This window comes from Candidatus Caccoplasma merdavium (assembly GCA_018715595.1).
GTDB lineage: Bacteria > Bacteroidota > Bacteroidia > Bacteroidales > UBA11471 > Caccoplasma > Caccoplasma merdavium.
Genome location: DVLI01000019.1, coordinates 57672 through 154986 on the forward strand (window position 1 = coordinate 57672; position 97315 = coordinate 154986).

General features: G+C 52.6%; 88 protein-coding genes, 1 tRNA gene and 1 pseudogene (1 of these 90 running past the window's edge). 36 read left to right on the top strand and 54 right to left on the bottom strand.

Features of this window, described 5'->3' with window-relative positions; all coding sequences use genetic code 11:
• Positions 1-1014: the end of a 2-hydroxyacyl-CoA dehydratase gene (locus IAD09_06240; GenBank protein ID HIT81820.1), read on the top strand. 3198 nt of this gene lie to the left of the window's left edge; only the last 1014 of its 4212 coding nucleotides appear in the window; its start codon lies beyond the left edge, outside the window; it ends in the stop codon at positions 1012-1014.
• A gap of 10 nt (positions 1015-1024) precedes the next feature.
• On the top strand, positions 1025-1618 hold the full coding sequence (locus tag IAD09_06245; protein HIT81821.1) for a TetR/AcrR family transcriptional regulator: 594 nt from the start codon (positions 1025-1027) through the stop codon (positions 1616-1618).
• Between the two features lie 182 nt (positions 1619-1800).
• Here IAD09_06245 and IAD09_06250 read toward each other — a convergent pair whose 3' ends face one another.
• From IAD09_06250 to IAD09_06375, 26 genes are all read right to left on the bottom strand, one after another.
• Entirely contained in the window at positions 1801-2724 is a 924-nt protein-coding gene (locus IAD09_06250) for a hypothetical protein (GenBank protein HIT81822.1), read from the bottom strand.
• A 529-nt stretch (positions 2725-3253) separates the two neighbouring features.
• Positions 3254-4108, bottom strand: coding sequence for a DNA adenine methylase (locus IAD09_06255; protein ID HIT81823.1), 855 nt, complete (start codon positions 4106-4108; stop codon positions 3254-3256).
• Positions 4109-4111: 3 nt separating this feature from the next.
• Positions 4112-4750, bottom strand: coding sequence for a thymidylate synthase (locus IAD09_06260; GenBank protein ID HIT81824.1), 639 nt, complete (start codon positions 4748-4750; stop codon positions 4112-4114).
• A 204-nt stretch (positions 4751-4954) separates the two neighbouring features.
• A complete protein-coding gene (locus IAD09_06265) occupies positions 4955-5449 on the bottom strand; it encodes a hypothetical protein (protein HIT81825.1) in 495 nt (164 codons plus the stop codon).
• Entirely contained in the window at positions 5446-5856 is a 411-nt protein-coding gene (locus IAD09_06270) for a hypothetical protein (GenBank protein HIT81826.1), read from the bottom strand. Before IAD09_06270 ends, IAD09_06265 begins: the two co-directional genes overlap by 4 nt.
• On the bottom strand, positions 5853-6383 hold the full coding sequence (locus IAD09_06275; GenBank protein ID HIT81827.1) for a hypothetical protein: 531 nt from the start codon (positions 6381-6383) through the stop codon (positions 5853-5855). Before IAD09_06275 ends, IAD09_06270 begins: the two co-directional genes overlap by 4 nt.
• A gap of 9 nt (positions 6384-6392) precedes the next feature.
• The gene (locus IAD09_06280) at positions 6393-6938 is read right to left on the bottom strand and encodes a hypothetical protein (GenBank protein HIT81828.1); all 546 of its coding nucleotides are present in this window, start codon (positions 6936-6938) and stop codon (positions 6393-6395) included.
• 36 nt (positions 6939-6974) lie between these two features.
• A complete protein-coding gene (locus IAD09_06285) occupies positions 6975-7760 on the bottom strand; it encodes a hypothetical protein (protein HIT81829.1) in 786 nt (261 codons plus the stop codon).
• An 11-nt stretch (positions 7761-7771) separates the two neighbouring features.
• Entirely contained in the window at positions 7772-8887 is a 1116-nt protein-coding gene (locus tag IAD09_06290) for a hypothetical protein (protein HIT81830.1), read from the bottom strand.
• Positions 8888-8919: 32 nt separating this feature from the next.
• The gene (locus IAD09_06295; protein HIT81831.1) at positions 8920-9501 is read right to left on the bottom strand and encodes a hypothetical protein; all 582 of its coding nucleotides are present in this window, start codon (positions 9499-9501) and stop codon (positions 8920-8922) included.
• A gap of 1 nt (position 9502) precedes the next feature.
• Positions 9503-10459 carry a tail fiber protein gene (locus IAD09_06300; protein HIT81832.1) on the bottom strand — a complete coding sequence of 319 codons (957 nt, stop codon included), beginning with the start codon at positions 10457-10459 and terminating at the stop codon, positions 9503-9505.
• Positions 10460-10482: 23 nt separating this feature from the next.
• Positions 10483-10977, bottom strand: a complete 495-nt coding sequence (locus IAD09_06305) for a hypothetical protein (GenBank protein HIT81833.1) — start codon at positions 10975-10977, stop codon at positions 10483-10485.
• Positions 10970-11800, bottom strand: a complete 831-nt coding sequence (locus IAD09_06310; protein ID HIT81834.1) for a hypothetical protein — start codon at positions 11798-11800, stop codon at positions 10970-10972. Before IAD09_06310 ends, IAD09_06305 begins: the two co-directional genes overlap by 8 nt.
• A 20-nt stretch (positions 11801-11820) precedes the next feature.
• Positions 11821-12120: a hypothetical protein gene (locus IAD09_06315; protein ID HIT81835.1), complete on the bottom strand. Its 300-nt coding sequence runs from the start codon at positions 12118-12120 to the stop codon at positions 11821-11823.
• Positions 12098-12430, bottom strand: a complete 333-nt coding sequence (locus IAD09_06320) for a hypothetical protein (protein ID HIT81836.1) — start codon at positions 12428-12430, stop codon at positions 12098-12100. Before IAD09_06320 ends, IAD09_06315 begins: the two co-directional genes overlap by 23 nt.
• Complete coding sequence (locus IAD09_06325; GenBank protein HIT81837.1) at positions 12430-12993, bottom strand: hypothetical protein; 564 nt, start codon at positions 12991-12993, stop codon at positions 12430-12432. Before IAD09_06325 ends, IAD09_06320 begins: the two co-directional genes overlap by 1 nt.
• Positions 12993-13952: a hypothetical protein gene (locus tag IAD09_06330; GenBank protein HIT81838.1), complete on the bottom strand. Its 960-nt coding sequence runs from the start codon at positions 13950-13952 to the stop codon at positions 12993-12995. The genes IAD09_06325 and IAD09_06330 overlap by 1 nt, the downstream gene beginning before the upstream one ends.
• A 2-nt stretch (positions 13953-13954) precedes the next feature.
• Positions 13955-14587, bottom strand: coding sequence for a hypothetical protein (locus IAD09_06335; protein HIT81839.1), 633 nt, complete (start codon positions 14585-14587; stop codon positions 13955-13957).
• Entirely contained in the window at positions 14587-16560 is a 1974-nt protein-coding gene (locus tag IAD09_06340; protein HIT81840.1) for a tape measure protein, read from the bottom strand. The genes IAD09_06335 and IAD09_06340 overlap by 1 nt, the downstream gene beginning before the upstream one ends.
• A 175-nt stretch (positions 16561-16735) precedes the next feature.
• The gene (locus IAD09_06345) at positions 16736-17062 is read right to left on the bottom strand and encodes a hypothetical protein (GenBank protein HIT81841.1); all 327 of its coding nucleotides are present in this window, start codon (positions 17060-17062) and stop codon (positions 16736-16738) included.
• Between the two features lie 36 nt (positions 17063-17098).
• Positions 17099-17509, bottom strand: a complete 411-nt coding sequence (locus IAD09_06350; GenBank protein ID HIT81842.1) for a hypothetical protein — start codon at positions 17507-17509, stop codon at positions 17099-17101.
• A gap of 11 nt (positions 17510-17520) precedes the next feature.
• A complete protein-coding gene (locus IAD09_06355; protein ID HIT81843.1) occupies positions 17521-18720 on the bottom strand; it encodes a hypothetical protein in 1200 nt (399 codons plus the stop codon).
• 9 nt (positions 18721-18729) lie between these two features.
• The gene (locus IAD09_06360; GenBank protein HIT81844.1) at positions 18730-19044 is read right to left on the bottom strand and encodes a hypothetical protein; all 315 of its coding nucleotides are present in this window, start codon (positions 19042-19044) and stop codon (positions 18730-18732) included.
• Positions 19045-19244: 200 nt separating this feature from the next.
• Complete coding sequence (locus IAD09_06365; GenBank protein ID HIT81845.1) at positions 19245-20162, bottom strand: hypothetical protein; 918 nt, start codon at positions 20160-20162, stop codon at positions 19245-19247.
• Between the two features lies 1 nt (position 20163).
• Complete coding sequence (locus IAD09_06370) at positions 20164-21171, bottom strand: HK97 family phage prohead protease (GenBank protein HIT81846.1); 1008 nt, start codon at positions 21169-21171, stop codon at positions 20164-20166.
• 112 nt (positions 21172-21283) lie between these two features.
• Positions 21284-21355: transfer RNA gene (locus tag IAD09_06375), tRNA-Met, on the bottom strand.
• A 117-nt stretch (positions 21356-21472) separates the two neighbouring features.
• On the opposite strand from IAD09_06375, the gene IAD09_06380 reads away from it, so the two are divergent.
• From IAD09_06380 to IAD09_06405, 6 genes are all read left to right on the top strand, one after another.
• Positions 21473-21961 (top strand): terminase, encoded by a 489-nt coding sequence (locus tag IAD09_06380; protein HIT81847.1) that lies wholly within the window; start codon positions 21473-21475, stop codon positions 21959-21961.
• Positions 21961-23475, top strand: a complete 1515-nt coding sequence (locus tag IAD09_06385) for a hypothetical protein (GenBank protein ID HIT81848.1) — start codon at positions 21961-21963, stop codon at positions 23473-23475. The genes IAD09_06380 and IAD09_06385 overlap by 1 nt, the downstream gene beginning before the upstream one ends.
• A 5-nt stretch (positions 23476-23480) precedes the next feature.
• Positions 23481-23897, top strand: a complete 417-nt coding sequence (locus tag IAD09_06390; GenBank protein HIT81849.1) for a DUF1320 family protein — start codon at positions 23481-23483, stop codon at positions 23895-23897.
• Entirely contained in the window at positions 23897-25150 is a 1254-nt protein-coding gene (locus IAD09_06395; protein HIT81850.1) for a DUF935 family protein, read from the top strand. The genes IAD09_06390 and IAD09_06395 overlap by 1 nt, the downstream gene beginning before the upstream one ends.
• A gap of 17 nt (positions 25151-25167) precedes the next feature.
• Positions 25168-26466 (top strand): hypothetical protein, encoded by a 1299-nt coding sequence (locus IAD09_06400; GenBank protein ID HIT81851.1) that lies wholly within the window; start codon positions 25168-25170, stop codon positions 26464-26466.
• Between the two features lie 201 nt (positions 26467-26667).
• The gene (locus IAD09_06405; protein HIT81852.1) at positions 26668-27171 is read left to right on the top strand and encodes a phage virion morphogenesis protein; all 504 of its coding nucleotides are present in this window, start codon (positions 26668-26670) and stop codon (positions 27169-27171) included.
• A gap of 26 nt (positions 27172-27197) precedes the next feature.
• Here IAD09_06405 and IAD09_06410 read toward each other — a convergent pair whose 3' ends face one another.
• The 11 genes and pseudogenes from IAD09_06410 to IAD09_06460 form a co-directional block, all read right to left on the bottom strand.
• Positions 27198-27689, bottom strand: coding sequence for a hypothetical protein (locus tag IAD09_06410; GenBank protein HIT81853.1), 492 nt, complete (start codon positions 27687-27689; stop codon positions 27198-27200).
• Positions 27676-27930, bottom strand: a complete 255-nt coding sequence (locus IAD09_06415) for a hypothetical protein (protein ID HIT81854.1) — start codon at positions 27928-27930, stop codon at positions 27676-27678. The genes IAD09_06410 and IAD09_06415 overlap by 14 nt, the downstream gene beginning before the upstream one ends.
• A 105-nt stretch (positions 27931-28035) precedes the next feature.
• Positions 28036-28704: a DUF3164 family protein gene (locus IAD09_06420; GenBank protein HIT81855.1), complete on the bottom strand. Its 669-nt coding sequence runs from the start codon at positions 28702-28704 to the stop codon at positions 28036-28038.
• A 12-nt stretch (positions 28705-28716) separates the two neighbouring features.
• Positions 28717-28926: a hypothetical protein gene (locus IAD09_06425; GenBank protein ID HIT81856.1), complete on the bottom strand. Its 210-nt coding sequence runs from the start codon at positions 28924-28926 to the stop codon at positions 28717-28719.
• A gap of 11 nt (positions 28927-28937) precedes the next feature.
• On the bottom strand, positions 28938-29138 hold the full coding sequence (locus IAD09_06430; GenBank protein HIT81857.1) for a hypothetical protein: 201 nt from the start codon (positions 29136-29138) through the stop codon (positions 28938-28940).
• Between the two features lie 6 nt (positions 29139-29144).
• Positions 29145-29612 carry a hypothetical protein gene (locus IAD09_06435; protein HIT81858.1) on the bottom strand — a complete coding sequence of 156 codons (468 nt, stop codon included), beginning with the start codon at positions 29610-29612 and terminating at the stop codon, positions 29145-29147.
• A gap of 431 nt (positions 29613-30043) precedes the next feature.
• A complete protein-coding gene (locus IAD09_06440) occupies positions 30044-30667 on the bottom strand; it encodes an AAA family ATPase (protein HIT81859.1) in 624 nt (207 codons plus the stop codon).
• 2 nt (positions 30668-30669) lie between these two features.
• Positions 30670-31542: an ATP-binding protein gene (locus IAD09_06445; protein ID HIT81860.1), complete on the bottom strand. Its 873-nt coding sequence runs from the start codon at positions 31540-31542 to the stop codon at positions 30670-30672.
• Positions 31543-31700: 158 nt separating this feature from the next.
• A pseudogene (locus tag IAD09_06450) lies at positions 31701-33578 on the bottom strand (hypothetical protein).
• Between the two features lie 9 nt (positions 33579-33587).
• Positions 33588-33959, bottom strand: a complete 372-nt coding sequence (locus IAD09_06455; protein ID HIT81861.1) for a hypothetical protein — start codon at positions 33957-33959, stop codon at positions 33588-33590.
• A 7-nt stretch (positions 33960-33966) separates the two neighbouring features.
• Positions 33967-34179, bottom strand: a complete 213-nt coding sequence (locus IAD09_06460) for a hypothetical protein (protein HIT81862.1) — start codon at positions 34177-34179, stop codon at positions 33967-33969.
• Positions 34180-34312: 133 nt separating this feature from the next.
• On the opposite strand from IAD09_06460, the gene IAD09_06465 reads away from it, so the two are divergent.
• Positions 34313-35050, top strand: a complete 738-nt coding sequence (locus IAD09_06465) for a helix-turn-helix transcriptional regulator (GenBank protein ID HIT81863.1) — start codon at positions 34313-34315, stop codon at positions 35048-35050.
• 926 nt (positions 35051-35976) lie between these two features.
• Here the strand turns inward: IAD09_06465 and IAD09_06470 are convergent.
• Positions 35977-36801 (bottom strand): tetratricopeptide repeat protein, encoded by an 825-nt coding sequence (locus IAD09_06470; protein HIT81864.1) that lies wholly within the window; start codon positions 36799-36801, stop codon positions 35977-35979.
• 156 nt (positions 36802-36957) lie between these two features.
• Between IAD09_06470 and IAD09_06475 the strand changes: the two genes are divergently transcribed.
• From IAD09_06475 to recJ, 3 genes are all read left to right on the top strand, one after another.
• Entirely contained in the window at positions 36958-38178 is a 1221-nt protein-coding gene (locus tag IAD09_06475; protein ID HIT81865.1) for a hypothetical protein, read from the top strand.
• Positions 38179-38185: 7 nt separating this feature from the next.
• Positions 38186-39097, top strand: a complete 912-nt coding sequence (locus IAD09_06480) for a mechanosensitive ion channel (protein HIT81866.1) — start codon at positions 38186-38188, stop codon at positions 39095-39097.
• Positions 39098-39296: 199 nt separating this feature from the next.
• Positions 39297-41024, top strand: coding sequence for a single-stranded-DNA-specific exonuclease RecJ (gene recJ, locus IAD09_06485; GenBank protein ID HIT81867.1), 1728 nt, complete (start codon positions 39297-39299; stop codon positions 41022-41024).
• An 80-nt stretch (positions 41025-41104) separates the two neighbouring features.
• On the opposite strand, the gene IAD09_06490 is transcribed toward recJ, so the two are convergent.
• The 3 genes from IAD09_06490 to IAD09_06500 all read right to left on the bottom strand — a co-directional run bounded on the left by IAD09_06490 (position 41105) and on the right by IAD09_06500 (position 43117).
• A complete protein-coding gene (locus IAD09_06490) occupies positions 41105-41740 on the bottom strand; it encodes a porin family protein (GenBank protein ID HIT81868.1) in 636 nt (211 codons plus the stop codon).
• Positions 41741-41750: 10 nt separating this feature from the next.
• Complete coding sequence (locus tag IAD09_06495; protein HIT81869.1) at positions 41751-42380, bottom strand: DUF4136 domain-containing protein; 630 nt, start codon at positions 42378-42380, stop codon at positions 41751-41753.
• 83 nt (positions 42381-42463) lie between these two features.
• Positions 42464-43117 carry a LysE family transporter gene (locus IAD09_06500; GenBank protein HIT81870.1) on the bottom strand — a complete coding sequence of 218 codons (654 nt, stop codon included), beginning with the start codon at positions 43115-43117 and terminating at the stop codon, positions 42464-42466.
• A 342-nt stretch (positions 43118-43459) separates the two neighbouring features.
• Between IAD09_06500 and purL the strand changes: the two genes are divergently transcribed.
• The 5 genes from purL (at position 43460) to gdhA (ending at position 53083) form a co-directional block, all read left to right on the top strand.
• The gene (gene purL / locus IAD09_06505) at positions 43460-47149 is read left to right on the top strand and encodes a phosphoribosylformylglycinamidine synthase (protein HIT81871.1); all 3690 of its coding nucleotides are present in this window, start codon (positions 43460-43462) and stop codon (positions 47147-47149) included.
• A 24-nt stretch (positions 47150-47173) separates the two neighbouring features.
• Positions 47174-48577, top strand: coding sequence for an amidophosphoribosyltransferase (locus tag IAD09_06510; GenBank protein ID HIT81872.1), 1404 nt, complete (start codon positions 47174-47176; stop codon positions 48575-48577).
• A 114-nt stretch (positions 48578-48691) separates the two neighbouring features.
• Positions 48692-49297: a sel1 repeat family protein gene (locus tag IAD09_06515; GenBank protein ID HIT81873.1), complete on the top strand. Its 606-nt coding sequence runs from the start codon at positions 48692-48694 to the stop codon at positions 49295-49297.
• Positions 49298-49330: 33 nt separating this feature from the next.
• Entirely contained in the window at positions 49331-51445 is a 2115-nt protein-coding gene (locus tag IAD09_06520) for a sel1 repeat family protein (GenBank protein HIT81874.1), read from the top strand.
• Positions 51446-51748: 303 nt separating this feature from the next.
• Complete coding sequence (gene gdhA, locus IAD09_06525) at positions 51749-53083, top strand: NADP-specific glutamate dehydrogenase (protein HIT81875.1); 1335 nt, start codon at positions 51749-51751, stop codon at positions 53081-53083.
• Between the two features lie 111 nt (positions 53084-53194).
• Here gdhA and IAD09_06530 read toward each other — a convergent pair whose 3' ends face one another.
• Positions 53195-53536 (bottom strand): helix-turn-helix transcriptional regulator, encoded by a 342-nt coding sequence (locus IAD09_06530; GenBank protein HIT81876.1) that lies wholly within the window; start codon positions 53534-53536, stop codon positions 53195-53197.
• Between the two features lie 166 nt (positions 53537-53702).
• Here IAD09_06530 and IAD09_06535 point away from each other — a divergent pair, with 166 nt between their 5' ends.
• The 4 genes from IAD09_06535 (at position 53703) to IAD09_06550 (ending at position 58125) form a co-directional block, all read left to right on the top strand.
• On the top strand, positions 53703-54230 hold the full coding sequence (locus tag IAD09_06535) for a DJ-1/PfpI family protein (GenBank protein HIT81877.1): 528 nt from the start codon (positions 53703-53705) through the stop codon (positions 54228-54230).
• 223 nt (positions 54231-54453) lie between these two features.
• On the top strand, positions 54454-55329 hold the full coding sequence (locus tag IAD09_06540; GenBank protein ID HIT81878.1) for an electron transfer flavoprotein subunit beta/FixA family protein: 876 nt from the start codon (positions 54454-54456) through the stop codon (positions 55327-55329).
• A gap of 60 nt (positions 55330-55389) precedes the next feature.
• Positions 55390-56409: an electron transfer flavoprotein subunit alpha/FixB family protein gene (locus IAD09_06545; GenBank protein HIT81879.1), complete on the top strand. Its 1020-nt coding sequence runs from the start codon at positions 55390-55392 to the stop codon at positions 56407-56409.
• Positions 56410-56418: 9 nt separating this feature from the next.
• Positions 56419-58125, top strand: coding sequence for an acyl-CoA dehydrogenase family protein (locus tag IAD09_06550; GenBank protein HIT81880.1), 1707 nt, complete (start codon positions 56419-56421; stop codon positions 58123-58125).
• 75 nt (positions 58126-58200) lie between these two features.
• Here the strand turns inward: IAD09_06550 and IAD09_06555 are convergent, their stop codons facing one another.
• The 4 genes from IAD09_06555 to IAD09_06570 form a co-directional block, all read right to left on the bottom strand.
• Entirely contained in the window at positions 58201-58776 is a 576-nt protein-coding gene (locus IAD09_06555) for a hypothetical protein (protein HIT81881.1), read from the bottom strand.
• A 48-nt stretch (positions 58777-58824) separates the two neighbouring features.
• Positions 58825-60066, bottom strand: coding sequence for a CotH kinase family protein (locus IAD09_06560; GenBank protein ID HIT81882.1), 1242 nt, complete (start codon positions 60064-60066; stop codon positions 58825-58827).
• A gap of 367 nt (positions 60067-60433) precedes the next feature.
• Positions 60434-61471, bottom strand: a complete 1038-nt coding sequence (locus tag IAD09_06565; protein ID HIT81883.1) for an acyltransferase family protein — start codon at positions 61469-61471, stop codon at positions 60434-60436.
• 154 nt (positions 61472-61625) lie between these two features.
• Positions 61626-64250 carry a valine--tRNA ligase gene (locus IAD09_06570; GenBank protein ID HIT81884.1) on the bottom strand — a complete coding sequence of 875 codons (2625 nt, stop codon included), beginning with the start codon at positions 64248-64250 and terminating at the stop codon, positions 61626-61628.
• Positions 64251-64488: 238 nt separating this feature from the next.
• Here IAD09_06570 and IAD09_06575 point away from each other — a divergent pair, with 238 nt between their 5' ends.
• The 4 genes from IAD09_06575 (at position 64489) to IAD09_06590 (ending at position 71006) form a co-directional block, all read left to right on the top strand.
• Complete coding sequence (locus IAD09_06575; protein ID HIT81885.1) at positions 64489-65046, top strand: hypothetical protein; 558 nt, start codon at positions 64489-64491, stop codon at positions 65044-65046.
• 215 nt (positions 65047-65261) lie between these two features.
• A complete protein-coding gene (locus tag IAD09_06580; GenBank protein HIT81886.1) occupies positions 65262-67733 on the top strand; it encodes a glycoside hydrolase family 95 protein in 2472 nt (823 codons plus the stop codon).
• A gap of 158 nt (positions 67734-67891) precedes the next feature.
• On the top strand, positions 67892-69385 hold the full coding sequence (locus IAD09_06585) for a family 10 glycosylhydrolase (protein HIT81887.1): 1494 nt from the start codon (positions 67892-67894) through the stop codon (positions 69383-69385).
• 31 nt (positions 69386-69416) lie between these two features.
• On the top strand, positions 69417-71006 hold the full coding sequence (locus tag IAD09_06590) for a family 43 glycosylhydrolase (GenBank protein ID HIT81888.1): 1590 nt from the start codon (positions 69417-69419) through the stop codon (positions 71004-71006).
• Between the two features lie 79 nt (positions 71007-71085).
• Here the strand turns inward: IAD09_06590 and IAD09_06595 are convergent, their stop codons facing one another.
• Together IAD09_06595 and bamD are read right to left on the bottom strand one after the other, a co-directional pair.
• Complete coding sequence (locus IAD09_06595) at positions 71086-71421, bottom strand: DNA-directed RNA polymerase subunit omega (protein HIT81889.1); 336 nt, start codon at positions 71419-71421, stop codon at positions 71086-71088.
• Between the two features lie 19 nt (positions 71422-71440).
• Positions 71441-72250, bottom strand: a complete 810-nt coding sequence (bamD, locus tag IAD09_06600) for an outer membrane protein assembly factor BamD (protein HIT81890.1) — start codon at positions 72248-72250, stop codon at positions 71441-71443.
• Positions 72251-72442: 192 nt separating this feature from the next.
• Between bamD and uvrB the strand changes: the two genes are divergently transcribed.
• Positions 72443-74485 (top strand): excinuclease ABC subunit UvrB, encoded by a 2043-nt coding sequence (gene uvrB, locus IAD09_06605; protein ID HIT81891.1) that lies wholly within the window; start codon positions 72443-72445, stop codon positions 74483-74485.
• A gap of 2 nt (positions 74486-74487) precedes the next feature.
• A complete protein-coding gene (locus IAD09_06610) occupies positions 74488-76485 on the top strand; it encodes a YgiQ family radical SAM protein (GenBank protein ID HIT81892.1) in 1998 nt (665 codons plus the stop codon).
• 4 nt (positions 76486-76489) lie between these two features.
• Here IAD09_06610 and IAD09_06615 read toward each other — a convergent pair whose 3' ends face one another.
• Positions 76490-77842, bottom strand: coding sequence for an MATE family efflux transporter (locus tag IAD09_06615; GenBank protein HIT81893.1), 1353 nt, complete (start codon positions 77840-77842; stop codon positions 76490-76492).
• Positions 77843-78241: 399 nt separating this feature from the next.
• Here IAD09_06615 and IAD09_06620 point away from each other — a divergent pair, with 399 nt between their 5' ends.
• Both IAD09_06620 and IAD09_06625 read left to right on the top strand, forming a co-directional pair.
• Entirely contained in the window at positions 78242-79321 is a 1080-nt protein-coding gene (locus IAD09_06620) for a hypothetical protein (GenBank protein HIT81894.1), read from the top strand.
• Positions 79322-79446: 125 nt separating this feature from the next.
• Entirely contained in the window at positions 79447-81435 is a 1989-nt protein-coding gene (locus IAD09_06625) for a putative porin (protein HIT81895.1), read from the top strand.
• Here the strand turns inward: IAD09_06625 and IAD09_06630 are convergent, their stop codons facing one another.
• Complete coding sequence (locus tag IAD09_06630; GenBank protein HIT81896.1) at positions 81436-81939, bottom strand: RNA polymerase sigma factor; 504 nt, start codon at positions 81937-81939, stop codon at positions 81436-81438.
• A gap of 259 nt (positions 81940-82198) precedes the next feature.
• Here IAD09_06630 and IAD09_06635 point away from each other — a divergent pair, with 259 nt between their 5' ends.
• The 4 genes from IAD09_06635 to IAD09_06650 are packed head-to-tail and all read left to right on the top strand — an operon-like array spanning position 82199 to position 86165.
• A complete protein-coding gene (locus IAD09_06635; protein ID HIT81897.1) occupies positions 82199-83617 on the top strand; it encodes a nodulation protein NfeD in 1419 nt (472 codons plus the stop codon).
• Positions 83614-84372, top strand: a complete 759-nt coding sequence (kdsB, locus tag IAD09_06640; protein HIT81898.1) for a 3-deoxy-manno-octulosonate cytidylyltransferase — start codon at positions 83614-83616, stop codon at positions 84370-84372. Before IAD09_06635 ends, kdsB begins: the two co-directional genes overlap by 4 nt.
• An 8-nt stretch (positions 84373-84380) precedes the next feature.
• Entirely contained in the window at positions 84381-85661 is a 1281-nt protein-coding gene (locus IAD09_06645) for an insulinase family protein (GenBank protein ID HIT81899.1), read from the top strand.
• A gap of 24 nt (positions 85662-85685) precedes the next feature.
• Positions 85686-86165, top strand: a complete 480-nt coding sequence (locus IAD09_06650; protein ID HIT81900.1) for a methylglyoxal synthase — start codon at positions 85686-85688, stop codon at positions 86163-86165.
• Here IAD09_06650 and IAD09_06655 read toward each other — a convergent pair.
• Entirely contained in the window at positions 86162-87529 is a 1368-nt protein-coding gene (locus IAD09_06655; protein HIT81901.1) for an aldehyde dehydrogenase, read from the bottom strand. The two genes, IAD09_06650 and IAD09_06655, sit on opposite strands and share 4 nt — an antisense overlap.
• Before the next feature lie 205 nt (positions 87530-87734).
• On the opposite strand from IAD09_06655, the gene IAD09_06660 reads away from it, so the two are divergent.
• From IAD09_06660 to IAD09_06670, 3 genes are read left to right on the top strand one after another with little or no spacing between them, the layout of a single operon-like run.
• On the top strand, positions 87735-89162 hold the full coding sequence (locus IAD09_06660) for a TolC family protein (protein HIT81902.1): 1428 nt from the start codon (positions 87735-87737) through the stop codon (positions 89160-89162).
• 33 nt (positions 89163-89195) lie between these two features.
• Entirely contained in the window at positions 89196-90311 is a 1116-nt protein-coding gene (locus IAD09_06665; protein ID HIT81903.1) for an efflux RND transporter periplasmic adaptor subunit, read from the top strand.
• Positions 90312-90328: 17 nt separating this feature from the next.
• The gene (locus IAD09_06670) at positions 90329-93478 is read left to right on the top strand and encodes a multidrug efflux RND transporter permease subunit (GenBank protein HIT81904.1); all 3150 of its coding nucleotides are present in this window, start codon (positions 90329-90331) and stop codon (positions 93476-93478) included.
• 99 nt (positions 93479-93577) lie between these two features.
• Here the strand turns inward: IAD09_06670 and IAD09_06675 are convergent, their stop codons facing one another.
• From IAD09_06675 to IAD09_06685, 3 genes are all read right to left on the bottom strand, one after another.
• A complete protein-coding gene (locus tag IAD09_06675) occupies positions 93578-95623 on the bottom strand; it encodes a dihydrofolate reductase (protein ID HIT81905.1) in 2046 nt (681 codons plus the stop codon).
• A gap of 27 nt (positions 95624-95650) precedes the next feature.
• Positions 95651-96835, bottom strand: coding sequence for a class I SAM-dependent rRNA methyltransferase (locus tag IAD09_06680; GenBank protein ID HIT81906.1), 1185 nt, complete (start codon positions 96833-96835; stop codon positions 95651-95653).
• Between the two features lie 9 nt (positions 96836-96844).
• Positions 96845-97315, bottom strand: a 471-nt coding sequence (locus IAD09_06685) for a site-2 protease family protein (protein HIT81907.1), incomplete at its 5' end; no start/stop codon positions are given.

Genomic DNA, 97315 nt, shown 5'->3' on the forward strand with positions numbered 1-97315 from the left:
AAGGAAAAACGTTATAATCCGGCCGAGACGGCGGTGGCCATGACGCAAACCGGCGGGCAGTGCCGGGCAACGGGTTATTTGGCCCTGATAAAAAAAGCGCTTGTCGATGCCGGATTTGCCGAGGTGCCGGTGGTGTCGGTTTCCTGGGGTGATGCTTTTGACAATCCGCAACCCGGCTTTCGGGTCGACTGGCTTAAAATACTTCCGATGGCACTCGATGCGGTTCTCTTCTCCGACTGCATTGCCAAGTTTTATTATGCGGCGGTAGTCAGGGAGAAAGTCCCCGGGTCGGTGTCGAAGTTGCGCGATGGTTTCCTCGAAAGGGCCTGCCGCTCGATAGAACGTAACAAACCCGGCGAGCTGCTCGACCTTACGGCCGAAGCCGCGCGTTGTTTTGCAGAGGCGACCGATGTGTCGATACAACTCCCGAAGGTCGGGGTCGTAGGTGAGATTTTCCTGAAATTCCATGCTTTCGCACAGAAGAATCTTTCGGCCTGGCTGGTCGGGCGGCGTGTCGAGGTCGTACCGCCCACCCTCACCGAGTTTTTCTTGCAATCGTTTGTCAATCGGCCAGTCAACAGTGAAAACCATCTATCTCCCCATAAAATGTCCGATTCTCTCCTTCGCGGCTTTTATGCGCTTGTGCATCGTCGTATGGAGAAATACAACCGGGTCGCATCGGTATTTCCGCTGTTTGCCCCGTTCCCCGACATCTTCGAGTTGGCGCAAGCCGGCCGGGAGGTCATTCCCCTGTATGCCCAGTTTGGAGAGGGGTGGTTGTTGCCGGCCGAGGTGGTTTCGATGGCGCGTCGGGGCATAACCCACGTCGTCAGCCTGCAACCGTTCGGTTGTATTGCCAACCATATCGTGTCCAAAGGCGTTGAAAAGAAAATCAAAGAGTTGTATCCTCAGATGAATTTGTTATCTTTGGACTTTGATAGTGGTGTGAGCGATGTGAATGTTACCAATCGCATGCTTTTGTTTATCAACGGGATAGAAAATAAAAACGGATAGTTCGACACCTATGGAAGAAAAAATTATAGCGGTGGCCAAGCAGGTTTTCCTGGAAAAGGGGTATGAAATGACCAGCATGAGCGACATTGCGGCCCGGGTGGGCATCAACCGCCCGACGCTGCATTATTATTTCCGCACCAAAGAACGCATGTTTCAGGCTGTTGCCGCTCCCATTCTCGACGCTTTCGTGCCTAAAATCGAAGGTATAATCAAGGCCGATTGCCCCTTTATGGATAAGGTAGAGCGGTTGATTGATGCTTATATGCTCGTTTTTATCGAAAATCCGAATCTGCCCCGTTTTGTGGTGGGGGAGATGCATCGCGACATCGATAATTTTTTGAACCTGATAGGAAAGTTCCCTACTGAGCATGTCCTGAAATTGTTGTTGGAATTGTTGCTCGATGAGATGGAAAAGGGGAATATCCGACGGGTTTCTCTTCCGGTGGAGATGGGTACTTTTTACAGCCAGATGACGTTCCCGTTTTTGACGGAGAACATGTTGACCCATCTTTTCTTTGAGGAACCGGGCGCGTATCGGAAATTCTTGGAGGAGGAGTGGAAGCCGAACATGCTTTCGCTGATGCGCCACTTGCTTCAACCGTAGACCTGTTATTCTGCAAGGAGGGCCTTTCCCGTGTAGTGCAGGGGAGAGGCCCTTTCGTTTTATTCGGGTTTATCGGCATTGGAAATGTCCTGAATTTCATCTTCCGATTTTTGAAGGAGATGTTCCTTGTAATGGGCGCGTTGGAGGATTCCTGATGTCTTGTTATGGATCGTGGAAAACCACTATTTCACGACGGGGCTTGCCGTTGTGCTTTTGCCGGCTCGCATGACCCAGGCATCGGGGAATGGGGTCTCCCCGGCCAACTGTTTTTGCAGGTAGACGTATGCCTCTTTGCGTTGGGTGAAAGAGTGGGTGTAGAGGTAGGCACGGCGACCGTCTTCGAAAAGGTATATCGGTTCGGTGACACCGTTGTTGTGGAACTTTTGCAGTTGCAGGAGGGCGCTTTCCCGGTCGGTGAGGGTCGATACCACGATGAGATATTCGCCTTCGGCGACGCGGTTGTTGACTTCATCGGTGAGGGTGGTCGGGGTGAGGGAGGCTTGGTCGGCTTCGGGTGCTGTGGCAAAAGGTACTGAGGTTACCAGCAGGAGCAGCAGGAGGGCGGCGGCTGCCATGACACGGTTGAAGACGCGACGGCGAATGGTGAAATGAATGACCCGTTCTTCGGTCTCGATGCGGGTCTCCGCTTTTTCCGACGCCACATTGCGGCTGCTTGTCAGCTCTTTGACCGGCAGCAACGAGAGCGTGGGTAATCCGAAGTGGTTGAGGTTCAGAAGATAATCGGGCGATGGCTCGAATGTGAGGGTGTTGTCTCCGGTCAGGAGGAAACAACCCAGATTGCCAAAAGCGACGCGATTCCCCGCTTTTTGGAGCAAGGCATGCAGTGTCGCTATCTCTTGCTCGATGCATTGCGATGCTTGCTCGTAGCTGATGTGTTGCGCTCTCATGAAAGAGGCGGTCAGTAGGCCGTCGTTGTAGGTCAGGGTTGGGTTGAAGACGATGGAGCGTGTCGGTGGATAGAATATGTTCTCCTCTGTCGAGAAGCGTGCCGGCCGGTCTTGCAGGACAAATCCTCCCAAGCCGGGTATCAACACGCAGTCGTGCTCGGTCAGCAGATATTCGATGTGTTTTGTTATAGCAAGCATTGCGACAAAGATAGCGAAAAAAACATTTTAGTTTATGATTCCGCGAGGAAAAATGCGATGATTTTGTTGGGTGCCTTCACTTGCTTCTCGGTGTGTGGGGGGAATGATGCCGCTTGCAGATAGATTGATTTCTTTTGAATAGAACGATAAAAAAGGGACTTCTTGATATAAAAAGTGTTGATTTATAATGTGTTTGCTTTTTGTCGGCATAAAAAGGCCGCCGATGCTCGGAGCATGCTTTTTTTATTATAGCTTTGCCTCGCAGATTGTTATAGGTATAATCCGCAAAACGAAATGTTCCGGTGTTTCAAAACAAAATGTTCCAATCCACAAAACGAAACGTACCTCTGTCAATCCTTTTTCTCCCCTTCAAACTCAATAAAAAAGCACTGGAAAAATATACTTTTCCAGTGCTTTTTTATTGTCCCAACTTTTGGCTATCTCGCAAAAATCATTAACTTTACAACAAATAAAAGGAATGTTATGCCATGTTTCAACGCTGTTCTAATGCCATTGTTACGGCATTATATCACGCGGCAGAACTTGTGTGCGGCGTATCATGCCTCTTATACAGCATCATGTCCGTGTACTTGGAGTTATAATTCATGTGCGCATTAAACTCGGATTTCACGCAACCCTCAAAGGGGTCGCCCAACGTCCGGTTCTTATCCATCCATTCGCAAAGCTCCACAATAGAGGACTTGTTTGACGTGAAGTACACAAACGAGTGGCCATTCAGAACGGTCAGCACATCCAAGTAGTCGGACAGCCTCCAATACATCGAATAAGTGGTGACATCCGTACTCAAATAAGGAGGATCGACAAGGAACACGACACCCGGAACGTCTTTGTAACGAGCAAAGAGCTCTTTATAATCGCAATTTGTAATGGTAAGACCTTCGAGGTAGTCGGGGCAAATCGGATAGTCTGTCGTGCGTACATTATTATACAACGCCTCCTTGCGCATCTCTTCGAGGGACAACTTGTATTTCATGGAGAACATCAGCGATGACGACAGGGTGATGTAGTCGACATAGCCGCTGTTTTCGGCCGCGGCTATACATTCAAAGATACTCTCTCGAATGTCCCCGGTGATGCGTTGATGTCGTTTGACCCCGGAGGCCAGAGCCCTTATTTGGGCAAGGAGGGCGTTCGTTTGGGGAATTTCTTCGATGCGACGGCGGTAGTCGTCGAAATCGTTGTAAACGACGGTCGCGTCCGGACGGCAATGTTTGGTGATGTGAGACAACAGGCCGGAGCCTCCGAACAAGTCGACAAAGGTTGTGGCATCGTCGAAGTGTTTCAACGTCTCGATAAACGCTCTTGCAAAATTTCGTTTCTGTCCCACAAAGGGAAGGGGCGCGGATAGGTACAGTTTTTTCATAGCTTATACATTTAATTCAAACTTTACATTTTCATTTCCCGAGAGCAGTTCGCGGGTTTTTTCCCGGTTGGTTTCATAGATGTGGACATTCCCGAGATTCAGGGTGATTGACCCAAGGGGTAGGTCTATCTGCCGGGCCATGAGGTAGAGGTGGTAGATGTCTGCGGGCAGTCCGAGGTTTGCATCGGAACTGCGTTGGTAGGCCGACACGACCAGCCGGCCATCATCGATCTGGAACTGCACTAAGCTCAGGCAGGGGGCTTGGTTGCTTTCCGCACCGGTGGCGCCCAGAAAGAGGACGTAGTTCTTGCTGTTGCGTTTTTCCCGGTTTATCCGTTCGATAAGCGGTGGGAGCTTTTCCAAATAGGTGGGGTAACTGTTCACCAATACGGGGCCGCAATAATCCCACCAGTTGATACCGGCATCGCGGTATTTCTCCACGGTGCGCTCGCCTTGCATGAAGAGGTCGAGTTCGTTCCGCAGTTTTTTGCGGGCGATGTTGTGCCCCTCGAAAATGTCGAGTAGGTCGGCGGGTGTAAGGTGTAACCTCTCGTTGAGCAGGTAGATGATTTCGCCTTTTTTGTTCCTTTGCCGTTTTCCCGTTTCGATGATGCGGGTCAGCATTTGATAATATTTGTTCATTCGATCGTTTTTTTCGGTTTATTGTTTTACATTTGTGTTGCCAATCACATACGATGCGGAATTTCCGCACACACAAAAGCGCCACAGCGCGGTCAGAAGGCATAAGCCCCCGACTGTGCGTTGTGGCGCATCTTTGTGTTAGTATGTGATTGGCGTCCTACTAACAGGTCGGGGGCTTTTTTCATTTCCCCCGGATTTTCTTTATTATCTTTTCAAAAAGAGACGGGCGGCCGCCCAAGCGACCGCACCGGCTATGAGTGCGAGCATGAGGTTGCCCAACCATAATCTCATTTGCGTGAACCACCCCATCGGTTTTTCGATAGGCACAGGCTGCGGCACCACCTTCTCCCGGTATATAATCGAATCTTTCGCTTGGACGGACAGCTCTCGGGTAAGGGTGTCGGTGCGAGGCTTCGTTTCGAGCGTGTGGAAGAGCGAGCCGTCGGACAAGATGCGGGCATCGCTCATGGCGTAGTCGTTTTCGAGATGAGACGAGCTGTCGGCCGTCGTCCGCTCGGCCGATTGTGGCGGAACTTCCATAAAGAAGGTATCGACCACTTGCACATAGCGCAACCGCTCTTCTATTCTTATACTATCCTTTCCCTCGACTACAACGACCTGCCTACCGGTGCGGCACGATGAGAATAGTAGCAGAGTAACGGAAAAGGTTATCAATGAGGCTATCTTGCTTTTGTTCATACGACCTCTATTTCTATGGTTTCACCACCGGCAAGAGCCGCCTTGCACAGCGCCACCAGCTTCTCCTCGTAGGGCGTCGAGTTGATAACCTTACCCTTCACCTTGTTTTCCCCCACTAATATGCACCCGGCAGAGTCCTCCGCCGTGTTGCCCCGGTGGATAAGCACACCCTCAAACATCGGCACATCGAGCAGCCGGGGAAGGTCGCGGCCAAACTTTGGAGAACGGTTCACGATAACTTTGTAGCGGCCTTCTGGGATAGCCGTCTCACCGGGCACCTTGGCCTCACCTCCGGCAAGGTCGCGCACCCGGTCTTCGAGGGTATCGCAGAACTTTTCTCCGTTTACAGACAAAGAGCCTATTGTATAGGTGTCTCCTTTGAATCTTCTAACAAGTCGTAACTTCATTTCTTTTCCTCCTGGTTATTATTTGTAAATTCTTCATTCAACGTATCACCGTGCTCCCGCTCCACGCGCTCCACGATTTTCTGCACGTTCTCGGGCAGCGCCCGCTTGAACTCAAAGCGGATAACGTGGTAGATAATGCGCAGCGCCTTGTTCGCCGGGTAGGCGTGTATGAGGTTACGGAAAGCATTCTGCACATACACATACATAAACACATACGTCAGCGACTTCATTGCGATGAGCGCCGCCGTGTCGTCGCCACAGTTCAACATGATGGAATATATCGTCTCCGAGATAATCAGGTAGAGCAGCAGCTCGGCCAGCGCGTTTTTGAATTTCTTGAATGAGAAATTCCGACACCGCACCACCGACACCCCGTCGGCCCGCATACCCGCCCACACGTTGAAGGCAAACATGATAACCAGCGCATAGACAAACCCTCGTGTCGGCGTCAGGAAGGCCAGCACGGGACTCATGGCCGAGACGGCGATGATGCGCCACTGTTCCCAGTTGAATATCCGTTCCATCATCACCCTCTCCTATACAAAGTCATACCAGTACACCGTACCGGCGTCGCACTTCAAGTTCAACGAATGGCGATATCGGTCGCGGCGGTAGCGCCACAACCACAGGCGGGGAATCACACAGTCGGCACCGCCATGCAGGTTCTTCTCTTTCAATCGCTCCGGCCCATGCGGGTTGAAGGTGGTGTTCCAATCCCTCTTGTCGCTCACATAGATACAGTGCGGATGTTCGGGGGTGAGAAACATCGCTTTCAGACGGTCGAGGTCGTCGGCCTTCACACGGTGGCTGCCCAACCGGTTTTCAAGCACCACCCGGTAGTAGCAGCCGGAGGCTTCGAGGCGCGACACCACGGCCTGCACATCGGCCTTGAACTCTACCAGCCCGTGGCACGGCACCAGGTTCCCGACACGGTCGAAGCGCACACGCAGGTCAAACACCCGCGCCCCGTTCTCCATCTGCTGCCAGAGGGTCGCCCGTTGGCACCGGGCAAACGGCAGGAATATCCACCCCCACCATCGTTTCGGTTTATAGCCCGTAAAGCTGTTGTGTGAACCGTACATATTTCTGTGTTTTTATGATTTTACTTTCCGTAATAACTAACTCCAAGGTATGCCGTCGAACGGGGCGGCTTCGTCGTAGTCGATGGCTGTGCGGTGTTTTATGCCACCGCTCCCCACATAGAGTTGCGTAAGACAATCGACATAGGTACTCCCGCTCTCGCCAAGCTCCGAGCGGTATTTCGTCTGGTAGATCACCCCCTCCTGTCCGGGAGGCGCGCCGTCGGCCTCCGCCCGGTTATACCATATCACCACCGTGCCGTACTCTGCCTGCGGGTAGTTGTCGATGTTTATCGCGTCCGACGCGTTCGCAAAGGCCATGCCGGTGTAGGAACTTTCCCCGTAAACCGCAGGAATGGCCGAAACAACCGAAACAGCAAAGCCCGTAACGGCCTTGGTCGTTTTCGTGCCGCCCTCGCCGAGGAAAACAAACGACGGGTAGTCATTCCCCGTGTTGCTCTCGAAATAGACATCGAACGAGGCATTCCCCGTCCGCACCAGCTTCACCCTCTCGTGCATCTCCGCACCGGTCGCTGAAATACAGACCGCCTTGCACGACTTCACCGCCTCCGTCTCATAACGCCATTTCAGCATATAATCGGCAAACCCCATAAGAGGAGACGAGATCGAAAAACGGACGATACCTTTTTCTGCGTTCCGGGCGATGGACAGGAACTTGTAATACCGCCCGTACGCAGTCGCACGGACGTGCCGCAGCCCCGAAGAGCTCCATTTCTCACCCGTCTCCGGGTCCACCACCGCCTCCGAAATCGTCGCCGGGTAGATGGTGGAGCCGTTTTCTTTCAATTTCTTTATTCGTGCCATAATTTACGAGGTTAGAGGGTTATTTCTTTATAGTCGGTAACATCGGTAACGGCCGAGGCTTTCAGGTAGGTCGTGGATATATTATTCCCAGCCGAGTCGTTTGTAGCTTTTTGAGAGTTTGTTACTGTAACGGATCCATCACCACCCACTGTTATATGATTACCACTCTTTACCCCTCCCAGCTTCGAAGAAGTGGCAACGGGGAGGCTGTAATTATTTGCGTTTGTTTCGATACCGTTGAGTTTGTCCTTGTCGGAGGCCGACATTAAGCCGGATACAGACGTTGTTGCGGCAGAGGCAATGAAATTGCTTGTATATACCCACGAACCTGTATCATCATCGGCATATATATAATAAAGGCGGCGGTTTGAGGCCACAAATATACAGGCCACACTTCCCGTCGTCGGGTCTTCAACAACAGAAATAGGAGCGTACCCATATTCGTCTTTCGCTATGTGTAATAGCCCGTCGCCAACGCTGATGCCACTCATAAACCCGTTGAGATTCTGCAACGTATCTCCCGAAAGAGTGTATTCGTGAACACGTATTCCGGCAAGGCCTTTTGAGAGTAGTGTCTGCAAGGAGACATTCGACATATCCGTTTTGGCCAGAGAACTGAGGGTCACTCCCGAATCCTTAGCCGTTTTATTGCTTCCGGCCGAAGTCAGCACACGGTCCGCAGCCACGGCATTCGACGACATCGTTACGGCATTGGCCGTCCCCTGCTGTACCTTCCCGTCGGCATAACTCTTCGCCGCGGCAAGCGTGTCGGCCAGCAGCCCCGTGAGCGACTCCGTGTCGGTGATGCCCGCCAGGAACGACTCTATCTCCTTCCAGCTGTCGATGACACCCGCCGACGCCCCCGCATCATTCAGGAACGCGTTTACCTTGTCGACGAACCCGTTCAGCTCCGACAGGTACATGTCCAGCGACACGCCCTCGCCCAGCGATGACTGCAGGTCGCCCATCGCCAAGTCAAGATGCTCGCGGTCACCGTTCGACAGCACCCCGAGCAATTGGTCCATGAACGACGCCAGCGTGAAGCCGTTCACGTCCACCACCGCCTCCGGTATCGTCGCCGGATAGACGGTACTCCCGTTCTCTTTCAGTTTCTTGATTTTTGCCATGATTCATTCGTTTTTTTTGTGAGACATTCAGTTTATATCTCTTTATAATCCTTTCCGTCCGTGTAGTCCGCCGACATGATGAACTCCGAGAGCCGGTAAGCCCGCTGCCGTATGAGCTTGAATGCATCGGGCTGTGTTTCGAGGGTCATTTCATGGAAACGGCCGTCGGCCCCGGTAAAAGAGAGCACGAAGAGCAGACCGTTTTCATTTGATACCGAGGCGGTTGAGCACCCACCCGCACCGATGACGAAAAGACTCTTTCCCTGACCCGTAACCTTGCCCAATATCCTTTCTATCACGGACATGGGAGTCAGGAAAAATACCTCGCCATCATCACCGTAATGTTCCACTTCAATGATTTCCGGTTGCAGTTCTCCGGTTGCGATTTCGAGGTCGCCGATACGGCCGGCTTCTTGCTCCTGCTGTTTTTTTATCAATTCCACAGTCGCAGTATCGGCCTTTCTGTTGAGCGTATCCGTCAGCCCTTCGACCGAGGCCGCCGGTATCTTGTCGTCCTTGTGGAAAAACGAGTCGATCCACGCGGCGAACTGTCCGGCCGTAGGATAAGCCCCCCGGCTGAACCATTTTTTCAATGTCTCCCTTGTTGTTGCCATTCTATCGTGCTTTGATGATGTAGGTAAGCGTGTAGTAAGGCGGCCGGTTTTCGTGCGACTTCGAGGCGTTCCTACCGCCGGCGTTCTCCGTCTCTTTGGCGGCATCTTTTACCCCCGAGTGTCCCCGGCAGATGCGGGTAACATCACTGTCCGACGAGGAATTTCCGAAGCTCTGCCAGCGGAACGTGTGCGTATGCAAAGGCAGCCCCGACTCTTCGGCCGTGAGGGTTACGTTTTTCTTTCCGCCGGCAGCCCCCAAAGCGTCATAGTCATCATCGGAGTCGCTGCGACCCACGACGAACCGCCCGCGCAGGTCGGGCACCCGGAAATAGCCGGCAGTCGTGGTATAAGCCTCGTCATTTGCCGACATGGCCCGGTTGAAGGCCGCACCGATGGCCGCATAGAGTTCCGGATAATCCTTTTGGGCGTATTGCGCCCCGTTGCAGAGAAGCCAGCCGTCCGGGACGTTCTCCCCGGCAAAGAGCTGTACAGATCCCACCGGTTGGGGCTGTATCTTTTGGAAGGCTGTTTCCAGTTCCGACAGTTCCGCCCGCAACTCCGGCAGGGTATCTGCCTCGTGGAAATCTTCCCATTTGAAATTTTCCCCGCCGATGCCCGGCGAGAGGCAGCGCACGGTGTAGGCCCGGGGGAAGTCCACGCCTCCCGACGACACAGAGACCGCCGAAGCGTTGAGGTACATGCCCGATGCCACCGCACCGCCCTCAAAATAAAGGACCTCCCCGTCGGGGAACTCTTTCGTGCGAATAAACACATAACCCGGAGCTCGTCTCGTGCCCTCTTCTTGGAGTTCGCACCCCCGGAGCACGGCCTTGTCACCGGCGAGGTTGCCGATAATCTGCACGAGGCTGATGTTCTCCTCCATCGAGGCGAAAGTCTCCGCATCGACGGGGAAATACTGCTCGGCCTGTGTCGTAAAATTGCCAATCGTTCGTTTCATCATATATTGTTTTACAGATTCTTTCAATTCCCATATAGAACGGCATACCGCATCGAGGCCAGCCGGTAGGTGTCGACCACGCCCGAAAGGCGGCTTTCGTCGATGTTCCCGCGTAAGGCGGCGGGAATCCCCACGATGAAGTCTACCGCACCGGCTCCCGTGAATCCGCGGCGGTAGATTTTAACCCCCGCCGAATCCGCCCGCAGGGGCAGCTTCAACGGCCGCCGGGCCACACGCCGATAAACCACCGTCCCGAAGTCGGTCTTGTCGCTGTCGGAGATGGTGATGCGGCGCAGTTCCGGGTCGAACTCGTCGTTGAGCACCGCCCGCAGGTAACAGACCTGCCCGTTATGCCGCAGTCGGTAACCGGTGCGCTGCCTGTATTGCATGAAGCGCACATGCAGGTGGCTCACCGGCGTAACCAACGCAAAGGCAAACGCGCCGAACAACGGCCTCCGCCAGAAAGTCGGCAGCAACAGCAGTGCCAGCCGGCGGAAATTCACATCGTATTTACCCATTGTTGTAGACTTTCAGGTTCAACGTCAGCGTGTCCACCCGGAAATAGCCCGCATCGGGGACATACCGGGCATTGATGGCCGCCCCGTCCGTGGTGGAAGCGCCGACAAACTCGACCACCTTCACCCCCTCGACCCCTTGCAGGGCGTCGACAAGCGCCATGTTGGTATATTCGCCGTTGAAGGGCAGGTTCTCGATATACGACTTGATCGCCGCCTCGCAATCGGTTTTCACCGTCTCGGGGGCCAGCATAGCATCGTAATAGATGTCGACCTCACAGCTAAACGGGTCTCCCTCCTTGTTTACCACATTGATGCGCACGCCAGCATCTTTTATCTCGGCAAAGTAAGCTTCCAATTGCTGCACCGTCTCTTCATCGAGCGGAGCGCGACGGCCGTCCGATTCGCCGGCAACTTTGACTGTCAGTATCGAAGTCTCGCGGCTCTCCACCGCTACGGCATGCTTCACTACCCGGGTGGCGGCTATCTCTTCCTCACTCATCGTCGAGGTGTCGTATTCGTCGCTGTCGGGCAGGAGCACCTTGCCCTTCATAAACCGCAGCGCCTTGTCGCGGTACCACTTCGGGCGGTGCGGCAATATCTCGTCGATGCGGCTGTCCACATCGGCTGTGTGCGCGTCGAAAAGGCATTCCAATACCCATACGGCACATGCCACAACATAAAACAACACGTTCTCAACGCTTACCTTACTGAAACGTTCCGTAAAGTTGTCGCCCGGCGTGAACTCGTAAGCCGAAGCCGCCGCCTCGTTGCGCATGAAATCCGCGGCAAGGCTTTCTTTTATTTCTGTAACAGTTCGTGCCATGATTCCCTCCTGTTTTTCGTTCAACTCACTATAAAATCCACCTCGATACCCATGAAACCGATGCCCCCGTAAGGAACCGCCGCCATCTCTTCCGCCGTTACTTCCGTAGCCGGACGTACTTTCCCGGCAGCAAGCATGGCGACGACCTGTTTTTTTACGATATCCTCTTGTTCATACACCAACAGCCGGCCGGTGGAGAGGCTGTCGGTTACAGAAAGGCCGTTTCTTGCCGCCAGGGAAAAGACGGCTTCAAAAGTCCCGCATTCCTGCACGGCGATATCCGCCAATGATTGCCCGTTATATACCGTGATATTCCGCATCGATCGTAACTTTGTTTTTTACGGTGTCGATTTCCACCGTGTTGATTGTCATTCCGTCCGATTCCAGTTGTAGGGATATTTCCCGCTTCCAAGCCGTTATTTCGTCATCACCGAGAATATCGGAAATGCCCGCCCCGAGAAGCGGATATTCCTTGAATTCCCCCTTGTGTGCCTGTAATATGACGGCTTGGTTCTGATAGGTTGTACGTCCTATTTCCAGTCCCCCGGCGATAAGCCCTTGGGAGTCCCGGGCCGTATTTATTTTCAGGTCGGAGGTTTCCGGGTCGAGTAATATGCCAGTTCCTTTCATCAGTGTGTAACTTTCGTGTCTTCTATGTCGGCTTCCCGCGTCTCTGTCAAAGTGGAGGACCACGATACCTCGAGCGCCGTTTTCAGGGCACCGCCACCGTCCTGCAGTACAGGCGTCCAAGCTTTAAACACCGATTTAAGCGCGTTTATATCCCGTTCGATGAGATTCAGCCGTCCGGTCAGTTCCTTTACCTTGGCCAGCCCGTTGTTGCTGCCGCCGTTTATTTCGATGGCTTTTCCGGTGAAGCGTGCACTGCTTTCCCCGACATGCAGTTCGATGGCGGCAATTTCGGTAAAACCGATGACAGCCAGTTCGCGCATCGTTCCGGCCGAAAGGTCGGCCACCAAGACGGAGCTGCCCCCGGCCGGGGTGATGAGCAAACCTTTTTCCGCTCCTTTCTTGACCGTAGAAAGGCGGATACCGGGAATCACCAGATCGCCTATCCGGGCCGAGCAGGTGTCCCCATCCACCGAGACCACTTCCATCAGCCAAAAGGCGAAACAGGGTTTTCCTGTTCCCGTAATTTCCCGAAGCAACGCCGCTATCTGCGAGTATTTTTCCATCAGTCTATTTTTTTCCCAAGTGTAACTTTCCTTTTTCCACCGGCCGAAGAGAAAGAGGTCTCGACGGCGACGACATAGTACTTGCCGGTTTTGTATTCATAATCTGCATCCCTTATCTCCGCAGCCCATGCTGGCTCGACATAGGGAACGAGCCAACCCGTTATACTCCCTTCATAGCCGGTATATGAGCGTATTTTCAGTTCTTCGTCGGCACGGCGTTCGAGGGTGGCCCTATCCGAAACTCCCGGTATTTTCAAATTGAATTTGTCCCCGCCGGGAGTACCTTTGGTAACTTTCACCGTTTTACCGGCCGCATCGGTTCCCTCGATGGTGCAGATGAATTTTCGGTTCCGCGCTTCTCGGTATTTCAGCTCCGACCTTTCTATGTTCACGGCAAAATCATAGATGACGGTTCCCCCTATCTCCGCATATTGCGGGTGTATGTGCAGTGTCCTGCCTTTCAGGTATATGTTCGCCCGGGTCTCCTCCTGTATCTTTTTCAGCACGTCGAATCCCGTCGCGTTGTAGAGGGTGAACCTGTCGTATTTGAAATCGTAGTCGCAGGAGAGGTCAAAGCCGCCGAGTTCCCGGTTTACATACTCCATGATTTCTTTTACGGTGACGTCGGTAAAAACTTTATCGGGCAGGTCTTTGCGGTAATTGTACAACTCATCTTCACACTGTATTTTTATGCTGCCGTCATCGGTGGCGATACTTTCCACGTACCCCACGAACTCGACCGGAAGTTCCGTTAGGTCGGCGTCATAGCCGAACCGGACGGTAACGGGATCTCCTTCATTGATTTTCCCCTCGATTTCCAGTGCTTTGTTATATACGGTTGCCGGAAGGACGACCACGGCGGTATCCGCCAGGTTTTCCACTCCGGCTTTGACCGTTACGCTTTCGAGCAGGGTCAACCGGTAACCGCCTATGGTGATGTCGAAGTCGAGCGAATACATGGTCAGATGGAGATGAAAAGTTCCGTATTGTTGTCGCTGTACGCTTTGATGCTGAAATTTTGGTTGTTCAGCCCTTTGGTGTGCGGGAAAGAAACCGATTCCACCGCCAGGTATTTGATGCCAAGTATAAGGAGCACTTCTTGCGCCACCTCTATGCTCCGGCGTTCGTTGAAAAGCGCGGTTATCGTTCGGACCTGTTCCTCGGGATAAGCGTTCCCGTCGAGGGAAACGACACCTTGTATCTGTACGGTGTAATCATCTTGACACCACCGTTCCTTGACGCTTCCGCCTGCCGTCCCTTTGGCGACGGAACGCCGTATGATCGAGTTTTTTCCGCTGACCGAAACCAGCGGCTCGATGGGGAAGGTGAACCATTCCGTGTCGTCCGGACGTTTCACTTTAAAGGGCATTTGTGAATGAATGACACCTTGGCGGGTCATTGTCCCCTTGACGGCCTCTGCATCGGAAACGGAAGTAATCGGGTTCCCACCCGGCAGAATGATATACGGGGGCAAGGCGCCGAAACTTCCTAACGCTTTCGAGTAACGGACGGCCGCCGGGTCCAGTGGGTTGCCGCTGTATGAAACATCCACATTCGGAATCATTTTTTGCAGCTCGTATTCGATTTTAGCCATTATTGTGCCGTTTTTGCCATTTGTAAAACCCGGATAAATAGGCTCTCCATGTCCCGCTCCATGTTTTCCCGATTGTCGTCGTAGCCGCCTTCGTAAACGATACGTTCGACCATGTTCCCGATAGAGATGTTGATGGTCGTGTTCCGTGTCCCGCCCGTGGCGACGGCTTCGGTGGCGTTTTTGGCCACCTCCCCGCCCGTAGGGTTGATTCCGCTTTCCGTTTCCGACCCGCCGAGTCCGGGTATGGACGGGGAAGATATGCCCAGTTTGGCCCCGAATCCCGAAACGATGTCCGACAAAGACTTTTCCGAATTCCATGACATATCGATGCCGGCGAGCGACCGGCCGGCATTCTTCAAATGGTCGGCCACACGTTGCGCTCCTGCAGTAATGGCCTGTTGCCGGGCTTCCACGTCGGCACCGATGGCAGCTATGGCCGCCCGGTTTTCCGCGCTGTTTCCCAAGCCTACCGCCTCTTTGAATTCGTACCAGCCCAACTTTATTTTGTCGAGCCCGATCATGATGCCGTTCACAAGGGTGGAGAAATAGAGCTTTACCCCGTCGACGAATGCGTAGAAGGTGTATTTCATGAATCCGATGACACCTTCCCAAAGGGAACCCCACCCCTCGATTTTATAACAGAGGTAGGCGATGACGGCAATAAGAGCCACCACACCGGCAATGATCCATGTCGTGGGGGAAGCCCACATGGAAGCGTTCAATGCCGTTTGCGCCGCCGTCCACGCCCATTTGGCCGTGGTAACTATACCCGCCCATAAGGCGGCCAGTTTGGCCCGGGCAATGACGACCCCCATCGTTGCGGCCATTATTCCCAACAAGGCCGTAAGTATAGTTACGGCTGTGTTCCCCCCGGAAAGCAGGTCGAACCAGCGTCTGAAAGCAGACACGCAACCTGTTACACCCTTATGTATCCAAGACAAAAGACCGGCGGTGTAGTCGATAAGTCGGGAGAAAACGGCAAATACCGGATTGATGAATGGCTCGATGATATCATACAGTTTCCAAAGCAGCATGACGGTGTTGTCCAACAAGGTAGACCATCTCCCGGACTTTGAACTGCCGAGACGTTCGGTCATGTTGTAAAACAGCCCGCCCGCAGAGGTAGCCGAAATGAAGGCGTCTCGGACCATTTCTGCCGATATTTCCCCCTTGCTCATTTCATCTTTCAACACGGCCATCGACTTGCCGGTCGTCCTTGATATTTCATTCAGGGGGTTGAAACCTGCGTTAATCATCTGCAGCAGGTCTTGACCCATGAGTTTGCCGGTGGAGGTCATTTGGGAAAAAGCCAGTGTCAGGGAGTTCATCTTTTCCCGGTCGCCCATGGCTATATCCCCCAACATCTTGATATTTGGCATGACGCGGTCTGCAGCGATACCGAAGGAGAGCATCATTTTGGCATTTTCCTGCAAATCCGCCGCCATGTAGGGTGTGGCCGCCCCGTATTGCTGGAGGTCGGAGACCAACCGCCCGCCGGCTTCTTTCGAGCCGAGCAGCACTTCGAAGGATATCTGTGTCTTTTCCCGTTCAAAACCTTTCTTCAAAGCCGCCACTCCTGCCGTTCCGGCCAGTACGATGGGGTTGGTGATGGCCGAGGCGAACGGCAGGCTACCGAATGCTTCGGAAAAAGCCGTCTTCAAACGGCCGCCTGTCGTACTCTCCAACCGGCGCAACTGCCTTTCGAGCGATTGTATTTCCCGGTTGGTGGTGCGTATCGCTTCGATGTTTCCGGCCGGTATCCACTCCCGCTCGGCACGCAGGGCGGCAATACGTCCCGTCAGCGAACCGATGCTCACGCCGAAGTCCTGCATCGTGCGGTCGGCTTGTACGACCTGCCGTTGCACCCGGCTCCACACCGCCAGTTGCCGGTCGTTGGCAATGCCTATGCGCGAGAGCTTGCCCGAGATTTTATCTTGTAGGGAGAGGGTATATTCAACGATATTGCCTGCCATCGGTTCGTTTGTTAGGGTTTGTTCGCCTCTTTTTCCTTTTTCCGGATATATACCAGTTCATTATAACGGGCGGCGAATTCCTCGTCATCGAGGTTATCCGGTTCTATGTGCATGTAGTAGCGCAGCTGCGCCGCCATGATCCGAAACGTATCGGCATCATCGACGGTCGCAGCCTCTATAACTTTTCCAGTTCGGCCTCCCCGACTTCAACGATATCGGGTATCATTCCCGAAGCGGCGAGGAACAGGCTGTCGTCGGTGCGGATATCCGTATCCCCGCCGAGCCAGCACTGCCGCAATATGACCTCGTTGAATTTCAACGGGTCGGTTTTTCCGGCCACGGAAGCGGCCGAGAGGTCCTTCCGTTTCGGCGCACGCAGGTAACAGACGTGCTTTCTACCGTCGGCATCGTCCACCTTGATGGCGAATACGTTTTTATGGGTCTCTTTCCACTCTTTTATCTGCTCGGCGGTGGCTTCTCCGATCGGTTTTTCCTTTTCCATGACGGATTTTCTGTTTGATGACGGTTGCCCGTCCGGTTAAACGATTTTTTTCTTGTCCAGGAAGATGAAAGGGAGGGTGCATTCCATGAATTTGTCCCCCTGTTTCAGTTCTTTGGGTTCTTCGGTAAACTGGCAACCGATCAACTCGTCCGTGGCGATCATATCCCCTTTCGACGGGTTGCCGTAATTGGCGACTATTTTCACCTCGAGGTCCAGTATGGAGCCTCCGCCGGCGACTTCCAGCGCCAACAGTTCGGATTGGGTGAGAGTGATTTCCCCTTCACCCGACTTGTTGCCTTTCTGAATGCTCAGCGGTTTGTTACCTTTGCCGTAAAGCGCTTCTTTTTCTTGTTTGTAGACATATTTCAGTCCTCGCAGGCCGGAGATGTCGCGGTTACCCATGAAGACGGTCAGGTCTGCAAATTCGTACTCTCTGCTGTTGAACATTGTTTCCTTGTTTATGTGGTTTTGAAACCGAGATCGACATCGATGTATTTGGCGTAACCGTTGGGCTTGACACGCAAGCCGGCGGCAATACGGGAGGTGGCGAGAATGTCCTGCTTGTAATCGATGGAACACTCCACGCCGGTATCGTCAGGGTCGGCGGGGTCGTTTCCGAGGTTCCCGTTGGCGGTCATGCTGCTGATGATGGCTTGTTCGACATCGCCCTGCACGGAGGCGCACCAAGCCGGAGAAAGGGTTCCATCCGTGGCGATAGGCACTTCGTCGTTGAGCGATTCGACAAGGGTGTTGTATGCGATACGGTAAGCCTTGTCTATGACCCGGCGGTTCGACAGCGAATTGTAATCGTCCGTGGCAGCCGTGGCCAGCGGGTCATCCGCAATGAAGTAACCCGACTTGCCCACAAACGTCCGGAACGTGATGTATCCTTTGTCGTTGATGCTTTCCACATCTGCTTCCTCGACGGTTTTCCCGCCGACGAACATCTCCACCGGCGTAAGGGCGCCGCTTTTCACCCGGCTGATCTTACGCTGGACGTCCGTGGCGGCGATTCTCCCGGCAACGATGCCCATGGCCGCGTTCGGGCTGTCTTGCGACGTATCGCCGATGACGATGCCGCAACGGTCATGGTTCATTGTTTTCAGATCGGGCAGGCCGGTATCATTGCCGGAATAGGCATACCCTTCAATCAAAGTGAATATCGGGGCATAACGTTCGTCCGTGGCCCATTCACCGAGAGCCTGTGCCTTTGGCAGGGCGGTGATGACATCGCTGTCCATACACTCGGAATCGTCGAGCTCGTAGCTTTCCCCGGGCGTTTTGAAGGCGATGAGTCCCCGTATGTTGCCTTTGGCCGACAATAACAGCGATTTTGCGCCGCCGGCATTGTCCTTGTCGAGTACCGTGGCAAAAGCGGCTGTCTCGGCAAAACCCATGAGCCACAATTCCAGGCCGTCGCCGCCCTCCGCATAGAAATCCTTGACATTGCGGTAAAGGTTGGGATTGTTCTCGGAAGTAACACCCAAACTTTCAAGGTCGGCGAGCTTTTTGAGAGAGTAAGCCTTGCCCAGTTTGAAATTTTCTTCCCCGGCCACCTCTGCCGCACCGATAGCGATAAAGCCCAGGCAACCGTCGTCCATTTCGGCCACTTGCCCGAGAGCCCCGTTCGAATAGGTTATTTTTACACGTGGTAACATGGCTTCTTTCTATTTTCGTTTGACTGTAATTACGTTTTTATCACCGAGACGTTTCGCATGTTCCCGGGCGTCGTGCTCGTCGAAAAAGCCGAAATTGTCCGAGGTCATGAAAACCTTTTCCTGGTCGGGATAGCAGGAGAGTATCCGCAATCCCTCTTTTTCGATAGTCGAAAGCGGTGGTTCTTCCTTTTTTTTCTTTGAACGGGTTTCTTTTTCCGCTCCTGCGGATTTGGACGCTTTATCGGTTTGGGGTTCGTTCTTTTCAGATTCACCCGGTCGGGTATCCATATCCCCCGCACCCGTTTTGTTTTCTTCGTTTTGCATTTTAATAGAGGTAAAATCGTTTATGAATGGTGTTTGAATTTCCGGTCGGGGAGTTCGCGCGGGCCGCCGCGCGTATCCGTTTTCAGGATAACGGGCGGTGCGGCCCTGCCGTCGAGGTGAAACGCGCCGGTATCATGGAACGTTTCCAACCCCTACCTGCCGGCGGTGCGGGATCGGCCCGCACCCGGAACCCGTATGGCTTATCCCGCGGCGGAAGGCTCTTCGGTCGCCTGGCAAATAAGCGCGACACCTTTTTTGTCCGATCGGATATAACTTCCCCCGGCACGTTGCAGGAAAGAGATGATATCGCCGTAATAAAGCGGGTTGCCTTCATCGTCGAAAAGAATCGACGCACCGAGAGCCCGGGATACGCAATCTTCCTGCCAGGCTATGCCGGCTGCCGAATCGGTCGCATCGGCGGCCGCGCTCCACTCCTTGAGGACTCCGGCTTTCGTCGTTTTGGCGACCTGGCCGCGTTTGTAGAACCGGAAGCCGGCATATTCCCCGATGACACCTTTTTCCGGATCGGCACCCGCCAGGAAGGCAACAACCTCGTTGTTCGTCATCGAGTTCTTCAACTGGTTGTACATGTAAGCGTCCAAGAGCATGTAACGGCCTGTCTGTGGAATGTTCTGCGAGTCGAAAAGCAGTTGGGCCGCTTCGACGGAGGCTTTGGTCATCGATTTGCGGTTTCCCGTCGCCGAGGCAATATGGGCGGGAACGGCAGCTCCTTCGGTGAATATCGTGTTTACCCCGGAAGGAATCCATGAATAGATGAGTGACGCGTGTATGTCATCTGCCAGTTTGTTGCGTGATCCCCGTATGATGCTTTCCCGTTTGTTGTACGAAAGCTCCACCTTGTCCGCATTGGGTATGCGGATAGGATCGACCGAAAATTCATCGATATCATACGAAAGGTCCACGTCTTCCCGTGTAGTGACTGTAGCGGGAAAGGTTGAGCGGTTTTTCACCACGGAAGGCGCTGCACCCGCATTAGGAACATGAACTGTTTTTCCGTTTACAAACTCCGAGTGATCCACCGATTTAGAGGCGAAAGAATTGTCTGCAAACAGATTTTCGATAATGGATTTGATCCAGATTTGAACTTGTAATGCCATTTTATGAGTTTTGAATGTTTAGCGTTGAACACATTTCTTTGTACTTTTTCTCGTACAGGTCGGGGTACTTTTCTTTCAATTCCAACAGACGGCCGGAACGATCGATTTCGTCCCACGTCATCTTTGCGAGGCATTCGCCTTCCCCTCCGTCGGCAATTTTCCCGCGCAGGCTCTGCCGGGCAGGCAGGCTTCCGAGAATCTTACGGGTATTTGCGAAATCGGTCTCGAACAGCTTCAAGTAGGTTTCTTTCAGGTCAGCAGGGATTTTTCCCTCTTTTATGGCCTGCTCCACTTGTGTGGAGGCTTCGGCTTTCTCCCCGGCGATTTTTTCTTCGGACAACCGTTTCACTTCGGCCTCGGCTTTCTCTTTTGCCGCTTGCAGGGCGGCGATCTCCTGTTTATGGCTCTCCTGTAACCGGGTGATGGCAGATAACACCTCCGCGTCCCCAGCGTTTTCAGGCAGCCCGAGCTTCAAAGCAATTTCTTTCATTGGTTTATGATTTGTTTGTTTATGAATAAGACGAACGGGACAGTCCCTATCGTCGGATAATTCAATGACCCGGTCATTGTCGTCGTAAAGGACAATGCCCGCCGCATTCGGATTGGAGGGTATGTCGACGATCGACACTTCGCGCAATTCGCATTTCGTTACCGTCGCCCGGGTCTGTCCGGGTTTAAGGTGCTCGGGGGCTTCGCTCACCTCTATGATACGGATTCCGATCGAGCAGGCTTTCAAAAAACCGCCTTCCACTTTATCCGCGATCTTGGCCGCAAAATCGTCTTTCTTGTCGAAAACGGGTTCGCCGGACATGATGCCGCCTTCCCCGGCCCCGTAGTTCTTCCAAATGCCGATGGGAAGTATCTCGTCTTTCTTACCGTACAATGTGCGGTGGTGGTTGAACAGCATCACGGGGTTCTTTTCAAAGCGTGTCATGTCGATGCCCGATGTCAGTACCCGGAAACCGTAACTGTTTAATTCTTCGTCTGTCCAGATAAGTCTTTTTGCCATTGTTTTTATAAAAGGACGGGGGCTTGGCAGGGCGGCAACTCACCCCCGTATGACAGTTCCCTCGGTTATCCGCCGGATTGCCGCTCCCGGCGGATCTTTCAAAAATGGTTTGTGGCGGGAGCGGGATTCGAACCCGCGACTTCGAGGTAATGGGCCTCGCGAGCTACCTCTGCTCTATCCCGCTGTTTTCCAGCAAAAATCTCAATAGGTTTCCGTCCCGGCAAATTGTGTGGACATTCTGTGCACTCTTTTTTGACACCAGCCGTATGAAAGCGACTTTTGCATTAAAAAGATATTCCGAATGTCTCTTACGAAACAAGAAATCGAAATACGGAAAGGTTACGCTTTTCGTCTTTTCATGAGCGGGGAATCCCAAAAATCGATAGCGCGGACCGTGGGTATTACGGAAGCGACGGTAAGCCGGTGGGCGGGAAAAGAGGAATGGGACAAGAAAAAACAGGAGCAGAACACTTCGACGCTTGCCTTGGCCAATTCCATGATGGCGGCGGCCCGTAAAATGTCAGAACTCATCATCTCGAACATCGAGAACGGGAATACCGATATAGGGACGATCACCAAGTGCTCGGACAACCTTGTCAAAATCATGGCGGCGGCCGAACGTATCGCCAAGACCGTTACCAGGGCGACGGTCATCGACGTGGTCATCGCCCTCGACCGCTGGCTGGTGCAACGGGCGGAAGTCGATGAGTGTCTTTCTCCTGAAATGCTCGAATCGATTACCGGTTTTCACAGGAAATATATCGAATATATCACCTCAAACGAGACATGATGGCCGGAGAAAAAGAGAGATATAAAAAAGCGCTTGAACGTTATGCCAAACATCTTCAAGAGATACGAAACATAACGTCTGTCATACCTAAGGGTACCGAAGTGGAACGCATATCACGCATGGCTCGGGCCAAAGAGGACTATGATTTTTTCGTGCATGCCTATTTCCCACATTTGGCGACTTCCCGATGCGGGAAGTTCCAGATAGAAGCGGCGGAATACATAAAAAACAATCCACGTGCACGGTGCGTATTCGAATGGGCTCGTGGCCATGCGAAAAGTTCACACATATCGTTAATGATTCCGCTTTGGCTGAAAATACAGGAAAACCCCGAGCCGATGATTATGGTACTCGTGTCAAAGAGTGCGGACATGGCCCGGCGGCTGTTGTCCGACTTGCAGGCAGAACTTGAGGGAAATGACCTGTTTCTGCATGATTTCGGAAGGCAGAAAACGGACGGTCTTTGGACGGACGGGGAATTCGTCTGCGCCGATGGTTCCATGTTCATCGCCCTCGGGCGTGGACAATCGCCGCGCGGGATCAAACGGCGGGGGCTGCGGGTGAATTACATTAGCATCGACGACATCGACGACGATGAGATGTGCCGCAACCCCCGGAGGGTGGACGAAGCCGTCGACTGGTGCCTGAGCGCACTCATCGGCACCATGGCCATGGGGCGGGGACGGTTCGTTCTGGTTGGAAACCGCATCGGCCAATATTCCATTCTCGGGGAAATGGCCTCGCGCCCCCATTTTTACCATACCGTCGTGAATGCCCTCGACAAAAAAGGAAAACCGTCCTGGTGGCAGAATTACCAACTGTCGGAAATCAACGACCTGCGGGTGGAAGTCGGTGAACGGCGCTTTCAAAAGGAATACATGAACAACCCACTGGACGAAGGGTCCGTTTTCGAGCGGAAGTATATCCGCTACGGCAAGATGCTTCCTTTGCGGGAATACCGCGCAATCGTCTCTTATACCGACCCGTCGTTCAAATCGTCGTCGAAAAACGACTTCAAGGCCACGCTTTTGGTGGGGCTGACCAAAGAGGGAAAGTTCCATGTCATAAAGGCTTACGCCGACCAGACGAAGGTGTCGGTCATGGTGGGGTGGCATTACGAGATAAGCGAATTTGTGGGGGATACGCCCGTCCGGTATTACATGGAGTCCAATTTTATTCAGGACTTGTTGATGGACGAGTTCCGCAAAGCGGGTATCGCCTCGGGAAAGCAGATCCCCATTACCGGGGACGGACGGAAAAAGCCGGAGAAATTCGCACGCATCGAGGCGTTGCAGCCCTTTTTCCAACGCGGGGAGATTCTTTTCAACGAGGCGGAAAAATCGTCGGGAGGCATGAAAGTGCTCGAAGACCAGCTGCTGACGTTCCAGCGGGGAAGCAAGGCGCACGACGATGCGCCCGACGCCCTCGAAGGGGCCGTGTGGTTGCTGAGTAACAAAGTAAGGACGGCGACTACCCGTTACGTCATTGGACACAGACCTAACCGTAAATATTGACATATATGTATTTATCCGCAGAAGAATTGAAAACAGCCATGTATGCCCATGTCGTCGAAGAGATTACCGGTGGGGACGTTTCAATCGTTTGCCAAGCCATCGAAGCAGCCGTGGAAGAAGCGAAGTCTTACCTGTCCAACCGCTACGACGTGGAGAAGATATTCTCGGCCGTCGGGGAGGGACGGAACGCCATGATTCTCGAAAACATCAAGGTCATGGCCGTATGGCGCATCATCACCATCTGCAATGCCGAAACCATCTATGAGATGTGGAAAGAGCGCTACGACCGTGTGGTCGACTTTTTCAAGAACGTGGCCAAAGGGATTGTCGCGCCTGCCTTGCCGCTCCGGACGGACGAAAAAGGCAATATCGAACTGCAAGCCAAATTCGGCTCTAACCCCAAATTTCATCATTCTTTATAATGAAAAGAAAAAAACAGGACCATGCCCCTTCCGGGAGAAAACGGAAGAACGGGGCCTCGCTGGTACGCCGTGTCATCGAACGGCACGAGTCGATAACGCGGAAAGACATTGCCGACTGGAAAAAGGCCCGGCAACAGGCCACAAGCGATTACGAACCCAAACAGGTGCTTCTGCAAAACCTCTATGAAGAAGTCATGCTCGATGCGTTGATGTCCTCCCAGGTGGGACTGCGCATCGATAAAAGCCAGGGGGTGGACTTTTCGCTGGTGCAAGGGGGAAAAACCGACGAGGAACAAACCCGGATACTCAAGGATAGCGGCCTTTTCGACCAGTTGGTCGAGCTGATTGTCGAAAGCAAGTTTTACGGCTGTTCCTTGATTGAGTTTTCCTATACGCCCGATGGTATCCGCGCCGACCTCGTGCGCCGCCAGAACGTGGCGCCCAAGACGGGACGGTTTTATCCCGACACCTACGGGAGCGAATTCGTGTCGTACCGGGAAGAACCGGAATTCGGCCGGTGGCTCGTCGAACTATACCCCCGGGAAGGGGATTTGGGGCTGCTCAACAAGGCCGTCCCCTATGTGCTGATGAAGAAGTTCGCCATGTCGTGCTGGAGCGAGCTGTGCGAAATCTTCGGCATTCCGCCGCGCGTCATGAAAACGAACACGTCCGACCCCGAAATGCTCTCCCGAGCGGAACAAATGATGAAGGAGATTGGTTCGGCCGCCTACTTCATCATCGATACCGAGGAGAACTTCGATTTTGCACAGGGTGTCGCTACAAACGGGGAGGTTTACAAGAATCTCATCGATACCTGTAACCAACAACTTTCCTTGCTGAACCTCGCTGCCGTGCTGGGGCAGGATACCGTGAATGGAAACCGCTCGAAGGAGGAAAGTTCCTCCAAATTGCTCGACTCCGTGGTGAAGGCCGATAACCGTTTCATAGAATCCTCTTTCAACAGGATCATACTCCCGGCGCTCGCCTCCATCGGCGTCCTCAAACCCGGGCTACGGTTGGTCATCGCCAAGGAGGTCGATGTGGAAAAGTTGTGGAAAATGGTACACGAGGGATCCCAGTACTACGATTTCGACATAGACTGGGTACGCGAGACGTTCGGCATCGAGGTTACCGGATTGCGTACCGACACGGCTCCGGCGGTTTCTCCGGCTCCGGGGAATAAAAAGGACGGAAAAGCGGGCGCTTCCGGAAGCGGGGAAACACGGGAGCTGCCGGATGATTTTTTCTTTTAAGGGCTGGCCGGCCAGCCTTGAAGTCCACCCTTGACGACCTCTATTTCAACGGTTCTTTAACGGCGTTGGAAGAGTGTTTGAAAGAGTTCGGGCAGTCGGTGGCGGGAATGTTCCCTCTGGCGGACGGGGAGATGTTCGGCAGGATCATCGGGGAGATTGCGGACGATTTCGATGCGGCCGTCAACAAACGCCTGCTCGACATATACGCGGGCAACCTGCTCGGAGGCGTCCGTGGCGTTTTCGGGGATACCGGGTACGGAAGCCGCTATTTCAGCCTTGTAAACCGGCTGGAAGCCAACGCGGCCAGGTTCGCGGCTTACAAGGCTTACCATGCCACGGAACAGGTCAAGAGGCAACTGACGGCCCGCGTGTCGAAAGAAGAGGCCCTGAAAAGGGCCGAAGGGGCTTTGCGGGCGTTCAACAGGTACCAGGCCGCGGAATACAACACGGCCGTGGCACGCTGCCGGACGGCCAGGCAATGGACCGACTTCAACCGGGAAGGACATGCGGACATTTTTCCGAATATCCGTTGGTTGCCGAGCCGGAGCGCCGAAAGGCGTACGCAGCATGTCCCTTACTATAACCGCGTATGGGCGAAGACCGACCCGTTCTGGCTGGAAAACCAGCCCGGCAACGAATGGAACTGCAAGTGCGACTGGGAGGAAACCGCCGATGACGTGGACCACGACGGGGTGAAGGTTACACCCCCGCCGGCGGGCCTCTCCGGAAATCCTGGCATCACCGGGGAGATCTTCTCGGAAAAGTCGATATATTTTACGGCCAACGGGCACGACCGGGTAGGCAGGGGGATATTGGAACTGGGCGAAGGCGGTTTCTTGGGCAAAGGGAAAATCGATGCGGTGGAGGTGCTGTCGCACGTGTTGCACGAGCCGGGCGAAATCGCCGGGAACATGGAGGTCGCTACCCTGTTTTGCCGGCATAACAAAGGGGTAAGGCGTATAAAACTGCTGCCCAATGTGGTAAAAGAGGATGCCGGCCTGCGGCCCCGGTTCTACCCCAAAGGCATGACACCGCGCGGGGCGAATAAAAATGCCGATGCCGTCATCGAATGGGACAACGGCGACAAGTGGGTCGTCGACTTCAAGTGCATGCAGGGAAACGGGGCGAAACTCAAAGAACGCCTATGCGACGCCTACGAGCAGGCCGACTATGCCGTCGTGAAGATATGCGGGGAAATAAAAGAGATTCAAAAAGTAATCGAAACGGCCGATCGGTTCATGAAAGGGCATCATCAGTTCAAAGGGTTGATTGTCTATGATAATTCGGACAGGGAAATCTTTCGGATAATAAAATAGGCGGCATGGTTGCCGCCTATGAACCCCACTACTGTCCACCCAACGGGTCGCCAAGGATTCTTTGCAAATGTAGTAAATAATTTCTCTATAAACAAACAAAGAGGCGTTCCGCCTCTTTGCCCAACCCAAGTGTCCCAGCCAGCGGCTCGATCGCGAGTTGTTTCGCAAATATAGTGATAATTTCTTACAAACAAATATTTTATGGCAAAAATGACTCCCGGACAATTCAAAGCGGAAATAGAAAGGCTGCGTGAGATGTCGCCCGACTTTATGGCCCGTATAGCCCCGTTGGTGGCGGCGAATACGGCGGTTGCGGTCTTTAAAAACAACTTCCGAACCGAGAGCTTCGACGGGGTGAAGTGGAAAGAGGTACAACGACGCGACGGGCATTCTCCGGCTTATCGGTATGCGGCAAAGTACCACCCGGCAAGGACGACGCGGAACATATTGACCGGAGACACCGGTGACCTGGGCCGTTCCATCGAGGTGAAGGAGGTGGGGGAAGGGCGGGCTACCGTATGGACTTCCCCACAGGAATTCGGCAGTAAGGAGCCTTACGGGGCGGTTCATAACGAAGGCTTGAAAGCGGGACGGGGTGCCGGATTCATCATGCCCCGTCGCCAGTTTATGGGAGACACCCCCAATTTGCGGGGGAAAACGGTGAAAGAACTCGGGAAAGCATTGGACCGGCTCTTCAAAAAATAAATGCGGAGGCCTGAGCCTCCGCATTTTCATTTGCTTTCAGGGTACAAGGTTATTTTTATCCCTTCGGGGTGTACGGCCGTTCCTTCTCCGGCATGGCCCGCCGTGAATTGCGTCGCATAAGAGAGGGCATACACTTCGAACGTGTTGCCGACATGAAGTTTCCGCCAGTTCGTCCGCACCAACGGTGCGAACCCCTTTTCATAATACAGCTGCAAAGCATCATGCACGCTCTCCATCAGTTCGATGGCGGCATATCCGTCTTCTTTCCGGGGGGCATACAGCGACGTGGGCGTGAGCCGCTGGTCGGCGATGGTGATTGTTACCGATACGTCCGCCAGTTGTCCGCCTTTGCCGGTTTCACTGAAACCGGCTTGTTCCAGGTCGATGAGCGCGCAGGGATATTTCACCGCAGGCTGATCGTATCGTAATTGCCCCCAATCCTTGTCGATGTATTTCAGCTCCGGCACCGTGGCGAGCCGTTCCTGTATGCTCAACAGCAAATCTTTAAATTGTCCCATCGTGTTCGTTTTTGTCGAATAGTGATAACTGACCGGGTCTTTCCGGTTGTTCCCGGGTCTCCCGCAAGGGCGTGGCGATGTAACGCAGCAGGGTGCGGTAACACATCGGGTAAACGGGGTTGACATACCGTTCCCAGACTTTGAAATAACTTTTGGCGTAATTCCCCGGCTCGTAATGCTGCTGGACGATGTCGCAGACCAACTTTATCCGCCGGAGGGTGTTTTTACGTCGACCGCCCATTGTTTTTCCCGGATTTCGTTTTACCTTTGTTACAACTTCCCCAAATTGTAACTCGCTTGCCGAATCCGGTGGGCGGGTTATTTTTTATCCTTTACACGCTGCGTCTCACGCCTCGGTCATGCCGAGGGGTATCTGTTTCCATGCCCCACTTTTTTCGTCTTTGTATTCGGCATAAATATAGGTTTTCGACAGCTGCGGGATATAAGCCTCCTCTATGATGGTGATCCCTTCGTTCAGCCGTTCGTCGTTCAACTCATTCGCCAATTTGCGTAGTTGCAGGGCCTTGTTGGCTTTCAGGTTCCCTGCAGCGTCCCGGGAGAGCAGCCGCATCATTTGGTTGACGAGCGCCCGCGTGGTGTCGTCCTTGATGAGCGAGAGGCACGCTTCTTTGACAATGGCGACACCGTCGTTTACGGTATCTCTCCAACCGTCGCACTGGTGACGGCCGATGGTGATGCGGCGGGTACCGTCGGAAGTGGTGAAGGTATGCGATTTCTGGTCTTCTTTTACCCGTCGCAAGACATCGGCTTTCATCTGCAATATGGCGGAAAACCGTTCGAGGATTTCCCCTTTGACGGCCGAAATTGTCCCGCTCAGCTCTTTGAGCCGGGGCAGAGCGGCGGTTACTTCTTCATCGACCAGCTGGCTGTAGGCCGCGCGGTCGCGTTTGGCTTGTTCCTTTGCTGTCTTGGCGGCTTTGGCCCGTTGGAAGGCTTCATACTCTGCGATTTGCGCCTCCGTCATCATGACGGCCTGCTTCTTCTCTTCGTTCATGGTTGTATGTTTTTAATCCAATAAATATTTTTCTTGTTTCAGTAACTCCTTTACTCGTCTGTCCCGGGAGGCTTTGCTCGGAAATACTTCCAATGTCCGCCATACGCCGTAAGTGTCCGAATATTTGATTCTCGGCTGGTCGTTTTTGCTTCCGCCGTCTTGGGTTGCCCTTAATAATATATATCCGGCATCAAGTAATTTTTGAGTGCTGGTTTTGTCCATCGCCGTAAGGTTTAATCGTTATCGAAATGTTGGTAAAAATCCATGTCATCGGCTCCGGGTTCGTCGTCGATGAGCATCGCTTCACTGTTGGCATAGGCCCAGTCGGCCAGTTCGCCAAGGAATTGCGCAGCTTCGGTCCGTTCCATATCCGAAGTCTGCAACGCCAGTTCTTTCTTCACCCGTTCAAGGGCGGATACGTTTTTCTTTTCCATAATGTTTCAGTTTATAAGGGTATGACGGTCGAGAACGATGCAGACCGTTTTCCCCGGTTGTTTGACAGTGGTTTCAATAGGCTTCAAGCCTCCTTTGCGGGCAATGGTCCGCAATTTCTTTTGTAAAATAGGGAGTTCGTCGAATGTTATCCGGGCAAATGGTTTCCCTGCTATACGGGGGTGGCGGCAAAAATGATCGACACGCGACCAATCGGTCGTATCAATGCCCAATTGCTGCATTTGTTTGAGACAAACGGAACGCCGTTTCTTCATCTCGTCTTTACGCCCCGTCAATTTTTCCATGCCGGCACAGCATGTGTTGTATTCCGATTTTGTCATTTCCCGCAGGCTTTCTGTGCGTCCCGACGTATATTCCCGGACGATTTGGCGCTTCAACTCCTCCCGGTCGCCGGTATAGGGCAAACGGTTGAACAAAGCGTAAAAGCGCGCAAAATTGGTTATCTCTTGTGTCATGTTCTTATTGTTTTGAAGGTTTCCATTCTATGGTAACAATGGCGTCAAGCTCTCCACTGCCCCTACATACGGGACAATCCTTGTGTATTGGCTCTCCTTTCTCATTCTCGCTCCATATCCAACCGTTGCCCTTGCAACAACTGCATACATGCCCTGGGCTACAAAATACCTCCCGACCCGATCTGTTGACAGTGAGGTATGGCGGTACCTTTAATTCGATAATGGTATTTCTTGTACTCATATATTAATCTCCTACTACAAATTGCACATAAAAATCAAATTCATCTGTCAGTCGCTTTATCTGTATCACGCTCATCGGGTTTAAGCCATAAGGGCACTCTATCATGCGACGTTTGGTGATGCACCGGACTCCTTTCTTCCGAAGACGGTACAAGAGGTTTGCCCGTCTTTTTCGCATTCGCTTTTCCATGTCATAAGTTGTTACTCGTTTGAATGATTCCCTCTTCCCATACAACAAAGTAACTTCCCGGTTCACCGATGGCTCTTCCTTGACAGTAAGCCTTATAACCCACCACACGCAATTTCATGTCGCAGATATATCTCAGTTTCAGTGCACCGCTTCCCATCGGTTGGCTTTTTTTCTCTTGGCTTACCCATATAAAGCACTTTCTCGGAAAGCGCTTCATCAATGCCTCGGCATCGGGATATTCCCACGGGGCGACCTGAAAAGAATCGATGATAATGAACTTCGGACTTTTCGGCTTTTTCAGCCGCTCTATGACCTCTTCATAACTTTCGCCTACTGCAACCCGGAACTTCCCCTGCACCTCGTCCATTTTCAGGTAACCCATCCTGCGTTGGAAGCTCTGGTTCACACCCTCCTCGTAGCTGATGTACAACACCGTCCCGTAGTTGCACAGTTCTTTGCCCAGTTGCATCACGAAAGAACTTTTTCCGCTGGCCGATGCTCCGCTGATGAACCACGAGGCGGTGTCTGCGGGGAAACCGAACGGCTTGCTCCACTTCTCGCCCCATGACAATGTTGTCCATTTCTTGGCGGCTATCTCTTTCGGGCTGTACGCTCGTTTGGGCATGGTTATACGCGTTTGAGTTTCTCAATCTCTGTATATACCCGACGCAGACCGCCTCCGCTTTTTCGCACGATGGCCGAAATGTCACTCTCCTCCGGTGCGTTCACCTTTGCCACGACACGCGCCTGCTCGTTAAGGAATTGTCCGCGCTCTTTTCCGTCATCGGGAGTTACTTTGCTGTAACGGTCGCCGAAACGGCTCAACATTTCGGTATAACCCACTTTTTTGCATTGTACGGCCCGATTGATTTTTTCCTTTAACCCGTCGGCTCCCATCATATACCAGGCGCAACACCTTTCGGTGGCATTCCACAAGGCTTTCAACTCCAAAAAGGCTTCATATTGCAGATCTCCGGCCTCATCGAGGACGATAAGGGGATTTTCGATCGACCGTAAGTAGTAGACGAGGTCATCGTACACATCGGCATAACGGCCATTACTACTCACACCATACTCTTTGGCAATGAAACGGATAAGTTTCTGCTTGCTCTTCACCTGCGAGCAGTCCACATAGATGGCGTTCTTATGGCTTTTTACGTAATGCCGGGCCGTAAATGTCTTGCCGATGTTAGGCAGGTCGCACAATATCGCGCTGATACAGCCTGCCTGGCACAGTTCCAACTGCGAGGTTATGAAGTCGAACGTTGCTGTGCGGGCCGGCTTCCATTCTATTTCCCCGCGCAGACTGACACCAAGCTTGCGTGCGATGGTTATCCAGTTTGCTTCGCTGAGAACCCTTTCTGTCTGCCCGTTTTTTACGGCACTGTATATGGCGCTCGATATACCCAGCGAGGCCGCATGTTTCGCGTCGCTCGGGTAGTTTGACCGGTGAGCCGAAATGGCTTCAGAAATTCGTTTTTTACTTTCTTCTGTTATCATATTAGAATTGTTTTAATGTCGTTTTAAAGGGATTCAAACGCTTTTTTTCGATAATCTTCTTCGATAGCCATATAATCAGGCATATCGCAGTTTTCCATCGGAACTTCCTCGACGGGACAGGTTTCGGCAGCCTCTTCCTTTTCTGGCTGTATGATTGCCGTACCGACCCGGTCAACAGCATTGTCGCGGACGTATTTGCCGAAACTGCTTATCTTTTTCTGCTGCTCGATATAGTTCACCACGTCCTCCCCGGTCTGTTCGGCCATTACCCGGTTATAGGTCTTTACTTTCTCCACCTTGTCGATGAAACGGTCGCCCTGGAATATATACACGTCAGTGGGCTTCCCCTCCTCGTCCGGCAGATAGTAGGCCGTCACCTTGTAGTCGTTCGGTTGCAGGCGTTCCAGCACAGACGTGTCGCTCAGCCACCAGTCCTCATAGGCAACTCGCACCGTCGAATTGCGCCGTATGCTGGTTTCCACGCGCTCGCCTATGAAGCGGCTCAGCGTGAGTTTGTCGTACTTGCGCAGGGTCGGGTTGATATTTGCCATCAGTACCTGCCAACGGGTCATTCCGGGATATTTCTTCTGGTTGGGGTGAAGCGAGTTGTTCCATTCGGCATTGTCCCTGCGGTCATCGGCCACCAGCTGCTCATAGCTGAAATACTCCCTGTCTTCGTAGGTGTCATTGGTCTCGTCGCTGACTTTCTTGTATTCCACGCGCCACTTGCCCTTGCCGTAGAAACGCCCAATGCCGGCATGGTTCTTGTGAATGACGCTGCGCTTCTTCGCACCGTTAAGTGGTTCGGCATATTTCTCCTGTGAATTCTGCGGAGCGCAGAAGTGAACGAAGTTGAATGTAACGCCTGCTTGCAGGAAACCCTCCTTATATTCGCTCATCAGGTGGTTCTCCACCTCTATGCCGGCAGGAATACCCCAGCCGTTGCGCTCGATAAGCCTGAACATGTCCCGGAAGCAGTCCACGACAAGCATCTGGTCTTTTTTGCGCCCATAACTCGCCCCTACCACACACTGGCTCACCACGTCGTAGGCGTAATAGGCGTGTACGCGCTGCTTGGTATCCTTCAACTTACGTGTCAGGTCCACATCGTCCATCGTGATTTGCGACAGGGAGAATTTCCCGTTATGGCGGTGGACGTGTGGCATCTGCTCGTGCATGAACGTGGTGTATCCCATGAGAGCATGGTTTACAAGCAGCTTGTTGCTCGGTTTGTTCAGCACGTTGTTGATGGTGCTCTCGCTCAGTTCCTTCGGGTCGCCGTTCTTGTCGGTGAAGTCGTCGGGGTTGAATATCTCACCGGTACTCAGGTCCCATGCCTCGCGTTCGCCGCAGACAAAAGCGATGTACATCTCGTGCACATTGCTGTTATATGGCTTGTTCTCCTGTGCGGCAAGGCTCAGTATGAGCCGTTCGGTCTTATAGTCCACCTTTCTCGCGCTCTGGTTGCCGAACTTGCCGCTTATCAGGCAGGCATAACCGTCGCGCTTGTATTCGGCCACTTTTTTGCGGAAGCGGAGTGTCGATGCCGGTAGGTCGTGGCCGAACTCCTCGCGCAGCGTCTCGATGACGGTGGCCATCATACCCCAGTCGTACTTTTCGCCCATCAACTTGCGGTAATCACGGCTGCGGTTATACAGCCTGATGCAGGTGTTCAGTACCGATGCGTTTACCGCATACTTTTTGGCCAACTCGGCCGAGGCCTTGTTGCTGTGCTGCTTGGCAGCCCAATCCATGAAGTAGGCAATGGCGGTTTGGTCAAGTTCATAGTTCGATATTATCCAGCCTCGTAACAGCACAGCATTACCGCCGGGGTATTTCTCTTCTACCTTTTCTTTGCAGGTGGTAGGCAGACTGTCAACGGCAACCAAGGCATAATTACCTGCCGCACCTCCACCACGACGAACCACATTGATTCGGCCACGGTTTACCCAGTTCCTGTAACAGGATTCGGTAATAAAGCCTTCATCAATGAGTGTACGTGCTGATATGCAAAGTTTGTTGCCGAAAAATTCCATACCGTTCTCCTATCTCAAAGCCATCGCTTCGCGTTGTATCGTTTCCATTTCACTGATCCTGGGATTGTCATAGCATCGGGCCACTTTTCCTCCGACAATAAGGAACACTTTCCCGCTCTTCTTGTCTCCGTCGAGAACCACTCCGTTGGGAAAATACTGGCGCACATGGCCGTCTGTGTCGTGCCACGTCTCTATCTCCGCGACTTCTACCATGACGGTGCCGCCACGCTCTAAAGCCAACTTCCGGATACGTTTCGCCAGCTCCGTGTTACCACGTAAGGCGTCGAACGTGATAGCGTTCAATATCGTTTTGTCTGTTACCCCGAATGCCTTCTTCAGGAATTCGCGGTTTTCCTTCGTTATATCAATGTATCGCTTCATGATTCGTTTACTTTATTGTTTCAAAACTTACTTCTCCGTCAAACCGGGTGGTAATTAAAGCCTTGGCCCACGCCATCGCGGTATCGTTGGAGGCGCACAGTAGAAATTCGTCCACATTAACGATGGCGGCAACCAGATTATGCTCTTGATTCAACTCTGGAACCAACTCCACCATTTCCTTTACGTCAACTCGGTCGATAAAAACTTTTACACCTTTCATATCCTTTTTACTGTTTTAAGTTCGTAAAATCGACCGCCTTTTTGTATATTTACGGCCGTTCTTTGAAGAACACGCAGCAAAGATAGGTGATAATTTTCAACAAAACAAATATAACGGGAATAATTTTCAACTAATGGGGACAATTTTATCAAGGATACAGGAAATTGCTTTAAAGGAAGGGATAACTATCGGTGCCTTAGAACGTAATATAGGTGCAAGTAAAGGCGTTTTATCAAGAGCAATCAATAATGGCACAGATATTCAATCAAAATGGATTCAAATAATTGTTGAAAATTATCCCAATTATTCATCTGAGTGGTTATTAACAGGTCGTGGAGAAATGATCAAAACGAACGGTATCACACCGTCGCATTCAGCACTTGATCCGGCTCCTAACGAGCATAAAAATAACGATTTACATCGAAATAAACAAGAAAAACGCACGCAATCCGTGGCGATTCCGGTAACAAAACAAGACGAAGGTATACCCCTCATTCCTATTGATGCGATGGCGGGAGTGCTTACATGTGAGCAAACAGCCCTCGAATACGAGTGCGAGCGTTATGTCGTGCCTATGTTCAAAGGTGCGGACTTCCTTATTCCCGTAAAAGGATCCAGCATGTACCCCAAATACAACTCCGGAGACATTGTCGCCTGCAAACGGGTTTCCATGACCGACATCTTTTTCCAGTGGAATAAGGTGTATGTAATCGACACCGATCAAGGCGCATTGATCAAGCGCATTAAACCCGGCAGTGCGCCCGACCGTATACTTATTGTTTCCGATAACGACAAATACGACCCCTTCGAACTGCCTTATTCCGCCATACACGCAGTTGCACTTGTCATCGGTGTCATTCGTCTCGAATAAATCGAATCGTCCTGTTTATGGCCCTCATAAATCCCCTTTTATACCCCTATTTATCGGTGTTTCCCCCTCTTTCATGGGTAAAAAGCACGCTAAGTGTCCGAATTTAGGGCAGATAACAAGCCGGTATTTAAAAATAGAGTGGTATTTTTGGGGGGGCTATCGAATCAAAAAACGGGGGTATTTTTGAAAAAGTGGTATTTTACCCACTCTCCATGCGTACCCTAAAAACCCACTTTTGTAACCCTAAACTAAAAAAGATGTAACCCTAAACTGTAACCCTTAATGTAACCCTAATGCCAAAAGCACCTATTTTGGACATAAAAAGAGAGGTCGGCAGACCTTCCACAACCGCATCACCAAAATGCCGTTAAATTTGCGCTCTAAACCCATTCAAGCATCCATTCCTTAGAACAACCCCCAAACCACCTGAAATAAGCATAGATTGCTTGATTATAGCCCATTTATTGCATACTGTGTCATTGCCAGACAACCCGGCATGAAAGGAACAGCCGGTTTTGAATGAAAGAATAGTACTCAATACACCCGAAGGCGTTTGAATAGCAGCCAGTACGCCTTCAAATGCCCATTGACAAAGGATTTTAGGGGAAAGAATAAAAAAGGACGCAAATCGCATGATTACGCCCCTTTAAATTATACGCAAATTATAAAGATCGTCGTTTTAAGCCTCGGGAATTATACCGAAATTATAGCAAATTATACGTTTCGTTTTATTGGCCCAATCAGGCAAGTATTTATAACAAACTAAACAACAAACAATTAAACAAGCTATTCACTATCTGTCAATATACGCTTCGTTTTATGCCCCATATAGGCAATTTTTGTGGAGATAAAAAGCGAGAAGTTTTTTATCGGGAACGGAGGATTCTTTGCGAAAAGATTCTCCGTTTTTTAGAGCAGGCATTGACTTAATTGTCCAGTAATGACTCTATGTCTTCGGCCTTGAATCCCAACGAAATGGCTTTTTCAAAATCTTTTTTGGCTTCGGCTTTTTCAAAACGGGCCAGTTTCAGCTTGCCGCGCATGACATAGACGAGTGGGTCGTCGGGGGAGAGTTGCCGCGCCATCTCGATGTCTTCGGCGGCGCGGGAGTATTGTCGGTTGTAGTAGTAGGCTTCGGCGCGGTTGAGGTAGAGCGACGAGAGGTTGGGGTTGGCCCGTAAGACTTGGGTGTAAAGGTCGATGGCTTGGACATAAAATTCCCGGCATTTCATCAGGGCGGCCAGTCCGATGCGGGCATTGGCGCTTTTGTCGTTGATGGAGAGCAACTGCTCGAAATCGCGGCGAGCCGACGCCGTGTCGTTCAGTTCCAGGGAGATAAGCCCTCTGCGATAGAGCGCCTCTTCATTCTTGTCGTCGATGAAAAGTATATGTGAATAGTCTTCCTTGGCCTGTTGCAGGCTGTCCATTTCGGCCCACAATGCCGCCCTGTTGTAGAGTAGTGTGAGTGACTTGGGCGACATGACCAGGGCGTTGTTGTAGGAGCGGAGGGATTCGGTGAGTTTGCCCATGTTGCGCTGTATGGTGCCGAGGTTGGAGAGCAGGAGCACGTTCCCGGGATTGGCCGGCTCGGTGCGCAGGGCTTGCAGAAGCGCCTGTTCGGCTTTGTCGAGGCGGCCGTTGTCGATGTAATAAAAAGAGGAATCGATATATTCGGTATAAGACTGGGCCTTGGCCGGGAAGGCCGTTGCCGCCAGGGCTACAATGGCAGCTGTCACGATGCGCAGTTTCATGTGGAGAGCATTTGGTTCTTGTTGCAAAGTAATGCAATTTCTTTTTTCCTTCGCAGCCGGGTACCCCCTTTTTACGGAGATTTATGATTTGGTGTGTTGTGCTATCATTTTTTTACCCTATTTTTGTGCTTCGAACCAAAGATACCGACAATTCTCATGCGGCTACTCATATCGACATATATATTGATGGCCCTTTGCGTGGCGCTGTTATTCCCGTCGTGCTGCGATTCCCATAAAAATGATGTTTCGCCAGCCGGAGGTGACACATGCGACTGCACGGTATTGGTCTACATGGTGGGAAGCAACACCCTGAGCGGCTTTGTCGAGAGTAATATTTCCGACATGAAAAAGGCGGTGGGGAAAGGCGCGTTGCACAACGGGAACCTGTTGCTTTACATCGACCGCTACGGAACCCCCACGCTCGAACGCCTTTCGCTCGAAAACGGCACGGTGAAGCGCACCGTGGAGCGCTCCTATGACGACCGTAATTCGGCCTCGTCGGAGGTGATGGCATCGGTCATCGAGGAGGTGAAGGCGCTATATCCGGCATCGACATTCGGGCTTGTCCTGTGGTCTCATGCCAATGGCTGGTATCCGGCACATATCGATACCGACTTGGCTCTGTTGCGTTCCACGCGTTCGTTCGGTGACGACGGGGGAGAGGCGATGAACATCGATGAGATTGCTGCGGCCATACCCGATTCCACGTTCGATTTTATCCTTTGTGATGCCTGTTATTTAGGCGCTTCTGAGGTGGCCTATGATTTGCGGGCGGAGTGCCGGTATTATGTCGCTTCGCCGGCGGCGGTGATGGGTGCCGGCTTTCCCTATGAAGAGGTCATTACCCACCTCTTTTCCCTGGAAAAGCCCTTGGTCGGGAAGTTGACAGAGGTTTGCCGTTCTTATATGGACTATTATCGCTCCTATCGTGACCCTTACGGGGCGGTTTCGCTCGTCGACATGAGTGCGCTCGACCTTCTGGCCCAGTCGGTAAACAGGGCTTTGCGCCACCAAACCGACTCTTTGGCCGTCGATTCGGTACAACAATATTCCCAGGAACGGGGTCTGAGCATCAGTTACCAAAAACTTTTTTTCGACCTCGATGATTATGTCGCCCGAGTATGTGCCGATTCGTCGGCGTATGCTTATTTTGCCGATTGTCTCGACCACACCGTGCTTTATGCCGATGCCACGGAGCGTTATCTCTCTTTGGTCTCGGGCGTGTGGTGTAGTTATCCGTTGGAGAAATATTGCGGTCTCTCGGCTTACATACCCGGTGCCGTGGCCGACAGCGACGAGGTCATCGACTTGTATTATCGCACCTTGGCCTGGTATAAGAAAGTCTATGCCGGCATCGATGAAATTTTGATAAAGTAATTGTGATATGAAACTTCTTGACATTGATCTTACCTCGGGAATCATCGCGGCTTCGGATACGACGAATGTCGTACAAATCAAAGAGGTGGTCGAAAAATATGCCGGTATGACAGCCGATGAGATACTGACGTCTTTGTTGTCGAAATTGTTGGCGTTCGGCTTGAAGTTTGTCGGTGCATTGGTCGTCTTTTTTGTGGGGCGCTGGCTGATGAACCGTTTTTGTAATTTCATCATCAAGTTGCTTACGCGTCGTCATGTCGAGCCGTCGGTGCAGTCGTTTTTGCGCAGTTTTATCAACATCACGTTGATGCTCGTATTGGTGGTGATGGTTATTGGCATTTTTGGTATCAACACCACGTCATTTGTCGCCCTTTTCGCTTCGGCCGGAGTTGCCATCAGCATGGCGCTGAGCGGTTCGTTGCAAAATTTTGCCGGTGGTCTCATGATATTGGTCTTCAAACCCTACAAGGTGGGCGATTTTATCGAGGCACAGGGGCAGAGTGGCACGGTGAAGGAGATACAGATTTTCAATACGGTGCTGATTACCGGCGACAACCGGACGATTTTCGTGCCCAATGGAAATCTCTCGAACGACATCATCGTCAACTATTCCCGAGCCGGAGTGCGTCGGGTGGAGTGGACTTTCGGTATCGGTTATGGCGACCGCTACGAGACGGCCAAGAAAGTCCTTGCGGAGCTCCTCGAAGCCGATGCCCGCATCTTGCGCGAACCGCCCGTTTTTATCGCCCTCCACTCCCTGGGCGATAGTTCGGTGAATGTGCTGGTCAGGGCTTGGGTGGCTACCGAAGATTACTGGAATGTCTATTATGATCTTAACCGAAAGGTTTACAAGGCATTCGCCGATAATGATGTGAATATCCCCTATCCGCAGATGGACGTGCATCTGATAAAAGACTAATCTTTTTTGCTTTTTTATAAGAGTCGTATCTCTTTCTTTGAGGAGAAATGACTATCTTTACAGCTGCAAAATTTTTTTGCAGTACACGCTTACTGTTTTTTGCGGGGCGATGGCCCCGCCGTCTTTATGTCGCCCAAGGGCGATAATCCTTATAAACAGGCGTGTCTTTCGGCTTCCGAAGAAAATAAAACACTATATAATGGTAAGCAAATGGAACTACGTGCCCCTTACCGAAGAAGAAAAGCATATCGAAAAACGATTGGCAGAGACCCTGTCGATAAGCCCTGCCATATGCACACTTCTGGCTCAGCGAGGGGTAAAAACAGAAGAGCAAGCTAAGAAATTTTTCCGACCACAACTGTCCGATTTGTATGATCCGTTTTTGCTGAAAGATATGGATAAGGCCGTTGCGCGCCTCAACCAGGCCATGGGAGCCAAAGAAAAAATCCTTATCTATGGCGATTATGATGTCGACGGAACTACCGCAGTGGCATTGGTCTACAAGTTCTTGAACAATTTCTATTCCAACATCGACTATTACATTCCCGACCGTTATGACGAGGGTTACGGCATTTCGATAAAAGGCATCGACTATGCGGCCGAAAACGGTTTTACGTTGGTTATTGCGCTCGACTGCGGCATCAAGGCCGTGGAGAAAGTGGCTTATGCCAAGGAACGCGGGGTCGATTTCATCATCTGTGACCACCATGTGCCCGACGATGAGTTGCCCCATGCGGTTGCCGTGCTCGATGCCAAACGCGACGACGATGCCTATCCTTACAGTCACTTGTCGGGTTGCGGCGTGGGATTCAAGTTCATGCAAGGCTTTGCCACCAGTAACAACATCAGCATCGAACAGTTCTTGTTCCCGTTGCTCGATATGGTGGCCGTGAGCATCGCTTCGGACATTGTGCCGATTACCGACGAGAACCGTATCCTGGCCTATCACGGCCTGCGGCGCCTCAATTCCAACCCGAGCCTTGGCCTGCAAGGCATTATCAATGTCTGCGGGTTGCGCGGGAAAGAAATCACCATCAGCGACATCGTGTTCAAGATAGGCCCCCGCATCAATGCATCGGGTCGTATGCAGTCGGGTAAAGAGGCCGTCGACTTGCTGGTCTCCAAAGATGCATCGACCGCCATGAAAAAGAGTCACGACATCAACCAGTATAACGAAGACCGCAAGGAACTCGACAAGAAGGTGACGGAAGAGGCCAGTCAATTACTCGAACAGCGTCCCGACTTCGACGACCGCAAATCCATTGTCATCTACAATGCCGAGTGGCACAAGGGCATCATCGGTATCGTGGCTTCCCGTCTCACCGAGCTTTACTATCGTCCGTCGGTCGTGCTCACCCTCTCCAATGGGTTGGTTACCGGTTCGGCTCGTTCGGTACAGGGATTTGATGTGTATAAAGCCGTGGAGTCGTGTCGCGATTTGCTCGAAAATTTCGGCGGTCACACCTATGCTGCCGGTCTCTCCCTGCGGGAGGAAAATGTGGACCGCTTTATCGACCGCTTTGAAAACTATGTGGCCGAGAATATTCTTCTCGAACAGACTTGTCCCCAAATCGACATCGACATGGAGTTGGGTTTCGATGAGATTACGTCGGGATTCTACACCTGTTTGAAACAGTTCAGTCCTGTCGGGCCGGGCAATATGAAGCCGGTCTTCTCGACATTGGGCGTTGTCGATGCCGGTTCCCGGCTCGTGGGTCGCAATCAAGAACACCTCAAACTCGAAGTGCGCGACTTGCGCTCGTCCATCACGATGAGTGGCATAGCGTTTGGCATGCACGAGCATTATGCCCATATCAAAAGCGGGGCTCCGTTTGACATCTGTTACACCATCGAAGAAAACAATTTCAAGGGCGTCACGTCGATACAGTTGCAAATAAAAGACATACGTCCTTCGGCCAAGCGATGACTGACCGAAGGGAAAAAATACAAAGCGGAGGAAGGATATTGTCCTTCCTCCGCTATTTTTTTGCCTTGTGCGGCTGAGGATTAGAATGCCAGTCCGACTCTGAATCCGATATTGTGCAGGCCGTCGACCTTGTATATGAGCAGATGGTTCTGGTTGGAGGCGTAGTCGTAGTAGAAGGCCATGTGGAAGCCAAACAGGTTGGGCCCCATCGGGAATATGTTCACGCCGATTTCGGGCGATACGAAAACGCCCCATTTTTCATTGCTGGTGCTGTAAACATTGTAATACGAAGTCGTTTTGCAATATTGCGCACCTACTTTGACTCCGGCGTATGGAGCAAACTTCTTTTCGGGCATGAAACGGTAACGGAAGGCGGCTCCGAAAGGCATCTGGAACAGCATGTGCTGCTGGTCGCAGGTGAGTTGGGAGGTGGCCGAGAGATGGAGTGTCTGAGTGTCGATGTACTCATTGTTGGTGTGGAAGGCCATAAACAGTCCGACGCCGGCGTTGGGGGTGATGTAGTAACCGCCTTCGAAGTTCATGCCCCAACCGCTGGCCTTGTCAGAGAATCCGTTGTTGAGCGGTATGTTGAATTGCCAGTCGATATTGGCATAGCCTTTTTTTGCGGGAGCCTGTGCCCAACCTATTGAGGGCAGGAGGCATGATAGCGCGCACACAAAAACGATGCGCAGTCGATTGATGCAAGTTGTTTTCATAAGTTTATAATCAGTTTTGAATATTCAGGTAAGACGATTGTTTGAAAGCCTGGTTGATGGCCTCGACAGAGAGTTGCAGGTTGATTTTGTTCGACGAGTAGAGCAGGCCCGACATGTAGGCGTTCCAGATGATGGGGATTTTTTTCGTTTCGGCGTCGAGTTTTACCAATTCGATGAGAAGAGAACCGGTCGAATAATTGTATGACACCGTGTAAGGGTAATACCAACTGTTCCAGTATCCGCCCCAATAACCGGGGTACCAGTAACCGGGATAGTCCCACCACCAGTAAGGGCTGCTGTAATTGGTAAAATAATAGGTGCTCTCGACATAACTCATCTGTATGCCGACATTGGCGTATTCTTTCTGTGAGACGCGCGAAAAGCCGTACGAAGTCATGTTGTCGACTACGGCCATGATAAGTTCTTCGGCCTGCTGGTCTTTCCAATAAGTGGGCGTTTTGCTCGAAGAGATGAGCAAGATGCTGTCGGGAATGTAGAAAAATTCGAAATCACTGAATTTTTCGCTGGTGTCATAGTCGGTGAAAACGAGAAAGTTACCGCTGAGTTTCGATGTGTCAGGCTCTTTTTGGCAGGAGGCCATAAAAAGTAAGACGAGGAGGAGGGGGGTTAGTTTTTTCATTTTTCTTCCCATTTTAGGTTATTATTAAGAATCTTTTCTCCTAATAACACTTCTGTTTGGGGAAAGTTTGGGAATGAGGCGATTTATTTAATGAAATATTCGTAAAATCCGGTTCCCACGCCCACCAACGACATGACAATGATGACGATGCTTATGATGCGGTTGATGAGCCACAAGCTGCGAAGATTGAAGTGTGAACGCACCTTATTGATGATGTAGGTGATGGTAAACCACCAAATGAAGGCTCCGAGAATGATTGATACATAGCCGAGTATGTAGTGACCGGCCTTCATCTCGGGCAGGAAAAAGTTGAGCCGGGCAAAGAGACCGATGAGCAGCAGCAGAATGAGCGGGTTGGAAAGGGTGAGCAGGAATGAAGAGGCGAAGTCCTGGGTGAATGAGCTTTTCTGATTGAGTTTCTTGCGGATATTCCGCGCCGGATTTTGCCGGAACAGGTAGAGCCCGAACCCCGTGAGCACGAGACTGCCGATAATTTGTAGCGGCGCTTGGTGGGCCTCGATGAAGTCCACGACAATAGAGAGGCCCAACCCCGTGAGTATGGCATAGCAGAGATCCGAGAGCGAAGCCCCGAGACCGGTGGCCAATCCCGAACGTCGCCCCTTGTTCAGGGTGCGTTGTATGCACAACACACCGATGGGCCCCATCGGCGCCGATACCAGTATTCCGATGGCCAATCCTCTGATAATAATGTATATAAGCAACTCTATCGTGGACATACCCAAGTGACTGTAAACCGGTCGGCCGGTTGCTGTTTTGCCGGTGCAAATATAAGCAAATGAGAACGCCGAGACAAACGAAAATGAAGTTTTCAACTTTGACAGGTGTCGAGTGGCCTGCTATCTTGTATGAAGACAGGAAAAAACGCGCGCGGATAATAAGGCGTTTACACAAAAGTACGATGTCGCCCCGAATCCTGTATTCTCAAAATATCGCGCTTATTCCCAAAAATACTTTTTTTTATTGTTTTATAACCCGAGGCTTTTCATTACATTTGCACACAAATAAACCCGTTCATACGATTATCCATTTCCGGTTATACACACATAAAACAATAGAGAATGGTACTTTTCTTTAAAACCCCCGAACAGCAAATTATCGCTGTTGATGTTACGCACGAATTATCGGCCCCGGAGGTCGAGAAGCTGAGTTGGCTTTTCGGTCGGGCACAGTTGCTTTCCGAGACTCGTCTCGACGGTTGGTTTGTCGGTCCCCGCAAAGAAATGATTACCCCGTGGAGTACCAATGCCGTGGAAATCACCCAGAACATGGGCCTCGAAGGAATCCTCCGCATCGAGGAGTATTTCCCCGTTTCAAACGCACAGGCCGAGCACGACCCCATGTTGCAACGCATGTACGACGGCATCGACCAGAAAATATTCGAAATCAACAAGCAGCCCGATCCTATCGTTTACATCGACGACATCGTGGCCTATAACGCCCAGGAAGGGCTTGCATTGAGTGATGAAGAAGTGAAGTACCTCAACGACCTGAGCCACAAACTCGGCCGCAAGCTCACCGATAGCGAAGTTTTCGGCTTTTCGCAGGTCAATTCCGAACACTGTCGCCACAAAATCTTCAACGGCGTATTCATCATCGATGGAGAAGAAAAAGAAAGTTCGCTGTTCAAGTTGATAAAGAAAACCTCCGAGGAGAATCCCAACAACCTCGTGTCGGCCTATAAAGACAATGTGGCCTTCAACAAAGGCCCTGTCGTGGAGCAATTCGCCCCGGCCACCCAGGACAAGCCCGATTTCTTCGAGATAAAAGACATCGAAACCGTCATTTCCCTCAAAGCCGAGACCCATAACTTCCCCACTACCGTAGAGCCCTTCAACGGCGCAGCTACTGGTACCGGCGGAGAGATTCGCGACCGTCTCGGCGGAGGCAAAGCCAGCCTTCCCATTGCGGGAACGGCCGTCTATATGACCTCTTATCCCCGTACCGAAGAGGGCCGTGAATGGGAAAATGCCATGGCTCCCCGCAAATGGCTCTATCAAACGCCCGAACAGATTCTTATCAAAGCCTCGAACGGAGCTTCCGATTTCGGAAACAAATTCGGCCAGCCGCTCATTTGCGGTTCGCTGCTCACCTTCGAACACGCTGAGAACTATAAGAAATTCGCCTACGACAAAGTCATCATGTTGGCCGGTGGCGTAGGATTTGCCACCCTGCGCGACGCATTGAAAGGCGAAGCCGAACCCCAAGAAAAAGTGGTGGTCATGGGCGGTGACAACTACCGCATCGGAATGGGTGGCGGTGCCGTATCTTCGGTCGAGACCGGGCAGTATGCCAACGCCATCGAGCTCAATGCCGTGCAGCGTGCCAACCCCGAGATGCAAAAACGTGTCTCCAATGTCGTTCGGGCTTTGGCCGAGAGCGACGATAACCCCATCATCTCTATCCATGACCACGGAGCCGGCGGTCACCTCAATGCCCTCTCGGAGCTTGTCGAAACGACCGGCGGGAAAATCGACATGGCACAGTTGCCCATTGGCGACCCGACCCTTTCGGCCAAGGAAATCGTGGGCAACGAAAGTCAGGAACGCATGGGTATGCTCATTGCCGAGAAAGACATCGACCGTGTGCGTCGCATCGCCGACCGTGAACGTGCCCCGATGTATGTGGTGGGCGAGACCACGGGCGACCATCGTTTTGTCTTTGAACAGAAAGACGGTGTGCGTCCCATCGACCTCGAAATGGACGATATGTTCGGTAAGGCACCCCGTACCGTCATGCACGACACGACCGTGGAAGAGACTTACGAAGATGTGACCTATAACGTGGCCGACATCTATCAATATGTAGAGCAGGTGCTGCAACTCGAAGCCGTCGCCTGCAAAGACTGGCTCACCAATAAAGTCGACCGTTCGGTAACCGGCAAGGTGGCCCGTCAGCAATGCCAGGGCGAGATACAGTTGCCGTTGAGCGACTGCGGCGTCGTGGCGCTCGATTACCGCGGAAAAGCCGGTATCGCCACTTCGATAGGCCATGCCCCGCAAGCCGCCATGATCGACCCGGCTGCCGGTTCGGTATTATCGGTGGCCGAAGCTCTCACCAACATCGTGTGGGCTCCCTTGGCCGAGGGTCTCGACAGCGTATCGCTCAGTGCCAACTGGATGTGGCCCTGCAAGAACCCCGGCGAAGATGCACGCCTTTATAAGGCCGTGGAAGCATGTAGCCAGTTTGCCTGTGAGTTGGGCATCAACATACCTACCGGAAAAGACAGCCTCTCGATGACGCAGAAATATGGCGACGAGAAAGTCTATTCGCCCGGTACCGTCATCATCTCGGCCGGAGCCGAGGTGAGCGACGTGAAGAAAGTCGTTTCGCCCGTGTTGGTGCGCGATGCCCGCACGGCCGTTTACTATGTCGATTTCTCGTTCGACGCCCTTTCGTTGGGCGGTTCGGCCTTTGCCCAGTCTCTGGGTAAGATAGGCCGCCAGGCACCGACGGTGCGCGATACCGAATATTTTGCTTCGGCTTTCAACGCCATACAGGAACTCATTGCCAAGGACCTCGTGTTGGCCGGTCACGACATCTCGGCCGGCGGCATGATTACGGCTTTGCTCGAAATGAACTTCGGCAATACCGAAGGCGGCCTCGAAGTGAAACTCGACAAGATACCCGAGAAAGACCTTGTCAAGATTCTGTTCAGCGAAAATCCCGGTGTGCTCATTCAAGTCAAAGACCGCAAGGCCGTCGAGAAGATTCTCGAAGAAGCCGGCGTAGGATATGCCGTGATTGCCCACCCGTGCAGCGAACGCCATATCCTGGTGAGCAAGGACGGCGCCGAATATCTCTTCGGCATCGACCACCTGCGCGACGTGTGGTTCTCGACCTCGTATCTGCTCGACCGCAAGCAGAGCGGCGAAGAACAGGCCAAGGCTCGCTTCCTCAACTACAAGGAACAACCGCTGCGTTACCATTTCAATAAGGACTTCACCGGCAAGATGCAACAGTTTGGCATCTCGGCCGACCGTCGCACACCTTCGGGCGTGAAAGCGGCGATTATCCGTGAGAAAGGGGTGAATGGCGACCGTGAGATGGCCTACTCGCTCTATCTCGCCGGTTTCGATGTGAAAGATGTGCACATGACCGACCTTATCAGCGGCCGCGAAACCCTCGAAGACGTGAACATGATTGTCTACTGCGGCGGATTCTCCAACTCCGATGTTCTCGGTTCGGCCAAGGGTTGGGCCGGCGGTTTCCTTTGGAACGAGAAGGCCAAGAAAGCCCTCGACAACTTCTATGCCCGTCCCGACACGCTCAGCCTCGGTATCTGCAACGGCTGCCAGCTCATGGTCGAGTTGGGATTGCTTACACCCGACCACGAAGAGAAACCCCGCATGTTGCACAACGACTCGCACAAGTTCGAGTCGCAGTTTGTGGGTCTTACCATTCCGAAGAACAACTCTGTCATGTTCGGTTCCCTGTCGGGCAGCAAGTTGGGCATTTGGGTGGCTCACGGCGAAGGAAAGTTCAGCTTCCCCTATGACTTGGACAAATACAATGTGGTGGCCCAGTACAGCTACGATGCCTATCCGGCCAACCCCAACGGTTCGCCCAGTGCCGTGGCCGGTATTGCCTCGGCCGACGGTCGCCACCTGGCCATGATGCCCCACCTCGAACGGGCCATCTTCCCGTGGCAGTGGGGATATTATCCCGGCAACCGCAAAGACGATGAAATCACCCCGTGGGTCGAAGCCTTTGTGAACGCCCGCAAATGGGTCGAAAACATTAAACGATAACCTCAAACCTTAATCCTGACAAGTATGGGCGGTTTTTTTGGAACCATAAAAAAAACAAACTGCGTAGCCGATCTTTACTACGGTATCGACTATAATTCTCACTTGGGAACCAAACGCGGTGGAATGGTGACCTTTGACAAAGGCTATTTCACCCGTTCGATTCACAATATCGAAAGTTCTTATTTCAGAACCAAATTCGAAGCCGATTTGCCTACCTTTTCGGGCAATTCGGGTATCGGTATCATCAGCGACACCGATGCACAACCTATCATATTCAGTTGCCACCTCGGCAAATTTGCCATCGTCACCGTGGCAAAGGTCAACAATCTGCCCGACCTCGAAAAAGAGCTCCTCGACAAGGGGCACCACTTTTGCGAGCACAGCAACGGCATAACCAACCAGACCGAGTTGATAGGAACCCTCATTTCCGAAGGTAAAGATTATGTCGACGGTATCGAGAATGTGCAGAACAAACTCAAAGGTTCCTGCTCGATGCTTCTCCTTACCGAGAACGGCATCATTGCCGCACGCGACAAGTATGGCCGCACCCCTATACTTATAGGCAAGGGCGCAGAAGGATATGCCGTCTCGTCGGAGACGTGCAGTTTCCCCAACCTGGGTTATGAGACATGTTACAACGTGGGTCCCGGTGAGGTCGTGCAGGTTACGGCCGATGGCTTTACCCAACTTCGCAAGCCCAACAAGAAGATGCAGATATGCTCGTTCCTGTGGGTCTACTATGGCTATCCCGTGTGTGAATACGAAGGTAAAAATGTCGACCACATGCGTTTTGAGTGCGGCCGTGAAATGGGCGAGAAAGACTCGGTCGAAGCCGATTTCGTCTCGGCCATTCCCGACTCGGGTATCGGTATGGCATTAGGATATGCCGAGGGGAAAAACATTCCATACAAGCGGGGTATTGTGAAGTACACCCCGACCTGGCCCCGTAGTTTTACCCCGCCCACACAGGAGTTGCGCGAGTTGGTGGCCAAGATGAAACTCATTCCCAATCCCGACCTCATCAACGGTAAACGTGTGGTTTTTTGCGACGACTCCATCGTGCGAGGTACCCAATTGCGCGACAATGTGTGCGATCTTTTCCGTTGCGGAGCCAAGGAAGTGCACATGCGCATTAGCTGCCCGCCGTTGATATATCCGTGCCGTTTTGTCAATTTCACGGCTTCGAAGTCGGAGCTTGAACTGATAACCCGCCGCATCATTCAACAGTTCGAAGGAGACCATACCAAGAATCTCGAAGCCTATGCCAAGACCGGTTCGCCCGAGTATGAACGCATGGTCGAGGAAATTCGCCGGCAGTTGAAGATAACTTCGCTCAAATTCAACCCCCTCGAAACGATGGTCAAGGCCATCGGCCTGCCCAAGGATTGCATCTGCACACACTGTTTCGACGGTACGAGCTACGAGTAGACAATATCGTTATGAAGAGCGGGCGGCAAAATTTTGCCGCCCGCTCTCGTTATTATATCAGAAGTTTTGCTATATTTGCTATCAACATAACCGCATTTCAATAAGATTTTTGCCATGAAACGATTTCCGCTTATCTTCCGTTGTCTTTGCCTTTCCATGATGTTCTTTGCCTTTTCGTTTTCTGTCGGGACTACGAATACGGCCACGGCATCTCCGGCCGTATTGACTCAGATTTCGCCATATCTCAAACAAAAAATACAAGGTTACCTCGATAAGGCGTGGAAATGCTATCTCGAAAAGAATTACGACGAGGCATTGCTGTGGTGGCGCAAGGCGGCCAAGCACAATGTCGCCGCCGCCCAATACAACATCGGCCTCTGCTACGAGCGGGGTACCGGTGTGAAGGCCGATATGAAAACGGCCGTCGAATGGTATAAAAAAGCGGCCGACCAGAATATGCCCGGCGCCCAATACAATTTGGGCTATTGTTATGCCGAGGGCAAGGGGGTGAAGCAAGATTATGAGAAAGCTTTTGAGTGGTGGCGTGCAGCTGCCGGTCTGGGTCTGCCCGAAGCCCAATATAGCGTCGGGTGGTGCTATTTCGAAGGTCGGGGCGTGAAGCAGGACTATGAAGAGGCTCTCAAATGGTACCGTTTGGCTGCCGAGAAAGGAAATGGCGACGCCATAGCCGCCCTTTCTGAGTTGGGTGAAGAAATATGATGCTTATTTGATTGAGAAATAAATAGTAAGGCCATGTTGCACAAGTTGTCGAAATACCTGGTAGGGATAGGTACATTTCTTTTTGTTGCGATGTTCCCTGTCGGGGAATTGTACGCCCAGTACAATCTGGAAACCATCACAAACAAAGAGCTCTTTGCCTATCCCCCCAAGTCGACATTGCGGGCAACACGCTGGTTGCGCAAGGCCGATAAGTTCAAGGCCGAGGGAAACGTCGAGAAAGCCGTGCTGTATTATACCAAGGCGGCCGAGAAGGGCGACGCCCGGGCACAGTTCATTATGAGCCTATGTTACAACGATGGCTATGGCGTCGATCCCGACGAGGAACGTTCGATGTATTGGCTCAACCTCTCATTGGAACAAGAATATGCCTTGGCTCAGAATTTTAGGGGTGTGGTATATACCTATCATAAAGAAAACTCCGATTACAAGAAAGCGTTGGCCTATTACAAAAAAGCCGCTCTCCAAGGATACAGTGAAGCCCAGTACAATGTGGGCTGGTGTTATTTCAACGGCTACGGCGTGGAGGCCGACCAGGAAGAGGCCATGCGTTGGATAAGAATGGCGGCCGAGCAGGAATATGCTTTGGCCCTGGACGCCATGTGGCAGGGTTATTATTTCGGTACGAAAGGCTTGCCTCGTGATTATAAGCAGGCTGCCGATTGGATGGAAAAAGCGATAGCCAAGGGAGAGCAGATGCCGCAGTTCTATCTGGCAACGTTGTATCTCGAAGGCAAGGGAGTAGAAGCCGATACGGTAAAGGCGTTGTCGCTCTTTACGCAATCGGCCGAGGAGGGATATATGTGGTCGCAAAACATGTTGGGTAGCCTTTATGAGGTGGGCATCGGTGTGCCCGCCGACAGTGCCGCTGCTTATGCCTGGTATAAAAAGGCGGCCGAACAGGGTCTTTCCGATGCGCAAAATAATGTGGGCCGTTGTTACCGCATAGGCATCGGGGTGGAAGAGACCCCGGCTTTGGCCGTGGAGTGGTATCAGCGAGCTTCTAAGAATGGCAATGTATATGCCATGAGCAACTTGGGGTGGTGCTATGAACAGGGTTATGGCATCGACAAAAATCACGCATACGCCTTTCGGTATTACAAGGAGGCTGCCGACCACCATTATGCCGAAGCTTATCTTGGCATGGGCCGACTTTATTGGAAAGGGATTGGCGTGAAGCGGGATTATACCGAAGCCGGCATTTGCCTCCATCGGGCCGCGGGTGCGGGCGTGACGGCCGCTTATGAGGAACTGGGGCGTTTTTATGAGAGCGACAGTACCGGATTCCGTAACGACAAGGAATCTTTCGACTGGTATATGTTGGCGGCGGACAAGGGTTCGTCTTATGCCACTTGGCGGTTGGGCCGTTTCTATCAGTTGGGTCGTGGCGTGGAGCAGGACTATGGCAAGGCCATCGAATATTTGAGCCGGGCGAGTCATACAAGAAAAACGGCGCTGGTGAATTTGGGCGACTGTTATAAAGAGACCGAAGCCTACGACCGGGCTTTCGACTGTTATGAGAGGGCTTATGAACAAGGTCAGGAAAATGCGGCTTGTTGCATAGCAATAATGTATGAGAAGGGCTTGGGGGTGGCTGTCGATAATGACGAGGCCATGAAGTGGTACACGCTCGGGGCCGAGGCGGGAGACCGCTACGCCCAATATCTTTTGGGGCGGCGTTACCTCATGGGCGACATTGTGCCGGCCGACACCTTACGGGCGATAGAGTGGCTTTCCCGCTCGGGCAATAATGGCTATGCGCCGGCTTGGTGTCAATTAGGGGTGAGCTATATGACCGGAAAATATCTGCCGCGTAACTACCAAAAAGCTTTTGCCTGTTATTATCGGGCTGCCCAGATGGGAGACGATTATTCCGCCTTTGCATTGGGCGAGTGTTACCGGAAGGGGCGTGGTTGTGAACAGAACGATACCTTGGCCTATCAGTGGTTCTGCCGGGCAGCGGAACATGACGATGAGTTGGCTCAAAAGAAACTGGGCGACTGCTATTTTTACGGCTGGGGAGTGGAAAAGAATCTCGACGAAGCCATAAAGTATTATAGAATGGCTTCGGACAAGGGGGTCACCTCGGCTCGGAAAATGTTGAAGAAAATAGAAAAGAAGAAACGCTGACCGATATAAAAACGGCTTTCCCGCCTCGAAAAGAACGGGCGGGAGGGAGGTCGGTTCAGAAAATAGCCGGTAGGCTCATCCGTCGTGTTTGCTTGTCGTTTCAGACGGTGAATGGGCTGGTTTGTGGCTTTTTGCTAAATCAATACGCTTGTTTTTGTGGTTTTGATAGCTGTAATCGGCTTGTCTTACGGTATTCTTTTATACATAATTGGCAAAATGATAAAAATAATTCCGATTTTTCTTGCGTGTCTCGTAGAATTTTGTATTTTTGTTGTATGAAAATAACCTTTAAAATCTATGGCTATGAACATTCAGGCGATTATGAATAACCTTTCGGCCAAGCATCCGGGCGAATCGGAGTATTTGCAGGCCGTACACGAAGTATTGCTTTCGATAGAAGACATTTACAATCAGCACCCCGAGTTCGAAAAGGCCAAGCTCATCGAGCGTATGGTCGAGCCCGACCGTATTTTCACCTTCAAGGTGCCTTGGGTCGACGACAAGGGCGAGGTGCAGGTAAACCTCGGTTACCGGGTGCAGTTCAACAACGCCATTGGCCCGTACAAGGGTGGAATACGTTTCCATGCTTCGGTCAACCTCTCCATCTTGAAATTCCTCGGTTTTGAACAGACGTTCAAAAATGCCCTTACCACATTGCCCATGGGCGGTGGAAAAGGCGGTTCCGATTTCAGCCCGCGCGGAAAATCCGATGCCGAAATCATGCGCTTCTGCCAGGCGTTCATGTTGGAATTGTGGCGTCACCTCGGGCCCGACACCGATGTGCCGGCCGGTGACATCGGCGTAGGCGGCCGCGAAGTAGGCTATATGTTTGGCATGTATAAGAAATTGGCTCGTGAGCACACCGGAACGTTCACCGGCAAAGGTCTCGAATTTGGCGGTTCGCTCATTCGTCCCGAGGCAACGGGATTCGGCGGCCTCTATTTCGTGAAACAGATGTTGGAGACCAAAGGTCTCAGTTTGCAGGGAAAGACCATTGCGGTCAGCGGATTCGGAAATGTGGCTTGGGGTGCCGTCACCAAGGCTACCCAACTCGGAGCCAAAGTGGTTACCTTGTCGGGCCCCGACGGATATGTCTATGACCCCGACGGAGTGAGCGGTGAGAAAATCGATTATATGCTCGAACTGCGTGCTTCGGGCAACGATATTGTCGCTCCCTATGCCGAGAAGTTTGGGGTGCAGTTCTTCCCTGACCGTCGTCCGTGGGAACAGAAGGTCGACATCGCCCTGCCTTGTGCCACGCAGAACGAGCTCGATGCCGACGATGCCCGTCGCCTCATCGACAATGGCGTGATCTGTGTCGGTGAAATTTCGAACATGGGTTGCCGTCCCGAAGCCATCGACCTCTTCATTCAGAACCATATCATGTATGGACCCGGTAAGGCGGTCAATGCCGGCGGTGTAGCTACCTCGGGTCTCGAAATGACGCAGAACGCCATGCACATCAGTTGGAGTGCCGAAGAGGTCGACAACCGTCTGCACGACATCATGCGCGACATACATGCCCAATGTGTGAAATACGGTACCGAACCCGATGGATATATCAACTATATGAAGGGCGCAAATATCGCCGGATTTATGAAAGTGGCCAAAGCCATGTTGGCACAAGGTATTTTGTAGGTTACACAGCAGACCGTTTTTTCGGGCAGCCCCGCAGGAAGATTTTACCCCCTCCTGCGGGGTTTGTTCTATTTGAAGAGCTCGAATAAAAATTCCTTTCCGAAAAGATTTTTATTCTCCTCGGGAAGAGTCGAGATGGTAATTGGTCGTAATCCAATTCACCAATTCTGTCAACAAGGGTATAAAACTTTTCCCTTTTTGTGACAGTTCATACTCAACTCTTGGGGGAATTTCAGGAAAGACCTGTCGATTTATCAAATCGTCTTTTTCAAGAATCCGTAATGTAACGGTGAGCATTCGTTGCGAAATGTCGTCCAAGCTTCGTTGTATGTCCGAGAATCGCATTTTCCCATTGGCATTCAGAGAGATGAGTATCAGTACCGACCATTTGCTTCCGATGTGAGACAAGATGTCGCGCACAGGACATATTCCATCGTGATAAAAAGTTTTCATATTTTTAACATTTTGCATTGTCCTAATTTCCAATAAAGGTTACTTGTTTGTAACTACCTGATTATAATGTTATTTCTTGGGTGTTTATATTCTTCTTCCGACATTTGCTATACAAAGATAAGAAACATATTAAAAGTAACTATCGTCTTACACAAAGAAAAACGTTATGGCAAAGAAAGTCGCAGTTTTAGCCGTGAATCCGGTGAATGGATTGGGGTTATTTACCTATTTGGAAACTTTTTATGAAAACAAGATTGAGTTCAAGCTGTATGCCGTGTCCGATACGACGGCGATTCATGCCAATTCGGGCGTTGCATTGAAGGCCGATGATGTCGTCTTTTCTCTCAAAGGGCACGCCGATGATTTTGATGCGTTGGTGTTTTCCTGTGGAGATGCCATTCCGGCATTTCAGGCGCATGCCTCCGAGTCATATAATTTGGCGATGGTTGATGTCATTCGAGAATTTGCCGCCAAGGAAAAATTGATAATAGGGCATTGTGCTGCTGCTTTGATATTTGAAAAGGCTGGAATTACTGCCGGGAAAAAAGTGTCTGTGCACCCCATGGCCAAAGTCGCCATACGGCGAGGATATGCCACCGATGCCCCTTATGAGATTGATGGCCTGTTGTTTACGGCGCAAAATGAGCATTCTATTCAGGTTATGATGCCGGCTTTGCTCGAAGTTTTGCGATGATTCATCAATAAGGATTGGGAAAAAGAGAAACGAGTGTAACTTGTTTCTCTTTTTGCTTTTGGGGGGAGTGGAGTTGTGGCGGGTGGCCGTGAGTGATGTGACAGAATAAGGGCGAGAGTTCCATTTTTTGTGTGATGTATTGCAATTCTGTGGCAAAAATCATATATTTGTAAAATGAATCATTCGGTTTTGAAAATCCGAACATAATAAAACCAAATAACCTATGAGTCTAAAAATTGTGGTACTTGCCAAGCAGGTGCCAGATACCCGAAACGTGGGGAAAGATGCCATGAAAGCCGACGGAACGGTAAACCGAGCCGCTCTTCCCGCCATCTTCAATCCCGAAGACCTGAATGCGCTCGAACAAGCCCTTCAGCTCAAAGAGAAATATCCCGGAACCGTAGTGAAACTCCTTACCATGGGGCCTCCCCGTGCTGCCGACATCATTCGCGAAGGTCTCTATCGCGGTGCCGACGGCGGCGTGCTGCTCACCGACCGAGCCTTTGCCGGTGCCGATACCTTGGCCACATCATACGCGTTGGCGTGTGCCGTGCGCAAGATGGGCGATTTCGACCTGGTTATCGGCGGACGTCAGGCCATCGACGGCGATACCGCACAAGTGGGCCCGCAGGTGGCCGAGAAACTGGGCATACCCCAGATTACCTATGCCGAGGAGATATTGAGTGCCGAAGGCGGCAAAGTGGTGGTGAAACGCCGTCTCGAACGGGGCGTTGAGACCGTCGAGTCGCCTTTCCCGGCCGTGATTACGGTAAACGGTTCGGCCGACGAATGCCGCCCGCGTAATGCCAAGGCATTGCAAAAGTATAAATATGCCAAGACTCCCAGCGAACGCCAGGCCGATGACAGTTCCTATTTCTGCGCCTTGTGCGAAGAGCGTCCCTACCTCAACCTCACCGAGTGGGGCGTGGCCGATGTCGACGCCGACCTTTCGCAGGTGGGATTGGCCGGTTCGCCCACCAAGGTGAAACAAATCGAGAACATCGTCTTCCAAGCCAAGGAGAGCAAAACGCTGACCGCTTCTGATGCCGATGTCGAGGAATTGATAAAGGAACTCATTGTGAATCATACCATCGGATAGTAACCTGTCGTGGCCGGCTTCCCTTTTCCCCGGAGCCGCCTCGCAAAACACACAAACGACATGAACAACTTATTTGTATATTGCGAAATAGAAGACGGAGTTATTGCCGACGTCAGCCTCGAACTGCTCACCAAGGGACGTTCCCTGGCCAATCAACTCCATTGTAAACTCGAAGCGCTCGTCATCGGCCATCAACTCGACGACGTTGCCGCACAAGTATTCCCGTATGGCGTCGATACCCTCTATCTGGCCGACGACGCCCGTCTCTATCCCTACACCTCGCAGCCCCATGCTTCGGTGTTGATCAACCTCTTCCGCGAGCAGAAACCCCAAGTGTGCCTCATGGGTGCCACCTGCATAGGCCGTGACCTCGGCCCCCGCGTATCGTCGGCGCTCCACAGCGGTCTCACGGCCGACTGCACCTCGCTCGAAATCGGTACGTTCGAAGACAAGAAAGAGGCGAAGACCTACGAGAACCTGCTCTATCAGATACGTCCCGCTTTCGGTGGAAACATCGTGGCGACGATTGTCAATCCCGAGTGCCGTCCCCAAATGGCCACCGTGCGCGAGGGGGTGATGAAAAAAGAGATTCTTGACCCCGCCCACAAAGGCGAAATCGTGAAACTCGATGTGTCGAAATATGTCTCCGATACCGACTTCGTCGTTTCGGTCATCGACCGTCAGATGGAGAAATCGAAAATCAACATCAAGTCGGCCTCCATCATCGTGGCCGGCGGATATGGCGTGGGCTCGAAGGAGAACTTCAAGTTGCTCTTCGACCTGGCCGACGCCATCGGCGCCCAGGTAGGTGCCTCGCGTGCCGCCGTCGATGCCGGATTTACCGACCATGACCGCCAAATCGGGCAGACCGGTGTGACCGTCCACCCCAAGCTCTATATCGCTTGCGGCATTTCGGGACAGATACAGCACATTGCCGGTATGCAGGACAGCTCGATTATCATATCGGTCAACAGCGACCCCAACGCACCCATCAATACCATTGCCGACTACGTCATTACCGGCACGGTCGAGGAGGTATTGCCCAAAATGATAAAGTATTATAAGAAAAACAGCAAATAACCGAGGATTATGGCCAATTTTTATACCGATAACAGTGATTTGAAACATCACTTGACCCACCCGCTCATGCAGCGGATTGTGGCTCTGAAAGAACGCGAATATGCCGATGCCCGGAAATACGACTACGCTCCCGTCGATTATGAAGACGCCATGGACAGTTACGAGAAAGTTCTCGAAATTGCCGGCGAAATCTGTGGCGACATTGTCGCTCCCAATGCCGAGAGCGTCGACCACGAAGGTCCCCACGTCGTCGATGGGCATGTCGTGTATGCCGCAGGTACGGCTCGTAACCTCGATGCCTTGGTAAAAGCCGGTCTCATGGGAATCTCCCTGCCCCGTCGTTACGGAGGACTCAATTTCTCGCTCGTTCCCTATATCATGGCCGCCGACATGGTGAGCCGTGCCGATGCCGGATTTGTAAACATTTGGGGCTTGCAGGATTGCGCCGAAACCATTTATGAATTTGCCAGCGAGGACCAAAAACAACGCTACTTGCCCCGCGTATGCGCCGGCGAGACCATGGCGATGGACCTCACCGAGCCCGATGCCGGTTCCGACCTGCAATCGGTCATGCTCAAAGCCACATACAGCGAGGCCGACGGTTGCTGGTATCTCAATGGGGTGAAACGCTTCATCACCAATGGCGACGGACACATCTCCCTGGTACTTGCCCGCTCCGAGGAAGGCACCAAAGACGGCCGTGGCCTGTCGATGTTTATCTACGACAAGAACGACGGTGGTGTTACCGTGCGTCGCATCGAAAACAAGATGGGTATCAAGGGTTCGCCTACCTGCGAACTGGTGTTCCGCAATGCCAAGGCCGAGCTCTGCGGCGACCGCAAGATGGGTCTTATCAAGTATGTGATGGCGTTGATGAACGGCGCCCGTCTCGGCATCGCCGCCCAGTCGGTGGGAGTCTCCGAGGCTGCCTATCGCGAAGCCCTCACCTATGCCCGTGAACGTCGCCAGTTTGGCAAGGCCATCATCGAGTTCCCCGCCGTGTCGGAGATGCTTTCGCTCATGAAGGCCAAACTCGACGCATCGCGTTCGCTGCTTTACGAGACCACCCGTTTTGTCGACATGTATAAGACGCTCGAAGACATCTCGAAAGAGCGCAAACTCGAAAAGGAAGAGCGCGACGAGATGAAACGTTACCAAAAGCAGGCCGACGCCTTCACGCCCATGTCGAAGGGTATGGGCAGCGAGTTCTGTAATCAGAACGCCTACGATTGCGTGCAGATACACGGCGGCTCGGGTTTCATGAAAGACTATGCCTGCGAGCGCATCTACCGCGATGCCCGCATCACGTCGATATACGAGGGAACCACCCAGTTGCAAGTGGTGGCGGCCATACGCCACGTCACCACCGGTACCTACCTCCACATGATGCACTATTACGAGGAGCAGGAGGTGTCGGGCGACTTGCAACCGCTGCGTGCCCGTCTCAAAGAGCTTACCGCCCTCTATGAGGCCGCTGTCGAGAAGGTAACGGCTACGAAGGACAACGACTACATCGACTTCCATGCCCGCCGCATGGTCGAGATGGCCGGTCACATCATCATGGCCCATCTGCTCATACTCGATACCGAACGCAACGAGTCGTTCCGTACCTCGGCCGAGGTCTATACCCGCTATGCCGAAGCCGAAGTACGCAAGAATGCCGCCTTTATCCAGTCGTTCGACATCAATGACATGACCTATTACCGCCGCGATTGAACGCGAGTCGTGAGATTGCTAATGCCGAAAAACAAACGCCCGACAGAAAAGTCGGGCGTTTGTTTTATATTGTGATTAGAATTCTACTCCTATGCGTAAGGAGGGACCGTGGTGGTGGAGCCTTCTTGTGTAGGAATCGTAGAAGTAAAAACTTCCGTTTCGGTAGTGGTAATATTTTTCTTCATGGACGCACTGTTGATAATTATACCCGATACTCATGTTCATCGCCAACTTTGGGGCGATTTTCAGTCGGGCGCCAAATGCGGTCAGATTGACGTAATATCCGGGATTTAATTTGTCAGAACTTTTTTTGCCCAGAGCATAACCGGCTTTTAGCCCGAAGAATGGGGTGAATTTCCGGTCTGAAATATTGACTCGAAAATCAACAAACAGAGGCAAAAACCATCTTTTGCCCATTTCGTGATATTCGCAACCCAGCCCTGCTCCTACGAAAAGATGGGAATTGATTTGGCATCCGTGGGTGGTGCTTATTGAGCCTGTCCCTCTGGGGTTGTAGAATCCCACGTTGAAAGAGGTTCCCAATTCTACAAAACCTCGGTATCTGCTGTTTTTTTCGGCGTGATTATCAGCTTGGGCGGTTATTGGTGCTGCCAGTAAAAGTATCAGTAGGGAAAGAATATATTTTCTCATATGCATAGGGCTTTGGTTATGTTTTTAGAATCAATGGTTTGCGGACCCTTAGTTGGACCATTCGCTGTTCAAGAAGTCTATGCGGTTTTGCAGGACTTCAAAGAGCTGTCTTTTTTTGCTTTCTGTGTCGCCTTTGTTGTATTGCGGCCAGCGTTTTGCATCGCATTTGTCAGCTTCGGCACAACGTTGAGCCATTTCGGCGATAAATGTGTATATCGGTTCGTATTTGGCGGGATAAAACTCGTTCCATACTTTGCGTACATGTTCTTGGAAACGCGGGTATTTGGCGATTTCTTTAATCCAGCAACGGGGTCTTTTCCCTTTTTCGTAGAAGAAGTTGCGGGCACCACCCTCGAATGAATTTCCGAAATCCCACAGGGGACCGAATATCCATTTGGTGTCATTCCCTCTGTTTTTATAGAAATAGGAACTACCTGCGAAGGCGTCGCCGTTGCAGAAAATTTCTTGTATGATATAATAACGGGCGAGGGCGTCGATGTCGATATATTTTTCCCAGGTGGTGGAGTTTTTATCGTCAGCATACACGGCATCGTCTATGGCTTTCATCTGTTGACGCAGGTAAGACTCTTGTTCTTTGGAGAGAATTTCGGGGCTTTTGTGTGTGATGTGCATGATGTAACCGCTGCCATTGACAAATTTTATTTGGTCGGGGTCGTTGTAGTTGTCGATTTCGAGCAGCCAGCCTCCGGTGATTTCGTCGGCGTTTGTGCAGTTGTCGTCTTGCTCGGTGATGTTTACCCGTTTGTCATCCACACGGATATTTTCTACGAGGAAATAGAGCCCTTTGTATTCGTTATTTACAACTACTTCTACGGGCTCGGCTTCGGGCGTCCAGGCCAGACCTATTTCCTTGCCTAATTCGAAGGCTGCCGTTTCGGTCAAGTACTGGCTGTATGCTCCCACATGGGCTAACAGGACGAAATGTTTGCTTTTGTTCATTCCCAGTGGAGTGGCTTTGCTGCCCAATTTCAAGCGATATGGTTTTTTATCTTTGTTCCAGGAGGAATTTCCGCGTCCGCGAATCTCCAAAGGCAGTTGTTCTGCTTCGCTGCCTATCGGTTCGTAGCCGTTGAGATCGAATGTCTCGAGATAGTAGGTGGCGTTGATATATTCTTCTTTCGAGACGATGGGCTTGTTTTCTTCGGTGTTGATAAACAATACGGGAAGGGTGCGTGAGTAGGTACAATTTGCGATGTCGATTTTTACTTCTTCTTCGGAACAACCGGAGACGATTGTCAATAGGAGAATGAGGTATGCCAATCTTTTCATATGGGTTATATGTTTGTGAAGTTGTTTTTGGTATTGTTTGTCGTGTATGCATTGGAACAGCCATTTGTTTGCTGATGCAACGATTGTCGATGTCCCGCAATAAAGATAAACGAAAAATATAAAGTGTGCGGCCGGAAGTGGACTTTTGGAACAAAGAAACAGACCAACCGATTTTAATATCTGACGGCCTGTTGCAAAAATGAAAGATTACATTGGAGTTTTGCTTCCGTTATGTCGGAACGCGAGAACGAGGTTTCCATGTCGTTCATCATCAACAACATGGCATGTTGTCGTCCCGGCTAAAAATGAAACCTCAATATTTGCGTCCGGGAACTTTTATCTTTCCGGACGTTTTTTGTTGAATAGGTTATTTATTGGGACAATGATTCGTCCGCCGGGGAAATTTCCCCAGAAGCCAGAACGCACAGACAGGCGATTTGTGAATGGCCTTGATTATAAAAACGCAGACAATCAATATGATAATGGATATTGATGGAGCAACTATAAAATTAAAGAGGTAGAAATTCAGATGGTCAAAGTTTAAATATCTTGCTAATAAAACTTCTATTATATAGCTTTGAAGGATATAAATTCCCAAGGTATATTGTCCCCAAGAGCTGCATATTTCGAAAAACTTCGGGATGGAGTCTTTATCGAAGAGTTTTCGGAATAAAAAGATGAAAGAGAGGCTTCCGGCTATACCGATGATGATGCGATATGTTCTTTTGTAACCATATTCGAGAAGGGGATATGGATCTCTGTTGATGATGGCCTCTTTTAAATCGGGGGAAAACCAGAAGCTTTTGTCCCAAAAGCAGAGTAAGACGATAAAAGACAGAACGATGATGGGGTAAACCGATTTAAGTTTCCGCATCATTTCGGGAGAATTGTTTAATTCCAGTCCCAGTAAAAATGCCGGATACATCAGATGGACTTGATAAAAAGGAATGACTTGGCTGAAAAATAGAGTCAGGACAATCCTCGTTCCCCTTTTCAGATTGCAGCGGTATCCCAAGAATGCAATTAAGTAGCAGATAAAACAACTTTTCAAAAACCAGAATCCACCTCGAAAGGAATGGAGTAGGGAATCGATGAATGATGAGTCGAGCGCAGGTCGAATAAGAAAACTAATGAGAATACCCCATGTAAGGCAGGGAAGGAGCAGTTGGACGCTCTTTTTTTTCAGAAAGTCATTGAGCCTAATATGCATGGACGATGCCGCAAAATAGCCCGATATCATCATGAAAAGGGGCATGTGGAAGGCGTATATCGTGCGGTATAGGGGTTCGTCGACGGGTTCGCTTGATAAGAAATATTGAATGCAGTGCCCCCAAAGGACAAGAAATATGGCAAACAATTTCAATATGTCAAACGATCGGAGGCGGTTTCCTGTTGAAAGTTGCATTCTTTTTCTATAAAATTTTTGCAAAGATAATATACCTCTTTTATTCGTAAATAAATCATACTACATGTTGTTAAATATTAACATTTTTGTTGGGGGGTATCAAAGCAAAGGGGCTGCTTTTAGCAGCCCCTTTGCTTTGATTGAAATTACTTTCTTATTTTTTGAGGGCGGCGATGCTCTCTTCAAGCGATTTGATTTTGCTCTCGGCATCGGCCTGTTTCTTGCGCTCCATCTCCACCACTTTGGCGGGGGCGTTGTTGACGAAGCGTTCATTGCCCAGCTTGGCGAGGACCGAACGCAAGAAGCCTTGTTGGTAGTTCAACTCCTCTTCGAGTTTCTTTATCTCGGCTTCTACGTCGATGCTGTTTCCCAGCGGTACGGCATACTCGGTCGTTCCCACCATGAACGAAGCGGCCGTGGCGTCTTTGGCTGCTACCGTTTCTATGGCAGAGAGGTTGCCCAGCTTGGTGATGACGGCATCGCAACTGCCTTCATGGGTACCGATGGCTTGCAACGTCAGCGGCTCCTTGTTGGGAATGTTTTTCTGCAATCGTATCGTACGCACGCCGGCGATGATTTCCTTGGCTTTCTCGACGGCGGCGAGCAAGGCGCTGTCGGCGGTGCCGGGTGCGGGAATCTGCTCTATCATGATGCTTTCGCCCTCTTTGCGGTCGTAGAGGTGTTGCCACAGCTCTTCGGTGATGAAGGGCATGAAGGGGTGGAGCAGTTTGAGCAGCGTGTCGAAGAATCCGAGTGTCGCGTCGTAGCTCTTGCGGTCGATGGGTTGTTGGTAGCCAGGTTTTATCATTTCGAGGTACCACGAGGAGAATTCGTCCCAGAAGAGTTTATACACGGCCATCAAGGCTTCGGAGAGGCGGTATTTGGAGAAGAGGTCGGCCATCTCGGCGTTGACCTGGTCGAGCATGGCGGCAAACCACTTGGTGGCGATGCGGGCCGACTCGGGTTGGGGCAGGTTGTCGTCGACTGTCCAGCCTTTGACGAGACGGAAGGCGTTCCATATCTTGTTGTTGAAGTTACGGCCTTGTTCGCACAAGGCATCGTCGAAGAGTATGTCGTTTCCGGCCGGAGCCGAGAGCATCATGCCCATGCGCACGCCGTCGGCGCCATATCGGTCGATGAGTTCGATGGGGTCGGGCGAGTTGCCGAGCGACTTCGACATCTTGCGGCCTATCTTGTCGCGCACGATACCGGTGAAGTAGACATTCTTGAAGGGCATCTGTCCTTCGTATTCATAGCCGGCCATAATCATGCGGGCCACCCAGAAGAAGATGATGTCGGGGCCGGTAACCAGGTCGGAGGTGGGGTAGTAGTAGCGTATCTCCTCGTTGCCGGGGTTGTTGATGCCGTCGAAGAGGGAGATGGGCCACAGCCACGAGGAGAACCAGGTGTCGAGGCAGTCTTCGTCCTGACGCAGGTCGTCGAGCGTGAGGGCGGCATTGCCACTCTTCTCGCGGGCCAGTTTCAGGGCTTCTTCGGCGCTCTCGGCAACGACGTAGCCGCCTTCGGGCAGGAAGTAGGCCGGTATGCGGTGTCCCCACCACAGTTGGCGGGAGATGCACCAGTCTTTGATGTTCTCCATCCAGTGGCGGTAGGTGTTTTTGTATTTGGCGGGGTAGAACTTGATGTCGTCGTCCATGACCGGTTTGAGGGCGATTTGGGCGAGGTGTTCCATTTTGAGGAACCATTGCATCGAGAGTTTGGGCTCGATGACGACGTTGGTGCGTTCGGAGTATCCTACCTTGTTGTTGTAGTCTTCGACCTTTTCGAGCAGACCGGCCTTTTCGAGGTCTTCGGCAATCTGCCGGCGCACGTCGAAGCGGTCTTGGCCCACATACATGCCACCGGCCTCGCTGATGGTGCCGTTGTCGTTGAAGATGTCGATGACGGGCAGGTTGTATTTCTCGCCCAGCATATAGTCGTTGACGTCGTGGGCGGGGGTCACTTTCAGACAGCCGGTTCCGAATTCGATGTCGACATAGTCGTCCATGATGATGGGCACGGCGCGACCTACGAGCGGCACGATGACCCGTTTGCCTTTGAGGTAGCCGTAACGCGGGTCATTGGGGTTGACGCATACGGCGGTATCGCCCAATATGGTTTCGGGTCGGGTGGTGGCTACGACGATATATTTGTCGGCTTCACCCTCGATCATGTAGCGCAGGTAGTAGAGCTTGCTGTGTTCTTCCTTGTAGATAACCTCTTCGTCGGAGAGGGCGGTGAGCGCTTTCGGGTCCCAGTTTACCATGCGCACGCCGCGGTAGATGAGTCCTTTGTTGTAGAGGTCGACAAATACCTTGATGACGCTGCGGCTGCGGGTCTCGTCCATGGTGAAGGCGGTGCGGTCCCAGTCGCATGAGGCGCCTAGACGGCGCAGTTGTTTCAGAATGATGCCGCCGTGTGTCTCGGTCCAGTCCCACGCATGTTTGAGAAATTCGTCGCGGGTGAGGTCGGTTTTTTTGATGCCTTGCGAAGCCAACTTGTTCACGACTTTGGCTTCGGTGGCAATCGATGCGTGGTCGGTACCCGGTACCCAGCAGGCATTCTTGCCGGTCATGCGGGCGCGACGCACGAGAATGTCCTGAATGGTGTTGTTGAGCATGTGTCCCATGTGCAGCACGCCCGTGACGTTGGGGGGCGGGATAACTATCGTATAAGGTTCGCGACCATCGGGTTTCGACTTGAAATAGCCGTTTTTCAGCCAGTATTCATACCACTTGCCTTCGACATCGGCCGGGTTGTACTTCGTTGCAATATCCATCGTCTTGCGGTTCTAAGAAATTTGTTTGCAAAGATAATGCAAGGAGCCGGCAATGCCAAACATATCGCGGGTGCCTTTGCCGGTAATTCCTGATTATTTGGCTGCAAAAGTAGTTAAAAAACGGCAAATCCGAAACCGAAACGGCCGTACGTTTTGATAAATCTGTATTATGTAATATCTTTGATAAATTATAAAATAATGTATTCTATTTATATTTTGAAAGATAAACATAGATGCAATGGCTGGAATTATATGTATAGAGGCAGATTTTGAGATTACGCGCCCTAAGAGAAAACTTCATACAAATAGTGAGCATCTTATAAAGTTTCTGAGTGAAGAATTTTGTATACCTCATATTTATCGTCGTGTAGCAACTTATCAAGAGTTTGATTATTACACAGAACAGTTTGCAAAGAGACTTTATGATAAGTATGATTTTATATATCTCTGTTTTCATGGAGATACTCATTCAATTTTTTTTGAAGGAGATGAGAAAGATATGTCGTTACGAGATCTTGCTGTAAGTTGCAAAGATAGATTTATCAATAAATATGTTCATTTTGGTAGTTGCCGCACGATGCTTGGATCAAGAGGTGAAGTGGATTTTTTTAAAGAACAAACTGGGGCGAAAGTAGTATCTGGTTATACAAAATCTGTAAATAGCAGTTTATGTGCAATTCATGATATGGCTTTAATAAGAGAGTTCGTTACAAGAAAACAGATTACCCCAATGTTTAAATGTTTAAAAGAGCTATACGGTGGATTGGAGGATAAACTTGGATTTAAAAAGTTTTAATTCATGAATAAACTTCATATTTATATGAGGTTTTTTTATCAGTCTATCTTGTTAGAGAATATAAAAATTCGCAATATCCTATATAGGCTTTATTTCATTGAAATAGAGATTGTGCAGAATTGTTGCAAAAGCGTGTAAATTTTGGCCAATGCTTGGAACGAGAGTTCTTATAGGGTACATTTGTGTGTCAAACAAGAAAACTAACGAGTATGAACATGAAACACATTTGCTTGTCGGTGCTGCTTTGCGGCATGACCTGGGGTCAGGCGCTCGCCGACAATGCCATGAAGTTGTGGTATGAGCGACCCGCCGCGTTGTGGGTCGAGGCGTTGCCGTTGGGCAACGGACGTCTGGGCTCGATGGTATTCGGCGACCCGGTACACGAGCAGTTCCAACTGAACGAGGAGACGATTTGGGGAGGTTCTCCCTACAACAATACCAATCCCAAGGCCAAGGAGGCTCTCGATGAGATACGCCGCCTCATTTTTGCCGGTGAGAACATGAAGGCGCAGGAGTTGTGCGGTCCGGCCATCTGCTCGCCTGCGGGAGCCAACGGCATGCCTTACCAGACCGTGGGTTCGCTGCATCTCGACTTTGAGGGTGTCGACGGTTATACCGATTATTACCGTGAACTCGACATCGCCCGTGCCGTGGCCACGACCCGTTTCAAGGCCGGCGGGGTAACCTATTGCCGGGAAGCGTTTACTTCGTTTGCCGACCAACTGTTCATCGTCCGTCTCACGGCTTCGGAAAAAGGGAAAATCTCGTTCTCGGCACGTTATTCCACACCTTATAAGGAGAGTACCCGCACGGTCGAGGGACGCAATATTTTGCGACTCGACGCCCGGGCCAACGACCATGAAGGCATCGAGGGCAAAGTGCGTTTTACGACGCTCACCCGCATCGACCGTAAGGGTGGCCGTTGTGAGATGGTGGGCGACACGTTGTTGCATGTCTCGGGTGCCGATGAGGTAACACTTTATGTCTCGGTGGGAACCAACTTTGTCAATTACAAAGATGTCTCGGGCAATGCCGAGAAGATGGCTTATTCATATCTCAAAAATGCCGGTCGAAAATACGACAAGGCGATAGCGAACCACACGGCTGCGTACCGAAAATATTTCGACCGCGTTTCGCTCGACCTGGGAGAGAACGCGCAGGCGGCCAAACCTACCGACGTGCGGGTGCGGGAGTTTGAAAAGAATTTCGACCCCCAACTGGCCGCGCTCTATTTCCAGTTTGGCCGTTATCTCTTGATATGCAGCTCTCAACCCGGCGGACAGGCCGCCAACCTGCAAGGAATATGGAACTACAAGTTGCGTGCCCCCTGGGACGGAAAATATACCACCGACATCAATGTCGAGATGAATTACTGGCCGGCCGAGGTGACCAACCTTGCCGAGATGCACGAGCCGTTTCTCGATTTGGTGAAGCGCGTAGCGGTACAGGGGCGGCAGTCGGCGGCCATGTACGGTTGTCGCGGCTGGACACTGCATCACAACACCGACATTTGGGCTTCGACCGGTGCGGTCGACGGTCCCCGTTATGGCGTGTGGCCCACTTGCAATGCATGGTTCTGCCAGCATCTGTGGGACCGCTTCCTCTTCTCGGGAGATACGACATATTTGCGGACGGTCTATCCCCTGATGAGAGGCGCCTGCGAATTTTACATCGACTTTTTGGTGCGCGAGCCCAAAAACCAATGGCTTGTGGTCGCGCCCTCCTATTCGCCCGAAAATGCCCCCTCGGTCAACGGCAAGCGCTCCTTTGTCATAGTGGCCGGTACGACGATGGACAACCAGATGGTCTACGACCTTTTCTATAACACCATCGACGCCGCCGCGGCGATGGGAGAGGAAAGCCTCTTTGTCGACACGCTGCGAACGGTGGCTTCGCAGCTGGCTCCCATGCAGGTAGGTCGATGGGGACAGTTGCAGGAGTGGCTCGAAGACTGGGACAATCCCCGTGACCGTCACCGCCATGTGTCGCATCTGTGGGGCCTTTACCCGGGTAGGCAGATAACCTACAATACCCCGGTACTTATGGAGGCGGCCAAGAAAACGCTTTATGGCCGTGGCGATCACTCGACTGGTTGGTCGATGGGGTGGAAGGTCTGTTTTTGGGCTCGCCTGCTCGACGGCAATCACGCCTATAAACTCATTACCGAGCAGATACGTCCCACGACCGACGAAAGCGGGCAGAATGGCGGCACTTACCCCAATCTGTTCGATGCCCACCCGCCTTTCCAAATCGATGGAAACTTCGGCTGCACGGCCGGAATTGCCGAGATGCTGGTGCAGAGTCACGCCGGAGCGGTGCACCTCTTGCCCGCCCTGCCCGATGTATGGCGCACGGGAACGGTGAAGGGGCTGCGTTGCCGGGGTGGTTTCACCCTCGAAGAGATGTCGTGGAGTGAAGGTACGCTCGACAAGGCGCAAATCCGTTCCACCATCGGCGGTACATTGCGCGTGCGTTCGGCCGTGCCCCTCACATGCAACGGTGTCGAGCTCAAACCGCTCCAATCGGCGGCCGAAACGCCGGGTCTCTTGCTCGAACCCCAGTCGATACGCCGCCCGCTCATTTCGCCCGAGGCGCCCATCAATACGACACAGTCTGCTTCGCCTGTCTATTACTACGATATAGAGACGGCTCCCGGTGAGGTATATGAGTTGTGTGCCGCTGAATAGATGAAATTGAGCGCAGCTCAGGATAGATGAATGTACTCGTTTTCCGATGTTGAGTGAATAGCTCCGGAATATATGGCGGGTCGCTTTTCAAAAAGCGGCCCGCATGTTTTCTGCTTTCCCCCAAAAACTTTACATTTGTCGGAAAATCGCTCCGAATTATGCGTTCAATCTTACTTCTGATACTTTTTTTTATCACTTTTGTTCATACCCCATCGGCACAGGAAACTCCCAAGCGTGAGTTCCGGGGTGCCTGGATACAGACTGTTTACCAGCCCCAGTACACCGAAATGGATTCGGTACAGATGTGTGCCTATTTCGATGCGATGCTCGATACCTTGCAACAGACGGGCATCAATGCGCTGCTCTTCCAGATACGCCCCGAGGCCGATGCCTTCTACCGTTCGGAGATGGAGCCGTGGAGCCGTTTCCTCACGGGGGAGCAAGGCCGTGCGCCCGAGAACGGTTGGGACCCCATGGCCGCCCTCATCGAGAAATGCCACAGGCGCAACATCGAGTTCCATGCCTGGATCAATCCCTATCGGGCGCAGTGCAACACGGCCGTCGCACTCGACTCGTCGCACATCTATTACCGGCACCCCGAGTGGTTTGTCGAGTATGGGCGCCAGTTGCTTTTCGACCCGGGAATGCCCGGCTCAAAGGCGTTTATCTGTCGGGTTGTCGATGACATTGTCGCGCGTTATGACATCGACGCCATACACATGGACGACTATTTCTATCCCTATCCCATCAACGGGGTGCCTTTCCCCGACACCACCAGCTATGCCCTGTATGGCAACGGCCGCCCGCTCGACGAGTGGCGGCGCAGCAACGTCGATACGTTGATTTCTCAGCTTTCCCGCGGCATCAAACGGCGAAAACCCTGGGTGCGCTTCGGCATAAGCCCGTTTGGCATTTATCGCAATAACACGACCTCACCCGACGGCAGCGCCACCTGCGGTTTGCAGAACTACGACGACCTCTATGCCGATGTGTTGTTGTGGGCCCGTAACGGTTGGGTCGATTACCTTATCCCCCAACTCTATTGGGAGATAGGCCACAAGGCTGCCTGTTATGAAGAATTGGTCGGCTGGTGGAACCGGAATGTCCCCGACGGTTGCCATCTCTACATCGGACAAGATGTCTGCCGTTCGCTCGATGCTGCCGATGCCAATCCGCTTCGTTCGCAGTTGGGACACAAGATGGTTCTCTCGCGATACCTCGACCACATCTCCGGCATCTGTTTCTGGTCGGGCTATCAACTCCTCGATAATTACAAAGGTGCCTCCGATGAGTTGCGGCGTGACTATTTTACCTGTCCGGCGCTTATCCCGGCTTATACGCATATCGACAGCAAGGCACCCAAAGCCGTGAAGAAGTTGCATACCCGTTGGTACCCCGACGGTTTTTACCTCGAATGGAAAGCCGACAAGACGCGCGACGTGATGCAGCAAGCCGCCTATTATTGCGTGTATCGTTTCGATACGGCCGAGTCGGTCGACCTCGGCAATGCGCGGGCATTGGTGGCTACGGTGCGGGATACCCGTTGCCGGTTGCCCTATCGGGACGGGGCGAGCCGGTGCGTCTATGTGGTGACGGCGGTCGACCGTATGCACAACGAGGGTGAACCCGAAATTCTGAAAGTGAAATTGTAAATATATTATAGATATGAATGTCAGATATTTTATGACGCTCATTCTCTGCCTCGCCGCAGGAACGGTGGCGGCGGGTGAGCAGGTTACCGATTCTCTCGGAGAAGAAAAGAAAATCGTGAATGACATCTTTTGGGATACCGTCGACGGCCGGCCCATATACAGCCAGGGCGGCGGGATATTCCGTTATCCCGATGCCGAGACCGGTGAACGGCACTACTATTGGTATGGCGTGCGTTATGCCGAGGCCCGGCAATATCGCGAAGACCCGTCGGTTACCTGGCCGCAATGTACGTTTGAGGCGGTCACTTGTTATCGCTCCGATAACCTGGTCGACTGGACCTTCGTGGGCGACGTCCTTACCCGTGAAGAGGTCACCCGGCACGGCCATGCCGGGTGGGTGGGACGTTTGGGCGTAGCCTATCTCCCGGAGTGGAATCGATATGTCTTGTTGGTGCAGAACAACGACGGAGTGCTCTTTGCTTTGTCCGATACGCCTACCGGCCCCTTTACCTGGCATCGGCGCATCTCGATGAAGGAGATGATTGGTACACCCAACACGGGCGACCAGACGGTTTTTGTCGATGAAGATACCGGCAAGTCCTACCTCATCTATTCTTATGGCCGTGGCCGCAACCGCATTTATGTGTCGGAGATAGGTGTGCGCGACGGGCAGGCCGACCTGCTCGACTGCACGCAGGTCTTCAAAGGGGCGGGTCGTGAAGGGAATTGTCTCTTCAAATACAAAGGCCGTTACTATATGTGCGCGTCGAACCTGTATGGTTGGGACTCCTCCTTTGCCTATTATCTGGTGGCCGATGACATTCGCGGGCCTTACGAACCGCTCAACGACATGCAGATTATGCCCGGTTGTGCCGACGACTATGCCCATGTGACACAGACGGGATTTTTCTATACCGTGCGCGGTACGCGCGAAGAGACGGTGCTTTATTGCGGCGACCGCTGGGCCGACTTTGCCGGCAACGGTTTGGGGTACAACCAGTGGTGTCCCTTGTCGTTCGACGGCAAGGAGCCTTACTTCAACTCCCTGCATGCCTGGTATCTCAACGCCGGGACGGGAGAGTGGCGGGTAGCCGAAGAGAACAACTATGTGAAGAACGGTAGTTTCGAGGCCGATCGTCGTCCGATACCCTGTCCGGCCAAACCCGTCCAGGATTATTTGCTGGGCTGGGCCACCGAGGTCGTGAAAGGAAATGCCGTGAAGGTGGGTGATGATGATTCCCCCCGCCTGAATTATGAGAACACCGCCGACGACCGTAAACAGGTCATCGGGGAGAAATCTTTATACATCAGCGACAAGGTCGATTTCGAGCGTCACGTTTTCCAGACGGTCGAGTCGTCGCCTTATGTCGACCTCCCCGATGGGGTCTACCGGCTCGAAGCCCGGTTGAAGAACAGCGAAGGTTTTGAGCGGTTCGAGATGTATGCGCAATGTGGTGAAAAGGGATATACCTGTCGGGTAAAGAAGGCTTCACCGACATGGCGCACGATAGAGATAGAGCGTGTCAGGGTGCGCGGCGGAAAGGTAGAGATAGGTTTCCGTGCCAAAGCGGTGGCCGGAGCCTGGGCTTGTATCGACGATGTGACGTTTGTCCGCCGGTAAATGTCGGTGCGTGAGAAAACAGAGAAGCCGAAGCAGGAATTTTTTCCGCTTCGGCTTCTCTGTTCTTATGACAACAATATTAGATTTCTTCGTTTTTCTCGGACATGGGAATTTTATAGTAAACCTTGCCTTCGAGATATTCCTGGGTGGCGATGAGGGTCGGTTTCGGCAATTTCTCATAGTAGCGCGAAATCTCGATTTGTTCGCGGTTTTCAAAGACCTCTTCGAGATTGTCGTTGTATGAGGCAAACTCTTGCAACTTCTTTTCCAAGTCGTTTTTCATTTCCACGCTTATCTGGTTGGCACGTTTGCCGATAATGCGTATCGTTTCATAAACGTTGCCGGTGTCGCTCGAAAGGGCGATGACGTCACGGGTTACGGTGTTGGTCGGTGCGTTGGTTTTCTTGTAGTCCATTTTTTATTTCGGTTTGTTTTTATTCTATGTCGTCGATGTACTTGCTGGCATTTTTGAAAATGCTCTCGGCCTCTTTTTTGTATTTCCCTTCGGGAAATTCGTTGATGTAGGCGTAGTATTCATCGATGGTGTTTCTATAACGTTCCCCTTTTTTCTCCAGGATACTCTCTTCGGCCTCCTTGTAGCGGGCTCGTAAAATGAGCATGAGGAGGTCTTCTTTTTTCTGGGTATAGGGGAATGTTTTCAGGGCGTTCTGTGCGGTGATGACGGCCGATTCGAAATAGTTGCGTCCCAAGTAGTTACCGATGTTGAGATAGGTGGTGGCGTTTAAGTACTCTTTTTCGACCAGTTTCTCTTGCAGTTTCACAATCATATCCTGCGCCTCGGTTACCTTTTCACCCCGGGGATAGTAGTCGATATACATCTGCAACTCCTCGATGGCTTTGTAGGTAATGGCTTGGTCGAGACGGGGGTCGGGGGAGTCGTTGTAGTAACTCAATCCCGAATAGTAGCGAGCCATTTCGGTATATTCGCCCTTGGGATAGCTGCGGTAGTATGTGGCAAAGTAGTCTCCGGCCGTGTCATAGTTCTTGGCCATAAAATGACTCAGCGACAACAGGTAGAGCGATTCTTCGCCCTTGTCGGTGCCTTTGAACACGGCAACCAAGTCTTCGAGCAGCGTGTAGGCACGGTTGTACTTGCCGGTGTCGAAGCACTTCTTGGCATACTGGTATTTCACGTCCAAGTCGGTGCTTTTCTGCACTTTGTAGTATTCGCCGCACGACGCGCAAATCAACAGAAGTATGCCCAAATATGCCGCTTTCTTTATCATAGGAACACGAATAACTGCGCAAAGTTAGACAATCAGGGAGAATTATGAAAGTAAAAAAGAGAAATTTAACGCATTATCTCACTCTTTTTCGATATTCATCTTTTTCGTGTTTCCTTTTTAATTCTTGTTGAACCTTTGCACAAAGAAGAGCATTCATTATCTTTGTCGATAAAATCCCATTCAACAACGATGCCGTTCAAAATTGTTTCGCCATATAGTCCTACCGGAGATCAGCCCGAAGCCATTGCCGAGCTTTCCCGCGGAATTGTCGAAGGTCTGCCGGCGCAAACGCTCTTGGGTGTTACCGGCTCGGGAAAAACCTTCACGATGGCCAACGTCATAGAGCGGGTGCAGAAGCCCACGCTCATTCTTAGCCACAACAAGACGTTGGCGGCGCAACTGTATAGCGAGTTTAAGAATTTCTTCCCCGACAATGCCGTCGAGTATTTTGTTTCATATTACGACTATTATCAACCCGAGGCTTATATCCCCACGACCGATACCTACATCGAGAAGGATTTGGCCATCAATGAAGAAATCGACCGCTTGCGTCTTGCTGCCACCTCGTCGCTCTTGTCGGGAAGAAAAGACGTCATCGTCGTTTCGTCGGTCTCCTGTCTCTACGGCATAGGAAATCCCGAAGATTTCCATAGTAACATGATCGAGGTGAAGGTGGGGGAGCGCCTGGAACGGAATGATTTTCTCCGACGACTGGTCGACGGCCTTTATTCGCGCAACGAGGTCGACCTGCAACGCGGTAATTTCCGGGTCAAGGGCGACACGGTCGACGTCTATCCCGCTTATCAAGATGAGATTGTGCGCGTCACGTTTTGGGGCGATGAGATTGACTCCATAGAGAGTGTCGACCCCTCTACGGGATATACCGTTTCCCGTTTTGACAGCTACAACATTTATCCGGCCAACATTTTCGTCACGACCAAAGAGCGCATCAACCGCGCCGTCGATGAGATAACGCTCGATTTGGGACGTCAGGTCGAATTTTTCAAGTCGATAGGCAAGGAGCTCGAAGCCAAACGCATCTATGAACGGGTCACCTATGACCTCGAAATGATAAAGGAGGTGGGATACTGCTCGGGTATCGAAAACTACTCCCGCTATTTCGACGGGCGTATGCCCGGAACCCGCCCTTTCTGTCTGCTCGACTATTTTCCCAAGGATTTCCTGGTGATTATCGACGAGAGCCATGTTACCGTGCCGCAGATACGCGCCATGTATGGCGGTGACAATTCCCGGAAAGTCAATCTCGTGGAATATGGCTTCCGCCTGCCCGCCGCCATCGACAACCGTCCGTTGACCTTTGCCGAGTTTGAGTCGCTGGTGCCGCAGGTCATTTATGTGAGCGCGACGCCGGCCGATTATGAACTGATGCGCAGCGAAGGGGTGGTCGTGGAGCAGGTAATCCGGCCCACCGGTCTGCTCGACCCCGTCATCGAGGTACGTCCCAGTCTCAACCAAATCGACGACCTGCTCGAAGAGATACAGCAACGGGTCGAGCGCAACGAGCGGGTTCTCGTCACGACCCTCACCAAGCGCATGGCCGAGGAGTTGAATGCTTATCTGCTGCGTCTCGACATACATTGCAACTATATCCACTCCGATGTCGACACGCTCGACCGCATACAGATTATCGACGACCTACGCAAGGGCGTGTACGATGTCCTTATCGGGGTGAACCTGTTGCGGGAGGGGCTCGACCTGCCCGAGGTCTCGCTCGTGGCGATACTCGATGCCGACAAGGAGGGTTTTCTGCGTTCGCATCGCTCGCTCACGCAGACGGCCGGCCGGGCGGCACGCAACCTCAACGGTCGTGTCATCATGTATGCCGACCGCATTACCGAGAGTATGCAGCAGACCATCGATGAGACCAACCGGCGCCGCGAAAAACAGTTGGCCTATAACGAGGCCCATCACATTACGCCGCAGGCCATACGCAAAGCCTACAACACGGCATTGGCACGCCGGGAAGAAAAGCCCGTTGAACCGGCACCTGTTGTCTCTTCTCAACCCACTTACGAGGAGGAGTTCGATACGGTGCATGTGTCGTTGGCGGCCGACCCGGTGGTGCGCTACATGAGCAAGGACCAACTCAAAAAAAATATGGAAAACGTGCGCCGTCAGATGGTGGCCGCAGCCAAGAACATGGAATTTATCGAGGCCGCCCGTTTGCGCGATGAACTGTTGAAACTCGAAGACCTTTATAATCAGAAGTAGCCATGCAAGCACCCCGTACCGATATGCAGTCCTGGTTGCCCACCACCCGCAAGGAATTGGAACAGCGGGGGTGGGATTGGGTCGATGTGATACTCTTCTCGGGCGACGCTTATGTCGACCACCCTTCGTTTGGCGTGGCGGTCATAGGTCGCGTGTTGGAAGCCGAAGGTCTGCGTGTAGCTATTGTGCCGCAACCCAACTGGCGGGACGACTTGCGCGACTTCAAGAAGTTGGGACGACCGCGACTTTTCTTCGGCGTGTCGGCCGGAGCCATGGATTCGATGGTCAATCACTACACGGCCAACAAACGGTTGCGCTCCGACGATGCTTATACCCCCGACGGCCGTGCCGGCATGCGACCCGACTATCCCACCATCGTTTATACCCGCATACTCAAACAACTCTATCCCGACGTGCCCGTGGTTATCGGCGGTATCGAGGCTTCCCTGCGTCGCGTTACCCACTACGATTATTGGCAAGACTGTTTGCGGCCGGGCATTCTCATCGAGAGCGGTGCCGATATCCTCTCTTATGGCATGGGCGAGGAGACGATGCGCACGATAGCCCGACGTTTGCGGGCCGGAGAACCCCTCTCGGCTCTGCATGATGTCCCGCAGACGGTCGTGGTGCGGAATGTCTCGGAACTGCCCGCCGAGAAAGAGAGCGACACTCATTGTGTGCTGGCTTCGCACGAGGAGTGCTTGCGCAGCAAGAAGGTGCAGGCTCGCAATTTCTGCCGGGTCGAGGAGGAGTCCAACCGTTACACGGCGCGTCTCCTGTGGCAGCGGTGCGGCGACCAGGCCCTGAAAATTAACCCGCCCTTTCCGCCCATCACCGGCGAAGAGCTCGATGCCATATACGACTTGCCGTTTACCCGACTGCCGCACCCTCGCTATCGGGGGAAAACGATACCTGCCTTTGAGATGATAAAGTTCTCGATAACGTTGCATCGGGGCTGTTTCGGCGGTTGTGCCTTCTGCACCATTTCGGCTCATCAGGGAAAGTTCATCTCTTCCCGTTCCGAGGCTTCGGTTTTGCGTGAAGTCGACAAGATTATTGCCATGCCCGATTTCAAGGGCTATCTCAGTGACCTGGGTGGGCCGTCGGCCAACATGTACCGCATGACGGGAAAGAAGACGTCGGCTTGTCGGGTTTGCAAGCGCCCTTCGTGTCTGTGGCCTGCGGTATGTCCCAATATGCAGGTCGACCATCGTCCGCTGTTGCACCTCTATCGGGCGGTCGATGCCAAAGCGGAGATAAAACGCTCCTTCATAGGCAGCGGCGTGCGTTATGACCTGCTGTTGCATCGGAATGACGACGAGACCCTCAATGCCGCTTCGCGGGAATATACCCGGGAGCTGATTACGCGGCATGTCTCGGGGCGTCTGAAAGTGGCGCCCGAGCACACCTCGTCGCGGGTCCTTCGTTGTATGCGCAAACCCGCATTCAGCCAGTTTGAGCAGTTCCGCACCAATTTTGAACGCATCAATCGCGAAGAGGGGCTCAACCAGCAACTCATACCCTATTTCATTTCGAGTCACCCCGCTTGTGAGGCCGTCGACATGGCCGAGTTGGCGGCCATTACCAAGAGTCTCCATTTCCATCTCGAACAGGTGCAGGATTTTACGCCCACCCCCATGACCCTTGCCACCGAGATATATTATACCGGTTACGACCCCTATACGGGCGAACGGATATATACCGCCCGCACGTCCGAAGAGAAATTGGCTCAGCGTCAGTTCTTTTTCTGGTACAAACCCGAAGCGCGCCGGGGCATCGAACAAGCCTTGCATCGCATGGGACGGGAAGATTTGCTCGGAAAATTATATGGCCGTGGGGCAGGGGCTCACCCTTTCGAGACGCCGGCACACAAAACCAAGGTCGCCTCTTACAATCCCAATTTCAACCCGGCGAAACGTCGGGAGGCCATGCAACTGAAAAACCGCAAAAACGAGGAGAGCAACGGCGGCTTCGGGAAGAAATCGCCGAAGAAAAAATAGTGCCTTACGGCCGGAGTGCCGAAGGACGGCTGTTCTGCAAGAACTTCCACAAGAAGAGCAGTGCCGCACAAGAGAGACCTACCGGGTAGCCCCACCATACCCCCGGGGCTTCGCCATGGCATAAAAAGGCAAATGCGTAGGAGGCGGGCAGGCTCACGACGAAGTAGCTGACAAAAGCAATCCACACCATCGGTTTCACCACACCCAGCCCGCGCAGTGCGCCGGCGAGCGAAATCTGCATGCCGTCGCCCAACTGGTAGACCATCATGGGAATGACGATGGCCGACACGAGCCTGGCTACATCGGGCGAGTCGGTGAAGATGTAACCGATATGCTGACGGGTAAAGAACATGACGCCGGTAACCAGTAGCACGAGCAGCAGCACAAGGTGTATGCCGGCCGTGGCGATGGGCCTTATCTCCTCTTTTTGTCCGCTGCCGCGGGCTTTGCTGATACCGATTGTGATGGCCGCACCGATACCCGAATAGAGCAGGAATCCGATGGTCGAGAAGGTTACGGCAGCTTGGTGAGCCGCCAAAGCCGTGCTGCCTATCCATCCGATGAGGATGACGCTGAGGCTGAACGATCCCGTTTCCATACCCAGTTGCAAGGCGATGGGTATGCCCATGGTGAGAATGGGCCGGTAGAGCTTGGCATTTCCCGGTTGACCGAAAAATCCGGCCTTGAAGCGGCGGTAACGTTTCCGGTACAAGAATATCCACAGCCCGGCCACAATCGTAAACACCCGGGCGATGAGCGTCGAGACACCCGCTCCGAAAAGGCCCCATTCGGGAAACCCGGCATATCCGTAGATGAGGATGGTGTTGCCAATGATGTTCAGCAAGTTGCTGGCCAGGAGTATGTACATGGGGGTGAGGGTGTCGGTCGTACCGTCGGCGAAATGCTTGAACGCGTTGAACAACAGCACGGGAACAAGCCCGACGAGGTGCAGCAGATAATAAGGCCGCATCAGTGGCAGCAACTCTTGCGGCAGCCCCAGCCGGTCGAGGAAGAAATAGAGCGTCCCCATGATGACGATGAGTGCGATGGCCAGCATGCCGTTGGCATAGAGCCCGTATCGGAATGTCTGTCCCGCGCGCAGCAGTTCGTTCCGCCCCGTCTGTTCTCCGATAAGCGGCGTGATGCCCATGGCAAAACCGGTCGCAAACATGAGCGGCAGCATGAAAATGTTGTTCACGAACGATGCGGCCGACAATTCTTCGGTCATGTGGTGACCGACCATGATGTTGTCGACAAACCCCGTGAGGATAACGCCCAACTGCCCGACCATGATGGGTACGCCCATGGTCAGCAACGAACGGTAATGTGCGGTATATCTTTTGAAATACTGTGTCATGAAAAACAAACTGTTTTGGAAAAAAACGGCACAAAGATAGTGAAAGACGAGTGCAGAAGCAAACCCCGGGGAGAGAAGTTTTCGCAGACGATTGTGTGTGCCGTCTCCTACCATCTGAAAAGATTGTGGCCGGTGGAGAACGGTGTGAATAGGAGAGGAACCTTTGCAATACATTTTCAAGTCGGGAAAATACCCGTCGTGGCACCCATGGGAGCGTACCTCCCGACGACGTTCCTACCGCCCCATTTTCATCTCCCGCGAAAAGAATCCTGTTGAGACACAAAGAAACGAACAACTATTCCGATAAATACATCAAAAAAATCGTGTGTCAAAATAACCGGGCATAGGCGTTTCTTTATGAATTTGTCGTATTTTTGCAGCATGTCCAAAATACATCAGATGAAGTTCCTCCGGAAAATTGGTTTCGCAACGTTGCTCTTTTGCCTGTCGGCCTCGCTGTCGGCACAAGAATTTTTGTGGAGTGTCGATGTCGACATGACTTTCGATAACCGGGAGTATGGAAAGAGCAAGTACAACTGGCCTCAGACCATCTTTGGCGGGTATATCAATCCGTTGGTAGGGCTTGGCTGGCGGGGAAATTCGATACAGGTGGGAGCGACCGCCTTGCGCAATTTCGGCTCGCCGGCCTGCGATATGGATTTCAATTTCCTTTTCTTTTACAATTACCGCGACAGCCGATTCAACGTCTCGGCCGGTATCATACCCCGCCGGCAAGTAAGGGGGGGGAGCGACGCTTTTTTCTGTGACTCCATCAAGTTTTTCGACAATACCATCGACGGATTGCTCCTGCAATATATCCCCGATGAAAAAAATTACATCGAGGTCTTTTGCGATTGGGACGGTCACCAGACCACGACCACGCGCGAGCGCTTCATCGTTTACACATCGGGCCGCTACTATCCCCTCTCGTGGTTATATGGAGAGTATGAACTGATGATGCACCACCATGCCGGTACCAGCGTCGATGGCGGGGTGGTCGACAACATTTGGTTCTATCCGCGTGTCGGGGTCGACTTGGGAGGCCGGTTATGGCTCGACAAGCTCAAAGTGAGCGTCGGTTGGTTGCAGTCGGCGCAGAACGACCGCACCTATGTCGGTCACTATGTGAAGCCCCACGGCGTGCAGGTCGAGGCCCGTGTCGAGAAGTTCAAACTGGGGCTTTACAACACCCTTTATATGGGCGGTTGTCTCATGCCCTATTACGAGAGCTATGCGTCGAGCCTCTATACCGGCTCGGCCTTCTATCGCACACGCGACGACGTTTACAACCGACTCGAAGCCTATTGGCACCCGTTCCAGAATGAAAAGTTCGACCTCAAAGTATCGTCGGTGCATCATTACGACGGCGTGAAGTGGTGTTCACAGCAACTCATCACCTTTCGCGTCATTATCGATAACGACATGTTCAAGAAAGAAAGTCCCGTGCGCAAGCAGCTGCGTTGGCGCAAGAAAAAATAGCTGTTTCCGAGATAACCATAACGCTGTTCGGAAATCCGGGATAAGAATGTGCAACTCCTTTTCTCTCTTTTTAGGAAGAGCGATGGGAGTTGTTCGCGTATTATTGCGTATATTTGCACGCGTATATGAAGAGGTTATTGGTATTTTCTCTTTTGGCGTGGTCGGTGATATGTGGATATGCCGCCAAGAAGCAGGTGATAGGAGAGCCCTATGCGTGGCGGCTGTCCCAGCCCTTGGGAACACCCTATCGGGTACCGATGGATACGCTCATCGATAATTTCTACAATACCGATTTGCCCATTTCTTATTCCACGGCCTATTCCTACACGGGAAACTTGGGCGGCGCCTCGATGTCGAAGGTCTTTTTCGACCGTCCCGAAATGCCGCAATTCATCTTCAAGCAGCCCTACGACTACCTTATCTATACGCCGGCGAACTATACCTATTACAACACCCGCATACCCATGACGCTGGCGTCGTACCTCTTCGGCGGGGGAAAGCAGACCAAGCAGGAAGACCTCAAAGCCGAGTTCTCGGGCAACGTCAACAAGCGTTTGGCCATAGCTGCCGGCATACAATATCTCTATTCCCGAGGGAATTACGACCACCAGGGAAACAAGGATTTGTCGTGGCAGGTGGCCGGCTCCTACATAGGCGACCGTTACCAGATGCACGCCTTTGCCAATACCTATAATTTCGTATCGCAGGAGAACGGCGGCATTTCCGACACGCAGTTTATTCTCGACCCCGACGAGGTGGCTTCGGGACAAGGCTCGTTCGATTCGCAGTCGATACCCGTTTATCTCTACAATGCCTTCAACCGGGTGCGGGGGCAGAACTATTATCTCACCCAGCGTTACAATCTCGGATTTTACAAGACGCAGCAGGTCGACGATACGACCACGGTCGAAGTCTTTACGCCGGTTACCAGCTTTATCCACACGATAGAGTACAACAACAACATGCGGCGGTTTGTCAATCAGTCGGCACGAGAAGACACGGCATTCTTCAAAAACACCTATTTCAGCGAAAACGGTACCAATGACTCGACCCAATATTGGTCGCTGAAAAACACGTTGGGCATTTCGTTGCTCGAAGGGTTTAACAAATACGCCAAGATGGGCATGTCGGCCTACCTCACGCACGAGGTGCGACGCTTTACGTTGATGAGCGATGTCATACCCGGCATCATGCTCACCCCTCCTTCAACGCCGATGCTCGATGCCGGCGATAATGCCGCCTTGTATAGTGTCGTGCAATCCCCCAAAATCTATACCGAGAATGTCTTGTGGGTGGGCGGCGTCCTGTCGAAGCAACAAGGTGAATTGCTGACATACACGGTCGATGGGAAGGTGGGCCTGATCGGTGTCGATGCGGGTGCCACCGACATCAACGGGGAGATACAGACCCGTTTCAACATACGCAAGACCACGGTGCAGTTGCGGGCTTACGGCTTCTTCAAGAATCTGACGCCGGCATTTTATTACCGGCACTATGTCTCGAACCATTTCATTTGGGAAAACAATTTCGGCAAGACGCGTAAATTCCGTGTAGGCGGGGAGTTCTCCTTGCCGGCCACCGGAACCATCATTAATGTCGGTGTCGAAAATGTGCAGAACCACGTCTATTTCGACAACGATTGCCTGCCCCGGCAAGACGACCGCATCTTGCAGATTTTCAGTGCCATGGTAAAGCAGAAGATAAAATGGGGCATCTTCAACCTCGACCTCGAAGCGGTGTATCAGAAATCGAGCGACTCCAAAGTGATACCCTTGCCCGATTTGAGCGCCTATGCGCAGATGTATCTCGACTTCAAGATAGCCAAGGTGTTGCAGGTGCAATTCGGGGTCGATTGCAAATACCACACCTCTTACTATGCCGAGGCCTACCAGCCGGCCACACTCTCGTTCCACACCCAGGACGAGGTGAAAGTGGGCAATTATCCGCTTATGAACGTCTATGCCAACATGAAGATGAAGATGGTGCGTTTCTATGTCATGTATACCCATTTCAACCAGGGACTGTTCGGCGGCAACAATTATTTCCTCATGCCCAATTATCCCTACAATCCCGCCATGTTGCAATTTGGCCTCTGCGTCAACTTCGCCAACTGATTACCGATAATCTTTGAGAATGACCTGCAACCGTTGGCGGGCAAAGAATATGCGGCTCTTTACCGTACCCAGCGGGAGTCCCATCTTCTCGGCGATTTCCTGATATTTGAATCCGGCCACATGCATCGAGAAGGGAATCTTATATTCATCGGGAAATTTGTTGATGGCTTTTGAAATCTCTTTCACCGAAAGCGAACCGTCGGGCGTGTCGAATCCCGACTCTTGCGGCAGGTTGAGGTGGTACAAATCTTCGGTTTGGTCGATGATGGTCTGGTTGCGCACGCCTTTGCGGTAGTTGTTGATGAAGATGTTGCGCATGATGGTGAAAACCCAACCCTTGAAATTGATGTTATCGATATACTTGTCGCGGTTGTCGAGTGCTTTCAGGGTTGTGTCTTGCAATAGGTCTTCGGCTTCGTCACGGTCGCTGGTGAGCATGTAGGCAAAATTCAGCAGATTGTCTTGCAATTGCAAGAGCTTCTCCACAAACAGTTGTGATTCCATTGATAAAAAATTTGTAATGATTGAGTAACGGGTGTATTCATGTGAATACCCTGCAAATATAGGGCGCCAAGTGCCGAAAGAAAAATTTTTTAATATAAAAACAAATCTGTAATCTGTTAAATAACATAGCTTTATCACCTTTAATGCCGTGTGCCCCGTTATATAAAAAAGAGTTACATGTGAAATTCCGATGAAAAAAATTCCCGGCTGACCTGTTTTTCCGATAAAAAAATGTAACTTCGTCACAGAACCCGTTGTCATGAAAAATTTACTATTCCTTCTTATCCTTTCCATTCTCACCTTTCCGGTGCCTATGCAGGCTGCCGAAATCGTTTCGGCCAAGCCTCTTTTTTACCACATCGACATCGACAAGGAAATCGGTCCGACGACTTGGCGTTATATGCAGAAAGGTTACGAAGAGGCTCGTAATGCGGAGTCTCAGGCCATCATTCTGCGGCTCAACACCTACGGAGGCACGGTCGTGCATGCCGATTCGATACGCACGCTCATTCTCAACAGTCCCATACCCGTCTATGCCTTTATCGACAACAACGCTGCGTCGGCCGGGGCTTTGATAGCCATTGCCTGCGACAGCATCTACATGCGCGAGGGGGCCAATATCGGGGCGGCGACCGTCGTCGACCAGACGGGGGCTGCCATGCCCGACAAGTACCAATCCTATATGCGGGCCACCATACGTTCCACGGCCGAGGCGCAGGGGTATGATACCGTGCCTGCCGCCGACGGCGGAGTCGAGTTGCGATGGCGGCGCGATCCGCAAATAGCCGAGGCCATGGTCGATGAGCGCATTGTCGTGCCCGGCCTGTGCGACTCGACCAAGGTACTCACCCTGACCGCCCGCGAGGCGCTCCGTTGGGGCTATTGCGAGGCGCTTGCCGAGAGTGTCGATGAGATTGTCGTTTCGCGCCTCGGTTACGACGATTATGCGATTGAGCGTTATGCCCCCACGTTCTTCGACAATTTGGTGGGCTTTTTGCAAAATCCCGTGGTGCAAGGAATCCTCATCATGTTGATAATCGGCGGCATCTATTTTGAGTTGCAGACGCCCGGTGTGGGGCTGCCACTGGCCGTTTCGATTATTGCGGCCGTGCTCTATTTCGTGCCGTTGTATTTTTCCGGCTTGGCGGCTTCGTGGGAAATCCTCATTTTCATACTGGGGGTTATTTTGCTCGTGCTCGAATTGCTGGTAATCCCGGGATTCGGGGTCGCCGGCATATTGGGGCTCATCTGTTTCTTCGGCGGCCTTCTGCTGGCCTTGCTCAACAACACCGATTTCAATTTCTTTTGGGTCCCTGTCGATAGCATCACCCGCGGCCTGATTGTCGTCTTGGGCGGACTGCTCGGCACTGTGCTGTTGTCGCTCTTCCTGATGAAGCGCATCGGTCGCAAAGGACTCTTTTATCGTGTCGCTCTGCATGCCGAGCAGAACATCGAAGATGGATATGTCGCCGTGTCGGGACACCTCACGGCCATGGTCGGCCGCGAAGGTCTTGCCGTTACCGTGATGCGGCCTTCGGGGAAGGTGCGCATCGATGCCGATGATTATGATGCCATCTCCTATCACAACACCTATCTCGAAGCCGGGACTCCGGTCAAGGTCGTGAAGGTCGAAAATATGCAACTCTATGTCGTACCGTTAAATCCTGACAAACCATGAAATTTATTGCCATAATCCCTGCCCGTTATGCCTCGACCCGTTTCCCCGGCAAGCCCCTTGTCGACATGCGGGGAAAAACCATGATACAGCGCGTCTATGAACAGGTGTCGTCGTGCCTTTCTGCCGTCTATGTGGCGACCGACGATGCCCGCATCTGCCAAGCCGTGCACGACTTCGGCGGACGTGCCGTCATGACCTCCGAAACCCATCGCTCGGGTACCGACCGTTGTTGGGAAGCCTACGAACGCATCGGTGGCGGGGAAGATGTCATCATCAACATACAAGGCGATGAGCCCTTTATCCAGCCCCGGCAGATAGAAGCCATCATGGCGTGTTTCGACACCCCTTCGACACAGATTGCCACGCTGGTGAAGCCCTTTTCCGAAGCCGACGGGGAAGCGGCTCTGTTCAACCCCAATTCGCCCAAGGTCGTCCTCAACGATGCCGGGGAGGCTCTTTATTTCAGCCGCTCGGTCATTCCCTATTTGCGCAACTGTCCCACGAGTGAGTGGCTGAGCCGTCATACGTTTTACAAGCACATCGGCATGTATGCCTATCGGGCCGATGTGTTGAAGGAAATTACCCGGCTGCCCCAGTCGTCGCTCGAAATTGCCGAGTCGCTCGAACAACTTCGTTGGTTGCAAAACGGTTATCGCATAAAGGTGGGGATTACGACGCAGGAAACCATCGGCATCGATACCCCCGACGACCTCGAAAAAGCCCTGCGTTTTCTCGATTCCTTATCTCAAAAGTAAGACGTCGCATGCTCGATAGAACAACTCCGCCGCTTGTCAGGGAGGTCACGACGCTGACATTCCCTGTTGTCGAACCCACTGCGCTTCCCAATGGCATACCGCTGTATGTCATTGACCGGGGCGAGCAGGAACTTTCGCGCCTCGATATTCTTTTCTCTGCCGGGAAAGTCGACGAGACCCACCCCTTGACCGCCCGCCACACCGTTGCCATGTTGCGGGAGGGGGCCGCGGGGCTCTCATCGGCTTACATTGCCGAGAAGCTCGATTATTACGGGGCTTCTTTGCAGACATTGGCCACCCAGCGTAACACCTATATTACGCTTTATGTGGCCAACCGGTATTTCTTCGACATACTGCCGCTCCTTTATGCCTTGGTGGCCGAGCCCGATTTCCCCGAAGCCGAGTTTGCCACGCTCAGGGAACGCAACCGGCAGGCGCTCTTGGTCGATATGATGAAGGTCAACGTATTGGCATCGCGGGCTTTTTCAGAACAGTTGTTCGGAGCCGAAAACCCTTATGGACAATCGGAACAGCCCGCCGACTACGATACCCTCACCACACAATATTTGAGAGACTTCCATCGCCGCTATTACACGGCACGCCAGTGCCGGCTTGTGTTGTCGGGGCGGATAACCGATGAAATGAAAACGGCTGTCATTGACACCTTTGCCGCGCTGCCCCAAGGGGAGGCGCATGCACCGCTTTATTTCCCGGTCTCTTGCCATGATGGCAACCATTACCGCTTTGTCGAGAAGGTCGGCGCGTTGCAGTCGGGCATACGGGTGGGACGTTTCCTGGTGGGACGCGAGCACCCCGACCATCATCTCCTCAGGGTGCTCAACACCCTTCTTGGCGGATACTTCGGGAGTCGTCTCATGTCGAACATTCGCGAAGAAAAAGGATATACCTATGGCATACAGTCGTCGGTCGTTACCTATCCCGATGTCTCTTACGGTGTCGTGCTGACGCAGGCGGCGACCCGGTATGTGAAACCCCTTCTCGAAGAAATCTTCAAGGAGTTTGACCGTTTGCGCGAAGAGCCGGTCGAAGCCGATGAGTTGCACATGGTGCGCAGTTACATGACCGGTGAGTTGTTGCGCCTTTTCGATTCCCCCTTCTCGTTGGCCGAGGTATTTGTGACGCTCTTGGCCAACGACCTCGATTTTTCCTATTTCGACCGGCGCTTCGAGGCGATACGCTCGGTAACTGCCGAACAGTTGTTGGCGGCCGCACGTTGTTACCTCGGCCGGGAAAACTTCTACATAACCGTGGCCGGACAGGAACATTAACCGTTCTCCTAAAATATCACTATTATGAAGAAAAAATTGACCATCGCGCTGGTAGCGCACGACAACCGCAAGGCCGACTTGGTGGAATGGGCCGTCTTCAACTCCGACGAATTGTCGAAACATCACCTTGTGTGCACCGGTACAACCGGTTCTTTGGTGAAAGAGGCTTTTGAAGAAAAAGGGGTTACGGCCGATATTACCTGCATGAATTCGGGGCCGTTGGGAGGTGATGCCGAGATTGCGGCTCTTGTCGTACAACACAAAATCAATCTGGCCATATTCCTTATCGACGACCTCAATCCCCAACCCCATGAGGCCGACATACAGATGTTGTTGCGCCAGTGCCGCGTGCACAATGTGCCCATTGCCTGCAATCGGTACAGTGCCGACCTGATGATTACCAGCACGTTGTGGGACAACGACGAGTATGTGCCTTCGACGCCGAAGTACATTGCCTTCGATCGTGAGGCTGTAATGGCCCGGCTTGCCCAAGAAAAAGTTTAACGCAGGATTCGTTTTATAAGAGGCAATTTCCCGGCAAACGGTGCAAACTTGATGCCGGGATTGAGCCTCGTTGTGTTTCTTAATACCGCGCGGGCGTGGCTGAATGTGTAGAAACTTTCTTTTCCGTGGTAACGTCCCATGCCGCTCTCTCCGATGCCGCCAAACGGCAGATGGGAATTGGCAACGTGTGCAACCACGTCGTTGACGCATGCTCCTCCCGAGGAGGTGTGCGACAAGACCTTTTCGATTTCTTTTTTCTTCTGCCCGAAGTAGTAGAGAGCCAGCGGTTTCTCCCGACTGTTGACAAAGTCGATGGCTTCGTCGAGTGTCGTGTAGGTCAGAATCGGGAGTAGGGGGCCGAATATCTCCTCCTGCATGATGCGCATGTCGGGGGTGATGTGCGACAGCAGTGTGGGGGCCATATACAAGTCATCGACGTCGTAGGTGCCCCCGTGTTCGATGACCCCTTGTTTGGTCAGCAGCAGAAGTTCGTAGAATCGTTTTAGATTGACAATGCGTGGATAGTCGCTGTTGTGCCGCGGGTCTTCACCATATTGTCGCACGATTTCTTGCCGCAGCCTTTCGATAAAGGCAGCCTCCACATCGCGATGTACCAATAGATAGTCGGGTGCGATGCAGGTCTGACCGCAGTTCAGGAATTTCCCCCATACGATGCGTCGGGCTGCCGAGCCTAGGTGTGCGTCGCGGTGCACGATGCAGGGGCTTTTCCCGCCCAGTTCCAAGGTGACGGGGGTCAAGTGCCGGGCTGCCGCGGCTGCCACCCGGCGTCCGAAAGCCGACCCACCGGTATAGAAAATATAATCCCATTTCATTTCGAGCAGTCGGTCGGTTTCCCGGTTGTCGGCGTCGATGCACAGGACATGCCGGCAGTCGAAACTTTCATCGATGATTTGCCGGCATATCTCTTGGGTGTGCGGGGCATGGGGTGAGCATTTCACCGTCACACAGTTACCGGCGGCGACGGCTCCGATGAGCGGCGTAAAGACCAGTTGGAAAGGATAGTTCCAGGGTGCCAGGAGAAGGACCTGCCCGTAGGGTTGGTAGGTAACATGGCTTTTCGAGCCGAAAAGGAAGAGCGGGGTGTGCCGGCGTTGCGGGGCTGACCACTGTCGCAGATGGCTGATGGTGCTTCGCAGCTCATTCAAGACAAATCCTATTTCGGTGGTATAGCTCTCATAGGCCGACTTGCGCAGGTCGTTTTCGAGAGCCGTTGTTATTTCATGCTCATATTTGATGATGGTCTTTTGCAACCGTTTCAGGGATTGCTTCCGGTATTTGAGCGAGAGGGGATTTTGTTTCCCGAAAAAAAGACGCTGGGCTTCGATACGTTCGTTATCGTTCATTTCGAGAAAAATTTCGGTTTAGGTAAAGCAGGAGCAAAGGTATGGCTTTTCTTTGACAAGCCAAATCGAATGCCGTGAAACAATCGCTCTTGGCGATGGAAATGTCGTTACGGGGACAGTAAGGCCGTGTGCGGTTTTGTGTCGCGCCGACCAAACCAAAGCGCCTTGGAAATGGTTATATCGTCAGACAAAATATTCAGGTCTGATGAAAAAAAGAAGCTCTTTGCGATTCCTCTTTGGGGTCGTGGCCGTGGTGGCGGGAAGTCTCCTGTCGGCTTCGGCACAGCATACGGCGGGTGAAAAACATCTCTCCCGGCCTTTGCCCGAACAGTGGGCCGAAGACAGCCTGTTTGTGCAGCAGTTGCCGGTTACCGGCCGTTGGTGGCTCAATCTCGACGATACGTTGCTCGACTCCCTCATCACGGTGGCGTTTGCCAACAGTCCCGACCTGAAAACCCTCTTTTACAGGGTGCAGTCGGCACAGGCGGCTCTGCGTATGAAGCAGAGTGCCTACTATCCCTCGTTGCAGGCAAATTTCGGCTGGAACAAAAACCAGACCAGTGGCCGGGTGTCCGATGCGGGAACGCAGGCGCGCGAACAGTTTTTCTCGGGGGCCCTCACCACCTCTTGGGAGATAGACCTTTTCGGTTCCACGACTTTGCAGGTGCGTTCGCAGAAGGCTCAATATCGCATATCGATGGAGACCTACAACGCCGCATTGGTATCGTTGGCCGCGCAGGTGGCCTCGGCCTATGCCCAGTTGCGAGTATGGCAGCAACAGGAGGGGGTGGCCCGTCGGAATATCAGTTCACAGAAATCGATTCTCGAAATGACCGAGGTACGCTACCAAACGGGACTGGCTTCGCAACTCGATGTGGCACAAGCCCGTTCGGTCTATTTCAGCACCCTTGCCACCGTGCCTTCCATCGAAGCCGGGATAACCGTGCAAATCAATGTCCTGGCTTTGCTGGTCGGAACCCACCCTACGGCCTTGATTCCGGTACTGGAAAAAGAACGTCCCATTCCCGATTTCCGCACGATAGTCCCCGTGGGTGTCCCGGCCAACCTGTTGCGGCAACGTCCCGACATACGGGCTGCCGAGCAGTCGGTCGTGGCGTCCGCCGCATTGGTGGGCGCTTCCCGGTCCGACTATCTGCCCCGTTTGGTGTTGAACGGCTCGATAGGTTTTGCGGCGCGGAACATGAGCGAATTTTTCGACCACCGGAGCCTCACTTACTCCATTGCTCCCTCGCTCACATGGACCCTTTTCCAAGGACGCCAATACACCCAGGCCAGCCGGCAGGCGAGAGCCGAGTGGCAGGCCAGCATCGAGCAGTACAATCTGGCCGTGCTGACGGCGGTGCAGGAAGTCGACAACGCGATGGCCTATTACAAGGGAGCCGTCAAGCAGTTGGGGGTGCTCTACGATCTTGTGGAGCAGGGTAAAATCACCCTCACCCTTTCTCTCGACCTTTACAAGCGGGGCCTTTCTACGTTCCAGAATGTCCTCGATGCGCAACGCTCCTTGCTCGATTACCAGAACGGACTGGTGTCGGCGCAGGGGATAGCGCTCTCGGCGGTCATCGACCTTTACCGGGCTTTGGGCGGAGGTTGGGACAATACCTCGGAATAGTTGTGTTGAATGGCAATATAAATAAGAAGTGTGATGATGTTTCGGAGTTTATACATTTCCCTTTTGGCTGCGGCACTCTCCCTGCAAGCGTGTCGGGAGAAGCCGTCGGCTACTCCCGTGGCGGTGCCCGACATAACGGTGGCATATCCGCAGCAGCGTTCGGTTACTTTGTATAAGGAGTATCCCGGCTACATATCGGCCTGGAATGCGGTCGATGTCGTGGCGAGGGTGTCGGGCTATTTGTTGGAAAGCTATCCGGTATCGGGTGCTGTTGTAAACAAGGGCGACTTGCTCTATGTGATAGAGCCCACCCAATACGAAGATGCCGTGAAACAGGCCGAGGCGGGAGTCCTCGACGCTCGTGCCACACTCGATTATGCCCAGAACAATTACACCCGCATGAAGGAGGCGCGCAGCAGCAACGCCGTGAGTGAGATAGACCTGATACAGGCTCGCTCCAACATGCAGATAGCCGAGGCCGCGCTGTCGAATGCCGAGGCCGCATTGAACACGGCACGGACCAATCTGAGCTATTGTTATATACATGCGCCTTACTCCGGACATATCTCCCTGACGGCCTATTCCGAGGGCGGATACATTGCGGGGCAATCTTCTCCGGCTCGCATGTCGACCATCTATCAGGATTCGGCCGTGTATGCCTATTTCTCGATAGAAGACGCACTATATCTGAAAATCGTCGAGAACCTGCGCAAGACCCAGCCCACAGCCGCCGACCGCCGGGTGATGGTTTATACTCGGGAAAACGCCGAACCCTATTCGGGCACGGTCGATTATCTGGCGCCCAACATCAATCTCTCTACCGGGACGATTACGTTGCGCGCCGCGGTAAGAAACCCCCGCGGGGAATTGAAAGACGGCCTTTATGTAACTGTGCGCATCAAGTCCGATTATAAAGAAAATGCCCTTCTTGTCCCGAGCCTTTCCATCGGAACCGACCAACTCGGGAAGTACCTCTATGTTGTGGGTGCCGACGACAAGGTCAGGTATCGGCATATCGAAACCTCCGGCACGGTCGACGATACCCTGACCATCGTGGAAAATGGTTTGCGGCCCGACGAACGCTTCGTGACCCGGGCTTTGCTGAAAGTGCGTGAGGGCATGACCGTGCGTCCGGTGCTTGCACCGTAATTATAAATTGACAAGATATGTTTTCAAAATTCTTTATCGACCGTCCTGTTTTTGCTACGGTACTGGCACTCCTCATGGTGCTGGCCGGGATTGTGTCGCTCGAAGTCCTGCCCGTGGCGCAATTTCCCGATATCACTCCGCCCACGGTACAGGTGTCGGCGGTATATCCCGGTGCGAGTGCCGCGACGGTGGCCCAGTCGGTGGGAACGGTTATCGAGGAGCAGGTAAACGGGGTCGACGGCATGATATACATGAGCTCGACCTCCTCTTCATCGGGCAGCTACACCTTGACGGTCACGTTTGAGGTGGGTACCGACATCGACATGGCTACCGTCTTGGTGCAGAACCGGGTGGCGATAGCCGAAGGCAACTTGCCCGAAGCGGTGGTGGAACAGGGCATTACCACGCGCAAGCAATCGACCGACATCGTGTTGTTGCTGGCTCTTGAATCCGATTCGACGCTGTACGACGGGTTGTACCTCTCCAATTATGCGCAGCTCCACTTTACCGATGCGTTGTCGCGTCTGCCCGGTGTGGGCAGCGTGAAGGTGTTCGGTGCTGGGAGTTACAGCATGCGGGTATGGCTCAATCCCGAGCTGATGCGTATGCGCGGGGTTACGCCCTCCGATGTCTTTGCGGCCATACAGGCACAGAATGTCGAGGTCTCGGCCGGGACGGTCGGCAGTCAGCCGATCGACGAGCCGGTCGATTTCCAGTTCACCCTCACGGCACGAGGTCTGCTCACGACTGCCGAGGATTTTGGCAATTTGGTCATAAAGGTTTTGCCCGAAGGAAATTATCTGCGTCTGCGCGACATTGCCCGAATCGACCTCGGCAGCCAGACCTACAACGTCGCATCTACCCAAAACGGCCGGAAGTCGGCTTCGATGGCGGTGTATCAGTCGCCCGGTTCCAATGCGTTGAGTGTCTCCAAGCTTGTCAGGGAAGAGATGGACAAGTTGACCGGGAATCTGCCGGCCGGTGTGCATTATGAGGTGGTTCTCGACACGACCGATTATGTGTCGGCTTCGGTCGATGAGGTGTTGAAGACATTTGTCGAAACGACACTTTTGGTCATATTGGTCATTCTGCTGTTCCTGCAAAACGGTCGGGCTGTCATCATACCATCGCTCACCATACCCGTTTCTCTGGTAACAACCTTTGCGGTCATGCACCTGTTTGGTTTCTCCATCAACATGCTGACCCTCTTCGGGCTGGTGTTGGCCATTGCCATCGTGGTCGACGATGCCATCGTGGTGGTTGAGAATACGACCCGCCTGCTCGATACCGGAAGGTATTCGACCCGTGAGGCGGTTATCCGGGCCATGGGCGAGATTACCGGACCGGTCATCGGGGTCGTGCTGGTGCTGATGGCGGTGTTTATCCCCACGGCTTTTGTGGCCGGCGTTACCGGCGAGCTCTACAAGCAGTTTGCCCTTACCATTGCGGCCGCGACATTTTTCAGCGGGCTCAATTCGCTGACCCTCACGCCGGCTCTCTGCGCCCTCTTCCTGCGACCGTCGGCTCCGACCCGGAATTTGGTCTATCGGGCTTTTGACAAGGGGTATAATCGTCTCGTGTCGGTATATACGTCGCTCGCCTCATGGCTCATACGGCGTCCGGTGTCGACGGCCGTGCTGTTTCTCCTCTTCTCGACCGCTGCGTTGCTGCTCTTTTGGCGGTGGCCCACTTCGTTTATTCCCGAGGAGGACCAAGGTTATTTTGTGGTGTCGGTGCAGTTGCCTCCGGCATCGAGCCTCCAACGCACCGAAGCGGTTGCGGCTCGGGTGGGAGCGTTATTGTCCGACTATCCCGAAGTGGTTTATTATACGGCCATCAATGGCTTTTCCTTGATACAGGGTGGCGAAAACTCCAATACCTCCACCTTTTTTGTGATTTTACAGAATTGGAACTTGCGCAAAGGGAAAGGAAGAAGCGTGTTCGATATTATCGCCGACTTCAACCGTCGCGTGCAGTCGGTCGAAGAGGCGGTCGTCTATGCGGTGAACCCTCCCGCCATTCCGGGACTGGGGGTGAGCGGCGGTCTGGCCTTGGAGCTGCAAGATCGGAATAACTTGGGAACGAACGAACTCGAAAATGCGGTCGATGCCTTGTTGGCGGCTACCTCAGAAACTCCTCAACTGGCTTCAATGAACAGTGCTTTCCAGGGAAACTCTCCCCAGTATTTCCTCCATATCGACCGCGACAAGGCCAAGATGCAGGGCTTGAAGATCGATGACATTTTCACGACTCTTTCGCTCTATTTGGGTTCGGCATATGTCAATGACTTTGTCGATTTCGGACGTGTTTATCAGGTGAAAATCGGGGCTGCTGCCGATAGCCGCGCCCGCATCGACGATGTGTTGAGGCTGAGCGTGCGCAATGCCGCGGGCGATATGGTGCCCTTTTCGTCGTTTACCACGATAGAAGAACGGCTGGGTCTGTCGACCGTGTCGCGTTACAACATGTATTCGGCGGCGGCCATTACGGCGGTTACCGCACAAGGATACAGTTCGCAGCAGGGTATCGATGCCGTGGAACGGCTCATCGACCGTGTGCTGGGTGACAATTTCGGTTATGAATGGACGGGAACCACCTATCAGGAGACGCAGGCCGGCGCGTCGATAAGTCTCATTTTCTTGTTGGCCCTGCTGGTGGTGTGGCTGGTGCTCTCGGCGCAGTATGAGAGTTGGACCACTCCGGTGGCCGTCCTGCTGGGTCTCCCGTTTGCCCTTCTCGGCGTTGTTGCCGGTTGCTTCCTTATGGGGCTGTCGGTGAGCATATACACGCAGATAGGCGTTGTCCTTCTCATTGCCCTGTCGGCCAAGAATGCCATTCTCATCGTCGAGTTTGCCCGCGATTACAGGGCGCAGGGCGAGTCGATAGAGCAGGCTGCCATCGAGGCCGGCCGGGTGCGTCTGCGGCCTATCCTCATGACCTCGCTCGCTTTTGTGTTGGGCGTGATGCCCTTGATTTTTGCTTCCGGTGCCGGAGCCGCAAGCCGCATCGCCTTGGGAACGGCGGTCGTCTTCGGCATGGCGGTGAACATGATATTGGGTACGTTGTTTATTCCCTGTTTTTATTGCCTGATGCAGCGCCTCGAAGAGCGGCTGTTCCGGCCGAAAAAGCAACGGCCGCCCGAGAGGAATACCTTGCCACAAGTTTAAGGAAATGGTATTCTGCGGCCCTTCTTGTTGATGTTACCAAGAACAAGCGGGCCTGAGCATTGCGCTCAGGCCCGCTTGTGTGTCGAATGGCCGATGATTCTATTCGTTGTAAGAGGGCAGGGGCGAGTAGTCGCGCGAGTAGCGGAGCATCTGCTCGGCATATCCCTCGTTGTACGATACGGTGATGTCGGTAATGTTGCCCTCGTTGTCGTAGACGGGGGTGTAGACCGGATTGACAAAGCCTTTGTAGGGCTTGATGCCCAAGTGGGTGTAGCGGTCGAGCACTTCGGCGTGCAGTTCGGGGTCGACTTTTACGCCGTAGGTTTCGACGAGGTTTTTCCCGGCCTCGTAGTCTCCGGTCGATTTGATGCGTTGTACCTCGGCCAGCAGTTCGCCGATGAGTGTGCGCATCTTTTCGTAGTCATTCACCACGACGTAGGTCTTTCCGTCGCGTTTTTTCAGTTCGAGTACCTTGTCGTCGGCACCCTTCTCCATAATCCAGCGGGCAATGAGCTGGCGGTTGCGCATGTGCGATTCCTCGATGTTCTTACCGGGAACGATGCGGGTGAGCTGTGTCATCAGGCCGTTCATCATGTAGCGGTAATATTCGGCTTTGTAGGCTTCGGCATCGGGGAGAAGTCCCAATTCGATGAGTTTGGCATCGGCCAGGAAATAGAGCGCGAAGAGGTCGGCACGGGTCTCTTCGAGTGTCGAGCTGTATGAACGCATGGCTTCGGGATTGGTGCCCGGTAGGAGTTTGCCCGAGCCGTGTCCGAGGCATTCGTGCAGGTCGGTATGGAGGTTGTCGACCAGGAATCCGTATTTCTCGACCAGTTTTCGTTCGGTGTCGCTCCACATGAATTCCTGGTTGAAGCCATTGCCTTGGGCGGCCTTGTCGTAGGCCGATGTGATGTTTTCGATGGTTACCGATTTCGAGCCGTGGATATGTCTTATCCAGTCGGCGTTGGGCAGGTTCACGCCGATGGGGGTCGACGGGTAGCAGTCGCCGGCGAGAATGGCGGCGGTGATGACTTTGGCCGAGACGCCTTTTACCTCTTCTTTCTTGAATGCCGTGTCGGTGGGCGAGTTGTCTTCGAACCACTGTGCGTTGGCGCTGATGATTTCGGTGCGGTGCGAGGCTTCAAGGTCTTTGAAGTTGACAATCGACTCCCAGCTGCCTTTCAACCCGATGGGGTCGCCGTAGACTTCGATGAATCCGTTGACGAAGTCGATGCGCGAGTCGAGGTCGGTCACCCACTGAATCGAGTATTCGTCGAAGGTTTTGAGGTCGCCGGTGCGGTAATAGTCGATGAGCAGGTCGATGACTTGGCGTTGCTTGTCGTTCTCGGCCACGGTCGAGGCTTTTTCGAGCCAGTAGACGATTTTTTCGATGGCCGCGCCGTAGTGGCCGCCTACACGGTTCACCTCTTCATAGATTTTCCCGTTGCGTTTTACCAGGCGGCTGTTGAGCCCGAACGAGGGGGGCATGGTGTCGCCGGGGGTCTTCATGGCATCGTAGAAAGCCTCGGCTTCGGCTTGTGTCACGCCGTCGTAGTAGTTGCTGGCCGATGTGGCGATGAGGTCTTCGCCGGCGGTGAGGTTCACGCGCTTGGCGAGGGTGTCGGGGTTGAAGATGACCGGGCAGATGTTTGCCAACAGTTCATCGGTGGTTCCGCCCTCTTGGAGGGGCAGGCTCTCGGCCGGCAGGGCGCGCACGGCCTCTTCGAAGAAGCTCTGGCTGAACTCGGGCGTGAATTTGTCGGTCGAGTAGTGGTGGTGGATACCGTTGGCAAACCACACTTGTTTCAGGTATTTCTCCAATGCCTTGAAGTCGGCACTTTCTTTGTCGCCTGCGTATTGGGTGTAGACGGCTTCGAGGGTGCGGCGTATGGGCAGGTTCCATTTGCCGTTTTGGTCGAAGAGTATGTCGCGTCCTTGCAGGGCGGCTTCGGTGAGGTAGTAGACGAGTTCTTTTTGTTGGAGCGAGAGCTCTTCAAAGCCCGGTACCCGGTAGCGGAGTATTTCGAGGTCGGCAAACTGCTCGACCGAGTAGTTGAACGCTTCGGCGTTTGACCGGTCGTCGTTTTTATCGGCACAGGCCGAAAGGAGGGTGGCTGTTATCATAGCGCAAAAGATTTTTTTCATCGTTCGGTGGTATTGGGGGTGAAACGGTTATTCGACATAGAGAACCAGCCCTTTCAGGTATTCGCCTTCGGGGTGGTAGATGTTTACGGGGTGGTCGGCCGGTTGGGTAAGCTGGTGCAGAATGCGCACTTTGCGACGGGCTTGTGCGGCGGCGCTGAATACGGCCAGGCGGAAATCATTCTTGCTCACCACCTGCGAGCAGGAGAAAGTGAAGAGCAGTCCGCCCGGTTGTATCTTTTCGAGCGCCAGGGCGTTGAGCTTGCGGTAGCCCTGCAAGGCATTGTGCAGCACCTTTTTGTGCTTGGCAAAAGCCGGCGGGTCGAGCACGATGAGATTGTAGCGGTCGCCCATCTGTTCGAGAAATTTGAAAGCGTCTTCGGCAAAAGCCTTGTGCCGCTCGTCGCCGGGGAAATTGAGCTCGACGTTTTTATTGGTCAGGTCGATGGCTTTCGACGAACTGTCGACCGAGTGCACCAGTCGGGCTCCACCCCGCATGGCTGCGAAGGAGAAGCCTCCGGTGTAACAGAACATGTTGAGTACCGTGCGGTCGCGGGAGTAGCGTTCGAGCAGGGCGCGGTTTTCGCGTTGGTCGACGAAGAATCCCGTCTTTTGGCCTTTCAACCAGTCGACGTAGAATTTCAATCCCCGTTCGGTGGCGATGTTTCCGCAGTCGCTGCCCACGAGATATTCATTGGTGGGGTCGAGCTGGGCCTTGTAGGGAAGTGTGGCCTCGGACTTGTAGAAGACGCTCTGTATCGTGTCGCCCATGACCTCCTGTAAAGCCCGGGCCAGCAGGTGGCGGGCATAGTGCATGCCCGGCGAATGGGCCTGCAAGACGGCGGTCTTGTCATAGATGTCGATAATCAGTCCCGGCAGGTAGTCTCCTTCGCCGTGTACGAGCCGGTAGGTGTTGTTGTAACCTTCCTCGATGAGCCCTACGCTGCGGCGCACGTCATAGGCCGCACGCAGTCGGTTCTTGAAAAATTCAAGGTCGATTTCTTCTCGGTCGAACGTGAGTATTCTCACCGTGATGCTGCCTATTTGGTAATGGCCCAGGGCGATAAATTCGCCTCGGCTGTCGCATACTTCCACCACGTCGCCCTCCTCGGGTTGTGCCGTCATGCTCTGTATGGCACCCGAGAATACCCACGGGTGGAATCGTTGCAGCGACTCTTCTTTACCGGGTTTCAGTTTGACTTGAACGTATTTCATGTTGGGTGTTTAAAAGAAAAATCGTATTACATCGTTGAGGTTGGCGTAAATCAACAGGGCAAACAACAGAACCATACCCGTGATTTGTGCATATTCCATAAATTTCTCGTTCGGCTTGCGACGGGCAATGACCTCATAGAGGAGGAAGAGCACATGTCCGCCGTCGAGAGCGGGAATGGGAAGTATGTTCATGAACGCCAGTATGATGGAGAGGAATGCCGTCATTTCCCAGAAGGCTTCCCAGTTCCATGTCGAAGGGAAGATGCTGCCGATGGTGCCGAAGCCTCCCAAACTGTTGGCGCCCTCTTTGGTAAACACATATTTGAAGTCGCCTACATAGCCGGCCAAGGTGTTGAATCCTTTCTTGATGCCTTTGGGTATCGATTCGAAAAATCCGTAGTAGATGGTTTCGGTGGGATAGAATACCGATGCCGGTACCAGCGATATGCCGATTTGGCCTTTGTCGTTGACGGCGACAGG

Coding starts and splice junctions, on each gene's coding strand:
- IAD09_06245 (HIT81821.1), top strand. CDS start 1,025: ATGGAAGAAAAAATTATAGCGGTGGCCAAGCAGGTTTTCCTGGAAAAG.
- IAD09_06250 (HIT81822.1), bottom strand. CDS start 2,724: ATGCTTGCTATAACAAAACACATCGAATATCTGCTGACCGAGCACGAC.
- IAD09_06255 (HIT81823.1), bottom strand. CDS start 4,108: ATGAAAAAACTGTACCTATCCGCGCCCCTTCCCTTTGTGGGACAGAAA.
- IAD09_06260 (HIT81824.1), bottom strand. CDS start 4,750: ATGAACAAATATTATCAAATGCTGACCCGCATCATCGAAACGGGAAAA.
- IAD09_06265 (HIT81825.1), bottom strand. CDS start 5,449: ATGAACAAAAGCAAGATAGCCTCATTGATAACCTTTTCCGTTACTCTG.
- IAD09_06270 (HIT81826.1), bottom strand. CDS start 5,856: ATGAAGTTACGACTTGTTAGAAGATTCAAAGGAGACACCTATACAATA.
- IAD09_06275 (HIT81827.1), bottom strand. CDS start 6,383: ATGATGGAACGGATATTCAACTGGGAACAGTGGCGCATCATCGCCGTC.
- IAD09_06280 (HIT81828.1), bottom strand. CDS start 6,938: ATGTACGGTTCACACAACAGCTTTACGGGCTATAAACCGAAACGATGG.
- IAD09_06285 (HIT81829.1), bottom strand. CDS start 7,760: ATGGCACGAATAAAGAAATTGAAAGAAAACGGCTCCACCATCTACCCG.
- IAD09_06290 (HIT81830.1), bottom strand. CDS start 8,887: ATGGCAAAAATCAAGAAACTGAAAGAGAACGGGAGTACCGTCTATCCG.
- IAD09_06295 (HIT81831.1), bottom strand. CDS start 9,501: ATGGCAACAACAAGGGAGACATTGAAAAAATGGTTCAGCCGGGGGGCT.
- IAD09_06300 (HIT81832.1), bottom strand. CDS start 10,459: ATGAAACGAACGATTGGCAATTTTACGACACAGGCCGAGCAGTATTTC.
- IAD09_06305 (HIT81833.1), bottom strand. CDS start 10,977: ATGGGTAAATACGATGTGAATTTCCGCCGGCTGGCACTGCTGTTGCTG.
- IAD09_06310 (HIT81834.1), bottom strand. CDS start 11,800: ATGGCACGAACTGTTACAGAAATAAAAGAAAGCCTTGCCGCGGATTTC.
- IAD09_06315 (HIT81835.1), bottom strand. CDS start 12,120: ATGCGGAATATCACGGTATATAACGGGCAATCATTGGCGGATATCGCC.
- IAD09_06320 (HIT81836.1), bottom strand. CDS start 12,430: ATGAAAGGAACTGGCATATTACTCGACCCGGAAACCTCCGACCTGAAA.
- IAD09_06325 (HIT81837.1), bottom strand. CDS start 12,993: ATGGAAAAATACTCGCAGATAGCGGCGTTGCTTCGGGAAATTACGGGA.
- IAD09_06330 (HIT81838.1), bottom strand. CDS start 13,952: ATGTATTCGCTCGACTTCGACATCACCATAGGCGGTTACCGGTTGACC.
- IAD09_06335 (HIT81839.1), bottom strand. CDS start 14,587: ATGGCTAAAATCGAATACGAGCTGCAAAAAATGATTCCGAATGTGGAT.
- IAD09_06340 (HIT81840.1), bottom strand. CDS start 16,560: ATGGCAGGCAATATCGTTGAATATACCCTCTCCCTACAAGATAAAATC.
- IAD09_06345 (HIT81841.1), bottom strand. CDS start 17,062: ATGGAAAAGGAAAAACCGATCGGAGAAGCCACCGCCGAGCAGATAAAA.
- IAD09_06350 (HIT81842.1), bottom strand. CDS start 17,509: ATGTTCAACAGCAGAGAGTACGAATTTGCAGACCTGACCGTCTTCATG.
- IAD09_06355 (HIT81843.1), bottom strand. CDS start 18,720: ATGTTACCACGTGTAAAAATAACCTATTCGAACGGGGCTCTCGGGCAA.
- IAD09_06360 (HIT81844.1), bottom strand. CDS start 19,044: ATGCAAAACGAAGAAAACAAAACGGGTGCGGGGGATATGGATACCCGA.
- IAD09_06365 (HIT81845.1), bottom strand. CDS start 20,162: ATGGCATTACAAGTTCAAATCTGGATCAAATCCATTATCGAAAATCTG.
- IAD09_06370 (HIT81846.1), bottom strand. CDS start 21,171: ATGGCAAAAAGACTTATCTGGACAGACGAAGAATTAAACAGTTACGGT.
- IAD09_06380 (HIT81847.1), top strand. CDS start 21,473: ATGTCTCTTACGAAACAAGAAATCGAAATACGGAAAGGTTACGCTTTT.
- IAD09_06385 (HIT81848.1), top strand. CDS start 21,961: ATGGCCGGAGAAAAAGAGAGATATAAAAAAGCGCTTGAACGTTATGCC.
- IAD09_06390 (HIT81849.1), top strand. CDS start 23,481: ATGTATTTATCCGCAGAAGAATTGAAAACAGCCATGTATGCCCATGTC.
- IAD09_06395 (HIT81850.1), top strand. CDS start 23,897: ATGAAAAGAAAAAAACAGGACCATGCCCCTTCCGGGAGAAAACGGAAG.
- IAD09_06405 (HIT81852.1), top strand. CDS start 26,668: ATGGCAAAAATGACTCCCGGACAATTCAAAGCGGAAATAGAAAGGCTG.
- IAD09_06410 (HIT81853.1), bottom strand. CDS start 27,689: ATGGGACAATTTAAAGATTTGCTGTTGAGCATACAGGAACGGCTCGCC.
- IAD09_06415 (HIT81854.1), bottom strand. CDS start 27,930: ATGGGCGGTCGACGTAAAAACACCCTCCGGCGGATAAAGTTGGTCTGC.
- IAD09_06420 (HIT81855.1), bottom strand. CDS start 28,704: ATGAACGAAGAGAAGAAGCAGGCCGTCATGATGACGGAGGCGCAAATC.
- IAD09_06425 (HIT81856.1), bottom strand. CDS start 28,926: ATGGACAAAACCAGCACTCAAAAATTACTTGATGCCGGATATATATTA.
- IAD09_06430 (HIT81857.1), bottom strand. CDS start 29,138: ATGGAAAAGAAAAACGTATCCGCCCTTGAACGGGTGAAGAAAGAACTG.
- IAD09_06435 (HIT81858.1), bottom strand. CDS start 29,612: ATGACACAAGAGATAACCAATTTTGCGCGCTTTTACGCTTTGTTCAAC.
- IAD09_06440 (HIT81859.1), bottom strand. CDS start 30,667: ATGCCCAAACGAGCGTACAGCCCGAAAGAGATAGCCGCCAAGAAATGG.
- IAD09_06445 (HIT81860.1), bottom strand. CDS start 31,542: ATGATAACAGAAGAAAGTAAAAAACGAATTTCTGAAGCCATTTCGGCT.
- IAD09_06455 (HIT81861.1), bottom strand. CDS start 33,959: ATGAAGCGATACATTGATATAACGAAGGAAAACCGCGAATTCCTGAAG.
- IAD09_06460 (HIT81862.1), bottom strand. CDS start 34,179: ATGAAAGGTGTAAAAGTTTTTATCGACCGAGTTGACGTAAAGGAAATG.
- IAD09_06465 (HIT81863.1), top strand. CDS start 34,313: ATGGGGACAATTTTATCAAGGATACAGGAAATTGCTTTAAAGGAAGGG.
- IAD09_06470 (HIT81864.1), bottom strand. CDS start 36,801: ATGAAACTGCGCATCGTGACAGCTGCCATTGTAGCCCTGGCGGCAACG.
- IAD09_06475 (HIT81865.1), top strand. CDS start 36,958: ATGCGGCTACTCATATCGACATATATATTGATGGCCCTTTGCGTGGCG.
- IAD09_06480 (HIT81866.1), top strand. CDS start 38,186: ATGAAACTTCTTGACATTGATCTTACCTCGGGAATCATCGCGGCTTCG.
- recJ (HIT81867.1), top strand. CDS start 39,297: ATGGTAAGCAAATGGAACTACGTGCCCCTTACCGAAGAAGAAAAGCAT.
- IAD09_06490 (HIT81868.1), bottom strand. CDS start 41,740: ATGAAAACAACTTGCATCAATCGACTGCGCATCGTTTTTGTGTGCGCG.
- IAD09_06495 (HIT81869.1), bottom strand. CDS start 42,380: ATGAAAAAACTAACCCCCCTCCTCCTCGTCTTACTTTTTATGGCCTCC.
- IAD09_06500 (HIT81870.1), bottom strand. CDS start 43,117: ATGTCCACGATAGAGTTGCTTATATACATTATTATCAGAGGATTGGCC.
- purL (HIT81871.1), top strand. CDS start 43,460: ATGGTACTTTTCTTTAAAACCCCCGAACAGCAAATTATCGCTGTTGAT.
- IAD09_06510 (HIT81872.1), top strand. CDS start 47,174: ATGGGCGGTTTTTTTGGAACCATAAAAAAAACAAACTGCGTAGCCGAT.
- IAD09_06515 (HIT81873.1), top strand. CDS start 48,692: ATGAAACGATTTCCGCTTATCTTCCGTTGTCTTTGCCTTTCCATGATG.
- IAD09_06520 (HIT81874.1), top strand. CDS start 49,331: ATGTTGCACAAGTTGTCGAAATACCTGGTAGGGATAGGTACATTTCTT.
- gdhA (HIT81875.1), top strand. CDS start 51,749: ATGAACATTCAGGCGATTATGAATAACCTTTCGGCCAAGCATCCGGGC.
- IAD09_06530 (HIT81876.1), bottom strand. CDS start 53,536: ATGAAAACTTTTTATCACGATGGAATATGTCCTGTGCGCGACATCTTG.
- IAD09_06535 (HIT81877.1), top strand. CDS start 53,703: ATGGCAAAGAAAGTCGCAGTTTTAGCCGTGAATCCGGTGAATGGATTG.
- IAD09_06540 (HIT81878.1), top strand. CDS start 54,454: ATGAGTCTAAAAATTGTGGTACTTGCCAAGCAGGTGCCAGATACCCGA.
- IAD09_06545 (HIT81879.1), top strand. CDS start 55,390: ATGAACAACTTATTTGTATATTGCGAAATAGAAGACGGAGTTATTGCC.
- IAD09_06550 (HIT81880.1), top strand. CDS start 56,419: ATGGCCAATTTTTATACCGATAACAGTGATTTGAAACATCACTTGACC.
- IAD09_06555 (HIT81881.1), bottom strand. CDS start 58,776: ATGAGAAAATATATTCTTTCCCTACTGATACTTTTACTGGCAGCACCA.
- IAD09_06560 (HIT81882.1), bottom strand. CDS start 60,066: ATGAAAAGATTGGCATACCTCATTCTCCTATTGACAATCGTCTCCGGT.
- IAD09_06565 (HIT81883.1), bottom strand. CDS start 61,471: ATGCAACTTTCAACAGGAAACCGCCTCCGATCGTTTGACATATTGAAA.
- IAD09_06570 (HIT81884.1), bottom strand. CDS start 64,250: ATGGATATTGCAACGAAGTACAACCCGGCCGATGTCGAAGGCAAGTGG.
- IAD09_06575 (HIT81885.1), top strand. CDS start 64,489: ATGGCTGGAATTATATGTATAGAGGCAGATTTTGAGATTACGCGCCCT.
- IAD09_06580 (HIT81886.1), top strand. CDS start 65,262: ATGAAACACATTTGCTTGTCGGTGCTGCTTTGCGGCATGACCTGGGGT.
- IAD09_06585 (HIT81887.1), top strand. CDS start 67,892: ATGCGTTCAATCTTACTTCTGATACTTTTTTTTATCACTTTTGTTCAT.
- IAD09_06590 (HIT81888.1), top strand. CDS start 69,417: ATGACGCTCATTCTCTGCCTCGCCGCAGGAACGGTGGCGGCGGGTGAG.
- IAD09_06595 (HIT81889.1), bottom strand. CDS start 71,421: ATGGACTACAAGAAAACCAACGCACCGACCAACACCGTAACCCGTGAC.
- uvrB (HIT81891.1), top strand. CDS start 72,443: ATGCCGTTCAAAATTGTTTCGCCATATAGTCCTACCGGAGATCAGCCC.
- IAD09_06610 (HIT81892.1), top strand. CDS start 74,488: ATGCAAGCACCCCGTACCGATATGCAGTCCTGGTTGCCCACCACCCGC.
- IAD09_06615 (HIT81893.1), bottom strand. CDS start 77,842: ATGACACAGTATTTCAAAAGATATACCGCACATTACCGTTCGTTGCTG.
- IAD09_06620 (HIT81894.1), top strand. CDS start 78,242: ATGAAGTTCCTCCGGAAAATTGGTTTCGCAACGTTGCTCTTTTGCCTG.
- IAD09_06625 (HIT81895.1), top strand. CDS start 79,447: ATGAAGAGGTTATTGGTATTTTCTCTTTTGGCGTGGTCGGTGATATGT.
- IAD09_06630 (HIT81896.1), bottom strand. CDS start 81,939: ATGGAATCACAACTGTTTGTGGAGAAGCTCTTGCAATTGCAAGACAAT.
- IAD09_06635 (HIT81897.1), top strand. CDS start 82,199: ATGAAAAATTTACTATTCCTTCTTATCCTTTCCATTCTCACCTTTCCG.
- kdsB (HIT81898.1), top strand. CDS start 83,614: ATGAAATTTATTGCCATAATCCCTGCCCGTTATGCCTCGACCCGTTTC.
- IAD09_06645 (HIT81899.1), top strand. CDS start 84,381: ATGCTCGATAGAACAACTCCGCCGCTTGTCAGGGAGGTCACGACGCTG.
- IAD09_06650 (HIT81900.1), top strand. CDS start 85,686: ATGAAGAAAAAATTGACCATCGCGCTGGTAGCGCACGACAACCGCAAG.
- IAD09_06655 (HIT81901.1), bottom strand. CDS start 87,529: ATGAACGATAACGAACGTATCGAAGCCCAGCGTCTTTTTTTCGGGAAA.
- IAD09_06660 (HIT81902.1), top strand. CDS start 87,735: ATGAAAAAAAGAAGCTCTTTGCGATTCCTCTTTGGGGTCGTGGCCGTG.
- IAD09_06665 (HIT81903.1), top strand. CDS start 89,196: ATGATGTTTCGGAGTTTATACATTTCCCTTTTGGCTGCGGCACTCTCC.
- IAD09_06670 (HIT81904.1), top strand. CDS start 90,329: ATGTTTTCAAAATTCTTTATCGACCGTCCTGTTTTTGCTACGGTACTG.
- IAD09_06675 (HIT81905.1), bottom strand. CDS start 95,623: ATGAAAAAAATCTTTTGCGCTATGATAACAGCCACCCTCCTTTCGGCC.
- IAD09_06680 (HIT81906.1), bottom strand. CDS start 96,835: ATGAAATACGTTCAAGTCAAACTGAAACCCGGTAAAGAAGAGTCGCTG.